Below are 115,343 nucleotides of genomic sequence, written 5' to 3' on the forward strand. Positions count from 1 at the left end.
TACAAAGGGTACACTTTACTAAAAGGTATCCCTTGATTTTATCGATTGTCTAGGAGTGTTTTTGCATCTGAATAGGAAGTTCCATGTGCTTCTGCAACTGCTTTGTAGGTTACATAGCCATCTAATGTATTGATTCCTTTGTATAATGCTTCATTCTCCAAACAGGCTTTCTTGAAGCCTTTATTGGCTATCATCAACGCATATGGGACCGTTACATTTGTTAATGCAAATGTAGAGGTACGCGGCACGGCTCCAGGCATATTTGCAACGGCATAATGTACAACATCATGTTTCGTATATGTTGGGTTATCATGTGTAGTTATCCTGTCAGTTGTTTCAAAAATTCCACCTTGGTCAATTGCAATATCGACGATTACTGATCCAGGTGCCATAGATTTGATCATTTCTTCCGTTACAAGCTTTGGCGCCTTTGCTCCAGGGATAAGTACTGCACCAATTACAAGATCTGATTCTTTTACAGCTTCTGCGATATTAAGTGGGTTTGATATAAGTGTCGTTACATCCGCCCCAAAAATATCATCAAGCTGGCGAAGTCGGTCTGGATTTAAATCAATGACAGTCACCTGTGCTCCAAGCCCCACTGCCATCTTAGCGGCATTCGTACCAGCAACTCCTCCACCGATAATCGTCACTTTTCCACGATGTACCCCAGGTACTCCAGCCAGCAAAATACCTTTTCCACCATGTGGTTTTTCTAAAAACTGAGCACCGATTTGCGTTGCCATCCTTCCAGCAACCTCACTCATCGGAGTTAACAATGGTAAAGAGCGGTTAGGTAACTGAACGGTTTCATAGGCAAGCCCAATTACTTTATTTTCAATAAGTGCCTTTGTTAGCTCTGGCTCCGCCGCTAAATGTAAATACGTAAATAAGAATAAGTCTTTACGGAAATATTGATACTCCTCTTGTAAAGGTTCTTTAACCTTCATGACCATTTCCATCTGCCATGCTTTATTTGGTGTATGCACAATAATTGCCCCTGCATCAGCATACTGTTGATCCGTAAAACCAGATCCCACCCCAGCGTTCGTTTCGATATACACTTCATGTCCAAAACTTACAAGATTCACAACACCAGCTGGCGTCATTGCAACGCGGTTTTCGTTATTTTTTAACTCCCGAGGTACACCAATACGCATGTAAAAACACTCCCCTAATTATGATCAACGATATTTTTCCCTTAAAATTACAAATCCTATTATAGCAATAATGAAAACACTTTCACAATAGTAAATAATCTAAGAAAAGTTCAATTTTTGTTCAGTTTTTATTCTTTTTTAACACATTTTCAGTGCTATACTAATAGTAGAAAGACCATTTCTATATTTAGGGGGCATTAAAATGCTAGTAACCTATAAGAAAGTCCTTGTTGCAGTGGATGGGTCTAAGGAAGCTGAATGGGCTTTTAAAAAAGCAATCGACGTTTGTAAGCGTTATCATTCCGAACTCATTATTACTCACGTAATTGACTTAAAACAATTTGCCACAATTGGTGCGTACCAGCTCAACCTATCGGAGCAATCTGAGAAATTTGGAAAAGAATTACTTAATCGGTATGAGCAAATAGCTGAAGAAGCAGGTATTGAAGAGATTGAAACAATACTAGAATACGGATCTCCTAAAATAAAAATTGCCAAAGAAATTGCTCCAAAACATCATGTTGATTTAATCATTTGTGGTGCAACTGGTCTTAACGCTGTTGAACGTTTCCTTCTAGGAAGCGTATCCGAAAACATCACACGCTATGCAAAATGTGATGTCATGGTTGTAAGAACTGAGAAGGACCTTTAAAATAAAAACAAAAAAATCGTGAAAAATCACGATTTTTTTGTTTGTTTTATTTTTTGCAGGACCTTGTATACTTCCTCAAATCCTGTTCCTCCAGCACTCTTACGTCGTGCTACAGCAGTTTGAGGTAATAAAACCTCATAAATATCTTCTTCAAAAAGTAAGGATGACTCTTTAAAGACTTCAAGTGGTAAATCACTTAAAAACACGCCGCGTTCAATACAGGTTAACACTAGTTTTCCTACCACTTCATGGGCCTCTCTAAACGGAAGTCCCTTTGAAGCTAAATAATCCGCAAGCTCTGTTGCATTGGAAAAGTCCCTTTTAACAGCTGTTTCCATTACTTCTTTTTTCACCTTCATCGTTGACACCATTCCAGCAAAAATCTTCAAAGATCCTTTGACCGTCTTTACTGTATCAAACATGCCTTCTTTGTCTTCTTGCATATCTTTATTATAAGCGAGTGGTGTCCCTTTAAGGACGGTTAATAACCCGAATAGATTTCCATAAACCCTTCCTGTTTTACCACGAATGAGTTCAGCCATATCTGGGTTTTTCTTTTGTGGCATAATACTGCTTCCCGTTGCAAACGTATCATCCATTTCAATAAAATTAAATTCCTGAGAGGACCAAAGAATTAACTCTTCGCAGAAACGCGAAAGATGCATCATTATCATAGAGCTATTACTCAAAAACTCAACGATAAAGTCTCGGTCACTCACGGCATCAATACTATTTTCGTAGATTTTTTCAAAGCCGAGAAGTTCCGCACTGTAATAACGGTCAATTGGGAATGTTGTCCCCGCTAAGGCACCTGCTCCTAATGGAGATATATTGATCCTTTGTAACGAGTCTGTTAACCGCTCCTTATCACGTTCAAGCATCCAATAATAAGCCAACAGATGATGGGCAAACGAAATAGGCTGTGCTCTTTGTAAATGGGTATAACCAGGAGCAATCGTTTCAACATGCTGCTCTGCTTGTTCCACGATTGCACCTTGTAGTTCCTCAATAAGTTCTATAATGTCTTCTACCTGTTGTCGTAAATATAAATGCATATCAGTTGCAACCTGATCATTTCTGCTGCGCCCTGTATGAAGCTTCCCACCGACTTGCCCAATCTCATCAATCAGCATTTTTTCGATGTTTAAATGAATATCTTCATTAGCTACTGAGTATTCCAATTCATTATCTTTGGCTTTTTCTAATAACGTAAGTAGCCCTGACTTAATGGTATTTGCTTCTTCAATAGAAACGATTCCGCATTTACCTAGCATTGTTACGTGGGCAATACTTCCTTCAATGTCTTCCTTCACCAATTCCTGATCAAAGGAGATAGATGCACCAAACTCATCTACCCATTGATCAGCACTTTTGGTGAATCTTCCTCCCCAAAGCTTTTTCATACTTCTACCTTCTTACCTTTATTTACGATACTGTTCACCTTTGTTGGTAGGCCCCATAATGAAATGAATCCAACTGCTGCATTATGATCAAACTCATCGTCGGAAGTATAAGTTGCAAGTTTCTCATCGTACAATGAATTATCTGATTTACGTCCTTCAACAATTGCATGACCTTTGAATAGTTTTACACGAACAGTTCCATTTACATTTTTTTGTGTTTCTTTTAAGAAACCAAGTAATGCATCTTTTAGAGGTGAAAACCATAGTCCATTGTAGATTAATTCAGTAAGCTTTTGCTCGATAACTGGCTTGAAATGCGCCACTTCTTTCACGAGTGTAAGGTCTTCAAGTTCCTTATGTGCAGTAATTAAAGTCATCGCACCTGGACACTCATAAACTTCACGAGATTTAATACCTACAAGGCGGTTTTCCACGTGATCGATACGACCAACCCCATGTTTTCCAGCAATTTGGTTTAATTCAAGAATTAATTCTGATAATGTATATGGCTGACCATTTATTGTTTTTGGTACACCTTGTTCAAAACCAATTTCAATAATGTCTGGTGTATTTGGTGTTTCTTCAAGAGATGCCGTTAACTCATATGCCTCTTCTGGAGGAGCAGCCCACGGATCTTCTAAAATTCCACATTCATTACTTCTTCCCCAAAGGTTTTGGTCGATTGAGAATGGGCTATCCAAGTTAATTGGAATTGGAATATTATGTTGTTTTGCATATTCGATTTCCTCTTCACGTGACCAGCTCCACTCACGAACCGGTGCTAATACTTCAAGATTAGGATTTAATGCCTTAATTGAAACTTCAAATCGAACTTGGTCATTCCCTTTTCCAGTACAACCGTGTGCAACGGCTACCGCATTTTCCTGTTCAGCTACTTCCACGAGTTTTTTCGCGATTAGCGGACGAGATAATGCTGATACTAATGGATATTTTCCTTCGTAAAGTGTATGTGCCTGTAAGGCTGCAAGTGCATATTCATTTGCAAATTCTTCCTTCGCATCAATGACGTATGAAGATACAGCTCCCACAGTAATAGCCTTTTCTTTAATAAATCCTAAGTCTTTTCCTTCACCAACGTCTAAGCAGCAAGCAACCACATCATACCCTTGTTCTTGTAACCACTTAACCGCAACACTTGTATCAAGACCGCCTGAATATGCTAAAACAACTTTCTTTTTGCTCATGTTGTATCTCCCTTTCGAATAATAATTCATATAGTTTTATATTTATACATTTATAATGTATAACTTTAGCAACTCTTTCTACTTTTTTCAATAGTAAAATGAAGAAAAATCAAAAATCTTTTTTCATAGCTATAAAACTCTGATTATTGTAGAATAGGAGCAAGAGCTACTAGGAGTGGTAATAGTGGGTAATTATTTTCATTTTGATGAACGCCTTGGTATCCTTCTTCCCTATTTAGAAAAGGAATGGGAGGAGTATAATGAGGAAACACAGCAATATATTCTATTCCAATGGGAAAAAATTAGAGGACATATCCCGGATCGAATCTCAGAAATTGAAGCCGTTATTAATAAGAAACAAGAACAGCTTGGCAAAGAGCCTAATTTCGAACGTTCCTGTGAATTAAACAGTGAAATCTCAGAATGCGCATCTAAGATCAATGATTTATGGATCTGGTACAGGATGAATCAAGGGATATCAAATAAAATACATCAATAGAAAAGGGTCTAATTTTCACGGAATGATTAGACCCTTTTTAAATCTTTCTTTATTTCACTGACCACGTGGCCAAGTTCCGGTAGAATTAATTTTTTCATTGCGAGTTTTACAGCTCCAGATGAGCCAGGTGTTGAAAAAATCGCTGTATTGTTACAAACACCTGCTATTGCTCTTGAAAGAATAGCTGCTGAACCGATATCCTCTGTATAGCTAAGCATTCGAAAAAGTTCCCCAAATCCAACGATTTCTTTATCTAATAATTTTGAAACTGTCTCAATTGTCACATCACGTTTTGCTATGCCAGTTCCACCATTTGTTAGAACAACATCAATCTTTTCGTGATCACAGCCTTCTTGTATCGCCTTCTCAATAGAAGCTTCTTCGTCCTTTACAATTTCATATTCTAAGACTTCATAACCACTTTCCTCAAGTAGTGAAACCATTAGCTGCCCACTTTTATCTGTTTCTTTTGTTCTTGTATCACTTATGGTAATCACTTTACATGTAACAGAAGATGGTGTTGCTTTTCTATGTTCGTGGACACTCATACCCTACAACCCCTTTTCCTGCAAAAAACGAAAACGATAATAATTATGAGCAAAATCACTGACCTGTCTTGTTAATTGATAATTCATACCAGCACCGATTGCCATACTGATTAAAGGAATCCCTTGAACCATACGCTTACGTAGTACTGAAATTGCGACTGCCTTTACTATATGCTTCAAAGGCAACTCTAGCCAAGTTTCATCGGTTAACTCTTCTGACCCATTGTAAAAATAGAGATTCTGATCAGCCCCGTCCGCATCCTGGATAAGAGCATTCCATCCCTGATAGCGCATGCGTTTAGGAAGTGTAGCAGCATGAAATACCTTTAACGATGTCATCATTTCATAGGGTGTGTTTACTTCATATCCATATGTCATCGCAATTAATTGGACAATCCGAAGATTGAGAAGCGTAATTGCAGGTATGTCTGTCCCAAGCAGCAGGATTCCACCAGTACCGGTCAAACCTCCCTGTGCTAAAGAATAAAGGCGATGCTTGGCTATCTGGTTTTCAGTTAAGTAGGAAAGCTCGTCAATTGTGAGATCTTTCAAGTCACAGATATCTTCGATGTCCTGGTTGAAAATACGAGCCGAATTGATCAATCTTTCCCTCGCATCCACTTGGAATTGTGAGCCTTGAAGTATTGCATGTAAGTGGAATAGCCAATTATCCAGTTTTGAAAAAAACTCAGTCCGCACATTCTCTGGAATCAGACTTAGCGAATTTTCTAGCCATTTGTCATAGGTCATTTCAAAATCTGTATGTTCATAGTGCATTTGATCTGACCACTTTTCAATATCAGCTAATACTTTAAGTTCCCGTTCTGTAAAACCCATGTTCATCCTCCGTTTCCAACTTTCACTAAGAGTATTATATCATAAAGCATTTATTGGCAATAAAAAAGACAAACCCTTAAGAGTTTGTCCATTAACCTTTATTTTGTTAATCGCATTACATCTCGAGCAATCATGACTTCCTCGTCGGTAGGAATGATGATAACCTTTACCGGTGAGTGTGGGTAGCTAATAAATGCTTCCTTACCTCTTACCTTATTTAAAATTGGATCCCAATATACACCCATGAACTCTAGACCAGTTAATACTCTTGCACGAACGGTTTCACTGTTTTCACCAATTCCTGCAGTGAAAATGATCGCATCGATACCATGCATACGCGCTGCGTAAGAACCAATGTATTTATGAATTCTGCTAGCAAAAACTTCAAGAGCTAATTTAGCACGGCTGTTTCCTTGATCTGCTTGCTCCTGAAGATCACGCAAGTCACTCGAGAATCCAGAAACACCCAGCATTCCACTTTCTTTGTTTAGTACATCTAATACTTCATCAGCTGTTTTCCCTGTTTTCTCCATGATAAATGGAATTAATGCAGGGTCAATATTACCTGAACGTGTTCCCATAGTTACACCAGCAAGCGGGGTAAAGCCCATGGATGTATCTATGGATTTTCCGCCTTCAATTGCAGCGATACTCGCACCATTTCCAAGGTGACAAGACAATAGGCGAAGCTCTTCTAAAGGTCTGCCTAAAAGTTCAGCTGCACGTTGTGATACATATTTATGTGAAGTTCCGTGGAATCCGTATTTTCTAATTCCAAAGTTTTTATAATAGTCATAAGGTAGACTATATAAGAATGACTTCTCTGGCATAGTTTGGTGAAAGGCTGTGTCGAATACGGCTACTGCTGGAACATTTGGCAGTACTTCATGAAATGCTCTAATTCCCGTAATATTGGCTGGATTATGCAGTGGAGCCAATTCGGATAACCTGTCAATTTCTGCTAAAACCTCATCAGTAATGACAACTGAATCAGCAAATGACTCTCCACCGTGCACAACTCTATGCCCAATTCCGTCGATTTCATCTAAGGATTTAATAATTCCTAATTCAGTTAATTTATCTAGTAATATTTTTACAGCAACTGCATGGTCTGGAAGCGCTGTTTCAGTTGTTTGTTTTTCATCGTTAACTGTGATTGTAAAAATACCTTTATCAAGTCCAATTCGTTCAAAGATCCCTTTTGTAATCACTTCTTCACTCGGCATTTCAAATAGTTGAAATTTTAGCGAAGAACTACCTGCATTTATCGCAATAATTTTTGACATTTTGTCCGCTCCTTTATTTAAATCACTATTATATGTAAAATTTCGTTTCTACATTATTCTATGCAAAACGACACGGTTTCATAGATGCCCTATTCATTTAAACATCGGTGCAAAAACTTTTCAAGGAGTATGCCAATTTGGTACCGTTTTCGTCATAAAGTTCCTATATTCAGATAATGGAAAGCGCTCTTAATTGAAAAAAGAGGAAGTTCTGCATTACCTGCTCTTGTCCTAGAACTGATATTTCTTAAGTTTAGTAATAAAAAAGAGACCCAGTTGGGCCTCTAGTCCATTACTTATTGTCTAATTCCATGTTTTTCTTGCGTAAACCAATCATCAATTTGCTTTATTATTCCTGCCATGGCTGTTTGATTTGAAAACTTAGGCAGGTTGGCAAGTAGCGCTTGCTTTGGCGCTTTCACCTCAGGTCCTTTTTTCTGAATCATAAAAATGCTTTTTGCAGATTTTTCATTTTTAAACAAGGATAATGGTAGCTGAATCATCCCTTGGATAACGGATTTCTCTTTAAGAAACGTATTTAATTCATTGGCATATTCACTTGTAAATAAGTGATTGGGCACAAGGAATAATAAATAGCCGCCTTCTTTTGTATATTTAAGACTTTGTTCAATAAAAAGATGGTGAGCGTAGGAATGACCTTTTTTTGCATGAAGTTCAAAGCTTGCAGCACCGAGGTCATTTGGATAATACCCGACAGGTAAATCACAGACCACTACGTCCATTGGGTCTATGTATAGGGGCTCTAAACTATCTTGGTTATAAAATTGAATAGAATGCTGCTGGAGATTTGCACTCACATATGCCACTTTGATTAACAGGTCATCTACATCAATTCCATATGCTTCAATTTCTTTCGATTGATTTTGATTAAGAACCGTTGTTAAGAGATTTGCAGTCCCAACAGCCGGATCAAAAATGGTGAATTTTTTCCAGCCTTCAGTAAATTTTGAGACAAGGTATCCCATAAAAATAGAAACAGCGTCTGGTGTCATTTCATGATTTGCCTGAGTGGCATCTTTCATCCCTTTTAACGCCGCAAGTTGGTAGGCCTTGCGTATTTCTTCAACTGAACATTGCTTTAAGTTAATTTGTGTGTATTCTTTTTCGATGCGTTTTTTTGATAGTTCACTTAATTCTTCCTGTAAGACAGTCTTTTGGAAGAGGTTTTCACCTGTTTCTGCAACAGCTTCTAAGTATGTACACGATAATTCTTCTTTTAGAATTGTTGCTGTGTTGTCAATTATGGTAAATAGTTTTTCAACTGCAGATATTTGTGTCATTGTTTTCTCCTTTTCGTACACGTAACATATCCTATTATTTTAAAAGAAAAGATGAGGCAGTGCAACAAAGTCAAAAAAAGAACCCCAATTAGATTGGGATTCGGTTGTTACCTTGAATTTTTAAAAGGTTTTTTATTTTGCTGCTTTTGCTGCCTCTATTGCTGCTTCATAGTTTGGATGGTTGGTTGCTTCACTTACATATTCAACATATGTAACAGTGTCCTTGCTGTCTACAACAAATACAGCACGAGCTAATAAGCGTAGTTCTTTAATAGCTACACCATATGCTTCTCCGAAAGAAAGATCACGATGGTCGGAAAGTGTTTGAACATTTTCAATACCGTTTGCACCACACCAACGAGCTTGTGCAAATGGCAAATCAACACTAACTGTTAAGATTTTAACATTATCTAAACCAGCTGCTTCTTCATTAAAACGACGAGTTTGTGCATCACATACACCTGTGTCAAGCGAAGGAACAACACTAATCAAACGAACAGAACCCTTTGAATCTGCAAGTGAAACTTGCGATAAATCATTTGCTAAAACAGTAAAATCAGGAGCCTTATCTCCAACCTTTACTTCGTTCCCCAATAGAGTGACTGGATTGTTTTTAAAAGTGATATTTGCCATTTTTCCAAAATCCTCCTTAAAATTATATGTACAGTGTAAATGATATCTTTAATTCAAAAGGATTGCAACGAATTAGAATGAAAAACGAATCAAAAAAGAGTCAACTGCTGAACAGCTAACTCTATCATTTCTTAAATATCGAAATCCTGTTGTTTCTGTTGATTTTGGTGATCTTGATTATTCTTTTTTAACATTTGTTGGATTTTATCAACAGCTTGTGGTGCAAGTTCAAGCAGTTTTTCAAATAAATGAGTACTTTCATCAAGATGGAGCATTTTGACACCATTTGCGCTTACAATTAAAAATGCGATTGGTGTAATTGAAACACCACCACCACTTCCGCCACCGAATGGCAGTTTGGATCCTTGTTGCTGTTGGTCTCCACCTTCACCACCGCTATCTTTTCCACCCTCACCTTGTCCCTTGAACTCACTGCCCCCTGCAGCAAATCCAAAGCCAACTTTTGAGACCGTTAAAATTACGCTCCCATCAGGTGTTTCAACAGGGTCCCCAATGATTGTATTCACATCAATCATTTGTTTTAAGTTTTCCATTGCGGTCTTCATTAAACCCTGTATTGGATGATCAGACATCACACATTCCTCCTGACAAACTAAACTGATTTTTTATCCGAATCGGCATCATTAAGCTTTGAAAGGGTTTGGGATTTAAATTTTGGTAAGCCCCCTCGCCACCTTTTAATCGCTTTTATTCCTGCTACCATAGCATACCCGATTCGAAAATGAATCATGCATTTTATCCTCGTTTCGGATACAGCTACCTGAAAGGAGGGGGTAATTGAATAATCAGGATTAGTTTTTAGGTTGAGATAATGGCTGATCACACTGACAATCGTCCCTTTAATCGCCCAGCCAAGCCCAGTAATAATTCCTGTATGAGCAGCATCCCCTACTCCAATATGTGAATGCCATTCGAATTTTGAAACGGAAATTTTCTTTAAAAAACGTTTAAGAATTGGGACCAAATCAATCACCCGCTGAAAAATTACATTTGTATCGTGGAGATTATCGATAAAATGTTTCACGGAAAATTTCTCTTTATTCTTTTTATCAGCTGCGGCCATGTTTGCTTTTTTTTCCTTCTTGAGCACAATGCTTGGTGTTTCTTTATCAATTGCAACCATCGGGACATTAATGGTATATCTTATTAATCCGAACCAAATACTGAATTTAATTTTAATATGGTCATCATCCTGTGAGTGATTTGCTTCAATAAAAATTGTTAGCCTTGTTATCATGATTAAAAGGATAAGAAGGACTAGGAATAATAAAATAATGAATAGCCACTTCACCACACTCACACCCTTTCAATGTTTCATTATCACCTACCATCAAGTAAAAAATACACAAAAAGGGTATCTTTGGTAATATAAACAATATAAAAAGAGTGCCATGAGGACACCCTTATTTTTTAACATGTATAACAGTGGTTTCTGACAAAAGGTCGTGTATTCCTTGTTTTTTTGGAAGAAAAGCAACAATTAAATAGCCGATGAAAAAGAGCTTTGAAATGTATCTTCCGATGAATTCTCTGAAGAGAACTGTTATCCAAGAAAGAGTCCGCCCATCAAGTGATACAACCTTAATTCCAAACACCATTTTCCCTAATGTTTGGTTAAAGAATTTTGTCATCAACACAAAGTATAAATAAAAGACAACAGCAGTTGCAATTGATGCTGCACTAAACATATTATTTTCAGATAATGGTATGTCTAGCGCTCGAAAGGCTGGATAGATTAAGATACGATTTAAACTCCCGATTACAACTAAGTCTAATATATATGCCCAAAACCGCATCCAAAATCCTGCATAATGTGGCATGTCTTGAACAACTGGTCGAGATGTATGATCATGAACATGATTATTGCCCTGGACTCCTTCATGTGTAAGATCCATATTCAAGTTAGTCCCCCCTATTCTGCGTACAAATACATCATTCTAGGTGAATTTGGCTGCGATAATAGATGAACCAAAGTTGCCATCTCGATGTCTTCACTAAATATTTTTTTCGCACTCATAGAAAATAAAGATCCGAAACCAAAATTAGTTTCATATTCAACAACTTTGATATTTCCAAGATCGTAATCCTGTTTCATGGCTGCAACCGTATCTTCAAAATAACCAAGTTCGTCAATTAGATGATTTTCTTTCGCCTGTCTTCCATCATAAATTCTTCCGTCTGCAATACGACGAACCTCTGATTCAGACATATTACGGCCCTCTGCTATTACATCGACAAATCCTTGATAAGCATTATTGACCATTGTTTGAATAATGGTTCTTTCTTCTTCTGTCATTTCCCTGTTTGGAGACATGATATCCTTATACGGGCCACTTTTAATGGTTTCAAATTTCACACCATATTTTTCAGCTAATCCACTATAATTGATCCCCTGCATAATCACCCCAAGTGAACCTGTCATAGTGTCAGGTGTCGCAAATATTTTGTCTGCTGGGGCAGAAATATAGTATCCGCCAGAAGCCGCCATAGCTCCCATTGACACATAAATTGGTTTATCTGTTGCTTTTTTAAAATCCACTAGTTTCTTATGTATTTCCGCACTTTCGACAACACCACCACCCGGTGAATTCACTTTGAGGATAATACCCTTTACCGTTTTATCTTTTTCCGCTTTTTCAATCATTTTTAAGAATGTTTGATGTTGATATCCGGCTGTTTGGAAGAAGGAAGTCACGTCCTCGCCCGTATCCTGAATCACGCCATTAACAGACAAGACGAGAATTTTATCCATTCCTTTGCCTTCAATTACAACATTTTCGAGAAATTGTTCATTTGATGACGCTAAAAATTCATCAGAAAAACTACTGAAGTTTTTTGAGGCTAAATTTGTTGCGAAATTAAAAAAGACCGAAAATACAAATATAACTGCAGCAATTCCTAAAGCTGCCCACCGTTTTCCATTCATTTCTGTTTTCCTCCTACCTTGATGGATACTATTCAAAAATTGTTCAAAAATAAATACGATTCAAATCCAAAATAGTTTCATTTAATTGTTAAACTAATTGTAAGGGTTCATACTAGCTTTAATTGTTTAACCTATTCATTCACTGATTAATCACTAGGAGGGTATTTATATGGAACGCCGCAATCTCTTTTTCTTTTATAGAAAAGAAAAAAAACTAATTGAATATGTTGAAAAGCTAAATAAGTTGGCAAAAGAGCAGCAATTTACAGTTGTCGATAATGCAGCTAAAGCAAATATCATTGTCAGTATTGGGGGAGACGGTGCTTTCCTACAGGCAGTACGTCAAACAAATTTTCGCCAGGACTGTCTATATGTCGGGATCTCAACAACTGGTGCTTTAAACCTTTATTGTGATTTCCATGCTGATGAAACGGATAAAATGGCTGAAGCAATGTTAAATGAAAAAATTGAGGTTCGCCGTTACCCAATCATTGAGGTCAAGGTAGATAATAACCCCTCATTTTATTGTTTGAATGAATGCTCCATTCGATCCGCAATCATCAAAACCTTGGTTTTAGACGTCTATATTGATGATTTGCATTTTGAAACATTCCGTGGCGATGGCATTATCATTTCAACTCCAACCGGAAGCACAGCTTATAATAAATCGGTTAGAGGCGCTGTCGTAGACCCATTGCTTCCTTGTATGCAAGTCACTGAACTTGCGTCATTAAATACGAACCAATATCGCACTTTAGATTCTCCGTTCATTTTAAGTGGAACACGTAAATTAACATTGCGCGATGTACAGGATGGTAACGACTTTCCAACCATTGGGATGGACAATGAAGCCCTCAGCATCCGTAATGTAAAGCAAATTGATATTAAGTTAAGTGAGAAAAGAATTAAAACAGTAAAATTAAAAGATAATTCTTTCTGGGAAAAAGTAAAACGAACTTTTTTGTAAAGAATGTGCAAGGCGCGCCTGGAACTAGACAAGAAAGTAATCTAAAAAGACCAAGATTACCACTTGGTCTTTTGTTTATCGTTCATACATTACGGTATCATCAACGACTGTCATCATTACTTTTGCATTCAGAATTTCATCTTCATAAATTTGAAAAAGATCTTTATCTAGAATCGTAAAATCCGCTTTAAACCCTGGAGCAATTTTTCCCAGACTGTCCTCTTTTCCGATAGCATACGCACTTCCCGTTGTAAACAACTGAACAGCCTCGTAGACGGAGATTCTTTGTTCAGGCATGTAAACCTCTTCTTCGCCAGGTTTCTTTCTTGTAACGGCTGCATGAATACCTAAAAGGGGATCAATCGGTTCAATCGGTGCATCAGATCCTCCTGCACAATGAAGTCCTTCCCGCAACAAAGTCTTCCATGCATAACAATTTTCCATATTCGTTTCACCAATTCTTTCAACTACCCATGGAAAATCTGAAACAACAAATCTTGGCTGAATATCGAGAATGAGTGGTAATTGTTTTGCTCGCTCGATTAACTCTTTTCGTAATATTTGAGCATGTATCAGACGGTCTCGTTGATTTTCTAATGGCGGAAATTCTTCTATAGCATCTAGCACATATTCAAATGCAAGGTCTCCTATCGCATGAACTGCAACCGGCATCTTAAAGCGTCTTGCCTTTTGAACAAGTGCTTTAAGTTCATCAAGTGGGTGGATGGCTACTCCAGAAGTATCAGGTGAATCATTATACGGATGACTGAGCAATGCGGTTCTGCCTCCGAGAGAGCCATCAGCAAAAATTTTCATTGCACCTAACTCTAGTAAATCTTCCTTCTCACCAAATTTATACCCTAAATGGTGCATATCTTCAACTACCTCATGATGTACTAAAAGATTTGCACGAAATTTACAATTGTCTTCATTAATTATTTTTTGAAATGCTTTATAGGTACGTAAAAATCCGCCATAATAATTCAAATCCTCCGTATGTCCACCAACAAGACCTACTCGAAGACAATCTTTAATTGACGAATGAAGCGCATTTTGAATGTATTCTTCGGTTACGGCTGGAATTACTTTTTTAACAAGCTCCTGTGCTTGATCTAACAAGTAGCCTGTAGCATTTCCATTAAGATCCCTTACAATTACTCCACCTTCAGGATTTGGCGTTTCGTCCGTAATGCCTGCCAATTCTAATGCCTTTGTATTTACAACAACAGCATGTCTGCAAATCCTTTTTAACATGAGCGGATAATTAGGTGCTAGTTCATCGAGTTCATTTCTATGGAAAATCTTTCGATCAGGAAGTTGGTTTTCATTCCAACCTTCTCCAATAATCCATTGGCCTGCTGGCTTATCTTTTATATATTCTTGAATTGCGTTCGAAATTTGCGTGGAAGATGTCATGTTAGAAAAATCGAGCTTTAACAGCTTTTCGCCATGGCCTATGAGGTGCATATGGCTATCTACAAACCCCGGAAACATCGTATTTCCTTTTAGGTCCATTCTTTTTGTAATTTGAGAATTATAGTTATTCTCTAATTCATCCTTAAATCCTGTGGCAATGACGGTCCCATCTTCTACAAATACAGCTTCAACCACATTTTGTTCTCGTTCCATTGTGTATATTCGTCCACCCGTCCATAAAGTTCCCATATTTCATCTCACCTATCTTTTTTTTGCATTTTAGTCTTTTATTTCTACTAAAAAGGTTTCTGGTCCAGTTGGATAGAGGCTTCCTCCTTTGGGCTCAACACTTGCTTTAATCATTTTAAATTTATTGATATCCATCCCTTGCATATACATTTTCGACGAACCATTTTTAGTTGGTATTATGGCACCTTGCATATCTTCATTTTTATAAATAATCCACAATTGGTGATCTTGACTTTCCAAATTTGCCAGCCCATTGATTTCAATAAGCAACTCTTTCGTAACGTTATTAATCCAAATTCCGCCATTTATGTTATTTCTTTGAGAGAGAGGTACAATATTAAACTGCCTCGTATCTGGATTTTCTAAGAAAGTTGTAGCGTGTTGTTCCTGTAAATCTTTCATTGTAAGCTTATTATTATTAATAGAATATAGGTTTGCCAAGCCTGTTAATAGAACGGCACTCGCTGCCACACTACCGAATTTAAGCAACATGTGTGATTGTCGTTTCTTCTTCACCTCTATATTTTGTTGAATTTTTTTCCAAACATCTTCTTTTTTATCTAGAGTAAATGTAGCTAAATTTGGTTCAACTGATACTATTTTAGCCCAATGATTCATTCTTTCATGACAACGGGGACATTGTTCCATATGTAGTTTAACTACATTGGATTCCAATTCATTTAGTTGACCTAATGTAAAATCTATTAATTTTTGCTCTGTAACATGTTTAACCATTATTATTATCACCACCACTAGATTCCATCCACCTTATTAGCGGCTTCTGCTTTCTAAGATTGTTAATCCCATAGCGAATTAATGATTTAATTGACCCTAATGGTTTTTCCATTGAGTCCGCAATCTCTTTATGAGTTTCTCCCTGAAAATAGGACCTAATAAGGGCTTCCCTTTGTTCATCTGGAAGATGATTTAATGCTTCAATAATAATGCTTTTTTGTAACTCTGAAAGAAATTGAAGATCGGCCCCTTTTTCTTTTTTCGTTAAAATGTCTTCTAATCGGTTGATTAGGATAGGCTTATTTTTTCGCAATCGGTCCAGTGAACGACTTTTTGTTTTTATAGCTAGCCATGCTCTTACACTCCCTTTAGAAGAATTGTATTGTCTTATTTTTTGAAAAACCTCTAGAAACACATCATGACTTACATCCTCTGCCTCTCTATGGTCCCCTATTATGTGTAATGCAATATTGTACACAAACGAATAATGCTTTTCATAAAAAAGGTCAAAAGCTTCGCGAGAACCATTTAGAATTTTTTGCAATAATTCAATGCTTTCCTGATTTTGGTCCATAAAAATCGCCTCTGATTATCTTTTAAATAAATTTTACAAATTTTTTTCAAAAATATAAATCCATTTATCTATTTTTCTCGTATCAAGGATGAAAAAATGTAGGAGGTAAGAAAATGAAGCCAATTTTTATTCGGATTATTTCAATTTTTGTAGTTACTTTGTCAATCTTAAGTGTTGAAAAGGTTCATGCTGCCGAAAATATTTCCTTATTTACTCCTTTCACGGGAATTTCGGCAACTCCCGGTGAAACGATTTCTTATTCCATTGATGTAATCAATACTGGTTCAACTATTCAAAACATGTCTTTTGAATTTGAAAACATGCCGGAAGGATGGGACTACACCATTTCATCAGGTGGAAGAGATATCCGTGAATTTTCCGTTAAAGGAAATAGTGAGGAAACAGTGAATGTTGATATTATTGTCCCATTAGATGCAAAAAAGGCTGATTATCGTTTTTCCTTAGTTGCTTCTGATGAGGGTAACAAAAGTAGATTACCATTGCTTATAACGCTAACTGAACAAGGTTCCTTTGAATCCGAGCTAACATCTGATCAAAAAAATTTACAAGGTCATGCCGATTCAAATTTCACCTATACGGTAAAGTTACGAAATCGTACTGCAGAGCAACAAAATTATGCGCTAAATTCAACAGTAGAGAAAGGATGGGGGGTTCGATTTAAAACAGGGTCGGACGCCATTTCTTCCATTACAATTGAACCCAATGAGACAAAAGATGTTACCGTTGAGGTTACTCCTCCTGAAGATGTAAAAGCGGGAACTTATAAGATTCCAATAAGTGCCTCAACAGGTACTACCTCGGCAGATTTACTATTAGAAGCAGTTATAACAGGTTCTTATGGAATAGAAATCAGTACACCAACTGGAAATCTAAGTACAGATATAACAGCAGGTAATGACCGAGTCATTGATCTTGTAATCACAAATACTGGAACAGCTCCTTTAGTTGATGTAAATATTACGTCCAACACACCTCCAAATTGGGAAACTGAATTCGATTCTAGTTCTATAGCAGAGCTTAAGCCTGGAGATTCTAAGACCATTAAGGCTACCATTATTGCTCCTGATGAAGCAATTGCAGGAGACTATGTTACTGAATTTACTGCATCAGCAGCTGAAACTTCCGCAAAAGCGGCGTTCCGTGTTTCTGTTGAAACGTCCACGTTATGGGGTGTAGTTGCAATCCTTATAATACTTGGAGTACTTGGCGGATTATATTACATCTTTCGAAAATATGGGAGGAGATAAAGTTGCTGGAAACTGATCCTATTATTAAACTAGAACAGCTAACAAAGCGTTATGAACATCAATTTGCCGTGCAAAATCTGTCTCTTTCCATATCGAAAGGTGAAATATTTGGTTTACTTGGACCAAATGGTGCCGGTAAAACTACAACTATTTTAATGATGCTAGGGCTAAGTAGCCCAAGCTCAGGAGTAGTTCAAGTTTGTGGCATTGATTCTACGCGTAATCCAATTAAAATTAAGCAAAAGGTAGGGTATTTACCAGATGATGTAGGCTTTTATCATCATATGACAGGCCTAGAAAATCTTCTCTATACGGCAAGTCTAAATAATATTAATCGGAAACAAGCAATTGCTAGAGCAGAGATGCTGTTAAAAAGGGTAAATCTTATGGATGCGGCACATAAAAAGACAGGTAAATACTCGAGAGGGATGCGGCAAAGACTTGGTTTAGCAGATGTGCTTATGAAAGACCCTGAAGTTATTATTCTAGACGAACCAACACTTGGCATTGACCCCGAAGGTGTGAGAGACTTTTTACATCTTATTAAGGAATTAAAAGAAAAAGATCAGAAGACCATTTTACTTTCTTCACACCATCTGCACCAGGTTCAACAAATCTGTGACCGTGTTGGAATATTTGTTGATGGCAAGTTGCTGGCTCATGGTAATTTGGAAGAACTTATCCAGCAGCTTTTATTAGAGGATACCATTGTGATTAAAGTCATTGCTAGTTCAATTCATGAACGAGTATTAAATGAATTAAAAATGCTTGAAGATGTGAATAAAGTTGAAGTATTAAACGAAAACTCGCTTGAGATTTACTGTAAGAAGGATATGACTGCCTCTATTAGTCGTACCATTATTCATTCAGGGGCCTCTTTGCACCATATTAGCAAAAAGGATTTTGGACTAGATGAAATTTACCACCGTTATTTTGAAGGGCGTGAAGTTCATGAATCTCGCTAATTTACAGAAAAAAGTCTTTCACAATCGAAGCAGTTTAAATGTAAATAAGATAATCAAGAATCCCGATGTATTTTTAGCCATAGTTCGTAAAGAATTTACGGATAATATTACGAGCTGGCGTATCATCATTCTTCTTGGAATTATTACACTTACCTGCATTGGTTCACTTTATACTGCAGTTTTGACTATTCAAGATTCACTTGAGTCGACTGAAGATGCCCAAGTAATAGCTAGAGATTCATACTTGTTTTTAAAGTTATTTACAGTATCAGACGGAACACTGCCATCCTTTATCACGTTTGTAGGTTTTCTTGGCCCCCTTCTTGGAATTGCATTAGGCTTTGATGCGATAAATTCAGAACGAAATAAAGGAACGTTAAGCCGGCTGATGGCACAGCCAATCCCTAGAGATTTTGTAATCAATGGAAAATTTGTTGCAGCCCTGTTAATTAACATTGTATTATTTTTTTCATTGGGTTTTCTTGTGATGGCCCTTGGTATTTTGATTTTAGGGATTCCACCAACGTTGGAAGAGTTTAGTAGAATATTCTTTTTCCTACTTTTATGCATTGTATATATTGCTTTCTGGTTAAATCTTGGTATTTTGTTTTCAATCTATTTTAGGCAGGCTGCTACTTCTGCTTTGTCCAGTATCGCTGTCTGGTTATTTTTCAGTTTGTTTTATTCCATGATTGTAGGGCTAATTTCAAAATCCTTTTTAAATCCTGCTGAGAATCCGAGCACTGAGGAAATCCTAAGTAAGCAGGGCATGGTTTTAAATATGCTCCGATTATCACCAAGCTATTTATTTAATGAATCGACAGCAACACTTCTTTCACCTACTGTAAGAAGTCTTGGTCCACTAACCATGGAGCAAACGATAGGGGCTGTTGCTAGTCCATTGCCATTAACGCAGAGTCTTTTACTAATTTGGCCTCAACTAACTGGTTTAATTGCTGCATCATTAGTATGCTTTGCTATTGCATATATCTTATTTATGAGACAAGAAATTCGGGCATAGTAGAAAGAAGAAAAGCCAATCCACAGAGATTGGCTTTCCTTCTTTTATATTTTATGTTAAGCTTTTGCAATTTCGGCCTGTCTAAGCTCAATTCTTCTAATTTTTCCTGAAGTTGTCTTTGGTAGGTCACTCACAAATTCTATTTTCCTTGGATATTTATATGGTGCCGTCATTTGTTTTACATGTTCCTGAAGGTCTTTGATAAGATCCTCATTAGCAGCTATCCCCTCACGTAAGACAACAAATGCCTTTACAATATTGCCTCGAACTTCATCAGGACTTGCCACAACTGCACATTCTTTTACAGCAGGATGTTTAACAAGTGCATCTTCAACCTCGAATGGTCCAATCGTATAGCCTGAACTTATAATAATATCATCTGCTCGTCCTTCAAACCAGAAATAGCCATCTTCATCTTTTTTGGCTTTGTCCCCTGTAATATAGTAATCCCCTCGATATTGCATGGCTGTTCGTTCAGGGTCTTTGTAATATTCCTTGAAAAGGGCTGGTGTTTCTACATGAACTCCGATATCTCCTACTTCACCTATAGCACAAGGTTTTCCAAACTCATCGACAATTTCTACATGATTGCCTGGTGTTGGCTTGCCCATTGAGCCTGGTTTAATAGTCATTCCTTTTAAAACACCAACTAATAATGTATTTTCTGTTTGCCCATATCCATCACGAACTTCTACATCAAATTCTCTTTTGAATGTATCGATTACTTCCCGATTTAAAGGTTCACCCGCTGAAACAGCACTATGTAAATCAGGCAGTGAGTACTCGGCCAAATTCTCTACCTTTGCCATTAGACGATACTCGGTTGGTGTACAGCATAAGACATTAATTTTATAGGTACTTAGTAATTCTAAGTATTTATTAGGATCAAATTTGCCGAAGTACACAAATCCTGTCGCACCACTTCCTAATGTTGAAAGGAATGGACTCCAAATCCATTTTTGCCAACCGGGACCTGCTGTAGCCCAAACGGTATCTGTTTCATTAATGCTTAACCAATAGGGTGCTGCTGTTTTTAGATGTGCATATGCCCAGCCATGTGTATGAACAACACCTTTTGGATTCCCAGTTGTTCCAGAAGTATAGGATAAAAATGCCATGTCGTCCTTGCTTGTTTCTACTACATTTAGTTCATCAGATTGGTTTTTCATACACTCTTCTAACGATACCCAACCATCAACTTTATCTCCAACTACAAACTTATGAATAAGATCAATATTTTCAATTGATAAAAATTGATCACAATAAGGGTGGTAGCTAATGATCGCTTTAACATCTCCATGTATGATTCGGTATTGAAGATCTTTCGTACGGAGCATTTCAGAGCTTGGGATGACTACTAATCCCGCTTTCAATGCACCTAAATAAACCATATATGCTTCTACTAGACGAGGAACGATAACTAACACTTTGTCACCTTTCCTAAGGCCGTTGCTAATTAAAGTATTTCCAATTCGATTTACTTTTTTGAAGAGGTCTACGTATGTGATTTCCTTTTTGGTCCCCTGCTCATCTTCCCATTTTATTGCAATCTTTTTTGGGTCATTTGCATACTTTTCAATTTCCTGAACAAGGTTATACATTGCAGGCGCAATTAAATCTTCTCTTTTCACGATTATTCCTCCTCCGCTTTTATAGTCTAATTATATAAAATAATAGAATCAAATTGGAAGGGGTTATGTGAAAATTTTATGACCAGGTTATAATATCAGCTTCCAATAAGTCATAAGCATTAAAAAAGGACGGGTATTAGCCCGTCCTTGTAGCCATTTTATTTATATTTTTTAGAAGTTACCTCCGCTCATATGTGATTGAGCGAAAGATACTAAACGCTTAGTGATTTCTCCACCAACAGATCCGTTAGCACGAGAAGTTGTATCAGCACCAAGGTTTACACCGAATTCTGATGCAATTTCATATTTCATTTGATCGATAGCTTGTTGAGCACCAGCTACTAGAAGTTGGTTACTATTGTTGTTGTTTGCCATGTGACTTCACCTCCTTGTGAGTATATAATGTGTAAAATCACATGGCATAATGCATGTAAACCGCTGGTAAATGTTCACAACAAAAGAATGATTTTCTACTAGAATAAGTCCTCTATTTCTTGTTTTTTTGAGCCATCTAGTGTAAGAACTTCTGTTTCTTGGACTGCTTTTTCAATTAAGCTTTCAAAATCTGTGTAGCTTTCATAATGAGCTACTTTCTCCAGTCTTGGTCTTGTTTTTGGTGCCGCTGGTGTAAAGATGGTACAGCAGTCCTCAAACGGACGAATTGAAATATCATGTGTATTGATTTTCTTTGCCATATCAATAATATGAAACTTATCTATTGTTACAAGAGGACGAATAATCGGTGTGTTTGTGACATTGTTTATAACATGCATACTTTCCAATGTCTGACTAGCTACTTGTCCTAAACTTTCACCAGTTACGATCGCTAGCGCATTACGTCTTCTTCTGATCTCGTCCGTGATTCGCAGCATCATCCGACGAGTTGAAATCAACGTATAGTTTTCCGGAATTTGCCTTTGTATTGTGGTCTGAATTTCAGTGAATGGCACAATATGAAGCTTAATCGTTCCAGAAAAATCAGTAAGCTGCTGTGCAAGGTCAATCACCTTTTGGCGTGCACGTTCGCTTGTATAAGGTGGACTGTGAAAATGTACTGCCTCTACTGTTAATCCCCTTTTCATAGCTAGGAACCCGGCAACAGGGCTATCTAGTCCGCCTGAAAGCATAAGCATGGCTTTCCCACTTGAGCCAACTGGAAGTCCGCCTAAACCCCTCTCATCCTTAAAGGTAATGTATGTCGCTTCCTTACGAACCTCGACACGCATATTAATATCAGGGGTATGCACATTGACATTGATTCCCTTAACATTCTTTAAAATATGTGCGCCTAGCTCATAATTTAACTGATTCGAGTCAAGCGGAAAGGCTTTATCAGAACGTCGAGCCGAGATTTTAAATGATTTCCCCTCATGTTCTAGCTGTTGGATGGCGGCAAGTACGCCTTCTTTAATCTGCTCCATTTCACTTTCAACTTTTAAGGCTAAACTAAAGGACTGAATTCCTATGATATTTTTAAGAATCTCTACTATTCCCTCATGGGGTTCACCATTTAGCTTTATATAAATTCGGTCTCTTGTTTTTTCAAACGTAAGTCCTTTGTAATCTGTAAGTTTTCTTACTATATGATGTACTAGTTTATTAATGAATAAATTACGATTTCGACCTTTTGTAGTAATTTCGCCAAATCGTATTAAAATGTGATCATATTCCATTTCTTTCCCCCATTACATTTTGTAATTTCTGTATTGAATTTTCAATTGCAGTTATTATCTGCGGAACCTCTTCTAATTGATTTTGATGAGAAAGACTGATTCGAATCGAGCTATTCGCTTGGGCGACAGGTACTCCCATGGCAATCAATGTTTTACTCGGTTCATTATTCTTCGATGAGCATGCTGAGGTAGTTGACACGAAAATTCCCTTTTCCTCTAATAAATGTACAAACACCTCAGGTTTTAGCCCATCGATTGAAAAATTAATAATATGTGGAGCACTGTGTTTCACAGGTGTATGAATTGTAACTCCATTCATAATTGATAATTTGTCGATAATCGCCTTTTTTAAAACTGTGAGATGTTGGATATTTGCATCTCTATTCTCCATCGTCATTCGTAATGCTTTTGCTAAGGCAACAAAGCCTGCTACATTTTCTGTACCTGACCTTTTTTGCATTTCTTGGTCCCCGCCAGCGATTAAGGATTTAATTCGTACACCTTGGCGGACAAAAACCACTCCAGTTCCTTTAAGTCCATTAAACTTATGCCCTGAAATCGTACATAAATCAAGTTTCGCCTTATTAAAATTTAAATGGGTTTTACCTATTCCCTGCACATGGTCAACATGATAAATAATCTTCGGATACTTTTCTAAAAGCTTGCCAATTTCTTCAACCGGTTGGATTGAGCCTACTTCATTATTTACATGAATAACCGAAACTAATATCGTATCATTACGGATAGCTTGCTTTAAATCTTCAATCGATACTACTCCACCTTCGTCAACTGGAAGATATGTTATTTCAAATCCGAGGTCTGTCAATTGTTTGCAGGCTTCACTGACAGATGGGTGCTCAATTGAGGTTGTAATAATATGTTTGCCTCGTTTTTGATATTGTAGAGCAATCCCCTTAATTGCAAAATTATTCCCCTCTGACCCGCCTGATGTAAAAATAATCTCCTGTGGCTTTACGTGTAAAAGGGATGCAATCTGTGAACGTGATTGTTCTAAAAGCTTTTCAGCTTGTCCTCCAATTCCATGTAAGGAAGAGGGATTACCAAAATAATTTGTTGCAACTTTTATATACGAATCAATAACATCATCAAATGGTTTAGTTGTTGCACTGTTATCTAAATAAATCATATAATTTCCCCTAATAAGCATTATTTGCATCAAAATCATACCATAAATTCATAGAATTAAAAAAGGAAAGGACCCCAATTTGAGGTCCTTACTTTTCACTATCGTCATCTAACAATACTTCAATTTTTTTAAGTGCTCCCGGATCTACATCCTCAATTGCAGTGGCAGCTTGCTCAAGTGCAAGAGCATATTCAAAATTCCTAAAAGAATTTTCTGCCTCTAGTAAACTCACCGCTATTTTTGGATTTCTGCTGCGATATCGATTTCCATACTGAATGACTTTTTCTGCAAGATATACTTGCTCTATCATTTCTTCTGTATTTTTATGAGTTTGTGAAATTAAATCAAGTGCATTTTGTAGAGCTTGATTCACCGTATTCATATTTAGTGGTTTTTCCTCAAGCGTAGACATAACTTGCGTTAGAGATAATTTCGCTTCGGACAATAGTTCAGAATATTTAATCGGCAGGCCTGGTATATTGCTTTTTGAAATAAGGCGTTTTGCATCTGCAAGTTGTTTCTTCATTTCTAAAATTTGTTCTCTTGCATGAAGCTCATCCTTGCGAAGAGTTTTCAGCATCTCTGAGTATTGTAAGTGCTCTTCCTTCACATCTTGGATCATGCCGTAAACTTCTTCAAGCTCTTTTCTAATTAATGAATAGGCAATCTTGTCATCCTCAAGCCTTGCTTGAATTGAAACGTACTGTTTCACAAGTTGCTTGATTCGCTTTACGATAGTCCGGTGACGCTCCAAATCATGGTCATTTAAATGATAGCTTTGCTGCACAAATGCTGTCTCTTCTTCAGTACTCTTACTCCCCTCAATCAGCTCTTCAAGATCCTGTTCTATTTTTTCGACCTCATTATTAACAAACTGATTTGCCTTTACTTCAGCTTCAAGTAAATCATAGATTGTATCGAGGGATTCTTGAGTCTCATCCAAGCCCTTTTTCGCTTCTTCCAGTTTGAGCTCTTCAACTAAAGTAACATACTGAGCTAATTGTTCCTTCATTCGTTCTATTTCTTTTTCAATTTGATGATGTTCGAGTGAATAGCCTTCCTGTTCCATTTGACTATATCCGTCTGAAACTTCATTTAATTGGTTTGGAATTGCACTCTGGCATTCATGCAGTAAATGAGGAATTTCGTCCATCTGCTGCCTCGTCACAGTAAGAGCTTCTTTAATGAGGAGCACTATTTCCCTTGCTTCGAAATAATTCCCATTTGTTGTAGCTTCTTCAAATTCCTTAAATTTTACATAAATACCTTCTAGATTCGTTTCAAGCTGTTTTTCTGCACCACCGAAAGTATGACGGTGTGCAAGTAAATTCTTCTTTAACTCACGATATAATTGATTTAATTCATCTACCTCGATGCGATTTTTTTCTTCGCTACCAACTAGCTCTTTAAGTTCCTCCAAAATGACCGCAATATTACTTTCAGCATCATTTAAAATGGCTTCGATTTGGGCAAGAACCCTTTTCGCTTTTCCAAAACGATATTTATCTGCTAAGTCTTCAGCATCAAATAATAATTCCTCGACATCTGGAAGTGCGACAGTGACAATTTCATCCCACTGTTTTCGCCAGCGTTCAAACAATTCTTCCGTTTGACCTGTCATGTTGAGATCTTTTACCTTTGCTATTTCATCGGTAACTGGTCGATTCATCATATCTATTTTCCATGCTTCCAGCCGATCAACATCTTTATATATCTTTTTTCTCGAATAAAATCCAAAAATAGCAACTGCACCAACTACTACGATTATGCCGATTATGATTTCCATAATTTGGCCTCCTTGCTCCCACAATCAATCTCGTTCTAGACATTTATGTATTTATCTATATAAATTCTTTTCAAATGTTTTTATAATGTATTTATGATACCATGTAAACGACAATTTTTGACTAAAACTTTTAAAATTTTTTACAAATTTTATAGAAAACGAGGGATTTGTCGATGAAAGCAGATGGTCATGTCCACACCCCCTTCTGTCCACACGGTACGAAGGATGCATTTGAGGAATATATTGCACGTGCTCTTCAATTAGGATTTGATGAAATTTCATTCACTGAGCATGCTCCACTCCCAGCACGTTTTGCTGATCCCACACCTCAAAAGGATAGTGGAATGGATGCAGATGATTTAGAACACTATTTTAAAGTTTTATCAGAGCTTCAAAAAAAATTTGCTTCTGAGATTAAAATTAATATCGGATTAGAGGTCGACTTTATTGAGGGCTATGAAGAGGATACAAAGGCCTTTTTAAATGAGTATGGTCGCTTTTTAAATGACAGTATTCTATCTGTTCATTTCCTAAAAAACGGCAATCAGTACGATTGTCTCGACTATAGTCCTGATACGTTCGCAAAGATGATACAGGATTATTCATCAGTAGACGCTGTGTATGAAGCTTATTATGATACATTGCTGTGTTCAGTCACATCAGACCTTGGACCGTTTAAACCAAAAAGAATAGGTCATATAACACTTGTTCATAAATTTCAAAAAAAATTCCCTACATCAACAAGTTTCGATGATAGAATCAATAAGATTCTAGACAAGATTGCAGACTACGGGCTATCTTTGGACTATAATGGGGCGGGTATTAATAAGCCTCTCTGCAGGGAAGTATATCCCCCTGAACAAATTATAAGAGAGGCAATAAAACGAAAAATCCCTCTTGTCTATGGTTCCGATGCCCACAGCAGGAAGGATTTAAATCAAGGGTTTGAAAATTTATATAAAAATGCGGTGTTAGTTTCGCCGACTACAAATTAACAGGAAAAGGTGTTACATTATTTTTCACCGCTTGTGGCTGTCTACAGATTGTCGTGTTAACCCATTTTTCAATTTCATGGCAATATTGTTCTGTTACATACAGTTCATATGGCATTAAATGTAGAACCTCTGACATATATTGAGGATGTAAATATGGCATCGATAGCATGCCCTTTAATTGCATGATGGCATAAGGAATCGGAATAAGGGCAAACTCCTGTTGTTTCATCCCTGTTTCAAAAATGGTTTGAAAATAATATTTTTCCTTTGCCATATAGGTGGTCATGATTTCACGAATCAATGTGGTATCGAAAGTTATTTCCCTTTGGACAAATCGTGATAGCAAACGATTTTCCTTTTGGTATTCCATAATGCCTCTGATCGCTAGCACTAAACATTCCCTAGCAGTTCTATTATCCAATTCAATATAGGCATGTTCAACGATTGTCAAATATCCCTCTAGGTAAGAGGAAACCAGATACTCAAGTAACCCTTCTTTATTCCCAAAATAATAGGAGATATTGGCTACATTACAATTTGCTTTTTTTGCAATCTCACGAACTGTTGTGCCATCAAAGCCCTTTGTATTAAATAAAAAAACGGAAGAATCGATAATTTTTTGTTTCATGCTATTATTTTTCATAACCAACCCACCTTACCCTTATTAATGTATAGATTTCGATACGCTTTGGCCGATTCCTTTAAGATCTTATCGACAAGTCACGCGCTTTAAGCTATATTTGATATAATTTATGTAGGAATTACTCAAATGGAGGGGAACATTCATGTTTAATGTCGAACAATATAAAGGGAATAAAGTAGAAGACTATCAACTTGTAACTAAACAACTACAAGCTTTACTAGAAGATGAGCAAGACCAAATCGCTAACTTAGCAAATGCATCAGCATTGCTTAATCAATTCTTGAACAATGTCAATTGGGTTGGGTTCTATGTAAAAAAAGGAGATGAACTCATTCTTGGTCCTTTCCAGGGGCTACCTGCATGTGTAAGAATTCCTATGGGACGTGGGGTTTGTGGTACTGCGGCACAAAATCAAAAGACTGAAAGAGTGGCAGATGTCCATCTTTTCCCAGGCCATATTGCTTGTGACAGTGCTTCTCAATCAGAAATTGTTATTCCAATAATGAAGAATGGCGAAGTATTTGGTGTACTAGATATCGATAGTCCAGTCAAGGAACGCTTCGATGAAGTGGATCAACAATGCCTAGAAGAATTTGTAAAAGTTTTAGAAAAGCATCTATAAAATTGTTTGAAGCCAGTCGGGATCGGTTCCCAACTGGCTTTTTTCAACTAAATTCGCCTTAGTGTAAATAAAGTTATACGTTTAATGCTTGGTTTAAATCTTCCCAAATATCCTCCCATGCTTCTAAACCTACCGATAGGCGAATTAAATTATCGGTAATTCCCATTTTTAATCGAGCTTCCTCTGGTACAACCGCATGTGTCATGGTGGCTGGGTGTTGGATAAGAGTTTCTGTATCACCAAGACTCACTGCAATTTTAGCTAACTTTACCCGATTTAACATAGTTTGTGCATCCTTCTTTGACCCTTTAATTGTAAAGGATATTAATCCACCAGGCTTACGCATTTGTTTTTTCATTATCTCATGTGCAGGGCTTTCTGCATCTCCAGGGTAAAAAATTTGCTCCACATTTTTATGTTCTTTTAGCAATGAGGCAATTTTCTCCGTATTGTCACAATGGCGGTCCATGCGTACTGGAAGTGTTTTTAACCCACGTAGTAAAAGCCAGGCATCGAATGGAGACATGATCCCACCTATATCCTTTTTCGTTGTCATCGCCACTTGTTGGATAAAATCCTTTTTTCCGACGACAAGGCCAGCGATTACATCACCATGTCCTCCGATATACTTTGTTGCACTATGAACGACAATATCACAGCCTATTTTAATTGGTTGTTGCAAATAAGGTGAACAAAAGGTATTATCAACAACAACTGGGATTTTATGCCGTTTAGCGATTTTTACAACCTTCTGTAAATCAATGAGTTTCATGGTTGGATTAATCGGAGTCTCAATGTAGATTACTTTTGTTTGTGGAGTTATTTTAGAAAGAATTTCATCATCATCATCCATATCACTCAAATCATGATCAATATTGTATTTCTCCTTCATCATTTGAAGAAGGCCAAACGTACATCCATATAGTCCTTGTGAACAAAGGATATGATCACCCGATTTGGTTAAGGCAAGCAATACAGCAGATACCGCAGCCATTCCTGACCCAAATGAAAGTCCAGCTTCCCCACCTTCCAATAAGGCAATCCTTTCTTCCAATAGCTTAACCGTCGGATTACCCAAACGGGAATAGATATATCCCTCTTCGTTACCGGCAAAACGCGCTTCTCCTTGTTCAGCCGATTCAAAAGTAAAGGTTGACGTTTGATAAAGTGGTGGTGTTAAGCTCCCATTAGAGGAAGTTGATCCACCACCACCGTGAATCGCCAATGTATCAAAATATTTACTTTCATGGAACATGCTCCTTAATCCCCCTTTAAAACATTTGCTTCTATCATTAGCATATGACAAGTATGCTTGTTTTGAAAGCGTTTTCTAATCTCTTAGAGGTTTAGTTGGATTAATGCGTTGAAATCCTTTTTCTTTGAACCTGAGCTTTTCTCACAACAAGAAAAGACATCCAATTATGAATGTCTTTCAATCAGTTTATTTTCACTTGCAATGACTTTATTTTTCCCAGATTGCTTAGCTACGTAGAGGGCATTATCTGCACGGTGGAATAGACTATGGAATGTTTCTTTGCATTCCTTGTGCCATGTGGCAACACCACAGGATATCGTTACTTTTGGATTTGATTGCTGTTCGACTCTTTTTCCAAGCCGCTCAGCAACAGCCATCCCTGCAGTTAGACCCACTCTAGGCAAATAAATTGCCAACTCTTCTCCACCCCATCTGGCTCCTATATCGTTATCACGGATATTTTCCTTAATTAAATTCGCAATTTGAAGGAGTGCTTCATCCCCTACTTGGTGTCCGTATGTATCATTGATTACTTTGAAATCATCAATATCAATTAAAATAAACGTTCCAAAAGCATCTGTTTCCAGTGATTCCTGGACACAATCTTCTAAGTGATTACGTGAATAGAGCTTTGTTAAATAATCAGTAATCACCAACTTTTCAAGTTCCTCCCGAAGAATTGAATTTGTAAAAGCCAAGGATGAATGATGAATTAACGATTGGAGAAGCTTAAATTTATCGAAAGAAAAGAAATAAGGTAATTCATGGAGGACAATTGCAACCCCTAAGATTTCATTGCGTTGCACCATGGGTACAGCCATCATGGAACGATAGGAGATCACGCTAAATGCTGGGTTGACCTGTAAATCCCCAATGAAAAGAGGCTCTTTATCCGTTAAGATCCTCTCAAGGCTATATAAAACATAGGTCTCCCCATTCCCTTCTTCAAAAAAAGTAGTACTTCCAGGAAGTACCTCTATTTGCTCATTCGATTGTAAAAAGAAACCAACCTCATTGGCACCAAAAGAATTTTTGATTTGGGATGACATAAATGTCAATGTATCTGTTAATCTCAAATTTGAGTTTAATTTATGGGAAGTTTCATTAATTAGCTGAAGATCCGCAATTAATTGCTTTGATTGTTGGTAAAGCTGAGCATTTTCGAATGCATGTCCAGCTGTATTCGCTAATAATCCAATAAACTGAATTTCCGAAGTAGGAAAATCCAACACATCATGAGCATTGATTTTCAACACTCCATAAACGCCCTGACGTCCTTTTAGAGGAGCATAAATAATGGACATTTTTTCAGCAACCACATTTTCAAGCTGCAATTTCCCAGTTACAAACGCTTGCATAACAGGCGAGTTTTCGCCAAGTTCATATTCCTTTATTTCCTTAATTGGAATAACTTTATGCCTCGTGTTATCATGTGCGAGAAATAAGGTAAAAGTGAATGATGGGTATACATCTTGTAATGTATTTATAACCTCTTCAAGCACAGCATCAATATCCATCGTTGAATGAAACTTTGAGGTTACTCTGAATAGCTGCTCATATCTTAATTCTTCATTTGGAAACTTCATGATTAATCACCCATCTGACGTTTATACTTTCTACATTCATTATAATAGAAAATGCACGAAAAATGTCTCATATTCTCTTAAAAAATCCAAATTTATTACAATAATGATGTTTAAAATTGAAAAATCTCCAAATAAGCACAAGTTTCCACCTACCTTTTGTATAATTTCATGAAAACTTGACTTCCTAATCTAAAAATCATATAATGGTCGTTGTGTAAAATATTGCAGCAAATGTGAGTAGGTTTTTGTTCTATTTTGTTCCTCTACTGGGTGTTTAAGCCCATAGATGGTGTATCGGGTAACTCTTGGCTGCTAGGGCGAAGGTACATGAAAACAAAATAGTCAAAAGCATCTAGCACATCTGTTTTTATTTTACAACAAAATAAAAACATTGAAGGAGGAGTCATTCATGGCTCGTTATACTGGTCCAAGCTGGAAATTATCCCGTCGTCTTGGAATCTCATTAAGTGGTACTGGTAAAGAATTAGAAAAGCGTCCTTACGCTCCTGGACAACATGGTCCAAACCAACGCAAGAAGCTTTCTGAATATGGTTTACAATTACAAGAAAAGCAAAAGCTTCGTCACATGTACGGTGTGAATGAGCGTCAATTCCACAACACATTTGTTAATGCAAGTAAAATGCATGGGGTACTTGGTGAAAACTTCATGATTCTTCTTGAATCACGTTTAGATAACCTAGTTTACCGTCTTGGACTTGCACGTACTCGTCGTGCAGCTCGTCAATTAGTTAACCATGGTCATATTCTTGTTGACGGAAAACGTGTTGATATTCCATCTTACCGTGTAAAACCTGGTCAAGCAATTGCAGTTCGTGAAAAGTCTCGTAACCTTGTTACAATCAAGGAAGCGATCGAAGCTACTACATTTGTACCAGAATATTTAACTTTTGATGCTGATAAATTAGAAGGAACATTCACTCGTTTACCTGAGCGTTCTGAATTACCAGCTGAAATTAACGAAGCATTCATCGTTGAGTTCTACTCACGTTAATCTTCCGAAAGAGGAAAGGGACATCCCTTTCCTCTTTTTTTTATACAAAATAAGGTGCCCCTTATGGAACACCCTATCTTACTTAATATTTTATTAAGAAATATTTTTTCTTGCCGCGACGAATGACTGTGAATTGCCCTTCAATTCGATGGTGCGCAGTAAGTACCGCATCTACCTCTTGGATTCTGTCACCATTTACATAAATGGCGCCATTTCCAATATCCTCACGTGCCTGACGCTTCGATGGAGATATTTTACTCATGACTAATAAATCAACTAAACTAACCTCTGCTTCCCCATCAAATTCATAAGAAGGAACATCCTTAAACCCTTGCTTAATCTCCTCTGCACTTAATTCTTGAATCGAACCATTGAATAATGCTGCAGAAATCTTCATCGCTTGCTCAAGCGCAGCCTCTCCATGAACTAATTTTGTTACCTCTTCTGCCAATGTCTTTTGTGCTAAACGTTTTTCAGGTGCATGTTGAATTTCAGCTTCAAGACTTTCAATTTCCTCTTTTGAAAGGAATGTAAAATATTTCAAATAACGTACAACATCACGGTCATCCGTGTTGATCCAAAATTGATAAAACTCATATGGTGACGTTTTTTCTTTATCTAACCAAATCGTTCCGCCTTCTGTTTTACCAAACTTCGTTCCATCCGCCTTTGTTACAAGTGGAATGGTCAAACCATATGCTTTCGCATCTTCGACTGTCTTACGGATTAATTCTAGTCCAGCGGTGATATTTCCCCATTGGTCGCTTCCACCGATTTGAAGCCTGCAACCTTCATTTTCATAAAGCTTTAAAAAGTCATAGGATTGTAAAATCATATAACTAAACTCTGTGAAGGATATACCTGCATCTAAACGTGATTGGACTGAGTCTTTCGCTAGCATGTAATTAAGTCCAAAACTCTTTCCAATATCACGCAAGAATGTAATTAAGTCTAAGCTTCCGATCCAATCATAGTTATTCGCAATTTGAGCTGGATTTCTCTCTGCTTCGAAATCTAAGAAGCGAGAAAGCTGCTCTTTAATGCTATTGCTATATTGAACAACAACTTCTTTTGGATTTAGCGTTCTCTCCGCTTTTTTACCGCTCGGATCACCAATTAGACCCGTAGCTCCCCCAACTAGAGCAATCGGTTGGTGTCCGGCCAACTGGAATCTTCTTAACGTCAAAATCCCTACTAAATGCCCAATATGTAAGCTATCAGCTGTTGGATCAAATCCACAATATAATTTAATCTTTTCGTTCGCTAATATATTCTGTAAACCTTCTTGATCGGTTACTTGATTTATAAGACCCCTATAGGCCAAATCCTGAATAACATCCATTCTATTTTTCAATTCTCCTTTTAACCTTATAATAAGGTTTTTCTATCACACTATGTCTAATATTGTCAAATTAAATACTGGAAATTCATAAAAAAATACTAAAGTCCCTATGGTATATGCTATAATAAACTTGGATTTTTAGGGGGATGATTATGAATTTTAATAAATCACAGATATTTGAAAAAATTAACTCTTTTTGGCAAAGAGTCACATCGAATAAAGCAGTTAGAGCTATTGCTGGCAAGAAGACTCGTAAAGGGATAAGAGTTACATACGGGGTTGTATGGAATTTATTTTTGCTTTTCTTTATCATCGGAATACTTGGTCTTGGCTTTGCCGGAGGAGCAGGCGCTGGATACTTTGCATCCCTAGTAAAGGACGAACCTGTTCGAAGCTATGATAGCTTAAAGAAAGATATTTATAATTACGAAGAAAATACAGAGGTATACTTTGCAAACGAAGTCTATCTTGGTCAGCTACGGGCAGACCTCCAGCGCGAAGAAGTATCACTTAATGAAATTTCTCAATATGTGAAGGATGCTGTAATTGCAACTGAAGACCAGTACTTCTATAAGCATGATGGCGTTGTTCCTAAATCAATTTTACGAGCTATCGTCCAGGATGTAACAAGTTCCCCTGTCCAAACGGGGGGAAGTACACTAACACAGCAATTGATTAAGAACCAAATTTTATCAAATGAAGTATCATTCGATAGAAAGGCAAAAGAAATCTTAATTGCACTTCGACTTGAAAAGTTTTTTGATAAGGATGAAATTCTAGAAGCTTATTTAAACATTATTCCTTATGGTCGTAATTCATCAGGTCGAAATATTGCCGGGGTACAAACAGCAGCTCAAGGGATTTTCGGAGTAGATGCAAAGGATTTAAATCTGCCACAAGCAGCTTTTATCGCTGGTCTACCGCAAAACCCATATGTATATACTCCTTTCTCAAATAAGGGTGGACAGGTAAAAGAAAACTTAGAACCCGGTCTTAACCGAATGAAGACAGTCTTGGAGCGCATGCATACAGGTGGCTTCATTACCCAACAGCAATATGAAGAAGCACTTGCGTATGATATTCGCGCAAACCTTGCACCACCAAAATCAGAGCCTGCAGAAAAATATCCTTGGTTAACAGCTGAAGTTGAAAAACGGGCCACTGATATTTTAATGAAAAAATTGGCTCAGGATGATGGGTACGAGGAAAAAGATCTTGAAGAAAATGAGGATCTGCGTATTCACTACCGCGGGATTGCTGATAAAAGCCTTCGTCAAAATGGATATAAAGTTTACACTACGATTGACAAGGAAATCTTTGACTCAATGCAAGAGGTAGTAAAAAACTATCAATATTTTGGCCCAGATAAAGAAGCAACGAAGAAAAATTTAGAAACGAATGAAGATGTAAAAGTGATGGAACCGGAAGAGCTTGGTTCTGTACTCATTGAAAACAAGACAGGAAAAATTATTAGTTTTGTGGGCGGCCGTGACTTCGAACGTGAGCAAACGAACCATGCCTTTGCTCCTGCAGTACGTCCTAATGGTTCGACAATGAAGCCACTCTTAGCCTATGCACCAGCTATGGAATTAGGATTAGTACAACCTGGAAGTGTAATAGCTGACGTGAAATTCACTTATGGAAATTACACACCACAAAACGTTGGTGGTCCTTACGACTTTGATGGGTTAATGTCTGCTAGACACGCTTTAACCATTTCAAAGAATATACCAGCTATCAAAACGTATTTAAAAGCTTTTAATCAACGTCCAATCACGTTTTTAGAGAAAATGGGATTCACTTCTCTAGCTGAAGCAGATTATCATGCAGCTTCACTACCAATTGGTGGGATGACGAATGGTGTTTCTGTCGAAGAGAACGTTAATGCGTTTGCTACATTTGCGAACGAGGGTAAATTTATCGATGCTTATATGATTGAAAAGATTGTGACGAATGATGGTGAAGTTGTGTATGAGCATGAATCGAAGCCTGTTGAAGTATTTTCACCTCAAACTGCGTATTTAACGATCGATATGATGCGTGATGTTATCAATGGTGGTACTGCTGCATCCCTTAATGGATATTTAAAATTTAATGCGGACTGGGCAGGTAAAACAGGTACAACCAACTTCATACATGACGTATGGTTTGTTGCGGCAAACCCTAATGTAACATTTGGTATTTGGATGGGCTATGATACACCAAAGACAATACCTTCGTCTTATAAGGGACTCTCCTATTCAAGAAGAAGTATTCTGCTTTGGGCTCAACAAATGAACGCCGTTTATGATATTAAGCCAGAACTTGTTCAGCCAAAAGAGAACTTTAAAATGCCTGGTGGTATCGTATCACGTTCATACTGTGGAATTTCAGGTCTACTTCCTTCTGATTTATGTCGAGAAGCTGGTCTTGTTCAATCTGATATCTTTAACGCAAAATATGTGCCAACGAAGGTTGATGACAATCTTACCAAAGGTAAGTATATAGAGGTAAATGGCAAAGCATATCGTGTACCAGCAAGTGCTCCACAGGAATTTGTCCAAGAAGGAATTATGATTAAGAAAGAATTTTTAGATGAACATGGCCTAAAGGATTCAAAAGCAATTGAACAGTTGCTTCCTAAAAACAGTCGTTGGAAGAACCTAGTCATTACTGAGACAAGTGAGCTGAAAGACAATGGCTCTGTTCCTTCTCAAGTACAAGGTGCTTCTATTTCTTCCGGTATATTGAGATGGGCAAAGCATGCACATAATGACGTGATTGGATATCGTATTTATGGAGCTGCTAATTTCACAACAGATTTCAAGAAAATTGGAAGTATACCAGCGACAAAGGATTTACAATTTAAGGTTGGAAACGCCGTTGGCGCATACTACGTCACAGCTGTTGATGTCACTGGTAAAGAAACACCACTTGCAAATTCTGTCTTAATTAAGAATGGTGATTACAAACCAGAGCCAGAAGTTGTTACTCCTCCTCCACCCCCTCCATCAGAAGGTGGTAATGCTGAGGGAGGAAATAATGAAAATGGCAATAATGGCAATAACGGCAATGGGAATGGTAAGGGCAAAGATAATGGTGGAAATTAAAGGATAGAAAAAGAGGTGATCCAATGGATCACCTCTTTCTTATTGATTTAATTTTCCATAGTAGACAGGTCGCCAGTTGGCAAATCAAGTTCCCAAGCTTTTAGAACACGTCTCATGATTTTACCGCTGCGCGTTTTTGGAAGTTTATCCTTAAACTCAATTTCACGAGGTGCAGCATGTGCAGCCAATCCCTTTTTGACAAAATCCCTAATTTCTTCTTTTAATTCATCTGTCGGCTCATAGCCGTCGATTAATGCGACGAAGGCCTTAATGATTTCTCCTCGTACGGGATCGGGCTTCCCGATTACACCTGCTTCGGCAATTGCAGGATGTTCAACGAGCTTGCTTTCCACTTCAAATGGGCCTACTCGCTCACCAGATGTCATAATGACATCATCTACCCGACCTTGGAACCAGAAATAGCCATCTTCATCCATATAGGCTGAATCCCCTGAGACATACCAATCACCTGGCATAAAATAGGATTCATATTTGGACGGGTTGTTCCAAATTTGATACATCATGGACGGCCAGCCTTTTTTAATGGCTAGGTTCCCCATGCGATTTGGTGGCAATTCATTGCCTTGGTCATCGACAATGGCTGCTTTTATTCCTGGGAACGGTTTTCCCATTGAGCCGGGCTTAATTTCCATACAAGGGTAGTTACTAATTAGTTGAGCACCAGTTTCTGTCATCCACCAGTTATCGTGAATTCGTAAATTGAAAACCTTTACTCCCCAACGGACAACTTCCGGGTTTAGTGGTTCACCTACACTTAAAATATGGCGCAATGAACGTAAATCAAATTGTTTTACAATTTCATCTCCAGCACCCATTAACATTCTAAATGCAGTTGGTGCACTATACCAAACGGTGACTCCAAAATCTTCAATGGTTTGATACCAATTTTCTGGTCTAAAGCGTCCCCCTACGATAACGTTTGATGCTCCATTAAGCCAAGGACCAAAAATACCATATGAGGTTCCAGTAACCCAACCTGGGTCAGCCGTACACCAATAGATGTCATCCTCTTTTAAATCAAGAACCCATTTTGCTGTTTGATATTGTTGAATCATTGCATTATGAACATGCAAGACTCCCTTTGGCTTGCCAGTGGAGCCAGAAGTATAGTGTAAGAGCATGCCATCGGTTCTTTCAACCCATTCAATTTCTAATTCTTTACTTGCTGTTTTTAAGCGACCAAGAAAATCTATAAATGGGCCATCTTCTGTTACATCTTCTCCAACTAACACAATATGCTTTAATGCCGGTAACTCATTAAAAGGGATTCGATCTACTAAATCTGGAGTGGTGACAATCACTTTTGCTTCACTATCCTCTAGGCGATCACGTACAGCTCCTTCCATGAATGCTTCAAATAACGGGCCAACGATTGCTCCAAGTTTAAGAGCTCCTAATACTGTAAAATATAATTCAGGAGAACGAGGCATAAATACAAAGACGCGGTCTCCTTTTTCAACATCTGCAGCCTGTTTTAGCACATTTGCCGCACGGTTTGTATATTCCTTCATTTCTTTAAATGTATACTTTTCATTACGAGATGGATCACGATAATAAAGGGCAACTTTATTCTTCCTTGCTCCCTCAGCATGGCGGTCGATTGCTTCATAAGCAATGTTTACTTTACCTGTGTCAAACCAGGAAAAATTGGATTCTACTTCCGCCCAATCAAAATTTGCATATGCTTCATCATAATCTTTTAAATTATAATCTCCTTTTGTTGCTGGCAGCGCTTCCACTTTCACTTCGCATTTCCCCTTTATGTAAGATTTACTATTCTATTATAAAATAAAACTTCTCTTTTCTCAATTTTTAAAATTTTATATATATAATATTTTTCGATAAAATTGTATAATTAGTGTATAAGGGATTGAAAACGCTTCATTATACCCAGATTCATGTATAATGATAATGACTTTAGAATGGTGGTGACATTGTGGAGCATAGGAAAACGTATAATGCTAAGGAACTAAAGACCCCTCATGGTACGCTTATAATTGAAGGTCCCATAACCGGAGAGACTCTTGCAAGCTATGAATTTCACGACGGCCTGGTGGCTTTTCGTACTCCAAACCAACAACATAAGGCATTGATTGAAATTGCCGACCTACCTGAAGGAAGAATTATTATCGCAAGAGAGCATCATACGATTGTTGGGTATGTTACATATCTTTATCCAGACCCGCTTGAACGGTGGTCTGAGGGTAAAATAGAAAATTTAATAGAGTTAGGTGCAATTGAAGTGATCCCAAAGTTTCGCGGCAGTGGGGTTGGTAAAAATCTATTAATCGTTTCAATGATGGATGAATGGATGGAGAACTACCTAATCATAACAACTGAGTACTATTGGCATTGGGATTTGAAAGGTACAGGCCTTAATGTTTGGGAGTATCGAAAGATAATGGAGAAAATGATGAGTGCTGGTGGACTCGAATGGTTTGCAACTGACGACCCTGAAATTAGTTCACATCCTGCAAATTGTTTAATGGCTCGAATTGGAAAACATGTTGATCAGGATACGATTGAAAGGTTTGATAGGTTACGCTTTATGAATCGATTCATGTATTAAGAAGTTTAAGTAAGGGGGATATACATGATTGTTGAAGAAATCATGAAAAAAAATGTCACAACTTTATCAGCTGATGATACCATTTCAACTGCAATAAGAACGATGGATGAAAAAAAGATTCGCCATATTCCCATCGTAGATGCAAATCAACATTTAATTGGGCTTATAAGTGACCGCGATATTCGTGATGCTAAGCCTTCCATCCTTGACTTTACTAATGAAGATAAAACACTTGAATCATCCATTAAAGAGATTATGGTAAAAGATGTTATAACCGGCCATCCCCTCGATTTTGTTGAAGAAATCACTGCTGTCTTTTCCCAGCATCGGATTGGCTGTCTCCCCATAGAATCTAACGGAAAATTAGTTGGAATCATCACGGAAACGGATCTGCTTCATACTTTTGCACAATTAACCGGTGCCAATCAACCAGGCTCCCAGCTAGAAATTAAGGTTCCCAATCGGGCAGGCACACTTGCAGAGGTGATCAATGTCATTAAAAATCATAATGTGAATATTCACAGTGTTCTAGTGTATCCGGACAAGGATACCGATTATAAAATACTTGTGTTACGAGTTCAGACAATGAATCCCAATAAAATCATTACAAATCTAAAAAATGAAGGATACACTGTTATGTGGCCATCCTTTCCGGGGCTCTGATATGACGAAAGAATCAGTTTTTGTCTATTCAGATCAATTGTTAAAATATCGTTTTAGCCATGACCACCCCTTTAATCAAACGAGAGTAAAACTTACATATGATTTACTTAAAAGTCTGGACTTGTTAAATGACTCGGATATTATACCACCTAGAATCGCAACTGATGAAGAATTAACGCTTGTTCATGACCCTAATTTTATCGAAGCAGTAAAGTTAGCTGGAGAAGGAAAACTTTCCGAAGAAGTAGGTCATAGCTATGGAATCGGTACTGAGGATACCCCCATTTTCCCAGGGATGCATGAAGCAAGTGCATTATTGGTTGGTGCAACCCTTTCTGCGGTTGACCATGTTATGTCTGGTAAGTCCAAACACGCTCTAAATCTAGGTGGCGGATTACATCATGGATTCCGCGGGAAAGCCTCCGGATTTTGTGTGTATAATGACAGTGCTGTCGCCATCCGCTACATGCAAAAGAAATATAATGTAAGAGTACTTTATGTTGATACTGATGCTCACCATGGAGATGGTGTTCAATGGACATTCTATGATGATCCTGACGTATGTACACTCTCTATTCATGAGACTGGACGATATCTCTTTCCTGGAACAGGAAACGTCACTGAGAGAGGTTCAGGGAAAGGCTATGGCTATTCCTTCAATGTCCCGCTAGATGCATTCACTGAGGATGAATCATGGTTACATGCCTATACCACCTCTTTTACAGAGGTAACCGAATTTTTCAAACCGGATGTGATCTTTACGCAAAATGGAGTAGACTCCCACTATTATGATCCATTAACCCATTTGTCGACTACAATGAAAATCTATCGGGAGATTCCCAAGCTTGCTCATAAGCTTGCTCATCAATATTGTGATGGTCGCTGGATTGCAGTTGGTGGCGGAGGTTATGATATTTGGAGGGTCGTACCGAGGGCATGGTCCTTAATTTGGCTTGAAATGATTGAAAAATCGAGTATAAGTGGTCCTCTTCCAATTGATTGGATTAATAAATGGCAGCCACAGTCAAAATTAAACCTTCCTACATGTTGGGATGATGAACCTACAATTTATCCTCCCATCCCTAGAAAATCGGAAATTGAGGAAAAAAATGCACTAACGGTTACAAAAACTCTTTATCCGATTCGCAATAAATAAGAAAAGCTTAATGCTTCCGCATATCGGCGACAAGCATAAGACAAGCGCTGACAGAAGGTGCATTTTACCTTCCGAAGCGATTAGCTTAGACCAGAGAGCCGATGACGCCTGGAGCTAGACATCAAAAGAGAAAACACGGCAAGTGCCGTGTTTTTCTTTCCTTACTGTTTTGTTGAATTTCTAAACTCAATTCGGTGTGGTAATACTACGATTTGCTCATCTACATTTTCTTTGTTCATAAGCTTTGTTAACAATCTCATTGCAACCGCACCAATATCATACATAGGTTGTACAACTGATGTAAGCTGTGGACGCACCATCAGAGCTAAACGTGTATTATCAAAGCCAATCACTTCTAAATCATCAGGAATCGAATAGCCTAAATCTTGCGCACTATGGATCACACCTAATGCCATTTCATCTGAACCAACAAATACAGCTGTTGGCTTGTCAGCAAGCTCATGTATCTTCTCGAAACCTTCAATACCGGAATCATATGTGTAATCACCTTCGATTACATATTCTTCATTGAAGGAAAGTCCTGCTTCCTCAATTGCACGTTTATAACCAGCTAGTTTCTTTTCACCATTAATTGGTTCGGTTAATAGACCACTAATAAAGGCAATTTTCTTATGGCCTCTATTCGTTAATTCAATAACTGCATCATATGAAGCCTGCTCAACATCAATTGTAACCGCTGGGACTGAATTTGAGTTTTCAACTGAAGCGGCCAATACGATTGGTACAGGTGATTTTCCGAATTCCTCGACATGGTCTTCTGTAATATTTCCACTCATAAACACAATACCGTCAACTTGCTTACCAAGCATTGTATTTAAAAGGTGAAATTCTTTATCCTTGTTTTGGTCCGAGTTGCTCAGGATAATATTGTATTTATACATTGTGGCAATATCTTCAATTCCACGAGCCAGCTCTGAATAAAAAATGTTTGAAATATCTGGAATAATAACTCCAACTGTTGTCGTTTTTTTACTAGCTAGTCCACGAGCCACTGCATTTGGGCGATAGCCTAAACGATCAATTGCTTCTTGTACTTTTTTCCTAGTCGTTGGTTTAACATTTGGGTTACCATTAACAACACGTGATACGGTTGCCATAGACACATTGGCTTCCCTTGCTACATCATAAATTGTCACATTCATTGACAGCACTCCTTATTTCAAGTTCAACTTATATGTAGTATGAACTTTTTTATACAAACAAATGTCATATTTGCTTACTTTATGTAGATTATCATACGCTACTTAATTTGTTAGGGCAATTACTTTGTGCATATTTTAACAAATTCGTTGGAAAAACTCCAAAAAAACCTCCCACTAATAGTAGCAGGAGGTTTTTGTGAAAAATCAAATGCGCCTTGGGGTCTTTGCGCCCAGATTTTAGGCCCACACGATATGGGTCATAAGGACGTTGTTATACACGAACGGCTTGAGATGCCTTTAGTTCTGTAATCCATTTTTCAAATTGATCAAAATCCATTTGCTGTGCTGAATCTGATAATGCAACTGCTGGATCTGGATGAACCTCCGCCATGACACCATCTGCTCCGATTGCAAGAGCTGCCTTTGCACATGGCAATAATAAATCACGACGTCCAGTTGAGTGTGTAACGTCAACAAATACTGGTAAGTGTGTTTCCTGTTTTAAGATTGGAACTGCAGAAATATCTAATGTATTACGAGTAGCTTTTTCGTAAGTACGAATTCCTCTCTCACAAAGAATGATTTGATCATTTCCTTGGGATATGATATATTCTGCTGCATTTACGAACTCATCAATCGTAGCAGCCAGTCCACGTTTCAATAATACAGGCTTTTTAACTGATCCTGCTGCTTTTAACAATTCGAAGTTCTGCATGTTACGTGCGCCAATTTGAATAACATCGATGTAATCGCAAGCAACTTCAATGTCTGCTGGGTTAACAATTTCACTGATAACAGCCATATCAAACTCATCAGCAACACGTTTTAAGATTTGTAATCCTTCAAGGCCTAGTCCTTGGAAATCATAAGGTGACGTTCTTGGTTTGAATGCTCCACCGCGAAGTAATCGCAACCCATACTTTTTAGCTTCTGCAGCTACAGCAGCAGTTTGCTCATAGCTCTCAACTGCACAAGGTCCAACAATAAATTGCTGTGCCCCATTACCAATTTTTACACCTTTTACAACGACAATTGTATCTTCAGGCTTTTTCTTACGTGAAACAAGGAGAGCTTTTCGATGATCATCTTCTTGTATCTCAAGACTAGCCTTAAAGATTTCTTTGAAAATATGTTGAATCGTTGATGTTTCAAACGGTCCTTCATTATTCTCCAAAATGGTGTTTAACATCGTTCTTTCGCGTACAGGATCGTAGCGATTAACCCCTTGTGTTTCTTTCACTTTTCCAATTTCTTGAACCAATTTACCACGTTCACTAATAAGTTTAAGAATTTCAAGGTTAATTTCTTCTACTCTTTCACGAAGGTTATCTAATTCTACAGCTTTACTCATCTCACTCTTCCTTTCTCCCATAAGCTTTAAGTTGTCGCAATCTAACCGAAAATATGATACATTTCAAGTAATTAGAATTCATTATATACGAAATCATTCAATCTGTCACTATAATTTTTTTATTACTTAAACGCTTTTAAGTGATAAAGCGTTTTATGATTCTTGTAAGCATAGGTGAATATACAATGGAAAACAATCCAACAATTTTTGCACTAGATATTGGAACACGTTCTGTAGTCGGACTTATTGTTAAAAAAACGGGTTCTACCTATAGAATGATCGATATTGTAATCCGTGAACATAAGGAAAGGGCTATGGTCGATGGACAAATTCACGATGTGATTGCTGTCTCTGATGTAATATGTGAAATCAAAGATATCCTTGAGAAAAAGCATGGTACATTAACGAAAGCAGCTGTTGCTGCTGCTGGCAGAGCCTTAAAAACGGAACGCTCTAGTGAAACCATTCAAATTTCTTCAAAACCTTTGATTAAAAAAGAAGATATTTTGCATTTAGAATTAAGTGCTGTCCAAAAAGCCCAATATGCATTAGCTGAACAATATCAATCGGAAAAAAGCAATGATTATTATTGTGTGGGATATTCAGTTATCCATTACTTCTTAGATAATCAAGAAATAGGCAACTTAATTGACCAGCAAGGGAACGAAGCCCGTGTCGAGATTATCTCGACCTTCCTACCTAAGGTTGTCGTTGAATCCTTGATATCCGCTTTGCATCGAGCTGACCTTGATATGGAGGCACTAACCCTTGAGCCTATTGCTGCTATTAATGTCCTCATTCCGCAATCGATGAGAAGATTAAACTTGGCATTAGTAGATATTGGTGCAGGGACATCAGATATCGCCATTACAGATGAAGGGACCGTTGTTGCCTATGGAATGGTCCCAGTAGCAGGAGATGAAATTACGGAAGCAATCAGCGACCAACTCCTGCTCGACTTCCCTTTAGCCGAGCAAGCAAAACGTGATTTATTAACGAATGATACGATTCAAGTTGTTGACATTCTCGGCTTTGAAGCAGAAATTGGTAGACAAGAAGTAATAAATAATATTTCTGGCTCCATCGATCGATTAGCAGAATCAATACGTGACGAAATAGTTAGTCTAAATAAAAATAAACCACCTAAAGCTGTTATGCTCGTTGGTGGAGGTAGCTTAACTCCTGAACTTCCAAAACGGCTTGCAAACGCATTGAGTTTACCTGAAAATCGTGTTGCGATTCGAGGTATTGATGCGATTAATCAAGTTGACTTTCCAGAGGATATTCAAAAAGGACCTGAACTCGTAACACCAATTGGAATTGCTGTTGCTTCAAGTCAAAATCCTGTCCATTATGTCAATGTAACTGTTAATCAAAAATCAGTAAGACTCTTTGAAATGAAACGTCTTACTGTTGGAGATAGCCTTTTAGCAGCTGGAATTAAGCTGCATAAGCTTTATGGAAAACCTGGAATGGCCATGATCATAACGGTAAACAATCAGCCTGTCACAATTCCTGGTGGATATGGAGAATCTCCTCTACTTTTAAAAAATGGAAAACCATGTTCATTTGAGGATGAGATTAGAAATGGTGACGAAATCATTGTTAACAAAGGAAATGACGGTACAAAAGCATCGGTAATGATTAAAGAACTGATTGACGATATCCCTCAAAAAAAGATTTACCTGAATGGAAAAGAATTGGTTATAACAGCTACTATTAAACAGAATCATCAACAAACAAGTCCAGAAAGCTTTGTTCAGGACCATGATGTCATTTCATTTTACTTTCCTGAGACGATCGAAGAAATCATTCGCACAAGCACTTTTCCATTCCGTGAAGAATGGACCAATGGATTTACCATTTCTTTAAACGATCAAAACATAAAGCTAGAGCAATTTTCTAGTAAATTAACTAAAAATGGTAGTCAAGTTTCCATACATTCACCTTTTAAGGATCAGGATTCGTTTGAAATCGTGCAAGGGACAATCCCAAGCTTACGCCATTTTGTCGAAGCACAGAAGATTCAAACGGACTACTCCATTCAGGTATTCTTTCAGGAGAAAATGATTACTCTGAATAAACCATTACATGAGTTTTATCGTAATGGGGAGATTCTTCAAGAAGAAGATCTTCTTAAACACGGTGATAAACTTCAAATGACTACAAAAGAAGTCGAGCCATTCATTTTTCAGGACCTGTTTCGCTTCGTCGATATCCAATTGCCTACAAACACTGCCGGTCGATTTATGATCATAAAAAATGGGGAAGAATGTACATTTTATGATATCCTCTCCCCTGGAGATTATTTAGACATCATATGGCCGGAAAAGTCAATTTCATAGAAAAGCAAAAGTCCATGGCGCGAGCCCATGGACTTTTCGTTATTCTCCCGCTGCGGCTAATGATTCCTTTGTAATATTTCGATGGGAGGCATTCCATTTAACCTTGCCACCCTCGAAAAGAAGAGCCTGTGGTGATTCATGTTTAATGTCAAATTGTTCCGCAATATGATTAGAAAGTTCTCTAGCTTCTTGTACATAAAGATAATAAGTTGGTACATCTCCATGTTCTGTTACAAATTGCTCATACTCATCAAAAGCTGCTTTACTTATTGGACATGTTAAACTGTGTTTAATTAAAATAAATTGATTTTCTTTATCCAGAACTTGGTTAAATTCCTCGATTGTTTCAACCTTTGTTTTCCCCATTTATCCATCTCTCCTACTCATTTATTGTTTGTGTGTTTCTTTCTGCCTCTGTTAAGGCTTGCTGTGCTTCAGCTAGCTTTTCTTGAAATAATTCTTTATTTTCAGCGTGATCCTCAACTGTATCTTCATTAGATATAGACACAGCCTCTTCTGTTACCTGGCTGTTTTGTCCTGCTTCTATATTGTTTTCTCCTGGAGAAGGTTTAAAGTCTTTTACTTTTGTTAAAATTTGATTAGACTGCTCTGAGATTGTTTTAGTTAATGTATTGGTTTTTTCTTTTACAACTGATGCTTGGTCATTAAGCTGCCTGCGTAAATCCTGGCCAGTTTTCGGTGCGAGAAATAGCGCCGTTGCTGCACCTACTGCTGCACCTACTATTGTTCCAAGTAAAAAGTTTGAACCACTATTCTTTTTTCCCATCGTAATCCCCTTTCTTTAATTCGAATAATGTTTGTCGTGCTTTTGTTTCTTATCTTTCCATTTATCCCAAATCTCTATTACAGCATTTCCTACTTGAACAACCTGTGAGATTTTGGCCTTGTTTTTCTCCAGTTGCACAGCAACCTCTTCTGTAACATTTCCTACAGATTGATTAAAGCGTTGCAACGAGGTTCCGACATCTTTAACAGCGTCAACAACTGTGTTCAGGCTTTCAGATTTCTGCTGAATATCTTCTGCAAGCTTATTTGTTTTATTCAATAATGCTGTCGTTTCACTTGTAACACCTTCCATCTGTTTTTCTAACCCAGATAAGGTTCCAGCCACATTGTCTAATGTTATTTGAAGAGAACGTAGTGTCCTTGAGAGATAAATAACTAAAATTAAAAATGCAATCGCTATGACTGCCACACTTATGTAAACGATAAGAATCATTGATGCACCTCCTTATATCTTTCTTACCCGATTATACCTTTATTAATCATATATCCCTATAGTTTTACTTTCGACATATTCTTTTAAATTCCTTCACAGAATTTCACCTCCTATTTATTTAGTAAACAAAAATCTTCGATTAGGTTACAATAAGATTGTACATAAGCAAATAGGATATGGAGGCAATAAACATGAAAGATCCACGTATTGAAACACTCGCTCGTAATTTAATTAATTATTCTGTACGCCTCGGAGAAGGTGAAAAAGTACTTATTGAAAACTTTGGATTGCAGCGTGAACTTGTAATTGCGTTAATAAATGAAGCATATAAAGCAGGCGGATATCCATTTGTATCTTTAAAAGATCATCAAGTTGACCGTGCCCTATTATTAGGAGCACAGGAGAAGCAATTTGAAATGAAAGCAGACTTTGAAGCAAAAGTCATGAGTAAGATGGATGCCTATATCGGCTTACGCTCTGGAGATAACATCAATGAATTTGCAGATGTTCCAGATGATAAAATGAAGATTGAAGGAAATACAGTTGGTAAAAAAGTGCATCGTGAAATTCGTGTTCCGAAGACGAAATGGGTCGTTCTTCGTTATCCAAATTCCTCAATGGCCCAACTTGCAAAAATGAGCACAGAGGCTTTTGAAGACTTTTATTTTAATGTTTGTAATCTAGATTACGGAAAAATGAGCAAGGCTATGGATGCCCTTGTCGAACTTATGGACAAGACTGATAAAGTTCGCCTTACTGGTCCCGGTACTGATCTTACTTTCTCCATTAAAGGAATTAAAGCAATTAAATGTGCTGGTGAGATGAACATTCCAGATGGTGAAGTGTATACAGCACCTGTGCGTGATTCAATCAATGGGACCCTCACCTATAACACACCATCCCCTTATCAAGGCTTTACGTTTGAAAATGTTTCACTAACTTTCAAGGATGGAAAAATTATTGAAGCGACATCAAATGACACAGATCGTATCAATAAGATTCTTGATACGGATGAAGGAGCACGTTATATCGGCGAGTTTGCCATCGGAGTAAATCCCTATATCCAACATCCAATGCAAGACATATTATTTGATGAAAAAATCGATGGAAGCTTCCATTTCACACCTGGTCAAGCATATGAGGATGCCTACAATGGAAACAACTCCAATATCCACTGGGATATGGTAAATATCCAACGTCCCGAATATGGCGGTGGAGAAATCTATTTTGATGATGTGCTAATTCGTAAAGATGGCCGTTTCGTCATCCCTGAGCTTGAACCATTAAATCCGGAAAATCTGAAATAATACAGAAATGCGCTGAAGCTGGACAAATGAGAAAGGACCTTGCGAATTCCTCGCAAGGTCCTTTTTGTTTCGTTTAAACAGTTGCCTTCTCGTATGCGTCTTGAAATTTTTGAATATCTCCTGCTCCCATAAAAATCAGCACACTGTTCTCATGTTTTTTAAGAATCGATGTATTGTCCTCTTTGATTAATTCAGCCCCTGGGATTTTGCCTTGTAGGTCGACGATGGAAAGTTCTCCTTTGTTCTCCCGTGCTGAGCCAAAAATGTCACAGAGATAGACCTGATCCGCCTTTTCCAAGCTTGCAGCAAAGTCATCTAAAAATGTCTGAGTTCTTGTAAATGTATGTGGTTGAAAAATCGCCACTATTTCACGATCAGGATATTTTTGTCGTGCCGCCTCAATGGTTGCATTGATTTCTGTTGGATGATGAGCGTAATCATCAATTAAAATTTGATGTCCAGCCCGCTTTTCAGAGAATCTTCGCTTCACACCTTGGAAGCTTAATAATCGATCTTGAATGATGGACACATCAATATTCTCATAGTGGCAAAGGGTAATCACACCTAAAGCATTTAAGACATTATGATTTCCGAACCCATTGATTGAAAATGTAGCAAAAAAAGTATTACGAACAAAAACATCGAAGGTCGTACCTTCCGTGCTTTTTTTAATATTACGTGCTTGGAAATCATTTTCTTCGCCAAATCCATAGAAAACTACAGGAACCTTTGCCTGGATACTTTGAAGGTACTCATCATCCCCACAAGCAATAATTCCCTTTTTCACCTGAAGTGCCATTTCTTGAAAGGCATTGAATACATCATCAATATTTGCGAAATAATCCGGATGATCAAAATCAATATTGGTCATAATCGCATAATCAGGATGGTAGCTTAGGAAATGTCGTCTGTATTCACATGCTTCAAACACAAAGTTTTTATTATTCTCAGATCCCATCCCACTTCCATCTCCAATTAAGTAAGAAGTAGGTTCTGCTCCTTGCAAGACATGTGCAAGTAACCCGGTCGTCGAAGTTTTTCCATGGGAGCCTGTTACAGCAACGCTCGTATATTGTTTCATAAATTCACCTAGGAAACGGTGATATCGAATAACAGGTAGCCCCAGTTCATTCGCTTTTACTATTTCTTCATGAGTATCAGGAAAGGCATTCCCGGCAATAACCGTCAGACCTTCATGAATATTGTCCTTATTAAAAGGCAAAATCTTTATTCCACGTTCCTCTAAAGGCTTTTGTGTGAAATAAAACTTTTCATGGTCAGACCCTTGAACTTCATAATTCATATCATGAAGTATCTGTGCCAATGAACTCATGCCAGTACCTTTGATTCCAACGAAGTGGTAAACTGTCATATAAAGAACCTCCAACAATGTCTATCTGTAAGACAGTATATGAAATTCATCTAGTTTTGATAATTGTACCCATGATTTTGAGATTGGTGCTAATGAATTTTATGTATATATACAATCATCTCACATTTTTTCATTATAGCACTAATCAATAGTGAAGACCATTACGAAAAAATGACTAGAGAGCCGTCCAAAATTTGGAGTATGTCCACAAATCAAGATTCTGTGTGGGATAAGTTACCCTTATTATGAACGTTGGGCCATAGAATTAACCTTTTGCTACATTGATTTTTTAGGTATTTTAGGACTTTATAACTAAAGACTCTTTTCTAAATGATTGTTGTTATTAACTTAAAGTTTTTTGTTGGAAATAGGGTGATTTCCGCTTCTGGCACTCGCTTCCCGCGGGCGATCCGCAAGCCTCCTCGCTCGTGCCTCACTGCGGGGTTTCGCTTGGCTCGCTATTCCCGCAGGACATTGAATTGGCTTCTTTGAAACTACACCTCACGAAGAAAATGCGTGCATTTTCAAGGATCTCGTGCCATACGCTCCAATCACTAAAGGGGAAACCAAAGTGTCTAATAATACTTAGTAATAGCTATATCAAACAACAAAGTTTGCGAAAACAGCCTAACTAAAACCAAAGGGCTGATAATAATTGCTATCAGCCCTCATAGATATCAGCTAGTTCCTCTTCGGTTATTAATACTTCACGTGGCTTGCTGCCACGGGATTCTGAAATAATTCCTTGTTCTTCCATCATATCAATAAGTCGAGCTGCACGATTATAGCCAATTCTAAAACGTCGTTGCACGCTTGAGGTTGATGCTCCTCCATGTTCTAAAACAAACTCACACGCTTCTAAAAATAACTCATCCTCATCATTAGAGATGGAAGCCTTTTTTAAAAGTTCCTCTTGTTCAAACAAATAGGTTGGTTTCATTTCCGCTTTTGCAAAATCAACAACTGCTTCGATTTCATCATCTGAAACAAAATTTCCTTGGACACGAATAGGCTTGGAAGAACCATTCTCAAGGAATAGCATATCCCCTCGACCAAGTAGCTTTTCTGCCCCACTCGAATCAATAATAGTTCTAGAATCAACCTGTGATGACACCGAAAATGCAATCCGGGTTGGAATATTTGCTTTAATTAATCCTGTGATAACATCTACCGACGGTCGTTGGGTAGCAAGAATTAAATGGATCCCGCACGCTCTTGCTTTCTGGGCGATCCGGCAAATATAATCTTCAACATCCCCTGGAGCAACCATCATCAAATCCGCTAACTCATCAATGATAATGACGAGATATGGAAGCTTACCACTCTTTTCATCATGCTTCTTCACCATTTGATTATATCTGCCAATATCACGAACACCAGTATGGGCAAATAATTCATATCGTCTTTCCATTTCCTCTACGGCCCACTTAAGCGAAGCTGTTGCAGCCTTCACATCTGTAATGACAGGACTTACGAGATGCGGGATATGATTATATGGCGCAAGTTCCACCATTTTGGGATCTATTAAGAGTAGCTTCACTTCATCCGGAGAAGCCTTATAAAGTAGACTCACAAGCATTGCATTAATACATACACTTTTACCGGAACCAGTCGCACCGGCAATTAAGCCATGCGGCATTTTCTGCAAATCCGTCACAATCGGTTTACCCGAAATATCAAGACCCATTGCCACAGTTAGCGGTGATGGATTCGAGATAAACTCTTGGCTTTGAATAATTTCCTTTAAAAGGACAGGCTTGCTTTTTTTATTCGGCACTTCAATTCCGATTGTATTTTTCCCTGGGATTGGTGCTTCAATCCGAATATCTTTAGCAGCCAAACTTAATTTAATATCATCTGATAGATTTGTAATTTTATTTACTTTCACTCCAGGTTCAGGATGTACTTCAAATCTAGTGACAGCCGGCCCCTGTGTTACATTTACGACTTTGGCACCCACTTTGAAATTTCGTAGAGTTTGATCTAGAATATTTCTCTGTTCTAAAAGCCATTGACTGTCATCATGTTGCTGGGCAGGTGGTGCATTTAGAAAAGATAAACCCGGAAATGAATATCCTGGGAGTAGCTCTTCTTCAGCTAGGTTTGTTTCTATTTCCTGCTGCTCTGGTTGTTCCTGTTGTTTTAGTGTTTCCTGCAGGTTCGGCTGTTCCTGTGTAGTTTCAGGCTCGACAGGCTCAATTTGAACTGGTTGATTTGTTTGTCCTGTTTCTTTTTGGGACAATTTCTGTTTATCCTTTTTAAACATTAAGACATTAAATGGAATATGGGACCTTCTTGGCTTCGTATTTGTCTGTTCTTGTTTCTGAATTTGATCTGCTTGTGGTTCACTCTCATCTACAGCAATAGATTCCACATTTACTTCCACTACTTGTTCAACACTATTCATTTCTTCAGAAGGTTGAAGCGGTTCTACTATCACACCGTCAGTTTCTCTCAAATCTTGTTCTATCACATTCGGTTCAATGGTAACCGCAGCCTCTTCTGTGTGTAAGGCTTGTATTGGCGTTTCCTCACGATTAAAAACTTGGGCAGCTGGCTCATTGTTAACTGGTTCTTCCTTTACTAATTCTTCTTCCCTAATTAACTCATTTGCAAAGCTAGCAACCTTTTGTTGTTCATCTTCGTCGGGTACAACCTGTAGTACCGGTTCCACTTGCTCAGTGCGTAAAATTGTAGAGGCTACCTCTTCCTGCGCTTCTTTCCATGCCCTAGCAATTGATTCTGTATCCGTAATAGGTGTTGAAGGAAGTTCAAATTCTATAGTTTCATGAGGTTTTGGCTTACTTAGACCATATACTGGGGATGGCGTTTCAGTTGGTCGAAAGGGCTGTTTCTCTTGTTTCACTTTTACCTTTACAACAGGTTTGGGATTATTATTCCTTTTTGGTTGCGGTGTTCTTGTTTGCTGAGTTTGCCTGGTCTGTACCTTTTTTGTTTTACCGAGTTCTTGATCAGGAATAACTGGAAATCGAAAATTCCCCTTTGGGTATTCATATGTAACTCTCGTCTCTATATGTTTGTTTTGTCGGATTTGAGTCGTTCTAATTTCAATTGGATCGTCATCGTCCGCCTTAAAAAAATCTAGTAATCTTTTTATCCAATTCACAACTATCACTCTTCCATTTTGATTCTATTCCTTATCCCGCATTTACGGGCATAGTCATTTCACTTTATTGTAACAAAAAAGCCGCTGGTTTTCCTAGCGACTTTTGATATAGTACATTTTATTTTCTCGGCCGATTTTTCCCAAGGATAAAAATTGGCTCAAGCTCACCGTCTTCATATAGAAACGATAGTGCTGTAATCGGAACACGTCCACTTGCGAAAAAGCTCATTGTCATTTGTGCAAGAATGTCATATCCCGTTTCATTTTGTATATCAACAACAATCAGAACATCCTGATGCGGCACAGCCACAGCCATCGTTCCTTTTATTTGCTGGCTCATTTTTTGTAAAAAAGCTTCATTCAAAATACGGCTTGCATCATAGCCATCATTTTTATTGATAAAATAAAAGGTATTTCCTGCAACTTCATCTATTTTATACGAAACATCCAATGAACGAAGATTGAACCTTGCAATTTCTCGAATTCGTTCAAACTTCCAATTCTCTTTTTCAAGTAACCTTTGATCAATCAAACGGTATGTTGTACCTAAATCGAGTGCATAATAAATTCTTGTTTCCGCGGTATGATCATCAAATAGTAAGTCTACCCCCTCATTTGATTGAGTCGGGAACGAGGTTGAACGAATAACTGGAAAAATATTTTTTTCTTTTCCTTCAAGCTCAAGCTTACGATTCATAACCGTTAAGGATTCTTCAATATAATAGATTACTTCATCAAGACTTGCTGGGCCTTCCTCTTGATATTTCGCAACAATTCCTGGAAGTGTAACTGTTGTACCTATCTTCGTTTCCTTGTCCTCAATACGTAATGTATCCTTTTTAGAATCAAAAGAAAAATGCCAGTTATGCTTCGCAAGTTTATCTTGAATGATTTTCTTTAATTTTTTAGAATCCATTTTTCTATTATTTGTTGAGTCCATAAATTCTATCTCCTCTCTCTTCTTTTGATTAAGAGAGACCATTAATAAATTGCTCAATCTCTTCTTTCGTTTTACGGTCTTTACTTACAAATCGACCTGTTTCTGTTCCATTCTCGTATGCCACAAAGCTAGGGATACCAAAAACATTTAAAGTCGCACATAAATCGATAAATTCGTCACGGTCTACATAGTAAAATGTGTAGTCAGAATATGAGCTTTCAATTTCAGGCAAGAATGGGTCAATAAAGCGGCAATCAGGGCACCAATCAGCCGAAAACATTAAGATTGTCTTTCCGTTTTGGATAACCTCTTGATATTGATCTATATGTTCAAGTTTCTTCATTTTTATTACCTCCAAATTTCGTATGCACCTATTATCATATATTCTCTATCCAAAAACAAATAAAAGCCCCTAGCACATAGCGGGGCTTCATCGTTTATTTAGTATTGAACAGATGAAACAATTTTCATCATTTCTGAGGCACTTTCTGACATCTCACTTACCTTTGCTTCTGTTGTCATCTTAATACCACCTATGCCAACTGTTACAAGGTAATGCTTGTCCTCGATTTCAAAAGCTTTAACGTATCCGTATCGTTCTTTGTCCGTATAGGTTTGGTCAACCGCAAATTCCTTGGCATTAATCGCCTTATACTCGACATCACTAGTCCGTTTTTCATTTGGATTCACAAATAAAATAAAGGTTTGATCTCCCTTTTGGAGGATAACGTTATTTTCATCCTTCTTTTCTATTTTCATCGTAGATGGCAAATAAAAGGATACGTCTCCATTTTCACTATTTGTTTTTTCAGGTTGAGCGTTAAATGCTGTGTTGACAGATGTAACCGTTTCCTTAGATTCATCTTCTATTGAAGCACAACCTGACAAAAGTCCTACTATCAAAAGTAAGGTTAGAAAAAGGGCTTTCCCCAGTTTCATTTTCTCTCACCCCTTTTAATACATATATATCTCTATTTTCTATAATAAACCTATTAATTTCTATGTTGCAAGACTAATCTCTAAATTTTAATCAATATGAAATAAGTACCATTTTTAAAAATGATTGATTAAGCATTATTCTTATATGTAAATTGACCAACTAGAAGTTTTACAACATGAGTAAACATGTCTTTTCGATTCACATAGTGATTAGTGAAAATGCCGATTGCACCTTCATCTTTGCGAATATCTTTTTTCTTTGTGAATTCTTCCATGACGTCTCCTAGCTCAATGCCTTTTTTCAATTCGTCAGCAATCTCATCAGGTAGAAGGATTCTTGCACCACCTGCAATAATTGGTTCAGTGTTCTTGTCAATGATGGCCCCCCAATTACATAAAAACAACCCAAATTCAGATTCAACCACGCCACCCTCAAGACCAATCCCAAGGTCAGCACCTTCTTTTATGAGAGCAGATTTTGCACGATTAATCGCACCTTGAATGGTTTCCTCATCTGAAAAAGGCTGAGCAGATACACCTGAGGGTACAGATGAAAGTAAAAAATTTGCTTCAATGCCATCAAATCCATTCTTGATTGCATCCACTTTCGCAGGATTTTTTGTACCAATTGCAACTTGTAACAATGTAAAAACACCTCTTTTTCAAAATGAATGCTCGGCAAATGCCGAGCACGTTCTTGTTTAATTATTTTTACCCATTTTGTCGAATGGAATTTACTGTTGTGCGGTCAGATGATTTTACAAGCTTAACAAGTAATTCTTTCGCAGCTGCATAGTCGTCAACATGAATAATGGAAGCATGTGTATGAATATAGCGAGAACAAATACCTATAACTGCTGATGGCACTCCTTCATTCGAAAGATGAACTTGGCCAGCATCTGTACCACCTTGAGAGACAAAATATTGATACTTAATATCATTTGATTCTGCTGTATCTAAAATAAATTCACGCATGCCACGATGTGTTACCATGGTGCGGTCAAAAATACGAAGTAATGCACCGTGTCCAAGCTTACCAAATGCATTTTTATCACCAGACATATCATTAGCCGGGCTTGCATCAAGTGCATAGAAAATATCCGGTTTTATCATTGTTGCAGAAGTTCGCGCCCCTCTTAAACCTACCTCTTCTTGTACAGTTGCTCCAGAATAAAGGATATTCGGTAATGGGGTGCCATGCAATTCCTTAAGCAACTCGATAGATAGACCACAGCCATAACGGTTATCCCATGCTTTTGCTAAAATTTTCTTTTCATTTGCCATCGGTGTAAATGGACAAATCGGCACCACTTGTTGGCCAGGCTTAATCCCAATGCGGATCGCATCTTCACGGTCATCAGCACCAATATCGATTAACATATTTTTAATATCCATTGGTTTATTCCGTTGGCTCTCTTCTAAAAGATGGGGCGGGATTGAACCAATTACCCCGATAACAGGACCATTTTCTGTAATAATTTGAACTCGTTGTGCTAGAAGCACCTGGCTCCACCAGCCGCCAAGTGTTTGGAATCGAAGCATTCCATTATCTGTGATGGAAGTGATCATGAAACCAACTTCATCCATATGCCCTGCGACCATGACTGTTGGTCCATTAACATCACTGCGACGTACTCCAAAAATACTACCTAATCCATCTTGTACAACCTCATCTGAGTATTTTTCAAGTTCAGAACGCATAAACTTTCTTACCTGGTGTTCGTTTCCTGAAGTCCCAGGTAGCTCGGTTAACGTCTTAAATAGCTCTAATGTATCTTGTTTCATTGAAATTCTCCTTCCAAATTAAAAACGTGGCCTTTTTTCTAATTATGTACATTATTTAGTATAGCGAAATTGTTTTTTTGTTACCATAGCAAACATAGCGAATTATTAAAAATCTAGGTATACTTGTGGTATGGATTAAGATCGTTTAGGAGGGGAAATATGAGCTGGAATAAGTTTTTTCTTGGTTTTGGTGTCGGTTTTGCAAGTGCTCTTCTTTTAAAAGAAGCGCTCAGTGACTCAACGATTCCCGGTGATAAAGCCTTAAAAATGGCGAAAGAAGCGTTTAAAAAAAATGGAACCATTGATGGATCCTGGATTCAAATGAATACCGAGGACTACTCGAAGTCAGGAATTCAGTATCAAGTATACAAAGGTGGCATTTCCCGTCAGGTAAATCAAGAAAGCCACCAATACGAATTTGTTATGGATGCAAAAACAGGTTCCATTTTAGAGGTGAATCCTTTATAAAGGTACTTTAGCTTATAAGTGATTCATATAAGCTTTTTCTATTCACGAATTCTTTTTAAGGAATCAAGCATTTCTCCTGCTTGATTCCATTTGATTGCTCGATAATAAGCATCATGATAAAAAATATACCACGCTTCTTTACTAAGTCCCTCGCTCATCCATTTTTGTTTTTGCTCGATTGATGTCATTGGGTAATCATCATATGCTAACACCCATAATACATTTTGGTGTGCATGTGTTGGCATAATATCAGCCATATGGATCGCTCGTTCATTTTGACTTTCTAATAATACAATGGAATGTCCAGCACTATGCCCACCAGTATGTACCATCGTTATTCCTTCAGCAATATTAAGCTTTTCACTAAACGTCTTTACTTGATGCTCAATTGCTTGCCAATTACCCTTCCAGTACGTAGCTTTTGAACGGAGATTTGGATTTCGCATTTCTTCCCATTCCACTTCAGAAGTATAAATGACAGCGTTCTCAAAAGTTGGAACCAATTTATCTTGTTCCCACCTTGTAAGCCCACAAGCATGATCAAAATGAAGATGAGTCATTAGGACAATATCAATATCTCGTGTTGTAAGTCCTAGTTCTGTCAATGATTGCTCAATGGAAGATTCCTCAAGAACACCAAAATTTCGTTTTAGTTTATCTGTTAGCTTCCCATTCCCGATTCCTGATTCGATTAAAATATGTTGTGTGCCCGCTTTGATAAGGATTGGATCCGTCCGAAGTTCGATTTGATTTTTTTCATTATGGGGATATTTTCTTGACCATAATGGTTTAGGGACAACACCAAACATGGCGCCTCCATCTAAATTTGTTACTCCTCCATTAAGCCAAGTAAGTGTAATATCACCAATTGAAAGCTGCTCCATATTTTCCCCACCTCTCTTCTTTCTGATGCCTTCATTTTATCATTATTCTTCGAGTTTTGTGTCACTATATTAAAAAAACCCATCAACCTGATGGTTGTTGGGATTAGTTGCAGTTATTTAAGTTGATATGAAACCTCAGAGCGATAAATGGGATGCCCCATCTCAGAAAACTTCTCTTCATACTCCGTCATGATATTTCCTTCAAAGTCCGAATTATGCAAATCAAGACTTACAAAAGTTAAAAGAAGCCCATATTCCGAAAAACTTCTAAGCGAGTATTCAAATAACCCTCGATTATCGGTTTTAAAATGGATTTCCCCCTCTTCAACAAGAATGTCTTCATACATTTTTAAAAATGTTTTGTAGGTTAAACGACGCTTTTCATGACGGGTCTTTGGCCATGGGTCACTAAAATTAAGATAAACCCTGTCAATTTCACCTTTTTCAAAAAAGTCCCTCAGGTTTACTGCATTTTGATTCAATAATTTGATGTTAGGAATTTCTGCCTCAATCACACGGTCTAAAGCCGACACGATCACACTTTCATATAACTCAATCCCAATATAGTTAATATCAGGATGAGCTTTTGCCATTTCCGTAACAAATCTTCCTTTTCCAGTCCCAACTTCTATATGAATCGGATTATCATTTCCAAAAATTTGAGTCCAGTTCCCTTTTTGTTCAACTGGATTTTCGATTACGTATTGTGGGTATGACGCTAATTTTTCCTTTGCCCACGGTTTATTGCGTAAACGCATGATTGCCACCTCATTTTAATTGTATCGCACAAAAGGATAACATGTCGCACCTATTCGTGCAATGCTTTCTATTATTATTCCTCAATTAAAGAAAACCCACCAGCAGGTGAGTTTCCAGTTTTACATCGTATAAAAAAGAACGTTTCATGGAAATGTAGTATATAGACAACATCAAAAAGGAAGTGTTTTAATTGCCACTAGATCATACACACCAAATGGATATTTTAAAGGATATATTATCCAATCATCAAATGGATTGTTGTGGAACCGTTTCTGAATGTGAGCAATTAGGTAGATTAATTCAATCTCTTATTGCCAATCCGAATATTGACCAAAGTGTAAAACAAGTGTTAAACGATGTCTATTCATATAGTCAACAAGGGCAATATGCTCAACATCTAGATAACCATATTGAATCGCATCAAAATCAAATTGGCCAGTGGATTTCTGATATTGACCAATACTCATAACAACTTCTCTAAATATTGCAGCCAATGAAGAACTTCTTTATCCTTGTTTTTCAGCTGATACAAAGCTAAAAGATTTAGTGATTGTGCAACCACATACCACTTCATGCGGAGAAGTAAATGATCCGTTAATTCCATTCCGTAAAGACTGATCCATTTTGGCCAGTCTTCTTTTTTTATATACCAATGTAAAAGCATCCCAATATCGACAGCAGGGTCTGCAATCATTGCTCCATCCCAATCAATTAAATAGAGCTCATTATCATCTGATAATAACCAATTATTATGATTGACATCTGAGTGGCAAACGACATTCTGGTTTGTTTTAATATTATCCTGTTCTTGCTCTAAGAACTTAATTGCTTTGTCCACAATATCAATTTTTAGTAAATCAGGATGTAATTTCTGGATAACATCTTCTAAAACATCTTTTGCTTCTATAGGCTTCTTTCCTATACGTCTTAGCATATCTAAAAGTTCATTTGACTGGTGAATCTTCTTAAGTAACCCTGCTACATTTTCACCATTCATATCAACTGGCTTTAGTTCTCTACCACTAAGCCATTGTTGTGCAGTCACAACATCGCCATTTTCCAGACGTTTCGTCCAAATTAGCTTTGGAACAATCCCTTCTGCTGAAAGAACGGCCAGAAATGGGGAGGAATTTCTTTTAAGAAATATTTTTTTATTATTTAATTGGGCAAAATACGCGTCTCCCGTTGCACCGCCCGCCGGGGAGAATTCCCACTCGTTGCCTAATACGTATGTAAGCCAGTTTATCTCCAATTTCAACACAACATTTCCTGAAAAATAATAGAAAAGCACAAGCGCCTCTGAGTGATCATCACTAAGTATTGCCACGTTTGTAACCTATGGGCTAAGCGCTAGAGCTAGACATAAAAAAATGACAGCTATTGATGATCTATATAACAATAGCTATCTTACTAAATTTTAGCGTTGAATTACAATTAAAGTCAAGAAAAAGTAACATTTCGGTAATAATTTATAGGAAAAATGACACTAGAAAATGATACCATTTAGTCTTATTTTACCAAAAACGGAAGTTTTCTGTGTTGGACCTCCACCTGTACAGGGATTTGTCCAATTAATTCACCATCTGCATGCACCAGCATTTTCTGTTCTGAATCAATTTTAATCCGGACTCCCTTATGTTGAGCAATCTCTCTAAACTTAGTATGGGCTCCAAAGAACACTGTAACAAAGATGAATAAGAGTTTTAATCTCGTAAGATTATGTACGACAGTTATATCGAAGTAACCATCCAACGGGCTAGCTTTTGGGGAAATTTTCATCCCTCCACCATAAAAGGGTTGGTTTGAAACTGTAACAAACCATACATTCTCATATTGATAGTCTTTTCCATCTATGTTTATCGAAACATTTGTTAAACGATAGCTAAAAAGAAGGCGAATTAGTGCAACGACATAGGCCAAAGACCCCAAATGAACTTTATTTAAATATTTCTTCATTTTTGATTCATTTGTTAGTTTTGAAACTGCTGCATCAAACCCTGTACCTAAGCTACTCACAAAATAAGAGCTATTCGATTTTCCCCCGAGCTTACATTTTCCAATGTCAAACCATTTACCCTTCCTTGTTTGGTTGTGAAGAATAAAGGAGAGGGCGTCCAGTGGTGATTTTGGAACGTTAAACCCTCTTGAAAAATCATTTCCAGATCCAGCAGGGATAAAGCCCACTTTAATCTCAGGGTAATATACCATGCCATTGATAACCTCATTAATCGTTCCATCACCGCCAACCGCCACCACGGCCTCGACTTTGTCTTCAAACATGGATCCTATTTGTCGTGCTAATTCCTGCGCGTGATTTGGGTATTTTGTGAAGAATGAGCGGTAATTGACTCTCTTCCGTTCAAGCTCTCGCTTAAGCTTGTTCCAAACTTTTAATCCCTTTCCATTTCCGGCCTTTTGATTCACAATAAAAATTAATAGTTTCATAGATTATCCTCTAGAAAATTCGACATTCATGCTTTAATAGTATTTTATATTATCAAAGAAGGCAACATGAAAAAAGGATGCTCCTGCATCCTAATCCATTCTACGTACACAAACCGTCTGACAATATTGTAATAAAGCATTGCCCGCTTTTAACTGCATATGTTTTAATGGAGAACTCATATTTCGTAATGAAGTAAACCACTCTTCATAATTCCTTTTTTCTACTAATTCGACATCAAAAGGGGCGAGTGGAAAATCAACGAAACCTGTTCGATTTAATATTACCTTTCGGATTGGTAATTCGATACCATATAAAGAATAAATTGTACGGACAATCCCATCCATACGATCCAATTCAATCATAGGTGATAATATTTTTTTCTCATGTCGCCCCCTTTTCTCAGTCCAAAACCGTTCATTTGAACCTAAGAACACACTGTTTTCTTCACCCTCAAGGATGGTGATTAGCCAGGTTGTTGTAGGGCTTATGAGAATGATTTCTACTTCAACAGGTGCTTTTTTCAATTTGAAGATGGGTCGATAGAGGACAAGATAGGTGTCGGGAAATCGTTGTAGAAAATATTTTAAATCTGGATCCTTATAAAATTCCCTGTCGACATACGATTTTTCACGGACTGTTGAGCTTGCCCATTTCATCTGAAACTCCAAAATATGGTCAAGAAATTGATGCTTTAAATTATCAACGGACCCTGACTTTTTTGCTTTCGTTCTCGCCCATTGTTGCTTTTTCATGCGGATAAACTGTCCGGGATACCGAAACATATCAACCTCATATCGTGAAACATAATCCTGCAGTTTTATTAATTGTCCCAACTTTATTACACCTCTTAATAAAAGCCAAGGAGCGTAGCCTTTGGCGATAACCACAAGACAAGCACTGACAGAAGGCGCTTCAGGCCTTAAGAAGCGATTGACTTGTGACCTCGGGCTGATTGCTCCTGGAGCTAGACATAATCCTATAGTAAAAGAGAAACTAACACAGGCAAAATGATTGCCGTATAAACGGCACTTAAGATCATTGCAATTGAGCTTATCGCCCCTTCGTTTGTTCCAATTTCTAGCGCTCTTGCGGTACCTATTCCATGTGAAGCTGTCCCAAATCCTAAGCCAACACCAACGAAGTGGTCAGCCTTCACCATTTTTAAAAGCAATGGACCGAACATGGCACCTGATATTCCCGCAATCATGACGTATACGGCAGCAAGCGCAGGAATCCCTCCTGTTACACTTGCAATATCCATCGCGACCGGTGTCGTAACTGACTTTGGAGCAATCGAAAGCATGATTTTAGGATCTATAGCGAAGATTTTCGAAAAATAAAGTCCTGTTGCAATTCCAGTTGTTGAGCCTACAAAGACACCAATGAGAATTGGCATGAAAAATTCTTTTAGAGATTCGCGATTTTGATATAAAGGATAGGCCAATGCCACAACCGCAGGACCAAGTAGCTCATCAATCCATTTCCCCCCCAACATATAGGTTTCATATGGAATGGAGAAGATGAGCAAGAAGATAAGGATGACAAATGTCGTCGTCGCAATTGGCACGAGTAATGGGTGAGTAATTCGTTTATACAGTCTCGTCATTACTAGGAAAATGAAAATCGTACAAACAATCGACGCAATTGTAAAAACAGTAGTCATGCTCCGAAGCCCTCCCCCATATTCTTGCTTTTCTCTTTCCTGGTTGCTATTTTTTCACCAACTACACTTGAAATAAGCATAACAAGAAATGTACTTACCAACACAATGGCCACCGTAATAATACCCTTCCCATTAAAAAAGGATAGGTAATCCATAATCCCAACGGTTGCCGGTACAAAGAGAAGTGCTAAAATGTTGAGCAAAAACTGTGCCCCATCCCCCAGCCATTTTTCTTTAATTAATCTTGTATGCAACAAGATAAATAAAAAAATCATCCCAATAATACTACCCGGTATGGATGTGTGTAATAGCCCTTGTATCAAGGTCCCCACCCAATAGATTAAATATAAAAAGGCGATTTGAATGCAAATCTTAACATATTTCATTGGAAATTCCCCTTTTTATTTCAATGAAAAAATAGATAACGGCTGATACTTTGGCGTTCGGTTCAGATGGGTTTGATATAATACGAAATGCTCCGCTTTTACAATCGATTTTTCTTCCTTAGGTTGGACGATTTCGTTTAGCTCTGTAGGCGAAAATGGACTTTCCGAGCTCCATTTTCTGGCCATTGTAATATGCGGAGCAAATGGCCGCTTATCAAGAGAAAAGCCCAAGTCTGTACAAGCTACATAAACATCTCTTTGCAACTTACGTAATGACTCGCTCTCGTCCACACCTGCCCATAAGATTCGCGGCGAATCTTTTTTACCGAAAGTTCCTAATCCATTTAATTGAAGATTAAAGTTTTCGTGTTGCTTGGCAATATCAGGCATTTGCCTTTTGATTGCCGTTAGCTGTTTAAAGGTAGCCTGCCCTCCTAAAAAAGCAAGCGTAATATGTAAATCCTCTGGATGGACCCACGACTTGAACGATAGCCTTTGTTCAAGAAGTCCTCGCCATTTGTATAATAGCTCCTTTGTCTCAGCCGGAAGTGCCAATGCAAGAAAATAATGGGTTTGATGCTCCATTTGAAAGCCCCTTTTTTACAATATTTATTGTATCATTTTAGCAAACTTAAGAGTAAAGGGAAACTTGAGGTGGAGGGTTGTGTTTAGTTGAGGTAATAAATTGGATGCTATCGGCGATAATCCGGTTCTATCGTCGTTAGCAAATTTCATTACAAAAGCCCGCCATCTATGGCGGGCCGCTAACTTATATAATTATTTAGCTAATTCATATATCGCCTGAGCGTAGATTGCCGTCGCTTTAAGTAAGTCGTCTACTAAAATAAATTCATCCTTTTGGTGGGCAACGTCTGGTCGGCCTGGGAACAACGGTCCAAAGGCCACACCTGCTTCTAAAGATCTTGCATAGGTACCTCCACCAATTGAAACTAAAGTCGCTTCTTCACCTGTTTGTTCTTCATATACTTTTTGCAGGGTTTGAATTAATGGATGATTCTTATCTACATGGTGTGGTGCTGAATTGCTGTAATTCTCAAGGCCGAAGCCAATTTTCTGACATACTTCTTCAAGTTTCTTTTTCGTATCATCCATATCATTAGTTACAGGGTATCGAAGATTCAAACCAAGTCTTCCACCTTCTGAAGCAGTGTAAGACAGCTTTCCAACATTAATGGTTAAGTCTCCCGTGATGTCGTCGCTATAAGCTACACCTAAGTTTCTTCCCCTTGAATCGCCTACAAAATACTCATTCACGTTACGTAGGTAATGCATTGCTTTATCATCTAATGAATATCTTTGTAAAAAGGATGCTAAGTATAGACCGGCATTTTTCCCATGGTCTGGCTCCATTCCGTGTGCTGATACGCCTTCTAACTGAAAAATCACGGTATCCTCATCACAAATCCCGCGTCCCACAAAGGAATTCTTGTCTAAAAACTCATGAAACTCATTGACCATCTCGCGTAAATTAACTTTACCTTCCAGTTTAGCCTCAGCAAAATCCGGAACCATATTATAGCGACGTCCCGAACTGAATGACTCTAAGTGGAGCTCACCCTCAGAAGAATGGTCTGATTTCTGAACTAAATCAAAATCTGCAATTCCTTTTTCTGCATAAATGATCGGAAAATCTGCATCAGGTGCAAAGCCCATTGTCGGCATTTCCTCGTGTTTGAAATAATGGTCAACACAACGCCAATCACTTTCTTCATCTGTTCCAATAATCATTCGAACCCGCTTTGAAAGCGGAAGATTTAATTCTTTAATTAGTTTCATTGCGTAATATGCTGCCATTGTCGGGCCTTTATCATCCAATGAACCCCTTGCGATTAGTTTCCCATTATGAATTTCTGCACCATAAGGATCACTGGACCAGCCATCACCTTCTGGCACAACATCGATATGGCATAGAATCCCGATTAATTCCTCTCCTGAGCCCATTTCAAGATGACCTGCATAACCATCAAGATTTTTGGAGGTAAAGCCATCCTCGCTGCCTTTATCCAATAAATAGTGTAATGCCTCATCAATCCCCGCTCCGAATGGAGCAGTAGGCGTTCCATTCTCTTCATCAAGGACACTTTTTATTCGCAAAAAATTTTGAGTGTCACTTATAAGTTGCGCTTTACGTTTTTCTACTTCTTCTATCCAGTTGATTTGTTCCATCTGAATTCTCCTTACAATAAAATAAGTATTAATACTAATCCCACTATTGATAGTACAGGAAGCGAAATGAAATTCACAATATAGTGTTCCGCCTGATTACGAATAATATCATCTTTTCTCACGTTCACGAGAAAGTGATTCGACATGATCCGATTTATTATAAGCTTTACCCACATTCTAATAATGATAATAAACCCCAAAAAGAGTAAACACTTGATCCAAATTGGGGGGACGACCATCAAGGCTACCGTGGTGACACTTGTGATTTGCAAACATTGAAAGATATAAGTTTTATTTCGAAAAAATACCTTTATACCTATTTCTTGCAGACTTTTTCTGCGATTGCGTTTTTTAAAAATTCGTTTTGAGTTTCGATAAAAAAGGGGGCTCCGCTTCTTTTGACTCGGTACTTTTTCCACATATTCAGAAAAAGCAAAAATACTATTTATATACGTAAGCTTAGCTTGTTTCTCCATCTCAACATCAGTAGAAAAGGTTGTCAGCCTATTTATCCTTTTAGTAGAGTTCGATAAAAACAAAAGCCATTGAAAAAGACTAATGATTAATAAAAAGATAACAGATGTATTCAGCGACCAAATTACAAATGATGTAGAAAAAGCCCATAAGGCAACAAAAAGCAAACACGTGAAAAAGCCCTTTTTCCAAGTTGAAGTAATTCCATTTAAGTATTGTTTCCATCCAAGTACGAGAGCCTTTAAACTAATAAAATAAATCGACAATACAAGAACTTCACTCACGGTGATAAGATAATGATTTAATAAAAAAGGGGCTAATACTGCAACTATAAAGAGGATTCCAACACTATAACCAAGTACATATAGATTTCTAGTCCATTTTTTCAACGTAATCACATGCGAGCCCTTTTGCAATAAAAATAATTGGTCTGCCTCCTCTAAAAATGTCCGAATTTGACCTTGCCAGCAGAAGAAATAAACGAAGCTTACTATAAGTGAAAGTGAGATGCCGGTGAACCAACTTGGAATTTCAGACCACCAGATATAATAATGGTAACCTCCGATTGCCATAGCTGGGATGAATACATATAGAAATATTGTCAAGTCTACTACACTTCTAAATACTCCCCACTGATAGGCTGCTTCTTTACGAAGTCGAGTCATAAACAAATCTTTATCCATGGGATGACTCACCTTGGACGATACGGTTAAAACATCGAAGGAGTGAGCCATCCTGTAGATTAGCTTTTATGCGAATGTCAGCAAGAGTTCCCTGTGCTTTTAATCTACCTCCTGCAACTAACAGGAAACGATCACAAACTTTTTCAGCAGTATCTAGAACATGTGTACACATCAAGATTCCTGCCCCACGCCGTTTCTCCGAATCAATAAGCGTTAAAAAGTCTTGCATGGCCATCGGGTCTAAGCCAACAAATGGTTCATCGATAATATAAATATCCGGTTTTATAAGAAAAGCCGTAATGAGCATTACCTTTTGCTGCATCCCTTTTGAAAAAGTGCTTGGGAGTTTATGTATTACTTTTTCCATATGGAAGAGCTTGAGTAAGTTCATAGCCCTTTCATTAAACACAGAATCCCCAATTTCCATCACTCCTGCCGCCAAGTCAAGGTGCTCCCATAAAGTCAACTCATCGTAAAAAACCGGTCTTTCCGGAATATACGCGTATGTATGGTTATTGATAAAATCAATCTTCCCATTGGTATTTTCCAATAAACCAAGAATCGTTTTGATTGTTGTGCTTTTACCAGCTCCATTTGGACCTATTAGTCCAACCATCTCACCGCTGTTAATTGAAAAAGAAAGATTTTCAATTATCTTATGGTTTTCATCATAGCCTGAATTCTGTATCAAGACTTCTAATAATGTCTGTTCCATGAACAATCCCTCCACCACTACATACGTACAATCAGGAAAAAGGTTTCCCAATCGTGAACAAGCTTTACCAAACTGTAATAAAAATGTAAAAAACAGAATAGTAGAATTAATTTATGATAATAATAGAAGTAAAATGTTGATTCTTGATAATTTATGCAGAAATAGTCATACTATTCAGATACAACTATATATATATAGCAAACGCACCTGAAAGGAAATGGGGTGATATGGGACATATATATAAGATTGCTATCTCAAAAAAGGGAAACCTGTTGTAGATCTTTATTTTCAGATATCAATTTAAGGGTACGACTGAGGCATGTTCGTCATGTACAAAAATGATAAGGAGTGGTTTTTTGAAGCCTTCAACAAACCGTATGTTAACTCGTATCAAATCAGTCTACATGTTTATTAACGAAAAAGGGACTGTAACAACAAAGGAGCTTGTGGATGAATTTGGAACTACATCACGAACCATTCAGCGTGATTTGAATGTGTTAGCATATAATGATTTGGTTCGCAGCCCTAGCCGAGGAAAATGGACCATCACAAAGAAGAAAGTCAAAATATCGTAGCAACAAAACAAAAGGGGCGCATGAAGAAGGTAGCAAATAACTTCACAATAGAAGGCCTTTTCATACAGATACATATGAAGAAATTAGATTCTAATGAAAAAAAGGGGCTGTTATACCAAACAGCCCCTGCTACTATTCGTATCATTTTTTAATCGCATAACTTCTTGGTCGGTAAGTTCACGATATTCACCAAGTTCAAGCGTTTCGTCGAGTGGCAAGGGCCCCATTTTAATTCGTTTCAAATAGACAACACGCTTCCCTACTGCTTCAAACATTCGCTTAACTTGATGGAATTTCCCCTCTTCGATGACGACTTCGATTTCAGAACGTAGACCACTGCTTATGATTGTGAGAACAGCAGGCATTGTTTCATATCCATCGTCAAGGGTAACTCCGTTTCGAAAAGCTTCAACATCCTCTTCAGTTACCTCACCTTCAATGATAGCTAAATATGTTTTCGGGACATGTTTCCTTGGAGAAAGCAATTGATGAGCAAGCTGCCCATCGTTTGTTAAAAGTAACAACCCTTCCGTATCCTTGTCCAAACGCCCTACTGGAAAAGGCTTGTAAACCGTGTCTTCCATTTCTAACAGATCTAAAACTGTATCATGAAGATTATCCTCAGTTGCCGAAATGACGCCTTGAGGTTTGTTCAACATTAAATAGATAAATTCCTTGTATTCCACCACTTCACCATGAACAGTAACCGTATCACTGTCCACTTTTACATGCTTGCTAGAATCTTTGACCGGTACTCCATTTAATTGTACGGCTCCAGATTTTAATAAGCTTTTTACCTCTTTTCGGCTTCCGAAGCCCCGATTGGCCAGTAATTTATCAATTCGCATGCATTTCCCTCCTTAACCTGTGCGAATACCTATCTTTAAAAGAATAGGCATTTTATTCATTGCACAAACGCCCTCCTAACATACACTACAGTATTACTGTACCTTTAAAAAGAAAAGGAGCGATACCACAATGTATTATTATGATTATGACTATGATTATCGTCAACAACCTTACTACCCTGGATTTCCTGGTGGGGGCGGTGGCGGCAATGTCGATCGTCGTCTAGACCGTCTTGAACGCCAAATTCAAAGGCTAGAAAATCAGATTAATCGTTTAGACCGCCGTGTCGACCGCATTGAGCGCCGTTTAGGCTTTGGTACTTTCCAGGGCTAAATTAAAGAGAACCTTCTAACACCCGGGAATATTTGAATCTCACACAGAATTCAAAAAAAGGCTGTCACTTACTGCACAGCCTTTTTCCTATTTCTAGATAAAAATGCAAATCTATGCCCAAGTAATACTTCTAAAAGGCGTGAACGATAGGCTAGATATAGGTACGTAACAGCACCGACAGCAACTCCTATGATCACAACAAAGACGGACTGGCCTCTTCCATTCTCATAACCAACAATAAATGATAATAACCATTCAACCAACATAATCGCCAATGCCATCAATGTTGCAAAGATAGCCATTAATAGCGTCCTTCTTGCAAACAATGAATAACTATATCCTGCATGTCTGGATATCATCCAGAAGCAATAAGAAATCGCTACTGTGTATCCTAAAGCAGTTGCAAGAATGGAACCAATCTCCCCAAACCAGGTGATAAACAGACTATTAAAACTGATCTTTAGAATGAGTCCCATAAACAAACTCACGACAGCAAATTTCTGCTTATTGATTCCTTGTAAAATAGCTGCTGAAATCGAATAAAACGAAAATAGAATTGCAACCGGTGCGTACCATCTTAGAATTCGACCACCAGCCTCATTCATCTCAAATAACGCATTGAAGGTTGGATACGCTAATACTGATAAACCCACAACTGCAGGTAAAACTAACAGAACACAAATTTGAAATGTCTTATCAATTTGACTTCTTAGTAGGCTAAAATCACCTGATGTAAATGAGTTTGTAATCGTTGGAACTAATGTCAAGCTAAACGCCGTTGCCAAGGATACAGGAATCATAACTAATTTGGGAACCATAAATGTTACATAGGAAAATAAACCTTCAGATATATCTTTATCGACACCGTTTCCCATCATTGTCCGGTTAAAGGTTAGTTGGTCTACGTATTGGTAGAGTGGAATAGATAGCCCCACAAGGACAAATGGTCCAGCGTAGGAGAATAATTCCTTGAACATTTCCTTTGTTGTCATATCTGTTTGCGGTTTACTTTTTGCGAGCATTTCATTTAGGTATGGTTTCCGCTTAATCCAGTACCAAAGGAGGATTCCTAACCCACCTAGTGCTCCAATAAACGCACCAAATGTGGCTAATCCAACTGCGAATACCCTTTCACCGTCCATTACCTTCATCACAATAAAGGTTGCAGACAGGACGAAAAGAATACGAACAATTTGTTCTACAACCTGGGAGACAGCCGTCGGTCCCATTGACTGGTGGCCTTGGAAAAAGCCACGCTGAATACTCATAATTGGGACAACAAGTAAGGCAAAACTCACCATTCGAATCACAAAAGTAACATCTTCAACTGTATTTTTAGCATCTTCTCCACCAAGAACGATTGGTGCAATTATAGGTGCAATTATGTTAAGAATCGTAAAGCCTAATAGACCGGTAAGCCCCATTACGATTAAGCCGGATCGATACATCCTCATTCCTGTATGATAATCACCTAATGAATTATATTTTGAAACAAATTTGGAAACAGCAGCTGGAATTCCTGCTGTAGAAATAAACAGAAAAATGGTATATTGGGCATATCCGTATGAATAAAGGGCAGTACCAATATCTCCAACTAAATAAACGAATGGAAAAACATAAATCATTCCAAGTACTCGAGAAATATATGTAGCAAGGGTTAAGACAAACGTCCCACGCAGTAATTTTGAATTTGAATCTGCCATATTAAATCCCCAATCTATATTTTTGAAGACTAACTAATCAAGTTTATCACATTTATAAAAATTAATAACCTACATTTATATGTCAGTTTCATGACATATTGGCTTCTTTCGCTTTGTCATGTATAGTTTAGACTTGTTGGTTTTGAAATTCAACGTTATTCTAACCACTGTTCCCATGATATGATGTAGATAAGAAAATATGGGAGTGTGGAAAGCCATGAATCATATTATCTTGTTTGATGGCGTTTGTAACTTTTGCAACAGCAGTGTGCAGTTTATCTTGAAAAGAGATTCGAAACAAATGTATCGTTTTGCGTCCCTTCAAAGTGAAGCAGGAAAAGCATTATTGAAAAAACATGGGATTCCTGAGGATATGAATAGTTTCGTATTAATTGAAGGTGAACGTTATTTTACAAAATCAAATGCAGCCCTTAGAATCTGTCGTAATCTTAAGGGGGCCTATCGCTTATTATCTATATGTAGAATTATTCCAACACCAATTCGGGATATATTTTATCATGTAATTGCCAATAATCGTTATAAATGGTTTGGAAAACAGGAAAGCTGTCTGCTTCCACCTCCAGAGGTTCGTAAGCGATTTTTAGACTGACATAAGGAGTGTTCTATTTGCAGTATGATGTAGTAGTAATTGGAGGAGGGCCTTCGGGTTTGATGGCTGCGATAGCCGCAGGTGAGCAAGGGGCGAAGGTTCTTCTTTTAGATAAAGGGAATAAGCTTGGGAGAAAGCTTGCGATTTCGGGTGGAGGGCGCTGTAATGTCACAAACCGGCTTCCAATCGACGAAATCATTAAGCACATTCCGGGGAATGGCCGCTTTTTATATAGTGCATTTTCTGTTTTTAATAATGAGGATATCATTGCTTTCTTTGAAAAGCTAGGGATTCAGCTTAAAGAAGAAGATCATGGCAGGATGTTTCCGACAACGAATAAAGCACAATCAGTCGTTGATGCATTGTTAACTAAACTCAAGGAACTCGATGTACAGATCGAAACTGACACACCTGTTGCTAAGCTTGAATATAAAGATGGACATGTTGCGGGTGTTCATTTAAGAGATGGTGAATATATTGAGGCTAGATGTATTATTGTCGCTGTCGGCGGTAAGTCCGTGCCACAAACAGGATCAACTGGTGACGGATATGCTTGGGCAGAAGCAGCAGGTCATACAATCACGGATCTATTTCCAACTGAAGTTCCAGTCACTTCTGACGAAGAATTCATCAAAAGCAAAACCTTACAAGGTCTAGCACTTCGAGACGTTGCTGTTAGTGTCTTAAATCCAAAAGGTAAAACAGTAATCACCCATCAAATGGACATGCTGTTCACTCATTTTGGAATTTCGGGACCTGCTATTTTGCGCTGCAGCCAGTTTGTTGTAAAAACGATGAAGAAATTTAATGTAGACCGAGTAGTCATGAGTATTGATGCATTACCAACCATGAATGAAGAGGAATTCTTTCAACAGATTATGAAACTAACTAAAGAAGACCCCAAGAAGGCGTTTAAAAATATAGTAAAAGGATTTTTACCCGAACGGTATCTCCTCTTTTTATTAGAGAAAAATGCTATTGACCCACAGGTCACCTATGCAAATTTGTCACATGACAGCATACGTGCGTTTGCTAAAGACTGCAAACAATTTCAGTTCTCGGTCAACGGGACATTGCCGATTGAAAAAGCATTTGTAACAGGTGGTGGGGTTTCTATTAAGGAAATTCACCCAAAGGAAATGGAATCAAAGTTTATGAAGGGGCTCTTTTTCTGTGGAGAAATCCTTGATATTCATGGATATACGGGTGGTTATAATATCACCTCTGCCCTTGTGACAGGGAGATTAGCCGGAGAAAATGCAGGGAAGCTAGCAACTACCTTCTCAAGCTAAAATAGAGCCTAACTCACAAGCAGTTTTGTGGGTTAGGCTCTATAAATGATCATGGCTGAAAAGCAAAAAATTTGTCCATCCTCTTGGTCACATGACACCCCGACCTGAAATTTAACCTCAACAATATCATGTTCATCCACTTTTTCAAAGAATCTATTCATCTTATGCTCTAAATCTTCTTCATGTTCTTCATCAAAAACCTTTACTTTTAACGTCATAAACTCCACCTCCACTACTAGTATTGACAGAGTTTAAGATTGTTAAGCTTATAATCTAGGTTTTTTTATTCTTTTATGGATTATAAATCCTACAACTAACACAATCGCAATGATGGGAAGGTAGAAAACAAGATTTGATTTTCCAATTTCATCTCGTAAATCCACTGTTTTCGTTGGTTCTTTCCCCTGTCCAAGTATAGCTAAATCCTCACCAGCTACAGATAGCAAGGCCGTTCTTTCACAAAAGCCCGTTTCTAATTGGTCGATATCCCCATATGCATATACAAGATATTCCCTATTTACTTCAAATTCAAATCCGCAGCTCGCCCCAGACCTTGCAGTGCTTACGATGATCTGTGAAGTATTGGGTCCTTTCCAGCTTTCATTAACTTCAAATAACACTTGAATTGGATCCGCACTTGATTGGGTGTAAGAAAATTTATTTTCATCTACAAGATCAATGACTTTTCCAGAAAATACAGCCGTTTTTCGATTTAACTCATCCTTTACCGATTCCGGTTGAGCACAAGAACATGCTGATGCTTGACGAGGAAATAGACCAATAAATAGCAGAAAAAGTAACAGCAGGACAAGTAGCCCTTTTATATATTTCAAACTGTCGACCCCCTTTTAGGTATAGTCGAAAATGGGGATGAAAGGTTGCACAGCAGGAATAAATTAGTGTATTTCCTTTTTTTCAAACAAGCCTGTAAATAAGAAGCAGGTAATGAAAGCAACTCCTGAGACCGTGAACGCCATGACAAGACCGATAAATGCCATGAATGTATCATCCCCCGGAATTTGTGGCTTCAGTGTAACAATCATGTAGATGAAAATAAAAGAGAGTATTAAATAAAAACTACTGCCAATAAATCCCCTAAGTAAACGGTCCTTTTTCCCACCGTTCCAAGCATTAAGCACAATTATCCACGCAACCAAACTTATAACTACAGCTCCCACCATAATCAATAGATGAATATAAGGAATCATTAAAAAGCTCAATCCGGAGAGTATTAGAAGAGTCGCGCCAAATAAAAGTCCGTTTAACACAAATAAAAATAACCCGCTCCACCATGGACTTTGGGACCAATGATAGCTTGATAGTTTCTTTACAATTCTGTGATTGGGACCAATCATATGCACAAGCTTGTTTCGATTTATCCCCAAAATAAGTAATAACAATATACCAAGCAATAAAAAAAGTGTCATTTTCTCCTCCTAAATCTTATATCAATTATTTTAGTTAGATTTTAACTCATATTTTATTGTTTATCAATAATTTTTTATTAATTATTAATATTTCCAAACCAAAAAAATAGTGTGAATTCATTTGAGAATCCACACTTAGAAATCTGCTTATCGTTTCGTTTCACCTGTCCAATTCATCATGCCTCCGACCATGTTTCGGACTTTATAGCCTTGGTCATCTAGATATGCACAAACGTTAAAGCTTCTGCCACCAGAGCGGCAAATAATGATATATTCTTTGTCCTTTTCAAAAAAGTCTAGGTTATCTGGAATTTCTCCCATTTTTATATGCTTAGCCCCTGGAATCATGCCCTCAGCAACTTCCTCATCTTCTCTTACGTCAACTAATAAAAGCTTCTCGCCATTCTCTAGCTTTTGTTTCAGTTCATCGGTTGTGATTTCTTCAATCATAGGTCCCATCCTTTCAAAACTTATCTCGACAATTATAACAAAGACAAAATGCGGAATACAATTTTCTGCAACCTCATTTTCCACGTTTTGCAAAACTAGAATTTCTATTTAAAAAGGAGTAAGATAAAACTAGCTTAAAACCAAGGGGGAACTGATGTTGACTTATCCGAATACTGATGAAACAATCCAGTTGATTAAAGAATTAGTTTCAATTCCAAGTCCATCTGGAAATACAAATGAAGTGATTACATTCGTAGAAAAGCTTCTAAAAGAGGCAAATGTCGATACATATAGAAATCGTAAGGGCGGTCTTATCGCGACTATCCCTGGGAAGGATACACATAAGCATCGTATGCTAACAGCCCATGTGGACACATTAGGAGCTATTGTAAAAGAAATTAAACCAAGTGGTCGACTAAAGCTTGATCTCATAGGCGGATTTAAATATAACTCCATTGAAGGTGAATACTGCCGAATTGAGACATCAACAGGCAAATTCTTTACTGGTACCATCCTAATGCATCAGCAATCCGTTCACGTCTATAAAGATGCTGGAAAGGCTGAGCGTAACCAAGACAATATGGAAGTCCGTATTGATGAAAAAGTAAAAAATGCGGATGAGGTTCGCGCACTTGGAATTGAAGTTGGTGACTTTGTTTCCTTCGATCCACGGGTTGAGGTTACACCTAAAGGCTATATTAAATCTCGGCATTTAGACGACAAAGCAAGCGTTGGTATTCTGCTTCAACTGATCAAACAAATCAAAGCAGAAAACATCGAACTCCCATATACAACCCATTTTCTTATTTCGAATAATGAGGAAATCGGCTATGGTGGAAACTCCAATATCACGCCTGAAACTGTGGAATATTTAGCAGTAGACATGGGAGCTATGGGTGATGGGCAATCAACAGACGAGTACACGGTTTCGATTTGTGTAAAAGATGCAAGCGGTCCATACCATTATGCATTCCGTAAAAAGCTTGTCCAGCTTGCTGAAAAACACGAAATCGGCTATAAGCTAGACATCTATCCTTACTACGGGTCTGATGCATCAGCAGCGATTCGTTCAGGACATGATATTATCCACGGATTAATCGGACCTGGAATTGACTCTTCACACGCATTTGAGCGTACACATAAAGATTCAATCGAAAATACAACAAAACTCATTTATCATTATCTTCAATCAGATATGGTTGAGTAAAAATTACTAAAATAAAAGTCCAGGAATGTTGTTATAACATCGTTCCTGGACTTTTTTGGGATGTAAGCTTTACAAACTTCCAAGCTGACGCGCCCTTCTGGATTCCAGATTTATTTGTCCAAATGCTCCACTCATTTGGACTCACTCTTTCCTAAACCCAACTTTTCTGTCAGAATCAGCTCCGCTTTTTGACAGCTTCTTCTCACACTCTAGCATTTTGTCCAAATGCACCACTCTTTTGGACTCACCCTTTTCTAAACCCAACTTTTCTGTCAGAATCAGCTCCGCTTTTTGACAGCTTCTTCTCACATTCTAGTATTTTTGTCCAAATGCATCTCTCATTTTGACTCATTCTTTCCTAAACCCATCTTTCCTGTCAGAATCAGCTCCGCTTTTTGACAGTTTCTTCTCACACTCTAGCACTCTTGTCAAAATACACATGCCTTTTAGACAACTACACCCCAAATCCTTGTTTTATTGTCCAAATCATTTCTATTCAAAAAACAAAAGCCCTCCACTTGGAGGACTTTTGTCTTAATTTGCTACAATATTTACAAGCTTTCCTGGTACCGCAATTACTTTACGGACTGTTTTTCCTTCGATTTGTTCTTTGATTGGGTCAGCCCCCATTGCAATTTGTTCAAGTACTTCTTTTGACGCATCTGCAGGAACTTGAAGCTTCGCTTTTACTTTTCCATTCACTTGAATTACTATTTCAATTTCAGATTCGACTAATTTTGCTTCATCAAATGCTGGCCATGATTCATACGCAATTGAACCTGTATTTCCTAGCTTCTCCCAAAGTTCTTCAGCAATATGTGGTGCAACTGGAGAAAGAAGTTTTACAAATCCTTCAATGAATGACTTTGGTAATTCAGTCGCCTTGTATGCATCATTAATGAAAACCATTAATTGTGAAATCGCAGTGTTAAAGTGCAATGCTTCGTAATCCTCTGTCACCTTTTTCACTGTTTGATGATACACACGCTCAAGTGAAGTATCATTTGAATTAGCTTTTACTTTTGGTGAGATATTGCCATTGTCATCAACAAGTAAGCGCCAAATTCGATCCAAGAAACGACGAGAACCATCAAGTCCATTTGTTGACCAAGCGATTGATGCATCTAGTGGTCCCATGAACATTTCATATAAACGAAGAGTATCGGCTCCATGAGATTCAATAATGTCATCAGGATTTACAACATTTCCTTTTGATTTACTCATTTTTTCATTGCCTTCTCCAAGAATCATCCCTTGGTTGAAAAGCTTTTGGAATGGTTCTTTTGTTGTGACCACGCCAATATCGTATAGGACCTTGTGCCAGAATCTTGCATATAACAAGTGTAACACTGCATGCTCAGCTCCACCGATATAAATATCAACTGGCAACCATTCTTTCAATTTTTCTGGGTCTGCCAGAGCTTCTTCATTATGCGGATCAATATAACGTAAATAGTACCAGCAGCTTCCTGCCCATTGTGGCATAGTGTTGGTCTCACGACGACCCTTTTTACCTGTCTTTTCATCAACCACATTTACCCAATCGGTGATATTCGCAAGTGGTGATTCACCAGTTCCTGAAGGTTTAATTTCCTTCGTTTTTGGAAGCATAAGTGGAAGTTCTTCCTCTGGAACAGTTGTCATGGTGCCATCTTCCCATTGGATGATCGGAATTGGTTCACCCCAATAGCGCTGGCGACTAAATAACCAGTCACGTAATTTATAGGTAATTTCCTTTTTACCAATCTTATTTTCCTCAAGCCATGCAATCATTTTAGAGATCGCTTCTTCTTTATTTAATCCATTTAGAAAATCTGAATTAACATGCTCGCCGTCGCCAGTATATGCTTCCTTGGAAACATCTCCACCAGCTACGACTTCTTTAATCGGTAATTCAAATTTCCTGGCAAATTCATAGTCACGCTCATCATGCGCAGGAACTGCCATAATAGCACCTGTCCCATAGCTCATTAGAACATAATCTGCAATCCAGATTGGCATTTTTTCTTGGTTTACAGGGTTGATGGCATAGGCACCTGTGAATACACCTGTTTTATCTTTTGCTAGGTCTGTACGCTCTAGATCACTTTTACTCTTAATTTTTTCTAAATAAGCATGAACAGCTTCTTTTTGTTCAGGCGTCGTGATTTTATCAACGAATGGGTGCTCAGGAGCAAGTACCGCGTAAGTAGCCCCAAATAAAGTATCAGGACGAGTTGTGAAAACAGTGAATGTATCATCATGTCCATCAATTGTAAAAGTTACATGCGCTCCTTCAGAACGACCAATCCAGTTGCGCTGCATTTCTTTTAAGCTCTCTGGCCAATCAAGCTCTTCTAAATCCTCAAGCAAACGCTCCGCATATGCAGTGATTTTAAGTACCCATTGTCTCATTGGGCGTCTTTCAACAGGATGGCCTCCACGTTCACTTTTTCCATCAATGACTTCTTCATTGGCAAGTACAGTTCCTAAAGCTGGACACCAGTTAACAGGAATTTCATCCACATAGGCTAATCCTTTTTCAAACAGCTTTGTGAAAATCCATTGTGTCCATTTATAATATTTTGGATCTGTTGTATTAATTTCACGATCCCAATCATATGAAAATCCGAGTTCTTTAATTTGACGTCGGAAGGTATTGATATTTTTTTCGGTGAATTCCGCAGGATCATTACCGGTATCTAAGGCATATTGCTCAGCTGGTAATCCGAATGCATCCCATCCCATTGGGTGTAGTACATTATACCCTTGCATTCGCTTCATTCTTGCTAAAATATCAGTAGCAGTATAGCCTTCTGGGTGACCTACATGTAGTCCAGCACCAGATGGATATGGAAACATATCAAGCGCATAAAATTTACGCTTCCCTTTGTCTTCAGTTGTCTTAAATGTTTTGTTTTGTTCCCAATATTGTTGCCACTTTTTCTCGATCTTTTGGTGATTAAAACTCATAAGACTTCCTCCTTAAATAATCCTAAAAACCTATAAAAAACAAAAAACCTCTAATCCCAAAAGGGACGAGAGGATATGTATTCTTCCCGCGGTACCACCCACATTAGTGACAAATTGTGCACTCACTTCATTCATCCTTAACGCGGACTTAGACGATAAGCACTAGTTTACACTTGGCATTTCATGCTTATTGCTCAAAGGCGAGTTCATGTTCATCAACGATTGACTTGCACCACCCGTCAACTCTCTAACACGTGTGTAGAACATTACTACTCCTTCTCAACGCTTCATAATTATTGATTATAATCAGTATTGTATAGAATTTGTGCAAGAACTGCAAGTAAAATAGGAAAAATTGGGCTTTTCCCCCACCATTATTCCCAAATATTGATTATCTAAACATATTCAATTAACACAAAAAATGTGAAAGATTATTGTCTAAATCAGCCTCAAAAAAGCGGTTTAAACCCTTACCACTATTGGAAAGTTGCTTATATGTTCACTATTTCACAAACTGTACACAGATTAAACCAATAAACGTGATTTATATCACTCTTTGGGGTCCTCTCTCAAAATATGATAAAGGTGTAGAAGGAAATCAATTACCAAACTAAAAACAAGTTTCAAGGGGGTAAAATTTTATGAACAAGCAAGTAAAATGGTTACTCACATCTTTGATTGGTACTTCAATTATTTTATCTGGTTGTGGAAAGCAAGAAGTAGCAGTAGAAAAGAAAGTTGAGGCAAAAACAACTGCTTCCGAAACAAAGGCTGGGGAGATTATCGCTCCACACAAAGAACTTAACCAAGAACCTGTTCCATTAAAAGTAGAAAGAGTTTCTGAAAATGTTGTAAACGTTGAAATGACTGCACAGATTACTGACATCGAAATTGACAAGGGCTACACCTATAAAGCATGGACCTTTAACGGGGAAGCTCCTGGACCTGTCGTAGTTGTAAACGAAGGTGACACAATTAACTTTACACTTAAAAATATGGATCCTGCTATCCCTCATAGCATGGACTTCCACGCTGTACATGCTTCACCTTCAAAGGATTTCATTGATGTCATGCCAGATGAGAGCGGAACATTTTCTTATCCAGCAAACAAACCGGGAGTTTTCATGTACCACTGTGGTACAAAACCTGTGTTATCACATATTGCAAACGGTATGCACGGAACCATTATTGTAAAACCGAAAGATGGCTATCCAACAGATAACGAGATTGATAAAGAATACCTCATCATTCAAAACGAATGGTATAAATACAATGATTTAGATGACATGACAAACGGTGTACCTAGCCAAGTTGTATTTTCAACTAAAGCTCTTAAAGAAGGAGATTTAAATACAAACGGAGATACTTTCTCATTAAAAGAAACACCACTACTTGCAAAAGTAGGAGACAAAGTTAGACTTTACATTAACAACGTAGGTCCGAACGAAGTAAGTTCTTTCCACGTAGTTGGCACAATCTTTGACGACGTGTATATCGATGGTAACCCATACAATCATATGGAGGGACTGCAAACGGTTATGCTTCCTGCAAGCGGTGGAGCAGTTGTCGAATTTACGGTAATGAAAGAAGGAACATACTCAATCGTTACCCACCAATTTAACCACGTTCAAAAAGGAGCTGCAGCATTGTTAAAGGTAACTGCAGATGGTAAAGATGACGGAAGCACAGCAGCTGGGCATTAAAAAAAGACCATATAAAAAAGCACACAGCTGGCACTTCTTTATAAGGTCAACAAAAAACGTCTAAATAAATTTTAACATAAAAATAGAAAAATAGAAAAAAAGAATCTCGGATTTCCGAGATTCTTTTTATAATTCAAGTCCCTTAAGCTGAACCTAAATACGTTTTTACCAGACTATCATCCCTTAATAAATCTCGTGATTTTCCATGTAACTTCACCTCACCAGCTTGTAAAACATAGGCACGGTCAGATATAGCTAAAGCAGCCATGGCTAATTGCTCGACAACCACAACCGTCTTACCAGATTTCTTCAACTCCAACAAAGTATCGAATATTTGTTTTACAAATATCGGTGATAAACCCATGGATGGCTCATCAAGAATGACCAATTCAGGATCAGACATAAGTGCTCTGGATACAGCCAGCATTTGCTGCTCTCCACCACTTAATGTACCAGCATGCTGCTTTCTTCTCTCCTTAAGCCTTGGAAATCTTTCGTATTCTCTTTCGATAAGCTCTTGAATTTTTTGTTTCTCCTTTCTAATTGTAAATGCACCTAAGATTAGATTATCCTCTACCGACTGATCACCAAAGACCTGACGACCTTGAGGAACATGGGATATACCAAAACCTAAAATTTTATGAGCAGACGTACCATTAATAACATTATCTTTATAAAGGATCGTCCCCTCCTTCACCTTCAACAACCCCGTAATCGCTTTTAATAGAGTGGTTTTTCCAGCCCCATTGGGACCAATAACAGCTACAATTTCACCTTCATTTACTTCCATTGACACATCGCTTAATGCGGTCGCATGACCATAACTAACTGATAGATTTTGTACCTGCAACAAGCTGGTTCACCTCTTCCCCGCCAAGATAGGCATCAATTACCCTCGGATCGTTTTGAATGGTTTCTGGATTACCCTCACAAATTTTCTTACCGAAATCTAGTACTGTAATATAATCACAAATATTCATGACAATATCCATATGGTGCTCAACCAAAATAATAGACAAGCCTGCCTTCTTCAGGCGTCGAATCACATCCATAATTTTTTCAATCTCTTTTGGACTAGCTCCTGCTGCTGGTTCATCTAAAATAAGTAAAGCAGGTTTTAAAGCTAAACCCCTCGCTATTTCAACTAAGCGCTGTTCTCCATAGGGCAAGTCAGACGCTTTTTCATGGGCTCTTTTTTCTAAGCCAACAATTCGTAATAAATCATAGGCTTTTTGTGCATAGTATTGCTCTTCATTTGATACCTGCCCTAGATATAATAGGTTTTTCAGGAAGCCTGTTTTGAAGTGACGATGAAAACCAACCATAACATTTTGTAAAACGCTCATATCTTCAAATAGCTGTAGGTTTTGGAATGTTCTCGTAATTCCTTCTTGCGCAATACTATGGGGAGCATATTTTGTAATGTTCTTACCTTTCCAAAGCATCTTTCCATCAGTCGGCATGTAGACTCCACTTAGGATATTAACCGTAGTGCTTTTACCCGAACCGTTCGGACCAATAATTCCGTGAACAGTTCCAGCTAAAACTTCAACCTCAAGTTCGTCGATCGCTTTTAATCCACCAAAATGCATCGAAATATCTTTGAGCTCTAAAACCTTCCCATTAATCCCTTCAGGTAAATCTAATGTGGCCTTCCCATCATCATGTAAGATTCCCAATTGAGTATTAACTTTTTTACTAGAAAACTTTTTAAAGAAAGAAAGATGATTCAAGGCACCCACGATACCATCGGGTAAAAGGATAAGTGCGATTAATAATATTCCGCCAAAAATCATTAAGTGATAATCTACAAAGTCGTGAAGGAATTGCGGTAACCCAACAATAATCGCAGTACCTATAATAGGACCTATCTTTGTTCCAGACCCTCCGATAATAACCGCAATCAGGAACATAATCGATAAATTCAAATCAAACGTTGTACTACTAATAAACTGGTTTTGAAAAGCAAACAGCCCGCCACCTATCCCCGCTAAAAAGGCGGAGACAGAAAAAGCTAGTATTTTCCAATTTCTTACATTTATCCCTAATACCTCTGAAGCAACTTCACTATTTCCAAAAGCAGTAAATGTCCTGCCAAAACGGCCTCTAAAGATATTCGTAGCGCCTGCTGTAAATATGATAGCTAAAATACCAATAAACCACATATATTGAACAGGTCCAAGCTCAATGCCGAATAGGGATGGGGCAGAAGATCTGATTCCAGCAGGACCGCCCGTGACATCTACCCAGCGGTTCACGATAATACTAACCAATTCTCCAAATGCAATGGTAACCATGGCTAGATAAGGGCCTTTCGCTCGTAAGGACAAAAGAGCTACAATCGCTCCAAACCCTGCAGCTATTAAGCTAGAAATCATAATACTTACGAAGAAATTTAATCCTACTTTCATGGTAAGGATGACTGATAAATAGGCTCCAATCGCATAAAATCCTACATGTCCCAGGGATAGCTGATTGGAGAGTCCCACAAGCAGATTTAATCCAACGATGACAATGTAGGTAATCAAAAATGTCTGTGCAACATGAATGGTATGAGCATTATTAAAAACCCATGGAAACGCGTATATAAGGACGAGTGGGATCACAATTTGATAAATCCACCATTTTGCTTTTATCATATTAAAACTTCTCCTTTACTCGTTTTCCAAATAACCCTTGAGGAAGGACAGCCAATATGACAAGAATTAAAAAGAACGCAGCAGCTTCTTTCATGGATGTACTATACAAAGTAAAGAGATTTTCTAATACACCTAGTAAAAGTCCTCCGATAAATATACCTCGCGGATTCTCGATACCACCAATAATTGCAACAGCAAATGCTTTTAATCCAAGGAAAAGACCAATAAAAGCACCAGGATGTACCATAGGTCCTACTAAGACACCACCTACTCCAGCTAGGATCCCAGCTATTACAAATGCAATGGAAGCCATTAATCGGGGATTGATTCCCATTAATGAAGCGGCCTCTTTGTTAAAGGCAACCGCTTCAAGCGCCTTTCCAAATAATGATTTCTTTAAGAAGACGTACAGTAGCAACATGATAACGACTGCACTTACCAGTACAAATATTTCATGATAACGGATTTTAAAGATACCTAGATCTAAAATAGCGCGCCCAAATGGAGATGGGGCCATCAAAACATCTCTACCCCATATAAGCATGGCTACGTTTCTCACGATCATCGCAACGGCCACAGTACTTAAAATCCAACCAATGGAATGCCAACTTCTTAATGGTCGGATCGCGACTTGTTCCAATGCCCAACCAGAAATACCAAGTATGACAATTACCAATAGCAATGACGCTAGAAAGGCAATCCATACACCTCCACCTGAAGCTGTTATTGTAGTAAAGGTGGATAATCCAATAAGAGAACCAAGCATGACAAAGTCACCTTGACCAAAGTTCATCGTCTTAGTCGTGATAAACGTAATATAATATCCTTGGGCAATGATTGCATAAATGCTTCCATAAACTAACCCATTAATAATGGCTTTTACTATATCCATTAATTCCAAAGCAAACGCCCCCTTGTGATAAACTGCAAAAATCAAGTTATGGTCAAAAGGTTATAATTAAGATGTTCTAGCTCCAGGCGCCATCGGCTCGAGGTCTTAAGCCAATCGCTTCGGAAGGTAAAAGGCACCTTCTGTCAGCGCTCGTCTTAAGCTTGACTTGCACAGGAAGTGCTGACATCGACGTTCGCCACAGGACGTGGCGGTAGTTAGTCGATGTTCTCCAAGGCAGGCGCCTTGGGCTTTTCTTACTCTGCTGCAACAATTTGTAAATCGTCGTTATACTTAGCAATGAATACCTCGTCAATACCAAATGCTTCATGGTTATCCTTGGTAAAAGCTGCCGGCTTAATTGCTGTTACCCCTTCAAAGTCCGTAAATGATTCAATTTGATCACGAATTTTCTCACTATCTAAGCCAACCTTTTTTATCGCATCTAGGATGAGTTTTGCACTGTCATATCCTTGTGCCGTAGCAATAGGGAATACATCTTCACCGTACGTTTCCATTACCTTTTCATGGAATTTTTTTGCTGCTTCATTTTGATCAATTGTATATGACTGTACAAAAAATAGGTCTTCCTTCACAAGATCTCCAACTAGATTTAAAACGGTAGGGTCACCTGTAGCCCATGTCGCGTAAATAGGAGCATCCAATCCTTCATTGAAACGAGCTTCAAGTAATTTTGCTGACTGTGGTGCAAGCCCGTAGAAGATAACGGCTTCCACCCCTGCATTGTTCATATCACGAATCGAGGGCTCGAGATTCAATTCTTTTGGATCAAAGGCTGAAATGACAGTCGGTTCCATATTGTAAACTTCCTTCATTTGCTTAACGATATCTTCCCTGCCACCTTGCCCATATCCTTCCGTATCATGGATGACGCCAAGTTTTGTAAGTCCTTGTTTATCAATAAGCTCTTTTAAAATCGCAGACACTTGAACCCCATCTAGAGGAGCCACACGGAAAATATAGTTTTTATCAGCATCTTTATATTCTTGTGTGATTTGGGTCCCTGTAGCTACTGGTATAACTTCAGGAATTTTTGCCTCTTGAGTAAATTGAATGTGAGCCATGGCATTCCCAGAGTTTGCAGGTCCAATTAAGGCAACAATATTATCTTGATTAATTAATTTTTGAACAACCTCTACAGACTTTTCTGGTTTTGCTTCATCATCATATAAGACAAGATTTGCATTTTGTCCTTCAAAGCCGCCATCATCGTTAAACTCTTTAATCGCTAGCTCCACACCCCTTTTTACGCCTTCACCAAATAGAGCTGTTCCACCTGACATAGAAATGGCTAACCCAACGTTAAAAGTTTCCTTAGCTGAAGAATCCCCAGAATTACTATCACCTGTGGAACCAGTTTCCTCTATCTTGGGACTACATCCTACTAAAATAGTAAATAAGAACATAAAGCCTACTAGAAAGATTACAGCTGATTTTTTCAAAATCGTTCCCTCCTCTTTTTAATAAACCTCAAAGATTAACGCCTTTTTAAAACGGCGTTATGTATGAATTTTTATTGGACCGTGTAGCCACCATCAATAACAATCTCCTGTCCAGTAATTCCGTTAGCTTTTTCACCCGCTAAGAAAATAGCATAATCAGAGATTTCTTTGACATGTAATAAGCGCTTCTGTGGTACAAGCGGATAAATTACTTCCTCAAGTACATTTTCTAACTCTACATTTCTCGTCTTTGCTAAGTCAGTTAATTGATTTCGCACAAGTGGAGTGTCTACATACCCAGGACAAATGGCGTTAACGGTGATTCCGTATTCTGCCCCCTCTAAAGCTGCAACCTTTGTCAACCCATTCAATCCATGCTTCGCGCTATTGTAAGCAGCCTTCCCTGCAAAACCAACTAAACCATTAATTGAGGACATATTAATGACACGTCCAAATCCTTGTTTTTTCATGACAGGAAATACATGCTTTGTAGCAATAAATGGACCTGTTAGCATCACCTTGAGTAGTAATTCAAATCGTTCGGTTGGAAAATCCTCAATGGTAGAAACATGCTGTAAACCTGCATTATTAATTAAAATATCAATACTTCCATACGTATTAATGGTATGATTTATTGAAGATATGATTTCTTGCTCTTTGGTTACATCACATCCAATCCCGATAACTTCTAGTCCACGATTCTTCATAGAATTAGCAGTCTCTTTTACCGCTTCTACATTCAGATCACTGATTACTACTCTTGCACCTTCTTTTGCAAATGCTTTGGCCAATTCCAGACCTATTCCACTAGCTGCACCCGTAATAAAAACAACTTTATTGTCTAGTGTTTTTTCTTTAGTTTGATCCAAAACAACAATCCCCCCAATGGAATGCTAGTAAAACTGCAACCTTGTAGTCTCCATCATTAATTATTTGAAGGGCATGCCTTCATATATCACTTTTCTCCTTTCTGTTACTACTTTTTCAATCTATTTATTATCATTGCAAAATTCGTGCCAATTTTTGGGAGAATCTCTGGACACCACGTAAATACCACATTTCTTTATTTTTTATGTTGACTATGATCTATATTTTTTATTGTAATTATTGTTCAATTCTAAAAACATTGAAAATTAATAAAAATAACGTCGCAATACTGCAACGTTATTTGTTCATATGGTTACTGTAGCAATCGCTTACAATTTGTCTCAATTATGCGACACGTCTCATTACTGCAACACTATTAGGAAGTTAACAAACCATATTTCTCCAACTTTCGATATAAGCTAGCTCTATGGATACCTAACATCGCTGCCGCTTCAGACCGAATCCCCTCACTAGCCTTTAAAGCGCGGATGATTGCCTCTTTTTCAGCCCTTTCCACCTCTTCTTCAAGAGAGAAGGAGAGGGAAGAAACCTTTGAATGTCTTTCAACATGTTCTAGTAAATAAGGGGGAAGGTGCTCTAAACAGATTTCCGGACCATTATCTGCAATATGAAGTGCTCGCTCAATGACATTTTGCATTTCCCTCACATTCCCCGGCCACTTATAACGACTAAATAAATCTTCTACATTTGTGTGAAAGCTGCTAATGCTTTTACCAAGCTCATTATTTAGTTGACCCAAAATGAGATGTGCTGTAGTAATGATATCTTTGCCTCGCTCCCTCAAAGGTGGAATCATGATTTGAATCACGTTTAAACGGTAATAAAGATCTTCCCGGAACTCCCCTTTTTTAACCATTTCCTCGAGCGGACGATTTGTTGCTGAAATTAATCTGATGTCAATCTGATTCGTCTGACTGCCGCCAATCCTTTGAATTTCTTTTTCCTGTAAGACTCGTAATAGCTTTACCTGCATATCGAGAGGCATATCGCCGACTTCATCAAGAAATAACGTTCCACCTTGGGCCTGTTCAATCTTTCCAGTTTTTCCACCCTTTTTCGCTCCAGAAAATGCACCCTCCTCATAACCAAAGAGTTCCGATTCTAATAAACTTGCTGGGATGGCGGCGCAATTAAGGCATATAAGCGGACCCTCAGAACGGTTACTGGCTTCATGAATTGCATGTGCAAACAATTCCTTGCCTGTTCCACTTTCCCCTCTAATCAATACCGTTGACCGACTATTGGCCACATTCAAGGCTAAATCTTTTACTTCTTTCATTCGTTCATGCTCACCAATAATCTGGTCAAACGAATATTTGGATCCTTGCACTTTTTTCAATTCTGGTTTATATAAGTCCAGCTTGCTATCGACTACGTTTAGGCGCTGAACCAATGATTTTAACTCGTTAATATCCGTATATAATACCTTGCCTATAGCCCCAACAACCTTTCCCTCTTTCCAAATAGGGGTGCGCATGACGATAATACTCTTATCCTTTACGATCATAAAGGAGCCAATTTCGGATTGTCCTGTTTCTACGACAATATGCATTCGTGTATTTTCGATTACTTCCTTGACGTGCTTGCCAATCACCTCTTCCACTTTAACACCGAGGAACTCGCAGTAGGTTTGATTCATCATTGTGATTAGCCCCTGCCTATCAATCATGATAACCCCGTCATATAACAGTTCGATTATTTCCTTTAACTGTTCTACCTCTTTTTCCTTTTGCTCAAGCAGATTTAGAGTATGCTTCAATTCTTGTGAAATGCTATGATTAATCACGCCTAACCTCCTCTTTTAGATCCTATATTAAAAATACATTCGACAGGAGTCAGAATATTCCTTCAAAAACAACCCAGGCTTTGTTTTAGTAGAAAATGTAAAAAAGACCCGATACATAAAATATGTATCAGGCCTTTGCACTTAGTACAATATTGCTTTTTTCTTTTAGTTTCTTGTCATAAATAACCGTTGTGAATATCGAAACAATTAATAATACGGCTAGCACCGTAAATAACATGCTCATTCCCCATAAGTCAACGAGCAGACCCCCAAGAACAGGTCCAATCATTCTGCCACCGGTAGCCGTACTGTTAACAATTCCTTGATAAAAACCTTCTCTTCCTTTTGGCGCAAGGTCATTGGCGATCGTTGGAACGGCTGGCCAAACAAACATTTCACCAATAGTTAAAATAATCATCGCCACTAAAAATCCGCTAAATGAGTTTGCAGCTGAGACAATGAGAAACGAACAAATAAAAATAAGGATACCAATGATGATTTGTTTTTTTAAGGATTTTGCAAAAGTTTTTATTGCTACTTTCAGCAACGGCTGTCCGAGAACAATTAATCCACCATTTACTGTCCATAGTAAGCTATATTGTTTTAACGTAATGCCGATATCCTGTGTATAGCTTGAAATTGTGGCTTGCCATTGCACATAGGCGACCCAACAGAGGACATAACCGATACAAAGAATGAACAATGCAGTTAATTTCGAGCGGTTTTTTACCGTTTTAGATTGTTCAAGGATGCTTGATTGGTTTCCTTTTTCAGCATGAATTCCCCGATAACCAAATAATGCGACTAAGAAGAAGAGGACATACATGAGTGTGTTTGCCATAAAAATATAATCAAATGAGTAGGATGCAACAAAACCTCCAAGTCCTGAGCCAATCGCTACACCAAGGTTCTGTGCGACATAAACGGCATTAAACGACTTTCTTCCACCCTCTGGCCAAACAGCCCCGGCCATCGCGAACATGGCGGGAAACACCATCCCTGTACCGAAGCCAATGATGGTAAGAAAAAGAACATAATGAGGCCAACCGTGATAAAAGGTCAGTCCTGTAAGAGCCACCAACGAAATCAAGATACCTGCTAGAATTGACTTGTATCCTCCAATTTTATCAAAAAGGACGCCACCCACTAAATTTCCAATAACAGTTGCACCCGCATTAACCATTAACACAAGACCTGCAACAGATAATGATTTTCCTAAATGGCCATGAATATAAATGGCATTTAACGGCCATAAAAAAGATGAACCAGTCACATTAATAATCATCCCGATAATGATCATCCAAAGCGCTCTCGGCATACGGGCACCTCCCTTTTCCATTTCGAATTTACATATCAAAATTATTCTATTCCTTGCGGCACGTATAATCAATTTAAAAAAGTATTCCGATAAAATGGACAAGTACTACCCGGGGGGATTCATTGAAAATGGTTGCTATGTGTACGAGTTTTGCAAGGGTGGTGTACATGGATGACATAAAGTAAAAAACCGACAAGCGATATCTACTTGTCGGTTTAATGTTTATTCTGGGCGCTGTTTTGATTTTACTGGCTGCCCTTTTTTTAGGTATTTTTGCTTGGATTTTTTTACAGGATCAAAATCCTGTCCGAATTCCACATCATTGCTATTTTTCCCATTTTTCGTTTTTTGCTCAGGATTGTTTTGATCAGAACGTTTTTTCATATCTTCATCCCCTACATCTTATACTCTTGAATGATATTTGCGTCTAAAATCATATCATTTTGGAGTTGCTGCAATTGAAGTCGCATCCGGTGTAATTGCTCACGTTGCTGGTCATTACAGCTTTGAGCTAACTTTGCCAATTCGTTTGTAACTTCTTCCAATTGCAATTGTGCATCCGTATACTCTGTTGCATTATAAGCTTCTTGCCTTCTAGCCGCGGTAATTTGCTCCTGTGCATTACGCAAAGAATCTTCACAACGCTGTAAAAATGCCTCTACAGATTGTCGAGTAGCCATTCTTCCCCTCCTACATTCGAAATGAGAAGCTAAAGCTTTCTCACTTATAGTTTGTTCATCCTTTATTTCTTTTCTCAGAAAAGTTATTACCAATTATCAAGCCCACAGGAAGTAGGGCACAAAGGATGTTGCCACAGGATGTAGCGTTCTTAGTCTTTGATCTTCGAATTTTCCATTTGAGTTCTTTAAAGAGTGCATGTTAAACTTTAACATAGGTATTTTTCTTAGTTAGGAGGGGCGAATAAATGCCTCAGAATAATCCATTTTTATATTCAACAGATACTAAACGATATCATACATGGAATTATCACTTACGAAATACGTTTGGACATAAGGTATTTAAATTAGCTCTTGATGGAGGGTTTGACTGCCCAAATCGAGATGGTACAGTTGCACATGGGGGCTGTACTTTTTGTAGTGTTTCGGGATCTGGCGATTTTGCTGGAAACCGTGCGGATGATATTCTTACACAATTTCATACGATAAAAAATAAAATGCATGAAAAATGGAAAGACGGTAAATATATGGCCTATTTCCAAGCCTTCACAAATACCCACGCACCCGTTGAGGTATTGCGCGAACGATTCGAGCCTGTATTAAATCAAGAAGGAGTTGTCGGTATTTCCATTGCAACAAGACCTGATTGTCTTCCCGAGGATGTTGTAGAATATTTAGCAGAGCTAAATGAACGGACCTATCTTTGGATCGAGCTCGGCTTGCAAACCGTACATGAAAAAACAGCTCAGCTTATCAATCGTGCTCATGACTTTAAATGCTATGTCGATGGGGTTAATAAGCTTCGCAAACATAATATTCGAATTTGTTCCCATATAATTAATGGACTGCCACAAGAAACACCAGAAATGATGATGGAGACAGCTAAAGAAGTGGCGAAGCTTGATGTGCAAGGAATCAAAATTCATTTGCTACATTTATTAAAAGGTACGCCAATGGTAAAGCAATATGAAAAAGGGCTTTTGGAATTCCTATCTTTTGATGAATATGTACAATTAGTTTGTGACCAGCTTGAAATTTTACCCCCTGAAATGATTGTTCACCGCATAACAGGTGATGGACCAATCGATTTAATGGTAGGACCGATGTGGAGTGTGAATAAATGGGAGGTTCTAAATACAATCGATTCTGAACTAAAACGGCGAAATAGCTATCAAGGAAAATATTATAAGGCTGAGGAAAACGTATGAAACTAGATCGAATTCTTCCATTTGCCCGGAATTTACTAAAACATGCTGTTAATGAGGGCGATTATGCCGTTGATGCAACGATCGGTAATGGCCACGACACTGCGTTCCTTGCCTCTTTAGTGGGTAAAAGTGGACGTGTTTTCGGCTTTGATATTCAAAAAGAAGCGGTTGAAAATACAACTTCCCGTCTCAAAGATGAAGAGTTATTGGATTGTGTTAGCTTGTTTCATGAAAGCCATAATCAAATGTTAACGACAATCCCAACAGAAGCCCATGGCAAAATTGCAGGTGCCGTCTTTAATCTGGGATATCTGCCTGGTGGCAACAAGGAAATTGTCACAAAGCCAGATTCCACGATTGAAGCGATTGAGCAATTACTATCTCTTATGAAACCTGAAGGTGTTATTGTCCTTGTTGTCTATCACGGTCATCAAGAAGGGGCTCTTGAACGAGATCGTCTGATAGAGTATTGTTCAACACTTGATCAAAATCGTGCCCATGTACTAATGTACCGATTTATGAATCAAATGAATAATCCGCCGTTTATTATCGCAATCGAAAAAAGATAGAGCACCAAAATGCTTTACGTTGTTTCAATGTCTAGCTCCAGGCGCCGATAAGCGGGCGCCTGGAGCTTTTCTTATCCAAATACATGCTGAAATTTGCGGTAAGCCCGTCCATTCACATAAAAGAAAAAGGACGTCTTCCCGCCAAGCCTAATCATTTTTTTTGCAATTTTTAAGACACTTCGCTGTGTTCGAACCTTTTCATCTGATAAATAGAGACCAAGTAAGCCACGATTGATCATTCGATGGAATTTTTCATTTGGCAAACCGGCTGTATGCTTATCCGCTTCATTGATAAAATGTTTAAGGCGGTCGACTAGCTCGTTTTCATGTGAATAGTAAAAACAGAAGTTTAAATCCCCACCCTGGCGGTCCTCTTCTTGATCAATGAAATAATCGAGAAGGATGTGGAGCCCTTGTATGTAAGGAAAGTAACCATTTCGAACTTTAACCGCAATTTCTTCTTTGAATTCCTCATGAAACGCGTAAGCAACTAAGCAAAAAATGCCCAGTGTTGAACCAGAGCAAGCTGAGAATTCATACCATGCCATACTTGGAAGATGATCTTGATGGCTTTTAAACCAGCTCTCGAGCCTCGGTACACGCTCTTCTACTTTTACATGCTTATGTATTTGAAGGTCACAATAATAACTGGCTAGCTCCTGTAAATAATCAGCTATTTTATCGTAATGTTTAATGTTTTGAAGAACATCCTGACAGGTTTTAACTAGGCTTTCTAAGTAGCCACCATCATCCTGCTCATCGCGGTATTGATAATAATTTTTTGTTGGCTGCCCTGGCTGTAATGCATCCGGCATGGAATCATGAAGTGAACGGAAATCAACAGGGTCTAATGAGGTGCTGCGGTCACAGAGATTATCTAGATAGTCACTAATCGTTTGATACGCAACAATAAAACGAATACATTCCTCTATTTTTCCTTCTGAAAGTAAAGCAAGGATAGATCCGCCTTCACAGTGAAAGGTTTTTGAATCGATACTTGCCAAGGCCTGCTTGCGAAGCTCTTCATTTGGTATCTCCTCCGCTTTCCTTTTCCAAACCGCTAATTCACGATGGACAATTGGAAATACCTCACTATACACTTTCTTCATTAAACTAATTGGTTGTGTTGGAACCATAGATATCACCTCTAAATTTTAGCAACATCGATAATATGTCAATTTACGATACTTATGAAAGTTGATACACTAACCTTAATTGATTTTTTATCGAATATCAAACAATTAAGAAAGGATGTACCTATTATGATTTATCCATACAAAGGGAAATATCCTGAAATTGCAGACACTGTATTCATTGCTGATTACGCAACTGTCACGGGGGACGTAAAAATTGGGGAAGAAACAAATATATGGTTTAATACCGTTATCCGGGGTGATGTGGCACCAACTTTGATTGGAAAAAGAGTAAGCATTCAAGACAATTCGACCCTGCATCAAAGTCCAAACAATCCTTTGATAATCGAAGATGATGTCACAATTGGACATCAGGTGATTCTCCATAGCTCAATTATCCGTAAAAATGCCCTAATCGGGATGGGTTCGATTATTCTGGATGGGGCTGAGATTGGCGAAGGTGCCTTTATTGGGGCTGGAAGCCTTGTTCCACAAGGTAAAAAAATCCCACCAAACACACTTGCCTTTGGGAGACCTGCTAAAGTAATTCGTGAACTAAACGACGACGATAAGAAGGACATGGCGAGAATTCGCCGTGAATATGTGGAAAAAGGTAAGCATTATAAACAATTACAAAAAGAAAAGTGAACGGCGCCTTGAACTCGACACTAAAAAATGAAGTAAGAACCAAAAAGCTCACCAAATCGGTGAGCTTTTTTATCTTATTTTACAGCCTGTGCTTTGAGTGTTTCTGCTTTGTCGGTACGCTCCCATGGCAGATCGAGATCGTTTCTGCCAAAGTGACCATATGCAGCAGTTTGCTTATAGATTGGACGACGAAGATCCAGCATATTAATAATACCAGCAGGACGTAAATCAAAATTGTTTCGAACCAATTCTACAAGTACATCCTCAGACACTGTACCAGTTCCAAATGTATCAACAGAAATAGATACTGGTTGTGCAACACCGATTGCATACGCAAGCTGCACTTCACATTTATCAGCTAAGCCCGCCGCAACAAGGTTTTTCGCAACATAACGCGCAGCATATGCAGCAGAACGGTCAACTTTCGTTGGATCCTTACCTGAGAATGCGCCACCACCATGACGTGCATAACCACCATACGTATCAACAATGATTTTACGGCCAGTTAAGCCAGCATCACCTTGTGGACCGCCAATTACGAAACGCCCAGTTGGGTTAATAAAATATTTTGTATTTTCATCAATTAATTCACTTGGAACTACTGGATTGATGACATGTTCTTTTAGATTACGTTGAATTTGTTCTAATGAGATTTCCGGATGGTGCTGAGTTGAAATAACAATTGTGTCAATTCTGACTGGATTATTATTTTCATCGTACTCAACAGTAACTTGAGTTTTTCCATCAGGACGTAAGTATGGAAGAATCTCATCTTTACGAACCTTCGTCAATCGGCGTGACAGCTTGTGAGCCAATGAAATTGGAAGAGGCATTAACTCTTTCGTTTCATTACAAGCATAACCAAACATTAAGCCTTGGTCCCCTGCACCAATTGCTTCGATTTGTGCGTCTGTCATTTGACCTTCACGAGCTTCTAACGCTTGGTCAACCCCCATCGCAATATCTGGAGATTGCTCATCGATCGATGTTAAAACTGCACATGTTTCATAGTCAAATCCGTATTTTGCACGAGTATAACCAATCTCTTTAATCGTTTCACGGACAATCTTTGGGATATCTACATATGTAGAGGTTGTAATTTCTCCCGCAACAAGTACAAGACCTGTAGTAACAGAAGTTTCACACGCTACGCGTGCATTTGCATCATTTGCTAAGATGGCATCTAAAATAGAATCTGAAATTTGGTCACAGATTTTATCTGGATGGCCTTCCGTAACAGACTCAGAAGTAAATAAACGGCGTCTAGTTGTCACAAACGCTTCCTCCTTTTTCGGATTCAGAATTTGATAATCTTCAAATTCTGACATTCATTGATACGGTACTCATTCCCTTAGTATTGTTACCTTCACGATTTTCTATCCTATATTAACCTTCTAGTATAATACAGCATACGTTGAGTAGTTATCTGTGATGTACACAAATAAACGCTATAAGTAACATGATTAAAACATGAATGGTTCTCATAACAGAAATAAAAAACCTTCCCTGCTTATTTGAGGAAAGGTATTATCATTTATCTCGCCTTTCACTCTTATCGATCAAGGTCATGCCTTGCTCAGGTTAGCACCTTATCACTTTTTGAAAAGGAGACCTATTATTTATAGGTTTCACAAAAATTCATTTGCCATGCAAGAAAAGTGATGGTTGCCGGGTTTCATTGGGCCTGTCCCTCCGCCAGCTCGGGATAAGAGAGTATCCGTTCAATGAAATATCATAACGCAGTCATCCTTTTCATGTCAACCTAATTTCAATAAAATTTGATATTGAAGTGTATCACGCTAATTTATGAAAAAGACAAATTTTAAAAACAAATGGATTATAAAGAACTATTTTAGATTATGCACGCACTTTTTATACATATGTTACGTAAAATACGTTAAATAGTATAGACTATTTTTATTAATGTGTTATACTAATTGTAAAATTTGATTATATAAAAAAAAATAAAGGATGGTTTTACATGAATTCAGTTGAAGTTTCAAATGAGCAGCTATTAGAATTAGTGAATGGAAAAAATGCACTTCATAACCTATCTGTTCCTATTTTAGTTGAAAAAGTACTCGCTAGACAAGAGGGAATCCTTACTTCGACTGGGGCTGTATGTGCAACTACCGGGAAATACACAGGAAGATCACCAGAAGACAAATACATCGTAGAAGAAGCATCTACGAAGGATCGAATAGACTGGGGTAAGGTAAATAAACCTATTTCTGAAGCTGTATTTGAAAACCTTTACACAAAGGTACTTTCATACTTGAAGGAAAAAGATGAAATTTTTATATTCAATGGGTATGCAGGAGCTGATAAAAAAGTACGTATGCCAATTCAAGTGATCAACGAATATGCGTGGCATAATCTATTTTCGCAGCAAATGTTTGTTCGGCCAACCGAAGAAGATTTAAAAACACATCAACCTGAATTCACAGTCATTAGTGCACCAAATTTCAAAGCAGACCCGGAAACCGATGGCACAAACTCTGAAACCTTCATTATTATTTCCTTCGAAAAAAGAACTGTTTTAATAGGAGGCACAGAGTATGCTGGTGAAATAAAAAAATCAATCTTCTCTGTGATGAACTATGTACTTCCTGAGCAAAATATTCTGTCCATGCACTGCTCTGCAAATGTAGGCCAAGAAGGGGATGTTGCACTTTTCTTTGGTCTATCTGGAACAGGAAAAACGACTCTTTCTGCCGATCCAAAACGTCGTCTAATTGGAGACGATGAGCACGGTTGGTCTAGCTCTGGCGTATTTAATATAGAAGGTGGCTGCTATGCGAAATGCATCAATCTTTCACGTGAAAAGGAACCCCAAATTTTTGACGCGATTCGCTTTGGCTCTGTTTTAGAAAATGTCATTGTAGATGAAGAATCGAGAATTGCAGATTATGATAATAATTCACTAACTGAAAATACAAGAGCTGCCTACCAAATCGATAATATTGATAATATTATCGTACCGAGTATAGCAGGTCACCCGAATACCATCGTATTCCTAACAGCAGATGCCTTCGGTGTATTACCTCCGATTAGCAAGCTAACAAAAGAACAAGCGATGTACCATTTCTTAAGTGGGTATACGAGTAAGCTTGCAGGAACTGAACGAGGAGTTACAGCACCAGAAGCGACATTTTCAACTTGCTTTGGTTCTCCTTTTCTTCCACTTGCTGCAACTGAGTATGCCGAAATGCTTGGAAGAAAGATTGATGAGCACAATGTTCAAGTATTCTTAGTCAATACTGGCTGGACTGGCGGAGAGTATGGAGTTGGAAACCGCATGAAGCTATCATATACGCGCGCAATGGTTCAAGCAGCTTTAGAAGGCGAACTTACTCATGCTGAGACCGTGAAAAATGATATTTTTGGATTAGAAATCCCGATTCATATTCCAGGTGTTCCTGATGATGTGCTTCAACCAGCAAAAACATGGGCGGACCAAAGTACGTACTATGTAAAAGCAAAAGAATTGGCTTTAAAATTCAAAGAAAATTTCAAAAAATTCTCCAATGTTCCAAAGGAAATTGAACAATTGGGCGGACCTAGAATTTAAATGAATAAGCTTTTAAGCTCGAGGTAATCATCCCTCGAGCTTTTTCGTTTTTGATTCCCTTGTTTTCAACCATTCCGTTAAGCGTCTCACTGTTTCTCGGTTCTCGTGAGGCGGAAAATAGTGAGTATGTTGTGGAAAGTACCAACTCTCTACCTCTTTTCCAAGCTCCCTTACCCTTTTTTCTAATCGATAGGCATGATTGACAGATACATTTTTATCTTTTTCTCCATGAATAATGAGCACTGGGGCTTCAAGCTTTTCAATTTCATACAATGGTGTCCTCCATTTATAACGTTCCGGATATTTTGTAGGCGTTCCTCCAATCACCCGCTTCAGCATCCGCCGCAAATCATTTCGTTCTACATACGTAAGGCTTAAATCGCTTACGCCTCCCCATGAAACGACGGAACAAATTTGAGGTTGATAAATCGCTGTTAAGAGGGCCATCACGCCTCCACGTGAGAAACCAAAAACATGGATTCTCGTTGGATTGACTTTTTCATGTTCTTCCAATACTTTCACAGCAGAAAAAGCGTCATATCTGTCATGTCCAGCGAAATCCTCATTCCCCTCTCCTCCTTGATTTCCCCGATAAAAAGGGGCCATTACGACAAAGCCTTCTGAGGCAAATTGAATGATCCGGCCAATTCGAACCTTACCTACATTTTTAATGCCACCGCGCAAATATAAGAACCCGTCATATACTCCTTCTTCCTTCGGCTCAGCAAGATAGCCTTTAATTTTTAAACCTTTGCTCAGATATGTAATTAAATAAAGATTAATTGCAGGATTAGGAGACGGAAATCTTTGCTTTTCAATAATTGTGCCATCCACTATTTTATCCTTCCTCTCTACTACATTATTTTAGAAAAATCTTTTAAAATATCCTCATAAAAAAAGAAAAAATAGGCATTCACACATTTTTGTCACGTTTCATAATCTATCTTAGAAATTACTAACGCAGATAATCATCTGTCAAGGAGGAAAGAAGATATGCGTCGTTTTTTTGCTAGCCTTTTTGCATTACTGCTTATTATCCCATTAGCCGCTTGTAATAATGAACAAGTTCAAAAAATACGAATTGCCGAGGTAACACGTTCTGTGTTTTATGCACCTCAGTATGTGGCTATCACAGAAGGATTTTTTGAAGAAGAGGGCTTAGAAATAGAATTAACAACCGTACCAGGTGGAGATAAAACCATGACCGCGTTAATTTCCGGCGGTGCTGATGTGGCTTTAGTTGGTTCTGAAACATCCATTTATGTGGAAGCACAAGGCTCAACCGACCCTGTCATTAACTTCGCTGCCCTTACCCAAACGGACGGTACATTTTTAGTGGCTAGAGAAAATATTGAAAACTTTAGCTGGGACCAAGTTAAAGATAGTACATTCCTTGGCCAACGTAAAGGCGGAATGCCTCAAATGGTTGGGGAATTTGTATTAAAAAAGCATGACATTGACCCTCATAGCGATTTGAATCTCATTCAAAACATTGACTTCGCGAACATTTCAAGTGCTTTTGCTTCTGGAACGGGTGAGTTCGTTCAATTATTTGAACCAACTGCTAGTCTCTTTGAAAAAGAAGGGCGTGGCTATATTGTCGCTTCCTTCGGTGAAGAATCTGGGAAAGTTCCATATACAACGTTTATGACAAAGCAGAGTTTTATTGATGACCACGGTGATACTGTTGAAAAGTTTACACGTGCAGTCTATAAGGCACAGCAATGGGTAGATTCACATAGTCCAGAAGAAATTGCAAAATCCGTGCAAGAATTCTTCCCAGATACACCACTTGATTTAATCACGTCCTCTATTGAACGCTATAAAAACCAAGGATCCTACGCAACAAACCCTGTTTTGTCAGAGGAAGCTTGGAATAACTTACAGGACATCATGGATGAAGCTGGTGAATTACCGAAGAGAATTGACTATGACACGCTTGTTAACACAAGTATTGCAGAAAAAGTTACTTCAAAATAGGAGTGTTACTATGAGCTTTTTGTCTATAAAAGATATACACCATGTTTATTTTACAAAGGATTCTACAACGAAAGCACTCGAAGATATTTCACTCACAATCGAGGAAGGGGAATTCGTCTCCATCCTCGGCCCTAGTGGGTGTGGAAAAACAACATTACTCTCCATTATTGCTGGGTTATTAGAACCGACATATGGAGAGGTTTTGATAGAAGGAAAAATGATTAAACAAGCAAAGTCTGATATTGGTTATATGCTGCAGCAGGACTATTTGTTTCCATGGAAGACCATTGAGGAGAACATCTTAGTTGGCTTGCAAATCATGAACCAAGAAACTGAACAATCAAGAAAAAATACTTTGGCCTTACTTGAAGAAATCGGTTTAAAAGGGATAGAAATTGCATATCCAAAACAGCTTTCAGGCGGGATGAGACAAAGGGCTGCCTTGGTTCGAACCCTTGCGACAAACCCAAAAATTCTCCTTTTAGATGAACCGTTCTCAGCATTAGACTTTCAAACCAAACTGAAATTAGAAGATCTCGTTTCAGATACACTAAAGGAATACCGCAAAACAGCCATTCTTGTTACACATGATATCGGTGAGGCCATTGCCATGAGTGACCGAATTTACCTCCTTTCGAAAAGTCCAGGAAAAATTGCTAAAGTATTTGATATTCCAGAACCATTGCGGAAAGAGACCCCATTTGATGCAAGACAGCACCCAGAGTATTCAAATATTTTTCAGCAAATATGGGAGGAGCTAGATAAACTTGAAACAAAATCTGAACATTAAAGACCTGCACAATAATTACTTACAGTCGATTAAAAAAGAAAAAAAGCTGGTTCGTTTTTATCAAATCTTGATATTTATTGTCTTTTTCGGAATATGGGAGCTTGCAAGTCAATTACATTGGATTGACCCATTGATTTTTAGTGCTCCATCAAAGATTTGGTCTCTCTTTTTAGATAAAATCAACGATGGGTCATTGTTAAATAATCTTGCGGTTACATTGTTCGAAACGGTTCTTGGTTTTATTTTAGGGACAGTCTTAGGGGCATTGATTGCGGGGATCTTATGGTGGTCAGAGCGTCTATCAAATATCCTTGATCCCTATTTAGTGGTGCTAAATGCGATGCCAAAGGTTGCGCTAGGCCCCATTTTAATCGTTGCATTAGGAACAGGTTATCTTTCAATTATTGCGATGGGAGCCATTATTTCCATCATTATCACAACGATTGTCGTCTACACCTCGTTTAAAGAAGTAGATTATAACTATATTAAAGTCTTGTTAACATTTGGTGCCAATCGGAAACAAATTTTCCGAAATGTAATCCTTCCCTCATCCTTCCCAGCAATTATTTCAACACTAAAAGTAAATGTTGGTTTATCATGGGTCGGTGTTATTGTTGGAGAATTTCTCGTATCAAAGCAAGGGCTAGGCTACCTCATTATTTACGGTTTCCAGGTATTCAATTTCACACTAATCTTCCTAAGCTTATTATTAATCGCCATTTGTGCAACTCTCATGTACCAAGGCGTCGAATTTCTCGAAAGAAAGCTAATCAAAGACTCCAAATAAAAAAGCTCTTCTAGTTGATGCTAGGGAGCTTTCTTCGTTTTTATGTAATTTTCTACGTATTCAATGCTACGAGGCAAGACATCATCCTTCATGATAAAGCTATAGCGGCGATCAGACTTAATCGTATTGAAAGGAAGTTCCTTTAACAGAACAGGACCCTTCGTTTCAAAATAATCCTTCTTCTCAAGAAGCCGTTTAATTTCGGCATAATAAATATTTTTGATAATGGTCTTCCCTTTTCCGTTGACCTTATATTGCCCAATATATTGTAGTTCCGAAACTTCTGCTCCCGTCTCCTCCATTACCTCACGTTTCGCTGCAGCCTCAGGTGTTTCGCCCTCTTCCACTTTACCACCAGGAAATTCAAGCCCACGTTCAGAATGATTGGTTAATAGCCAATCGTCCTTGTAGCGACAAATCACCCACACATGCTTAGGGTAAGTGGAAAATGGATCTGGCGTAAACGATAAATTTACTTCATTATGATACATATCTTGAAAAACAATCATATTGGTAGTCTCCATTAATAGTGGTTTTTTATTATAATAACATAAAAACAAGCCGCTTCATGTAGAAGTGGCTTAATCAATTGTTTTTAATACATCAAGTATGCCTTCTGATTGAATAAAATTCTTTGCCTCTTGGTCTCCCAGTTGATTGATGATTTGATATATCTTCAGCATATTTGAGTCATATTTATCATTGGAGGAATCATAATGATACTCCACAAAAGGCACATGTGCTCGTAAAAAGTTTTCAACCTCATTTGTATAGTTTGCGTCAAACAGATTTCTCAATTGACGAACTTCATCTTCGGTTGCTTCAATTTTGTACTCCCATGTAGACCCAGATTTCACTTGAGAAATTTCGCCACTTCCAACAGAGACATAATAGGTTTTCCTTGGCTGTTGTTCCAACTTATTTCACTCCTAACGTGTGATTCCGTTAGTTTAGCTTTTTCCTCCTGTGCAAAAAATATGCACTCCCCCGCGAAACTGGACTCCCTACCTATTTTCAATCCATTAGTATCTTTTGATACATTCCCCCATATACTAATTTCCAAGATATCTTATAAAAGCAAACAAAGGGGAAACACGATGAAAATCATTGATGAAATTTATGAAATGTATCGAGATAAATTAACAGGTGACGAAGAGGATGCGGACATTATTGCTTTCTCTGTGCTTGAACAATTTGCACGTGAAGACCTGATTGACCTTTTAAGCGATTTATCCGACCAAGAATTACGAAATTTAGTCGGTTTTTATATGATTGAAAACCTAAAGGCGAAGATGGCCCGTGATGGAATTGGCCAATCGAAGATGATGACTGTAGATGAACTGAGGGATATCCATTAAAGATATAGAATCGTTCTATTATTTGAGGGATCGATTCAGTATTTGTGCCGCTATCGGTTTTATTTTCGTTCTATCGATTTTTTTTGACTTCTATCGATTTTAATATAAATTCCCATCAAAAAAGGATTGTCCACGAAAGCAATGCCCGTGACAATCCTCAAAATATTAAAGTTTACGAACAATCTGTAATGCTTTTTCAATTGACTCTCTGTTCACATCATAATGAGTTGTAAACCTCACGAGTTTAGGCCCAAATGTTGAAACTAAGACACCATGCTCTTTTAACATGGCTGCATACTGACTAGAAGTTAATCCTCTTTCACTTACATTCACTAAGATTATATTGGTCTCCACCTGATTTATAACGTTCAACCCGCTAATATTGCCGAGCCCTTCAGCTAAAAATGCAGCATTCTCATGATCAAGTGCAAGACGATCGACCATTGTCCGCAGTGCTACTAGTGCTGGTGCCGCTATGACCCCTGCCTGTCTTAAACCACCACCAAGGCGCTTTCTCCACCTTCTAGCTTGTTTTATAAACTCCTCGCTTCCAGCGATAATGGAGCCAACTGGGGCACCTAACCCTTTTGATAAGCAAAATTGAACGGTATCCGTATATTGAGCAATCTCCTTCACATGACACCCGAGTGCCACTGCTGCATTAAATAACCGAGCCCCATCTAAATGGACAGGTATTTGATTAGCAGATGCTACTTGATGGATCGCTTTCATATTTTCAAGTGGGATGACCGCCCCACCTGCTCTGTTATGTGTATTTTCGATACAAATTAAGCCTGTTTCAGGGTTATGTACATCTTCCTCCTGAATCGCAGCCTCGACTTCCAATGGGTCCATTGCTCCTCTATTTCCTTTAATTGTACGAGGTTGTACCCCAGCAAATGCAGAAATCGCAGCCCCTTCATAATTAAAAATATGGGATTCCTGTTCAACAATAATTTCATTTCCTTTTTTGGTGTGAGTCAGCACGGCAATTTGATTACCTTGCGTTCCGCTTGTCACAAACAATGCTGCTTCTTTTCCAAGCATCTCAGCAGCTGTTCGTTCAAGCTCGTTCACTGTTGGGTCTTCCTGATAAACATCATCCCCAACCTCAGCTTCATAGGCTGCTTTTCTCATTTCAGATGTCGGCTTTGTAACTGTATCGCTTCGTAAATCAATCATTTTTTCTCCTCCCTTTACTTATAAAATAGAACAAAACCCTTCTTTCTACAAGAAAGAAGGGAACACTATTTTTTATTTTCCTAAGAAGGATTGAAGCATCCAAATATGTTTCTCAAGATTTTGGTGAATCGCGAGAAGCATATCACCGGTTGTTTCATCATCGGCATCTGCCGCTATCTTCATGCCTTCCTTTAACTCACCAGTTAGAATGGAAAAATCATTGGAAATGTTCGCTACCATTTCTTCTGCATTTTCATTTCCGTTAGCTTCTTGAATAGATGACATTTCAAGAATTTCCTTCATGGTTGCAACAGGTCGTCCACTGATCGCGAGAAGGCGTTCCGCTAATTCATCAATATGAACAGCAGCCTCATTATATAATTCCTCAAATTTTACATGCAAGGTAAAAAATTGAGAACCCTTCACATACCAGTGGTAATTATGTAGCTTAATGTAAAGGACACTCCAATTTGCAACCTGCTTATTAACGATTTCAATTAATTGTGTTGACATGAAAAATCTCCTCCTTATTTGTTAACATACCCCCTTTCTAACACAGTGAAACATAAATTTTTCGGTTGTTTTTTTATAAACTACATACTTTTTCTTTTTTAAATGAATATCAATACCTTCAACCTTCGCGGCATGTTAAAATGAAAGGAGAAATAAGAGGGGGTTGCTATGCTTACAGTATTAATTATTTCATTCATTATTGTGTTCGTTGTCTTATTTTTAGCTGTCAGTACAACTTCTAAAGCATATCAGTACAAACACACAGTAGATGACTTAGAAGAAAATCCACATTTAAATCATCATGAAAATAAGGAGAATTCAGATGGAAAACAAAATTCTTGAGGATTTAGCGAATGATTGGTTAATTGAGGCAACGATCGATTCCATCCAAGAAAAATATAAAAAAAATGAGTTAACGGCTAAACAAGTCGTGCTCATGTATTTACATAGAATTTCAAGCTATGACTCAGAATTAAAATCAATTATCGAGATAAACCCAGATGCCCTTCAAATCGCAATGATGCTAGATGCAGAACGAAAGGAAATCGGTCCCCGCGGACCACTTCACGGAATTCCTGTTCTACTTAAAGATAATTTAGATACAAATGATAAGATGCATACATCAGCAGGCTCTCTTGCATTGGCAGAGTCAAATGCCCCAGAGGATTCTTATGTTGCTTATCTTTTGAGAGAAGCTGGGGCCATTATATTAGGGAAAACAAATATGACTGAATGGGCGAATTTCATGACGCATGGAATGCCTAGCGGCTATAGTTCACGAGGTGGTCAAACATTAAATCCTTATGGACCGGGTAAGTTTGATGTTGGCGGTTCAAGCGCGGGATCTGGTTCGGCTATTGCTGCAAATTTTGCAGTTGTAGCAGTTGGTACAGAAACATCAGGCTCGATTTTAAGTCCTTCTAGTCAAAACTCACTTGTAGGTATTAAACCTACAGTTGGTTTAGTAAGTCGCGCTGGGATTATTCCAATTTGCCATACACAGGATACAGCAGGTCCTATGGCTCGTACGGTGAAGGATGCAGCATCCCTGTTATCCGTAATTTCTGAAGTAGACGAACGTGATCCAATCACATACACAAGTCGAACCTTGCCTTCAGTTAATTTCACAGAATATTTAGATGCTGATGGGTTAAAAGGTGCAAGGATTGGGATAGCGAGAGAGGTTTATTTTGATTACCTTAGTGAAGAAAAACGAGCAGTTATGGATAAAGCCCTTAAAAAGCTTGAAGATCTTGGGGCAACTATCATAGAAAATGTCGTAATTCCGTCTTCTAGAAATAAGTGGAACCACGATGTCATGACCTATGAATTTAAAGTTGACCTAAACGCTTATTTACGTAAATTGGACCCATCCATAAAAGTTCGTAATTTAGCTGACCTTATCAAATTTAATAAGGAAAATGAAGGGAAAATGCTAAAATATGGTCAACTTATTTTAGAAGAAGCAGAAAAAACGAGTGGTACATTGACAGAAAAAGAATATCTGGAAGCACTCGAGAATGATCAATACCATTCTACAGAAAATGGAATCGATTATGTTTTGCAAGAGCACGATTTAGATGCGATTGTGTTTCCTAATAATATTGGAGCAGGCATTCCAGCTAAAGCTGGATATCCATCGATTACGGTTCCTGCTGGATACACTGCAGAAGGCGAACCAGTCGGAATTACGTTCACCGGAACCGCCTTTTCGGAAGGCTCATTAATTAAATTGGCTTATTCATTTGAGCAAGGAACAAACTATCGTATTCCACCAAAACTATAAAACCTCAGCCGATTATGGCTGAGGTTCTTTTGGATTATCCGAAAACTTTATGAAGGTCTTCTTTTGATTGTGATAACCAGAAACGCATTAGGCGTTTGGCTCCATCTAAATCATGAAGCTTTGCTTGCCCACATTGAGTTTCATTGGCTGCTGGAATTTCTGTTATTTCTACGGCACTTAGCATGGTTGCTTCAAGCAAATCAATGATTTCCGAAACAGTAGGCTCCCCACTTACAACTAAGTAATAGCCTGTTTGGCATCCCATTGGAGAGATATCTATGATATCAAAATGGTCATATTTCTCACAATGCTCACGAAGATTAAAAGCCAATAAATGCTCAAGAGTATGAATAACGTCTGGCTTCATCGCTTGTTTATTTGGCTGACAAAAACGTATATCAAATTTATTCACAACTCCATCTGTCCCAACTTTATGGACACCACAATGTCTTACATATGGAGCTTTTACGGCATTATGATCAAGTTCAAAGCTTTCTACTGATGGCATTCTCTTCACTCCCTAACTTATTCTATATCTATCATAACGCTAATTCCGATTTTTTTCATCAATTTAATTAGAATTAAACGTATAAAATGCTTTTATCCACCGCATATAGTATAGTATAAATATTAAAAACCTGTAAGGGAAGTAGAAAAAATTGCTTCAAGCGTTATTTATAGGAATTATTCGTTTCTATCGAAAATTTATATCCCCACTAAAACCACCAACCTGTCGTTTTTATCCAACATGCTCCCAATATGGGCTTGAAGCGATCAAACGCTTTGGTGCAATTAAAGGTGGCTGGTTAACCATTAAACGATTAGTAAAATGCCATCCTCTTCATCCGGGTGGAATTGATTTTGTCCCAGAAAAAAAGGAAGGTAAACATCAGCATTGATGCTTGCCTTCCTTTCTTTATTTTACAGTAGTGGTTTTTTCAAGATGTTCGTGGATTTCTCCTTTTTCAAGATGAACTTGAATGTTGTAAGTACCAACATCCATAAAGGTATAATCAGACTGATAGACGCCATCATTGATTTCGTTTGCATCAATAAACTCATGCTTATCCGCGTCATCCTTCCAAATCTCAAATCGTACCCTTCCGTCAGTTAATGGAGTTCCTGATTGCTCAAAAGTTACTTGTAATGTATTTGCTTTCCCTTTTGAATAGTCAGCCTCTAAAGGAAAGTCGATTGTAACATCGCCAGTACCATGATGATGCCCATCCGAATGATGATGACTGTTTTCTGTTGCCTCATCTGCAGGCTCATCGTTCACATCGGGATTTCCAATGACTACCTCAACCTTAGGCATGGTATGCATGCTCCTAGCTGTTACGTGGGCAGTAACAAAATAAACACCCTCTGCATCAAAGGTTTTAACAGCTGTATATTCGCCATCAGAAGTATGCTCTCCATCTAAAAACTCGCTTTCCTCACTGCCTTTTTGAGCAATTTCAAATTGAACCTCGTCCGCATCTTCAACCGATTCTTCCCCCTGTGTTACAAATGCGTGGAGGGTTACTTCGTTACCTGGGCTTATTGTTTCAGGGTCAATCTTAACTTCAACTGAAATAGGAACTAATTCTTCCGTATTCGTATTTTTTATTTCCTTTTCATTATTACATGCTGCAAGCATCATAAATACAGCCATGAAAAGAAAAAGAATGCCTGTTTTTCTCATTTATCTTCACCTCAACTACATGGTACAATAAAAGACCATTTATTCCTGTGTATTTTTTATGACATTCACCCTTCATCCATCTTAACCAAACCTAGCTTTTTTAAAATCAAAAATATAAAAAAGAGGTCAAACACTCGACCCCTTTGTCTTACTTATAGCCGTTAATAACCACATCTAGTTTACCTGTTTCAGGGTTTATGACAAGCCCGTGAACAGGAACTCCTTGTGGAAGGAGTGGATGATTTTCTACCATTTCGACACTGTGACGGACACTTTCCTCCACGCTACTAAAACCTTGAAACCATTCTTCGAGATTAATTCCAGAATACTTTATTGTATCAATTTTTGCTTGAGTAACGCCTCTATCCTTGATTTTATGTAAAATCGAATCTGCATCAAGTGCACTCATACCACAATCATGATGGCCAACAATGCAAATTTCGTCCGCATTCAAATCATAAACAGCAACTAAAATGCTTCTCATTACACTTCCAAACGGGTGGGAAACAACGGCACCCGCAACCTTTAAAATTTTCACATCTCCATTTTTCATGTTCATTGCTTTTGGTAACAGCTCTATAAGGCGTGTATCCATACATGTTACGATCACCATTCTTTTATTTGGAAGCTTTGTTGTATGATATTTTTCATATTCCTTCGTTTCGACAAACTCTTTATTAAAATCCAATATATTATCCAATAGAGTCATTTCCAATCACCTTTTTCTCTTTATTTCATTTTATTTTATCAAAAACTAGTCATTATTAATAACTTTTTAAGTAATTGGTTTTTAAATAGCTGAGATACTAAAAATAAAATTGTTTATTAAAAAAGTTTTTTGTTCTCAAATCGGAATTATTACGATATAATATGAAAGAATTTAATCAGTTGCCTTTTTGGTACTTGAGAGGAGACAATACATGAAAAAAATAAGCGGATACTTTGTGCTCCTTTTGTTAATCAGCCTTCTTTCGGCTTGCGGAGCAGAACAGAAAAATGTAGCAAACGAAGATGGGAAGCTATCGGTTTATACAACCGTATTTCCTTTAATAGATTTCGCACAAAAAATAGGTGGCGAAGATGTTACGGTAAAAAGTGTATATCCACCAGGATCAGATGCCCATTCATTTGAGCCAACTCCAAGGGATATGACAGATATCGCGAGTGCAGATGCTTTTATATATACAGGTGTTGGTGTGGAGGGCTTTGTCACTACTGCCCAAAAAACACTGAAAGACGAAAAAGTTTCATTAATTGAAGCTGGAGCTGGAATAGAATTTTTACACTTGGAAGAAGAAGACCACCAAGATGATGAGCACAATCATGGTGATATCGATCCACATATTTGGTTGGACCCTATTTATTCAATTCAAATTGCGGAAAATATAAAAGATGCCCTAATTGATTTAAATCCATCAGCTAAAGATATGTACGAAGAAAATTTCACAAAATTAAAGGAACAATTAGAAGCATTAAATACAGACTTCAAGGAAGTTGTGGACTCCGCTAAACGAAAAGAGATTGTAGTAGCACATTCTGCTTATGGCTATTGGGAAGCTCGATATGGGATCAAACAAATTAGTATAACGGGGTATTCCCCAACGAATGAGCCATCACAAAAAGAACTCAAAAACCTCATCGAAGTGGTAAAGAAGCACAATCTTAAGTATATTCTATTCGAACAAAATATATCATCAAAAATTGCGGAAACAGTTCAAAACGAAACCAATACAGAAAGTCTATATCTTCACAATTTAGAGGCTGTAACAAAACAAGAAATTGAAAGCAATGAAGATTATTTTAGTTTAATGAGGGAAAATCTAGATACGTTAAAAAATGCGCTAAATTAAAACCATTCTTGGGATATGTTACTTGCATTCACACCTCTTCTCAAGGAGAAAATAAAGATGCTCGACAATATTCTTATAAATGAGGTGTAGTGCATTGGCACAAGATGTATTATGTGAAGTGAATAATTGTCACTACTGGGCAAAGGGCAATAAATGTAGCGCTGATTCCATCTATGTTGTCAGCCACTCAGGGAAAACAGCTTCAGAGCAGACGGAAACAGATTGTAAAACCTTTGTTCCAGAAGGCGAGATATAAAATATTTTTCACAAAGGCAGCTGATGAGTCAGCTGTCTTTTTAGATTGTATCTAGGCTTACTTTTTTTAACATGTCGAATTTTTTGAAATAAAATAATTGACAAAATAAAAAAATCAACATATGATACTTTTAAAAGTTGCACAAAGGAAACATTTATTCATGTAGACAAAAAAACAGCTTGAGAGGAGAATAAGCGATGTATGAGAATTTATTACTCGCTTTTGGCTTAACGCTTTTTGCCGGTCTTGCGACTGGTATTGGGAGCTTAATTTCCCTATTTACATCAAGAACAAACACGAAATTTCTTTCCTTGACACTCGGTTTCTCGGCAGGGGTTATGATATATGTATCCATGATTGAGATATTTGTCAAAGCAAAAGTTGCCTTAACATCTGAATTAGGGGAGCAAATGGGGAACTGGATGACCGTGATAGGCTTCTTTGGGGGAATGCTATTAATTGCGGTAATTGATAAATTTGTGCCTGCAAGCAGCAACCCACATGAGGTCAAAAAGGTTGAAGACATGAATCTCGCTTCACCAAAAGGGGAAGATGCGGCATTATTAAAAATGGGCACATTTACAGCTCTGGCTATCGGGATTCACAATTTTCCTGAAGGCATTGCAACATTTACCTCAGCTCTTCAAGACCCAGGGCTTGGAATCGCCATTGCTATTGCCGTAGCGATTCACAACATACCTGAAGGCATTGCTGTTGCCGTACCGGTTTATTTTGCAACAGGGGATAAAAAAAGAGCCTTTAAGCTCTCTTTCCTTTCCGGCCTAGCCGAACCTGTCGGGGCGATTGTAGCGTTCTTAATTTTAATGCCATTTTTAAATGATGTGATGTTCGGCATTATTTTTGCCGCTGTAGCAGGAATTATGGTGTTTATTTCACTGGATGAATTGCTTCCAGCATCGAAACGCTATGACAGTGGCCATTTATCCATCTACGGATTAATTGCAGGTATGGCGGTCATGGCCTTAAGTCTATTGCTAATCTTATAAACTTTATTCAAAGCATTGCCGTGAATATTTTAATATCTCAAAACCTTTATCTGTTTCGTTATTTCTTGAATCCACTCACGGTCGACTTGATATCCAATTCCAGGCTGATCTGGAACGGCAATGCCTCCATTTTCAACCATTACTTCAGGAATGATCACATCCTTCCTCCAATACCGAGAGGATGCTGAAATATCTCCAGGAATCGTGAAATTAGGAAGGCTTGCTAAGGCAATATTATGTGCTCTTGAAATTCCGGTTTCAAGCATCCCACCACACCACACAGGAATATCATGTGATTTACATAGATCATGAATCCTGATTGCCTCAGTGATGCCGCCTACACGTCCGATTTTAATATTAATTACTTGGCAGCTCTTCATTTCGATTGCCTTTCTTGTATCTTCGGCTGACGTAATACTTTCATCTAAACAAATTGGGGTTGAAAGTTTCCCCTGTAGCTTCGCGTGGTCAAAGATATCATCCTCCGCTAGTGGCTGTTCAACCATCATTAAATTAAACTCATCCAAGGCTTTCAGTTTATTTATGTCCTCTAATGTATAGGCAGAGTTGGCATCCACCATTAATGGCAAGGTTGGAAACTCACGTCGAATTTGTTTTAGAAGCTCATAATCCTGGCCAGGCTTGATTTTTATTTTGATTCGTTTATAGCCTGACTTTACATGCTCAGCCATCTTATGCAAAACACGTTCGGTCGTATCAATGCTTACGACCACTCCTGAATCAACAAACTCTCTCGTCCCTCCCAATGCTTTAGATAATGGAATTCCTTGTTTTTTTGCATAAAGGTCCCACATCGCCATATCAAGACTTGCTTTCGCCATATTGTTACGTTTTACAAATTGCAAGCTTTTTTGTAGCTGTTGAGGGTGTTCATACTCTTCTTGTAAAACTTTCGGTATTAGATAGTCCTCAAGTAAATGCCAGCATGTTTTTATCGTCTCTTCGGTATACCATGGTGACGAAAACGCAACAACCTCTCCCCATCCAACTACACCATCGATATCCTCCATTTCAACGAGAATACTTTCTCTGCTGTCAACCTTTCCCGTGCTTGTTACAAATGGAGAAAGGAGGCTTTGTTCTATGAGATGGAGCGTAACCTGGTTTACTTTAATCATTGTTTTCATCCTTTATAAGGTCTATTAATTTACGGCGTAATAGCTTATTTGAGGCATTACGGGGAAGACGATTAACAAAATAGATTGATTTTGGAACCTTGAAACGTGCTAGCTTTTCATAACAAAAATCAATAACTTCAGTTTCCGATACATGACTTCCTTCTTCTACCCGCACAAAAGCAACTGGTACCTGTCCCCATTTTTCATCATCCATACTTGTTACTCCCGCTTCAATTATACTTGGATGAGCCAATAAAACCGCTTCAACCTCTGCAGGATAAATATTCTCTCCACCCGAAATGATCAAATCAGAGCGGCGATCCATTACAAAAAGGAAGCCTTCCTCATCCAAATAACCAATATCTCCAGTATAGAGCCAACCATTCACAATAGACTTCTTCGTTGCATCGAGTCGATTTAAATAGCCTTTTGTTACATTTGGTGCCTTTACGATAATTTCGCCTACTTCATATGGATTTGCCTGTGCTCCCTCTTTTTCAATTTTGATTTGTACCGGAAAGAGGGGTTTGCCAGCAGATCCAAGCTTTGAAATACTGTATTCAGGGGCCAGTGTAACAACTTGTGATGCTGTCTCGGTCATTCCATAGGTTTGGAAAACAGGAATATTGTGCTCTATGCAATCTTCTAATAATGGTTTCGGTGCAGGTCCTCCTCCAAGGAGCATACATCTGAAACGTTCTGGATACTTTTCGTCGCCTAATGCCTCAAGCATTCTTGTAAGCATGACACTGACAACTGACATAATTGTCACGCCTTGATTCATAATTGCCTCATTTGCCTTTATCGGATTAAAGCTTTCATGAATGACAGCAGGAATTCCATAAATCACACTTCTGTACAAGATCGATAATCCACTTATATGAAACATAGGGACCGTGAGTAACCAGCAATCATCCTGGTGTAACCCCAGATTCAAACAGGAACCAACTGCGCTCCACCAGTGGTTTCCATAGGTGTGGATTACGCCTTTGGGCCTTCCTGTCGTACCAGAGGTATACATGATGGTATCAGTTTGGTCCAATGAATAGGATTCTTGGATCTTACATTCTTTTTCTGGGTATTGTTGCAGTTCTTTCACCAGTACTTTTTCGATGTCGAGGTCGGTTATTTTTTCAATTAATTCATCTTCAGTTATGATCATTTTCGTTTCTGAATCGCTTACTTGAAATTCTAGCTCAGTACTTGTTAGTTTAGTGTTTAAGAGTACCGTTACTGCACCAATATATTTTAATGCGTGAATAATCTCCACCATTTCGACGCTATTCTTCATAAGGACAGAAACTATATCTCCTTGTTGAATACCTGCAAATGTAAATTGATTAGCCTTTTTTACTACATTTTTATGTAAATCTGAAAATGAAATTTCATCATATTCTGTTTTAATGGCAATTCGATTGGGTGTTAAAGAAGCTCGTTGCTTAAGCCAATTTGGAATCTCGATAGAATTCATCTTTTTCAAATCTCCTAGCGTAAAACTAAAATGTAAAAAACAGCTTGATGAAATCTTCATCAAGCTGCGAGAAAAATATTAAGGGAAACGAGGGAATTGCTTAAAGTCCGGCTTACGCTTTTCTTTAAATGCGTCACGGCCTTCCTTCGCTTCATCTGTTGTGTAATAAAGAAGTGTAGCATCTCCAGCCATTTGTTGAAGACCTGCTAAGCCATCTGTATCAGCATTCATTGCTGCTTTTAAGAAACGAAGTGCTGTTGGGCTCATTGCAAGCATTTCTTCACACCACTTTATGGTTTCTTCTTCAAGCTGTTCTAGTGGAACAACTGTATTAACTAGTCCCATGTCTAATGCTTCTTGTGCATTATATTGACGGCATAGGTACCAAATTTCACGTGCCTTTTTATGACCGATGATACGAGCAAGATATCCAGAACCATAACCTGCATCAAAACTTCCAACCTTTGGACCAGTTTGTCCAAAAATCGCATTATCTGCAGCAATTGTTAAGTCACAAACAACATGTAACACATGCCCGCCACCAATTGCATAGCCTGAAACCATTGCAACAACCGGCTTTGGAATTACACGGATTAATCGTTGTAAATCAAGAACATTTAAACGTGGAATCTGGTCATCCCCCACATAGCCACCATGTCCTCTAACCTTTTGATCTCCACCCGAACAGAATGCTTCATCTCCTGCTCCAGCAAGAACGATTACCCCAATGTTTGAATCATCTCTTGCATATGCAAAAGCATCAATCATTTCTGATACTGTTTTCGGAGTGAATGCGTTCCTTACATGCGGACGGTTAATGGTAATCTTTGCAATGCCATTATATGTTTCATATAAGATTTCATCATACTTACGTTCTGCTACCCATTCAACTGCAGCCATTAGCTTGTCCTCCTTTTAAATATGTATGTGTATGTATATTGATCAAGAAAAAAGTTGACCAAAAACAAACTCATTTACTATTTTACCAAAAATATCTGGTTGTTCCACATGAATTGCATGTCCCGCTTCTACTATTTTCTCTACTCTTGCATTTGGGATACTTGAAGCCATCTCTTCAGCAATTTTACAAAACTTCGGATCCAATTCTCCACAAAGTAATAGTGTCGGGAACTTGATCTCATCTAATCTATCCCAGTAAGAAGGTTGTGCACCTGTACCCATCCCTCTTAGACTATTTGCTAACCCGAAAGGTTTATTTTCAAAACGGTGATTGCGAATCTCTTGTTGCGTTTCTTCGGGGAGTGCCTTTTGTGAAGCAAATAGAGGCATGTTCTCCCAATACTCAACAAACTCATTTATACCCTCTTGTTCAATTCTTTTCGCAAGCAGTTCGTCTGATTGCCTACGGGAATGTCTTTCTTCTTTTGTTTGTAGCCCCGGTGAGCTACTTTCTAGAATAAGGCTGGCAACTCTTGTTGGATGAAGAATGGCTGTCACCAAAGCCACTCTTCCCCCCATTGAATAACCAGCAATATGTGCAATTGGAATTTCCAAAATATCTAATATATGAATGATGTCATTTGCGACTTTTTCAATTTGATATCTTTCGTAGTCCTCAGGGCTGTCTGATTTCCCATGCCCAATCAAATCGATTAGAACACATTGGAATCGAGATTTAAGGTTATCGGTTACTTGATTCCACGTTGTCAAACTCCCTGTAAAACCATGAAGGAATACAATCGGTATACCCACACCGACAACTTTTACGTGATAAGTAGTTCCTTTTGATGATATGAACATTTTAATAGTTCCTTTTGAGTGTTTCTTCAATTTCCCGGGAAACATTATTCCACATTTTTCGATGGATCATGACATTCTCATGGCGGTCTGTTTTCACCTCAACAACATGCAATCCTTTTTCTTCAAATGAAGTAATTATGGTTTTACGGAACTCAGTCCAATCCTTAATCGTAACAAATTTCCCGCCGTACATTTTTACAGCATGTTCATAATTAAGGCCTATCGGAGTTCCAAAGAGCGTTTCGAAATGCTTTTCCTCTTGTGATTGAGGGAGAAAAGAAAAAATACCGCCCCCGTCATTATTGATTAAAACAATCGTCATATTTAAATGATGATGCTTTGCCGCCAATAATCCATTCAAATCATGATAGAAAGATAGGTCACCAATGACTAGGACGGTGTGCTCATTTTGCGAACTAATACCCATTGCAGTTGAAACAAGCCCATCGATTCCGTTAGCACCGCGGTTTCCTAAAACATGTATTGACTTTTCATTATTCGTAAAGAAAGTATCAAGATCACGGATTGGCATGCTATTTCCGACAAATAAGGTTGAGCCCGCAGGGAGAATTTCTTGAAGTTCAGTAAATACCTTCCCCTCAAATAAGGTTTCTTCTTTATGTACTCTGTTAATATTCTCTTTTACAAGCTGATTTATGGTAATCCAATCGTTCACCCAACTAGAATCAATACGTTTCTCTGTTGTCCTAACAATCACTTTACAAAATTCAATTTCATCACAATACACCATATCGGTTGCTGATAAGGTTGGATCACGCCAACCCCCATCTCCATCAAC

At 38.1% G+C, this 115,343-nt stretch carries 116 protein-coding genes, 1 riboswitch and 1 other annotated feature (1 of these 118 running past the window's edge); of the genes, 37 read left to right on the forward strand and 79 right to left on the reverse strand.

The window, feature by feature from the left end; genetic code table 11:
• Positions 1-38 precede the first annotated feature (38 nt).
• On the reverse strand, positions 39-1,160 hold the full coding sequence (gene ald / locus V7138_RS03555; RefSeq protein ID WP_335394349.1) for an alanine dehydrogenase: 1,122 nt from the start codon (positions 1,158-1,160) through the stop codon (positions 39-41).
• A gap of 202 nt (positions 1,161-1,362) precedes the next feature.
• On the opposite strand from ald, the gene V7138_RS03560 reads away from it, so the two are divergent.
• A complete protein-coding gene (locus V7138_RS03560) occupies positions 1,363-1,812 on the forward strand; it encodes a universal stress protein (protein WP_335394351.1) in 450 nt (149 codons plus the stop codon).
• Between the two features lie 26 nt (positions 1,813-1,838).
• Here the strand turns inward: V7138_RS03560 and argH are convergent, their stop codons facing one another.
• The gene (argH, locus tag V7138_RS03565) at positions 1,839-3,215 is read right to left on the reverse strand and encodes an argininosuccinate lyase (protein WP_335394353.1); all 1,377 of its coding nucleotides are present in this window, start codon (positions 3,213-3,215) and stop codon (positions 1,839-1,841) included.
• Positions 3,212-4,420: an argininosuccinate synthase gene (locus V7138_RS03570; protein WP_335394355.1), complete on the reverse strand. Its 1,209-nt coding sequence runs from the start codon at positions 4,418-4,420 to the stop codon at positions 3,212-3,214. The genes argH and V7138_RS03570 overlap by 4 nt, the downstream gene beginning before the upstream one ends.
• Before the next feature lie 184 nt (positions 4,421-4,604).
• Between V7138_RS03570 and V7138_RS03575 the strand changes: the two genes are divergently transcribed.
• Positions 4,605-4,919 (forward strand): hypothetical protein, encoded by a 315-nt coding sequence (locus V7138_RS03575; protein ID WP_335394357.1) that lies wholly within the window; start codon positions 4,605-4,607, stop codon positions 4,917-4,919.
• A 26-nt stretch (positions 4,920-4,945) separates the two neighbouring features.
• Here V7138_RS03575 and V7138_RS03580 read toward each other — a convergent pair whose 3' ends face one another.
• The 9 genes from V7138_RS03580 to sppA all read right to left on the reverse strand — a co-directional run bounded on the left by V7138_RS03580 (position 4,946) and on the right by sppA (position 12,471).
• Positions 4,946-5,467, reverse strand: a complete 522-nt coding sequence (locus V7138_RS03580) for a MogA/MoaB family molybdenum cofactor biosynthesis protein (protein ID WP_335394359.1) — start codon at positions 5,465-5,467, stop codon at positions 4,946-4,948.
• Positions 5,468-5,470: 3 nt separating this feature from the next.
• Positions 5,471-6,304, reverse strand: a complete 834-nt coding sequence (locus V7138_RS03585) for an EcsC family protein (protein ID WP_335394361.1) — start codon at positions 6,302-6,304, stop codon at positions 5,471-5,473.
• 98 nt (positions 6,305-6,402) lie between these two features.
• The gene (locus tag V7138_RS03590; protein WP_335394362.1) at positions 6,403-7,590 is read right to left on the reverse strand and encodes an acetate kinase; all 1,188 of its coding nucleotides are present in this window, start codon (positions 7,588-7,590) and stop codon (positions 6,403-6,405) included.
• 296 nt (positions 7,591-7,886) lie between these two features.
• Positions 7,887-8,891, reverse strand: a complete 1,005-nt coding sequence (locus V7138_RS03595) for a class I SAM-dependent methyltransferase (protein WP_335394364.1) — start codon at positions 8,889-8,891, stop codon at positions 7,887-7,889.
• A 132-nt stretch (positions 8,892-9,023) separates the two neighbouring features.
• Positions 9,024-9,524: a thiol peroxidase gene (gene tpx / locus V7138_RS03600; protein WP_335394366.1), complete on the reverse strand. Its 501-nt coding sequence runs from the start codon at positions 9,522-9,524 to the stop codon at positions 9,024-9,026.
• 131 nt (positions 9,525-9,655) lie between these two features.
• Positions 9,656-10,117, reverse strand: a complete 462-nt coding sequence (gene ytfJ / locus V7138_RS03605; protein ID WP_335394368.1) for a GerW family sporulation protein — start codon at positions 10,115-10,117, stop codon at positions 9,656-9,658.
• A 20-nt stretch (positions 10,118-10,137) separates the two neighbouring features.
• Positions 10,138-10,836, reverse strand: a complete 699-nt coding sequence (locus V7138_RS03610; protein ID WP_335394370.1) for a DUF2953 domain-containing protein — start codon at positions 10,834-10,836, stop codon at positions 10,138-10,140.
• Between the two features lie 112 nt (positions 10,837-10,948).
• The gene (locus tag V7138_RS03615) at positions 10,949-11,440 is read right to left on the reverse strand and encodes an RDD family protein (RefSeq protein ID WP_335394502.1); all 492 of its coding nucleotides are present in this window, start codon (positions 11,438-11,440) and stop codon (positions 10,949-10,951) included.
• 17 nt (positions 11,441-11,457) lie between these two features.
• A complete protein-coding gene (gene sppA / locus V7138_RS03620) occupies positions 11,458-12,471 on the reverse strand; it encodes a signal peptide peptidase SppA (RefSeq protein WP_335394372.1) in 1,014 nt (337 codons plus the stop codon).
• A gap of 169 nt (positions 12,472-12,640) precedes the next feature.
• Between sppA and V7138_RS03625 the strand changes: the two genes are divergently transcribed.
• Complete coding sequence (locus V7138_RS03625; protein WP_438824309.1) at positions 12,641-13,438, forward strand: NAD kinase; 798 nt, start codon at positions 12,641-12,643, stop codon at positions 13,436-13,438.
• A 75-nt stretch (positions 13,439-13,513) separates the two neighbouring features.
• Here the strand turns inward: V7138_RS03625 and V7138_RS03630 are convergent, their stop codons facing one another.
• Genes V7138_RS03630 through V7138_RS03640 form a run of 3 tightly spaced genes read right to left on the reverse strand, consistent with a single transcriptional unit; the run spans position 13,514 to position 16,412 of the window.
• A complete protein-coding gene (locus tag V7138_RS03630) occupies positions 13,514-15,103 on the reverse strand; it encodes an amidohydrolase (protein WP_335394374.1) in 1,590 nt (529 codons plus the stop codon).
• A gap of 30 nt (positions 15,104-15,133) precedes the next feature.
• Positions 15,134-15,838, reverse strand: coding sequence for an anti-sigma factor (locus V7138_RS03635; RefSeq protein WP_335394376.1), 705 nt, complete (start codon positions 15,836-15,838; stop codon positions 15,134-15,136).
• Positions 15,831-16,412: an RNA polymerase sigma factor gene (locus V7138_RS03640; protein WP_335394378.1), complete on the reverse strand. Its 582-nt coding sequence runs from the start codon at positions 16,410-16,412 to the stop codon at positions 15,831-15,833. Before V7138_RS03640 ends, V7138_RS03635 begins: the two co-directional genes overlap by 8 nt.
• 113 nt (positions 16,413-16,525) lie before the next feature.
• Between V7138_RS03640 and V7138_RS03645 the strand changes: the two genes are divergently transcribed.
• Genes V7138_RS03645 through V7138_RS03655 form a run of 3 tightly spaced genes read left to right on the forward strand, consistent with a single transcriptional unit; the run spans position 16,526 to position 19,666 of the window.
• Positions 16,526-17,680: a COG1470 family protein gene (locus V7138_RS03645; protein ID WP_335394380.1), complete on the forward strand. Its 1,155-nt coding sequence runs from the start codon at positions 16,526-16,528 to the stop codon at positions 17,678-17,680.
• A gap of 5 nt (positions 17,681-17,685) precedes the next feature.
• Positions 17,686-18,645 carry an ABC transporter ATP-binding protein gene (locus V7138_RS03650; RefSeq protein WP_335394504.1) on the forward strand — a complete coding sequence of 320 codons (960 nt, stop codon included), beginning with the start codon at positions 17,686-17,688 and terminating at the stop codon, positions 18,643-18,645.
• A complete protein-coding gene (locus tag V7138_RS03655; protein ID WP_335394382.1) occupies positions 18,632-19,666 on the forward strand; it encodes an ABC transporter permease in 1,035 nt (344 codons plus the stop codon). The genes V7138_RS03650 and V7138_RS03655 overlap by 14 nt, the downstream gene beginning before the upstream one ends.
• A gap of 56 nt (positions 19,667-19,722) precedes the next feature.
• On the opposite strand, the gene mbcS is transcribed toward V7138_RS03655, so the two are convergent.
• From mbcS to ezrA, 5 genes are all read right to left on the reverse strand, one after another.
• Complete coding sequence (gene mbcS / locus V7138_RS03660; RefSeq protein ID WP_335394384.1) at positions 19,723-21,297, reverse strand: acyl-CoA synthetase MbcS; 1,575 nt, start codon at positions 21,295-21,297, stop codon at positions 19,723-19,725.
• Between the two features lie 171 nt (positions 21,298-21,468).
• The gene (locus V7138_RS03665) at positions 21,469-21,672 is read right to left on the reverse strand and encodes an alpha/beta-type small acid-soluble spore protein (RefSeq protein WP_335394386.1); all 204 of its coding nucleotides are present in this window, start codon (positions 21,670-21,672) and stop codon (positions 21,469-21,471) included.
• Positions 21,673-21,770: 98 nt separating this feature from the next.
• Positions 21,771-22,970 carry a tRNA uracil 4-sulfurtransferase ThiI gene (gene thiI, locus V7138_RS03670; RefSeq protein ID WP_335394388.1) on the reverse strand — a complete coding sequence of 400 codons (1,200 nt, stop codon included), beginning with the start codon at positions 22,968-22,970 and terminating at the stop codon, positions 21,771-21,773.
• Positions 22,960-24,117 (reverse strand): cysteine desulfurase family protein, encoded by a 1,158-nt coding sequence (locus tag V7138_RS03675; protein ID WP_335394390.1) that lies wholly within the window; start codon positions 24,115-24,117, stop codon positions 22,960-22,962. Before V7138_RS03675 ends, thiI begins: the two co-directional genes overlap by 11 nt.
• Before the next feature lie 88 nt (positions 24,118-24,205).
• Positions 24,206-25,903 carry a septation ring formation regulator EzrA gene (ezrA, locus tag V7138_RS03680; RefSeq protein WP_335394392.1) on the reverse strand — a complete coding sequence of 566 codons (1,698 nt, stop codon included), beginning with the start codon at positions 25,901-25,903 and terminating at the stop codon, positions 24,206-24,208.
• Positions 25,904-26,076: 173 nt separating this feature from the next.
• Here ezrA and hisJ point away from each other — a divergent pair, with 173 nt between their 5' ends.
• Entirely contained in the window at positions 26,077-26,898 is an 822-nt protein-coding gene (hisJ, locus tag V7138_RS03685; RefSeq protein WP_335394394.1) for a histidinol-phosphatase HisJ, read from the forward strand.
• On the opposite strand, the gene refZ is transcribed toward hisJ, so the two are convergent.
• Positions 26,888-27,541, reverse strand: a complete 654-nt coding sequence (gene refZ / locus V7138_RS03690; RefSeq protein ID WP_335394396.1) for a forespore capture DNA-binding protein RefZ — start codon at positions 27,539-27,541, stop codon at positions 26,888-26,890. The genes hisJ and refZ overlap by 11 nt on opposite strands.
• A 142-nt stretch (positions 27,542-27,683) precedes the next feature.
• On the opposite strand from refZ, the gene V7138_RS03695 reads away from it, so the two are divergent.
• Complete coding sequence (locus V7138_RS03695; protein ID WP_335394398.1) at positions 27,684-28,163, forward strand: GAF domain-containing protein; 480 nt, start codon at positions 27,684-27,686, stop codon at positions 28,161-28,163.
• A 73-nt stretch (positions 28,164-28,236) separates the two neighbouring features.
• Here V7138_RS03695 and megL read toward each other — a convergent pair whose 3' ends face one another.
• Together megL and V7138_RS03705 are read right to left on the reverse strand one after the other, a co-directional pair.
• Positions 28,237-29,418 carry a methionine gamma-lyase gene (megL, locus tag V7138_RS03700; RefSeq protein WP_335394400.1) on the reverse strand — a complete coding sequence of 394 codons (1,182 nt, stop codon included), beginning with the start codon at positions 29,416-29,418 and terminating at the stop codon, positions 28,237-28,239.
• A gap of 164 nt (positions 29,419-29,582) precedes the next feature.
• Positions 29,583-31,004 (reverse strand): sensor domain-containing diguanylate cyclase, encoded by a 1,422-nt coding sequence (locus tag V7138_RS03705; protein ID WP_335394402.1) that lies wholly within the window; start codon positions 31,002-31,004, stop codon positions 29,583-29,585.
• A 409-nt stretch (positions 31,005-31,413) separates the two neighbouring features.
• Between V7138_RS03705 and rpsD the strand changes: the two genes are divergently transcribed.
• A complete protein-coding gene (gene rpsD, locus V7138_RS03710) occupies positions 31,414-32,016 on the forward strand; it encodes a 30S ribosomal protein S4 (RefSeq protein WP_335394404.1) in 603 nt (200 codons plus the stop codon).
• 82 nt (positions 32,017-32,098) lie between these two features.
• Here the strand turns inward: rpsD and tyrS are convergent, their stop codons facing one another.
• Positions 32,099-33,358 (reverse strand): tyrosine--tRNA ligase, encoded by a 1,260-nt coding sequence (gene tyrS / locus V7138_RS03715; RefSeq protein WP_335394406.1) that lies wholly within the window; start codon positions 33,356-33,358, stop codon positions 32,099-32,101.
• Positions 33,359-33,510: 152 nt separating this feature from the next.
• Here tyrS and V7138_RS03720 point away from each other — a divergent pair, with 152 nt between their 5' ends.
• The gene (locus tag V7138_RS03720) at positions 33,511-36,447 is read left to right on the forward strand and encodes a transglycosylase domain-containing protein (protein WP_335394407.1); all 2,937 of its coding nucleotides are present in this window, start codon (positions 33,511-33,513) and stop codon (positions 36,445-36,447) included.
• A 47-nt stretch (positions 36,448-36,494) separates the two neighbouring features.
• Here V7138_RS03720 and acsA read toward each other — a convergent pair whose 3' ends face one another.
• A complete protein-coding gene (gene acsA, locus V7138_RS03725; protein ID WP_335394409.1) occupies positions 36,495-38,213 on the reverse strand; it encodes an acetate--CoA ligase in 1,719 nt (572 codons plus the stop codon).
• Between the two features lie 191 nt (positions 38,214-38,404).
• Between acsA and V7138_RS03730 the strand changes: the two genes are divergently transcribed.
• Genes V7138_RS03730 through V7138_RS03740 form a run of 3 tightly spaced genes read left to right on the forward strand, consistent with a single transcriptional unit; the run spans position 38,405 to position 40,856 of the window.
• The gene (locus V7138_RS03730; protein ID WP_335394411.1) at positions 38,405-39,037 is read left to right on the forward strand and encodes a GNAT family N-acetyltransferase; all 633 of its coding nucleotides are present in this window, start codon (positions 38,405-38,407) and stop codon (positions 39,035-39,037) included.
• A gap of 24 nt (positions 39,038-39,061) precedes the next feature.
• On the forward strand, positions 39,062-39,700 hold the full coding sequence (locus V7138_RS03735) for an acetoin utilization AcuB family protein (RefSeq protein ID WP_335394413.1): 639 nt from the start codon (positions 39,062-39,064) through the stop codon (positions 39,698-39,700).
• Between the two features lies 1 nt (position 39,701).
• Positions 39,702-40,856, forward strand: coding sequence for an acetoin utilization protein AcuC (locus V7138_RS03740; protein ID WP_335394415.1), 1,155 nt, complete (start codon positions 39,702-39,704; stop codon positions 40,854-40,856).
• Between the two features lie 161 nt (positions 40,857-41,017).
• Here V7138_RS03740 and ccpA read toward each other — a convergent pair whose 3' ends face one another.
• A complete protein-coding gene (gene ccpA / locus V7138_RS03745) occupies positions 41,018-42,019 on the reverse strand; it encodes a catabolite control protein A (RefSeq protein ID WP_335394417.1) in 1,002 nt (333 codons plus the stop codon).
• Positions 42,020-42,290: 271 nt separating this feature from the next.
• Positions 42,291-43,370 carry a bifunctional 3-deoxy-7-phosphoheptulonate synthase/chorismate mutase gene (locus tag V7138_RS03750; RefSeq protein WP_335394419.1) on the reverse strand — a complete coding sequence of 360 codons (1,080 nt, stop codon included), beginning with the start codon at positions 43,368-43,370 and terminating at the stop codon, positions 42,291-42,293.
• Between the two features lie 185 nt (positions 43,371-43,555).
• Between V7138_RS03750 and V7138_RS03755 the strand changes: the two genes are divergently transcribed.
• The gene (locus V7138_RS03755) at positions 43,556-45,715 is read left to right on the forward strand and encodes a cell division protein FtsA (RefSeq protein WP_335394421.1); all 2,160 of its coding nucleotides are present in this window, start codon (positions 43,556-43,558) and stop codon (positions 45,713-45,715) included.
• Positions 45,716-45,754: 39 nt separating this feature from the next.
• On the opposite strand, the gene ytxJ is transcribed toward V7138_RS03755, so the two are convergent.
• Genes ytxJ through V7138_RS03770 form a run of 3 tightly spaced genes read right to left on the reverse strand, consistent with a single transcriptional unit; the run spans position 45,755 to position 46,955 of the window.
• Positions 45,755-46,081, reverse strand: a complete 327-nt coding sequence (ytxJ, locus tag V7138_RS03760) for a bacillithiol system redox-active protein YtxJ (protein ID WP_335394424.1) — start codon at positions 46,079-46,081, stop codon at positions 45,755-45,757.
• Between the two features lie 13 nt (positions 46,082-46,094).
• On the reverse strand, positions 46,095-46,502 hold the full coding sequence (locus tag V7138_RS03765) for a YtxH domain-containing protein (RefSeq protein WP_335394425.1): 408 nt from the start codon (positions 46,500-46,502) through the stop codon (positions 46,095-46,097).
• A 15-nt stretch (positions 46,503-46,517) separates the two neighbouring features.
• Positions 46,518-46,955 (reverse strand): DUF948 domain-containing protein, encoded by a 438-nt coding sequence (locus V7138_RS03770; protein ID WP_335394426.1) that lies wholly within the window; start codon positions 46,953-46,955, stop codon positions 46,518-46,520.
• A 191-nt stretch (positions 46,956-47,146) separates the two neighbouring features.
• Between V7138_RS03770 and V7138_RS03775 the strand changes: the two genes are divergently transcribed.
• Positions 47,147-48,262: an aminopeptidase gene (locus V7138_RS03775; RefSeq protein WP_335394427.1), complete on the forward strand. Its 1,116-nt coding sequence runs from the start codon at positions 47,147-47,149 to the stop codon at positions 48,260-48,262.
• Between the two features lie 73 nt (positions 48,263-48,335).
• On the opposite strand, the gene murC is transcribed toward V7138_RS03775, so the two are convergent.
• The 7 genes from murC to V7138_RS03810 all read right to left on the reverse strand — a co-directional run bounded on the left by murC (position 48,336) and on the right by V7138_RS03810 (position 56,425).
• Positions 48,336-49,634, reverse strand: a complete 1,299-nt coding sequence (gene murC, locus V7138_RS03780) for a UDP-N-acetylmuramate--L-alanine ligase (RefSeq protein WP_335394428.1) — start codon at positions 49,632-49,634, stop codon at positions 48,336-48,338.
• Positions 49,635-50,295: 661 nt separating this feature from the next.
• Positions 50,296-52,761 carry a DNA translocase FtsK gene (locus V7138_RS03785; RefSeq protein WP_335394429.1) on the reverse strand — a complete coding sequence of 822 codons (2,466 nt, stop codon included), beginning with the start codon at positions 52,759-52,761 and terminating at the stop codon, positions 50,296-50,298.
• A gap of 118 nt (positions 52,762-52,879) precedes the next feature.
• A complete protein-coding gene (locus V7138_RS03790) occupies positions 52,880-53,677 on the reverse strand; it encodes a DUF1444 domain-containing protein (RefSeq protein ID WP_335394505.1) in 798 nt (265 codons plus the stop codon).
• A gap of 52 nt (positions 53,678-53,729) precedes the next feature.
• A complete protein-coding gene (locus tag V7138_RS03795; protein ID WP_335394430.1) occupies positions 53,730-54,044 on the reverse strand; it encodes a thioredoxin family protein in 315 nt (104 codons plus the stop codon).
• Between the two features lie 98 nt (positions 54,045-54,142).
• Positions 54,143-54,640, reverse strand: a complete 498-nt coding sequence (locus V7138_RS03800) for a hypothetical protein (RefSeq protein WP_335394431.1) — start codon at positions 54,638-54,640, stop codon at positions 54,143-54,145.
• 128 nt (positions 54,641-54,768) lie between these two features.
• A complete protein-coding gene (locus tag V7138_RS03805; RefSeq protein ID WP_335394432.1) occupies positions 54,769-55,284 on the reverse strand; it encodes a DUF84 family protein in 516 nt (171 codons plus the stop codon).
• Positions 55,285-55,351: 67 nt separating this feature from the next.
• A complete protein-coding gene (locus V7138_RS03810; protein WP_335394433.1) occupies positions 55,352-56,425 on the reverse strand; it encodes a M42 family metallopeptidase in 1,074 nt (357 codons plus the stop codon).
• Positions 56,426-56,584: 159 nt separating this feature from the next.
• Between V7138_RS03810 and V7138_RS03815 the strand changes: the two genes are divergently transcribed.
• Positions 56,585-56,893 carry a PepSY domain-containing protein gene (locus V7138_RS03815; RefSeq protein ID WP_335394434.1) on the forward strand — a complete coding sequence of 103 codons (309 nt, stop codon included), beginning with the start codon at positions 56,585-56,587 and terminating at the stop codon, positions 56,891-56,893.
• Positions 56,894-56,931: 38 nt separating this feature from the next.
• Here V7138_RS03815 and V7138_RS03820 read toward each other — a convergent pair whose 3' ends face one another.
• Both V7138_RS03820 and trmB read right to left on the reverse strand, forming a co-directional pair.
• Positions 56,932-57,777 carry a YtnP family quorum-quenching lactonase gene (locus V7138_RS03820; protein ID WP_335394435.1) on the reverse strand — a complete coding sequence of 282 codons (846 nt, stop codon included), beginning with the start codon at positions 57,775-57,777 and terminating at the stop codon, positions 56,932-56,934.
• Between the two features lie 113 nt (positions 57,778-57,890).
• On the reverse strand, positions 57,891-58,535 hold the full coding sequence (trmB, locus tag V7138_RS03825; RefSeq protein ID WP_335394436.1) for a tRNA (guanosine(46)-N7)-methyltransferase TrmB: 645 nt from the start codon (positions 58,533-58,535) through the stop codon (positions 57,891-57,893).
• Positions 58,536-58,726: 191 nt separating this feature from the next.
• On the opposite strand from trmB, the gene V7138_RS03830 reads away from it, so the two are divergent.
• Positions 58,727-59,005 (forward strand): YtzH-like family protein, encoded by a 279-nt coding sequence (locus V7138_RS03830; protein ID WP_335394437.1) that lies wholly within the window; start codon positions 58,727-58,729, stop codon positions 59,003-59,005.
• Here V7138_RS03830 and V7138_RS03835 read toward each other — a convergent pair.
• From V7138_RS03835 to V7138_RS03875, 9 genes are all read right to left on the reverse strand, one after another.
• Positions 59,000-59,788, reverse strand: coding sequence for a phosphotransferase family protein (locus V7138_RS03835; RefSeq protein WP_335394506.1), 789 nt, complete (start codon positions 59,786-59,788; stop codon positions 59,000-59,002). The genes V7138_RS03830 and V7138_RS03835 overlap by 6 nt on opposite strands.
• Before the next feature lie 257 nt (positions 59,789-60,045).
• Positions 60,046-60,981 (reverse strand): diacylglycerol/lipid kinase family protein, encoded by a 936-nt coding sequence (locus V7138_RS03840; RefSeq protein ID WP_335394438.1) that lies wholly within the window; start codon positions 60,979-60,981, stop codon positions 60,046-60,048.
• Between the two features lie 90 nt (positions 60,982-61,071).
• On the reverse strand, positions 61,072-61,815 hold the full coding sequence (locus V7138_RS03845) for an NERD domain-containing protein (RefSeq protein WP_335394439.1): 744 nt from the start codon (positions 61,813-61,815) through the stop codon (positions 61,072-61,074).
• A 143-nt stretch (positions 61,816-61,958) separates the two neighbouring features.
• On the reverse strand, positions 61,959-62,645 hold the full coding sequence (locus tag V7138_RS03850) for an LrgB family protein (protein ID WP_335394440.1): 687 nt from the start codon (positions 62,643-62,645) through the stop codon (positions 61,959-61,961).
• Positions 62,642-63,031, reverse strand: coding sequence for a CidA/LrgA family holin-like protein (locus V7138_RS03855; RefSeq protein WP_335394441.1), 390 nt, complete (start codon positions 63,029-63,031; stop codon positions 62,642-62,644). Before V7138_RS03855 ends, V7138_RS03850 begins: the two co-directional genes overlap by 4 nt.
• Positions 63,032-63,046: 15 nt before the next feature.
• Complete coding sequence (thpR, locus tag V7138_RS03860) at positions 63,047-63,616, reverse strand: RNA 2',3'-cyclic phosphodiesterase (RefSeq protein WP_335394442.1); 570 nt, start codon at positions 63,614-63,616, stop codon at positions 63,047-63,049.
• Between the two features lie 192 nt (positions 63,617-63,808).
• Positions 63,809-65,218: a dipeptidase PepV gene (pepV, locus tag V7138_RS03865; protein ID WP_335394443.1), complete on the reverse strand. Its 1,410-nt coding sequence runs from the start codon at positions 65,216-65,218 to the stop codon at positions 63,809-63,811.
• 11 nt (positions 65,219-65,229) lie between these two features.
• Entirely contained in the window at positions 65,230-66,375 is a 1,146-nt protein-coding gene (locus V7138_RS03870; RefSeq protein ID WP_335394444.1) for an ABC transporter permease, read from the reverse strand.
• The gene (locus tag V7138_RS03875) at positions 66,368-67,090 is read right to left on the reverse strand and encodes an ABC transporter ATP-binding protein (RefSeq protein ID WP_335394445.1); all 723 of its coding nucleotides are present in this window, start codon (positions 67,088-67,090) and stop codon (positions 66,368-66,370) included. The genes V7138_RS03870 and V7138_RS03875 overlap by 8 nt, the downstream gene beginning before the upstream one ends.
• Before the next feature lie 356 nt (positions 67,091-67,446).
• Here V7138_RS03875 and V7138_RS03880 point away from each other — a divergent pair, with 356 nt between their 5' ends.
• Positions 67,447-67,665, forward strand: a complete 219-nt coding sequence (locus V7138_RS03880) for a DeoR family transcriptional regulator (RefSeq protein WP_335394446.1) — start codon at positions 67,447-67,449, stop codon at positions 67,663-67,665.
• Between the two features lie 110 nt (positions 67,666-67,775).
• Here the strand turns inward: V7138_RS03880 and V7138_RS03885 are convergent, their stop codons facing one another.
• Positions 67,776-68,513 carry a pseudouridine synthase gene (locus V7138_RS03885; RefSeq protein WP_335394447.1) on the reverse strand — a complete coding sequence of 246 codons (738 nt, stop codon included), beginning with the start codon at positions 68,511-68,513 and terminating at the stop codon, positions 67,776-67,778.
• Between the two features lie 130 nt (positions 68,514-68,643).
• On the opposite strand from V7138_RS03885, the gene V7138_RS03890 reads away from it, so the two are divergent.
• Positions 68,644-68,847 (forward strand): hypothetical protein, encoded by a 204-nt coding sequence (locus tag V7138_RS03890; RefSeq protein WP_335394448.1) that lies wholly within the window; start codon positions 68,644-68,646, stop codon positions 68,845-68,847.
• 68 nt (positions 68,848-68,915) lie between these two features.
• Here V7138_RS03890 and V7138_RS03895 read toward each other — a convergent pair whose 3' ends face one another.
• Complete coding sequence (locus V7138_RS03895; protein WP_335394449.1) at positions 68,916-70,550, reverse strand: putative polysaccharide biosynthesis protein; 1,635 nt, start codon at positions 70,548-70,550, stop codon at positions 68,916-68,918.
• A 217-nt stretch (positions 70,551-70,767) separates the two neighbouring features.
• On the opposite strand from V7138_RS03895, the gene V7138_RS03900 reads away from it, so the two are divergent.
• Together V7138_RS03900 and V7138_RS03905 are read left to right on the forward strand one after the other, a co-directional pair.
• Positions 70,768-71,160: a thiol-disulfide oxidoreductase DCC family protein gene (locus V7138_RS03900; protein ID WP_335394450.1), complete on the forward strand. Its 393-nt coding sequence runs from the start codon at positions 70,768-70,770 to the stop codon at positions 71,158-71,160.
• Between the two features lie 17 nt (positions 71,161-71,177).
• Entirely contained in the window at positions 71,178-72,452 is a 1,275-nt protein-coding gene (locus tag V7138_RS03905; RefSeq protein ID WP_335394451.1) for an NAD(P)/FAD-dependent oxidoreductase, read from the forward strand.
• 32 nt (positions 72,453-72,484) lie between these two features.
• Here the strand turns inward: V7138_RS03905 and V7138_RS03910 are convergent, their stop codons facing one another.
• The 4 genes from V7138_RS03910 to V7138_RS03925 all read right to left on the reverse strand — a co-directional run bounded on the left by V7138_RS03910 (position 72,485) and on the right by V7138_RS03925 (position 74,329).
• Positions 72,485-72,670 carry a sporulation protein Cse60 gene (locus V7138_RS03910; protein ID WP_335394452.1) on the reverse strand — a complete coding sequence of 62 codons (186 nt, stop codon included), beginning with the start codon at positions 72,668-72,670 and terminating at the stop codon, positions 72,485-72,487.
• Positions 72,671-72,718: 48 nt separating this feature from the next.
• Entirely contained in the window at positions 72,719-73,285 is a 567-nt protein-coding gene (locus V7138_RS03915; protein WP_335394453.1) for a hypothetical protein, read from the reverse strand.
• Between the two features lie 63 nt (positions 73,286-73,348).
• Positions 73,349-73,879 carry a hypothetical protein gene (locus tag V7138_RS03920; protein ID WP_335394454.1) on the reverse strand — a complete coding sequence of 177 codons (531 nt, stop codon included), beginning with the start codon at positions 73,877-73,879 and terminating at the stop codon, positions 73,349-73,351.
• Positions 73,880-74,026: 147 nt separating this feature from the next.
• Positions 74,027-74,329, reverse strand: a complete 303-nt coding sequence (locus V7138_RS03925) for a rhodanese-like domain-containing protein (protein ID WP_335394455.1) — start codon at positions 74,327-74,329, stop codon at positions 74,027-74,029.
• A gap of 154 nt (positions 74,330-74,483) precedes the next feature.
• Here V7138_RS03925 and V7138_RS03930 point away from each other — a divergent pair, with 154 nt between their 5' ends.
• Positions 74,484-75,536 (forward strand): M42 family metallopeptidase, encoded by a 1,053-nt coding sequence (locus V7138_RS03930; RefSeq protein WP_335394456.1) that lies wholly within the window; start codon positions 74,484-74,486, stop codon positions 75,534-75,536.
• Positions 75,537-76,070: 534 nt separating this feature from the next.
• Here the strand turns inward: V7138_RS03930 and leuS are convergent.
• Complete coding sequence (gene leuS, locus V7138_RS03935) at positions 76,071-78,488, reverse strand: leucine--tRNA ligase (protein WP_335394457.1); 2,418 nt, start codon at positions 78,486-78,488, stop codon at positions 76,071-76,073.
• A gap of 58 nt (positions 78,489-78,546) precedes the next feature.
• Positions 78,547-78,780: a binding site (T-box leader), on the reverse strand.
• Between the two features lie 349 nt (positions 78,781-79,129).
• On the opposite strand from leuS, the gene V7138_RS03940 reads away from it, so the two are divergent.
• Positions 79,130-80,191: a multicopper oxidase domain-containing protein gene (locus tag V7138_RS03940; RefSeq protein WP_335394458.1), complete on the forward strand. Its 1,062-nt coding sequence runs from the start codon at positions 79,130-79,132 to the stop codon at positions 80,189-80,191.
• A gap of 142 nt (positions 80,192-80,333) precedes the next feature.
• Here the strand turns inward: V7138_RS03940 and V7138_RS03945 are convergent, their stop codons facing one another.
• From V7138_RS03945 to V7138_RS03985, 9 genes are all read right to left on the reverse strand, one after another.
• Positions 80,334-81,044, reverse strand: coding sequence for an ABC transporter ATP-binding protein (locus V7138_RS03945; RefSeq protein ID WP_335394459.1), 711 nt, complete (start codon positions 81,042-81,044; stop codon positions 80,334-80,336).
• Positions 81,016-82,830 (reverse strand): branched-chain amino acid ABC transporter ATP-binding protein/permease, encoded by a 1,815-nt coding sequence (locus tag V7138_RS03950; protein ID WP_335394460.1) that lies wholly within the window; start codon positions 82,828-82,830, stop codon positions 81,016-81,018. The genes V7138_RS03945 and V7138_RS03950 overlap by 29 nt, the downstream gene beginning before the upstream one ends.
• Before the next feature lies 1 nt (position 82,831).
• The gene (locus V7138_RS03955; RefSeq protein ID WP_335394507.1) at positions 82,832-83,722 is read right to left on the reverse strand and encodes a branched-chain amino acid ABC transporter permease; all 891 of its coding nucleotides are present in this window, start codon (positions 83,720-83,722) and stop codon (positions 82,832-82,834) included.
• A gap of 254 nt (positions 83,723-83,976) precedes the next feature.
• Complete coding sequence (locus V7138_RS03960) at positions 83,977-85,182, reverse strand: ABC transporter substrate-binding protein (RefSeq protein ID WP_335394461.1); 1,206 nt, start codon at positions 85,180-85,182, stop codon at positions 83,977-83,979.
• 71 nt (positions 85,183-85,253) lie between these two features.
• On the reverse strand, positions 85,254-86,051 hold the full coding sequence (locus V7138_RS03965) for a 3-hydroxybutyrate dehydrogenase (protein WP_335394462.1): 798 nt from the start codon (positions 86,049-86,051) through the stop codon (positions 85,254-85,256).
• Between the two features lie 374 nt (positions 86,052-86,425).
• Entirely contained in the window at positions 86,426-87,856 is a 1,431-nt protein-coding gene (locus tag V7138_RS03970; RefSeq protein WP_335394463.1) for a sigma-54 interaction domain-containing protein, read from the reverse strand.
• Positions 87,857-87,983: 127 nt separating this feature from the next.
• On the reverse strand, positions 87,984-89,174 hold the full coding sequence (locus tag V7138_RS03975) for an MDR family MFS transporter (RefSeq protein WP_335394464.1): 1,191 nt from the start codon (positions 89,172-89,174) through the stop codon (positions 87,984-87,986).
• Between the two features lie 222 nt (positions 89,175-89,396).
• The gene (locus V7138_RS03980; protein WP_335394465.1) at positions 89,397-89,558 is read right to left on the reverse strand and encodes a glycogen biosynthesis protein GlgD; all 162 of its coding nucleotides are present in this window, start codon (positions 89,556-89,558) and stop codon (positions 89,397-89,399) included.
• An 11-nt stretch (positions 89,559-89,569) separates the two neighbouring features.
• Positions 89,570-89,854 carry a YtzC family protein gene (locus tag V7138_RS03985; protein ID WP_335394466.1) on the reverse strand — a complete coding sequence of 95 codons (285 nt, stop codon included), beginning with the start codon at positions 89,852-89,854 and terminating at the stop codon, positions 89,570-89,572.
• A 245-nt stretch (positions 89,855-90,099) separates the two neighbouring features.
• Between V7138_RS03985 and V7138_RS03990 the strand changes: the two genes are divergently transcribed.
• Positions 90,100-91,059: a TIGR01212 family radical SAM protein gene (locus V7138_RS03990; protein ID WP_335394467.1), complete on the forward strand. Its 960-nt coding sequence runs from the start codon at positions 90,100-90,102 to the stop codon at positions 91,057-91,059.
• Positions 91,056-91,628, forward strand: a complete 573-nt coding sequence (locus V7138_RS03995; RefSeq protein WP_335394468.1) for a class I SAM-dependent methyltransferase — start codon at positions 91,056-91,058, stop codon at positions 91,626-91,628. The genes V7138_RS03990 and V7138_RS03995 overlap by 4 nt, the downstream gene beginning before the upstream one ends.
• 71 nt (positions 91,629-91,699) lie before the next feature.
• Here the strand turns inward: V7138_RS03995 and V7138_RS04000 are convergent, their stop codons facing one another.
• Positions 91,700-92,764, reverse strand: coding sequence for a tetraprenyl-beta-curcumene synthase family protein (locus V7138_RS04000; RefSeq protein WP_335394469.1), 1,065 nt, complete (start codon positions 92,762-92,764; stop codon positions 91,700-91,702).
• Positions 92,765-92,890: 126 nt separating this feature from the next.
• Between V7138_RS04000 and V7138_RS04005 the strand changes: the two genes are divergently transcribed.
• Positions 92,891-93,409 carry a gamma carbonic anhydrase gene (locus V7138_RS04005; RefSeq protein ID WP_335394470.1) on the forward strand — a complete coding sequence of 173 codons (519 nt, stop codon included), beginning with the start codon at positions 92,891-92,893 and terminating at the stop codon, positions 93,407-93,409.
• Positions 93,410-93,483: 74 nt separating this feature from the next.
• Here V7138_RS04005 and metK read toward each other — a convergent pair whose 3' ends face one another.
• A complete protein-coding gene (gene metK, locus V7138_RS04010; RefSeq protein WP_335394471.1) occupies positions 93,484-94,683 on the reverse strand; it encodes a methionine adenosyltransferase in 1,200 nt (399 codons plus the stop codon).
• Between the two features lie 275 nt (positions 94,684-94,958).
• Positions 94,959-95,121: riboswitch (SAM riboswitch) on the reverse strand.
• Between the two features lie 269 nt (positions 95,122-95,390).
• Here metK and pckA point away from each other — a divergent pair.
• Positions 95,391-96,980: a phosphoenolpyruvate carboxykinase (ATP) gene (gene pckA, locus V7138_RS04015; RefSeq protein ID WP_335394472.1), complete on the forward strand. Its 1,590-nt coding sequence runs from the start codon at positions 95,391-95,393 to the stop codon at positions 96,978-96,980.
• Positions 96,981-97,007: 27 nt separating this feature from the next.
• On the opposite strand, the gene V7138_RS04020 is transcribed toward pckA, so the two are convergent.
• Positions 97,008-97,814 carry an alpha/beta hydrolase family protein gene (locus tag V7138_RS04020; protein WP_335394473.1) on the reverse strand — a complete coding sequence of 269 codons (807 nt, stop codon included), beginning with the start codon at positions 97,812-97,814 and terminating at the stop codon, positions 97,008-97,010.
• Between the two features lie 159 nt (positions 97,815-97,973).
• Between V7138_RS04020 and V7138_RS04025 the strand changes: the two genes are divergently transcribed.
• Genes V7138_RS04025 through V7138_RS04035 form a run of 3 tightly spaced genes read left to right on the forward strand, consistent with a single transcriptional unit; the run spans position 97,974 to position 100,537 of the window.
• The gene (locus tag V7138_RS04025; RefSeq protein WP_335394474.1) at positions 97,974-98,960 is read left to right on the forward strand and encodes an ABC transporter substrate-binding protein; all 987 of its coding nucleotides are present in this window, start codon (positions 97,974-97,976) and stop codon (positions 98,958-98,960) included.
• A 10-nt stretch (positions 98,961-98,970) separates the two neighbouring features.
• Positions 98,971-99,750 carry an ABC transporter ATP-binding protein gene (locus V7138_RS04030; protein ID WP_335394475.1) on the forward strand — a complete coding sequence of 260 codons (780 nt, stop codon included), beginning with the start codon at positions 98,971-98,973 and terminating at the stop codon, positions 99,748-99,750.
• Positions 99,728-100,537 (forward strand): ABC transporter permease, encoded by an 810-nt coding sequence (locus tag V7138_RS04035; protein WP_335394476.1) that lies wholly within the window; start codon positions 99,728-99,730, stop codon positions 100,535-100,537. The genes V7138_RS04030 and V7138_RS04035 overlap by 23 nt, the downstream gene beginning before the upstream one ends.
• A 20-nt stretch (positions 100,538-100,557) precedes the next feature.
• Here the strand turns inward: V7138_RS04035 and ytkD are convergent, their stop codons facing one another.
• Positions 100,558-101,046 carry an RNA deprotection pyrophosphohydrolase gene (gene ytkD, locus V7138_RS04040; protein ID WP_335394477.1) on the reverse strand — a complete coding sequence of 163 codons (489 nt, stop codon included), beginning with the start codon at positions 101,044-101,046 and terminating at the stop codon, positions 100,558-100,560.
• A gap of 72 nt (positions 101,047-101,118) precedes the next feature.
• Positions 101,119-101,454: a hydrolase gene (locus V7138_RS04045; RefSeq protein ID WP_335394478.1), complete on the reverse strand. Its 336-nt coding sequence runs from the start codon at positions 101,452-101,454 to the stop codon at positions 101,119-101,121.
• A 180-nt stretch (positions 101,455-101,634) separates the two neighbouring features.
• Between V7138_RS04045 and V7138_RS04050 the strand changes: the two genes are divergently transcribed.
• On the forward strand, positions 101,635-101,895 hold the full coding sequence (locus V7138_RS04050) for a DUF6154 family protein (RefSeq protein ID WP_335394479.1): 261 nt from the start codon (positions 101,635-101,637) through the stop codon (positions 101,893-101,895).
• A gap of 165 nt (positions 101,896-102,060) precedes the next feature.
• Here the strand turns inward: V7138_RS04050 and ltaE are convergent, their stop codons facing one another.
• Both ltaE and V7138_RS04060 read right to left on the reverse strand, forming a co-directional pair.
• A complete protein-coding gene (gene ltaE / locus V7138_RS04055) occupies positions 102,061-103,077 on the reverse strand; it encodes a low-specificity L-threonine aldolase (protein WP_335394480.1) in 1,017 nt (338 codons plus the stop codon).
• Positions 103,078-103,149: 72 nt separating this feature from the next.
• The gene (locus V7138_RS04060; protein WP_335394481.1) at positions 103,150-103,590 is read right to left on the reverse strand and encodes a Dps family protein; all 441 of its coding nucleotides are present in this window, start codon (positions 103,588-103,590) and stop codon (positions 103,150-103,152) included.
• 168 nt (positions 103,591-103,758) lie between these two features.
• On the opposite strand from V7138_RS04060, the gene ytzI reads away from it, so the two are divergent.
• Together ytzI and V7138_RS04070 are read left to right on the forward strand one after the other, a co-directional pair.
• The gene (gene ytzI / locus V7138_RS04065) at positions 103,759-103,932 is read left to right on the forward strand and encodes a YtzI protein (RefSeq protein WP_335394482.1); all 174 of its coding nucleotides are present in this window, start codon (positions 103,759-103,761) and stop codon (positions 103,930-103,932) included.
• Entirely contained in the window at positions 103,913-105,376 is a 1,464-nt protein-coding gene (locus V7138_RS04070; protein WP_335394483.1) for an amidase family protein, read from the forward strand. The genes ytzI and V7138_RS04070 overlap by 20 nt, the downstream gene beginning before the upstream one ends.
• Before the next feature lie 34 nt (positions 105,377-105,410).
• Here V7138_RS04070 and V7138_RS04075 read toward each other — a convergent pair whose 3' ends face one another.
• Positions 105,411-105,884 (reverse strand): S-ribosylhomocysteine lyase, encoded by a 474-nt coding sequence (locus tag V7138_RS04075; protein ID WP_335394484.1) that lies wholly within the window; start codon positions 105,882-105,884, stop codon positions 105,411-105,413.
• A 151-nt stretch (positions 105,885-106,035) separates the two neighbouring features.
• Here V7138_RS04075 and yidD point away from each other — a divergent pair, with 151 nt between their 5' ends.
• The gene (yidD, locus tag V7138_RS04080; RefSeq protein ID WP_335394485.1) at positions 106,036-106,275 is read left to right on the forward strand and encodes a membrane protein insertion efficiency factor YidD; all 240 of its coding nucleotides are present in this window, start codon (positions 106,036-106,038) and stop codon (positions 106,273-106,275) included.
• Positions 106,276-106,292: 17 nt separating this feature from the next.
• Here yidD and V7138_RS04085 read toward each other — a convergent pair whose 3' ends face one another.
• Together V7138_RS04085 and V7138_RS04090 are read right to left on the reverse strand one after the other, a co-directional pair.
• Positions 106,293-107,060: a FixH family protein gene (locus tag V7138_RS04085; RefSeq protein ID WP_335394486.1), complete on the reverse strand. Its 768-nt coding sequence runs from the start codon at positions 107,058-107,060 to the stop codon at positions 106,293-106,295.
• A 148-nt stretch (positions 107,061-107,208) separates the two neighbouring features.
• A complete protein-coding gene (locus tag V7138_RS04090; RefSeq protein ID WP_335394487.1) occupies positions 107,209-107,769 on the reverse strand; it encodes a beta-class carbonic anhydrase in 561 nt (186 codons plus the stop codon).
• Positions 107,770-107,980: 211 nt separating this feature from the next.
• Between V7138_RS04090 and V7138_RS04095 the strand changes: the two genes are divergently transcribed.
• The 3 genes from V7138_RS04095 to zupT all read left to right on the forward strand — a co-directional run bounded on the left by V7138_RS04095 (position 107,981) and on the right by zupT (position 110,173).
• Entirely contained in the window at positions 107,981-108,910 is a 930-nt protein-coding gene (locus V7138_RS04095; protein WP_335394488.1) for a metal ABC transporter substrate-binding protein, read from the forward strand.
• A 94-nt stretch (positions 108,911-109,004) separates the two neighbouring features.
• Positions 109,005-109,166, forward strand: a complete 162-nt coding sequence (locus V7138_RS04100) for a DUF1540 domain-containing protein (protein ID WP_335394489.1) — start codon at positions 109,005-109,007, stop codon at positions 109,164-109,166.
• A gap of 197 nt (positions 109,167-109,363) precedes the next feature.
• The gene (zupT, locus tag V7138_RS04105) at positions 109,364-110,173 is read left to right on the forward strand and encodes a zinc transporter ZupT (RefSeq protein WP_335394490.1); all 810 of its coding nucleotides are present in this window, start codon (positions 109,364-109,366) and stop codon (positions 110,171-110,173) included.
• A 29-nt stretch (positions 110,174-110,202) separates the two neighbouring features.
• On the opposite strand, the gene menC is transcribed toward zupT, so the two are convergent.
• From menC to menD, 5 genes are all read right to left on the reverse strand, one after another.
• Positions 110,203-111,312, reverse strand: a complete 1,110-nt coding sequence (gene menC, locus V7138_RS04110; RefSeq protein ID WP_335394491.1) for an o-succinylbenzoate synthase — start codon at positions 111,310-111,312, stop codon at positions 110,203-110,205.
• Positions 111,305-112,783: an o-succinylbenzoate--CoA ligase gene (locus tag V7138_RS04115; protein ID WP_335394492.1), complete on the reverse strand. Its 1,479-nt coding sequence runs from the start codon at positions 112,781-112,783 to the stop codon at positions 111,305-111,307. The genes menC and V7138_RS04115 overlap by 8 nt, the downstream gene beginning before the upstream one ends.
• Positions 112,784-112,861: 78 nt before the next feature.
• Positions 112,862-113,683: a 1,4-dihydroxy-2-naphthoyl-CoA synthase gene (gene menB, locus V7138_RS04120; protein WP_335394493.1), complete on the reverse strand. Its 822-nt coding sequence runs from the start codon at positions 113,681-113,683 to the stop codon at positions 112,862-112,864.
• 42 nt (positions 113,684-113,725) lie between these two features.
• Entirely contained in the window at positions 113,726-114,544 is an 819-nt protein-coding gene (menH, locus tag V7138_RS04125) for a 2-succinyl-6-hydroxy-2,4-cyclohexadiene-1-carboxylate synthase (RefSeq protein WP_335394494.1), read from the reverse strand.
• A 1-nt stretch (position 114,545) separates the two neighbouring features.
• Positions 114,546-115,343, reverse strand: the end of a protein-coding gene (menD, locus tag V7138_RS04130; protein WP_335394495.1) for a 2-succinyl-5-enolpyruvyl-6-hydroxy-3-cyclohexene-1-carboxylic-acid synthase. 951 nt of this gene lie beyond the right edge of the window; 798 of the gene's 1,749 nt are visible here — the last part of the coding sequence; its start codon lies beyond the right edge, outside the window; its stop codon occupies positions 114,546-114,548.

The sequence above is a fragment of the Bacillus sp. JJ1533 genome (assembly GCF_036965045.1).
Classification (GTDB): Bacteria; Bacillota; Bacilli; order Bacillales; family Bacillaceae_L; genus Ferdinandcohnia.

What these genes read in the sequence shown, in the direction of transcription:
- ald (WP_335394349.1), bottom strand. Translation starts at nt 1,160, where the DNA reads ATGCGTATTGGTGTACCTCGGGAGTTAAAAAATAACGAAAACCGCGTT.
- V7138_RS03560 (WP_335394351.1), top strand. Translation starts at nt 1,363, where the DNA reads ATGCTAGTAACCTATAAGAAAGTCCTTGTTGCAGTGGATGGGTCTAAG.
- argH (WP_335394353.1), bottom strand. Translation starts at nt 3,215, where the DNA reads ATGAAAAAGCTTTGGGGAGGAAGATTCACCAAAAGTGCTGATCAATGG.
- V7138_RS03570 (WP_335394355.1), bottom strand. Translation starts at nt 4,420, where the DNA reads ATGAGCAAAAAGAAAGTTGTTTTAGCATATTCAGGCGGTCTTGATACA.
- V7138_RS03580 (WP_335394359.1), bottom strand. Translation starts at nt 5,467, where the DNA reads ATGAGTGTCCACGAACATAGAAAAGCAACACCATCTTCTGTTACATGT.
- V7138_RS03585 (WP_335394361.1), bottom strand. Translation starts at nt 6,304, where the DNA reads ATGGGTTTTACAGAACGGGAACTTAAAGTATTAGCTGATATTGAAAAG.
- V7138_RS03590 (WP_335394362.1), bottom strand. Translation starts at nt 7,590, where the DNA reads ATGTCAAAAATTATTGCGATAAATGCAGGTAGTTCTTCGCTAAAATTT.
- V7138_RS03595 (WP_335394364.1), bottom strand. Translation starts at nt 8,891, where the DNA reads ATGACACAAATATCTGCAGTTGAAAAACTATTTACCATAATTGACAAC.
- tpx (WP_335394366.1), bottom strand. Translation starts at nt 9,524, where the DNA reads ATGGCAAATATCACTTTTAAAAACAATCCAGTCACTCTATTGGGGAAC.
- ytfJ (WP_335394368.1), bottom strand. Translation starts at nt 10,117, where the DNA reads ATGTCTGATCATCCAATACAGGGTTTAATGAAGACCGCAATGGAAAAC.
- V7138_RS03615 (WP_335394502.1), bottom strand. Translation starts at nt 11,440, where the DNA reads ATGGATCTTACACATGAAGGAGTCCAGGGCAATAATCATGTTCATGAT.
- sppA (WP_335394372.1), bottom strand. Translation starts at nt 12,471, where the DNA reads ATGAATGGAAAACGGTGGGCAGCTTTAGGAATTGCTGCAGTTATATTT.
- V7138_RS03625 (WP_438824309.1), top strand. Translation starts at nt 12,641, where the DNA reads ATGGAACGCCGCAATCTCTTTTTCTTTTATAGAAAAGAAAAAAAACTA.
- V7138_RS03630 (WP_335394374.1), bottom strand. Translation starts at nt 15,103, where the DNA reads ATGGGAACTTTATGGACGGGTGGACGAATATACACAATGGAACGAGAA.
- V7138_RS03635 (WP_335394376.1), bottom strand. Translation starts at nt 15,838, where the DNA reads ATGGTTAAACATGTTACAGAGCAAAAATTAATAGATTTTACATTAGGT.
- V7138_RS03640 (WP_335394378.1), bottom strand. Translation starts at nt 16,412, where the DNA reads ATGGACCAAAATCAGGAAAGCATTGAATTATTGCAAAAAATTCTAAAT.
- V7138_RS03645 (WP_335394380.1), top strand. Translation starts at nt 16,526, where the DNA reads ATGAAGCCAATTTTTATTCGGATTATTTCAATTTTTGTAGTTACTTTG.
- V7138_RS03655 (WP_335394382.1), top strand. Translation starts at nt 18,632, where the DNA reads ATGAATCTCGCTAATTTACAGAAAAAAGTCTTTCACAATCGAAGCAGT.
- V7138_RS03665 (WP_335394386.1), bottom strand. Translation starts at nt 21,672, where the DNA reads ATGGCAAACAACAACAATAGTAACCAACTTCTAGTAGCTGGTGCTCAA.
- thiI (WP_335394388.1), bottom strand. Translation starts at nt 22,970, where the DNA reads ATGGAATATGATCACATTTTAATACGATTTGGCGAAATTACTACAAAA.
- V7138_RS03675 (WP_335394390.1), bottom strand. Translation starts at nt 24,117, where the DNA reads ATGATTTATTTAGATAACAGTGCAACAACTAAACCATTTGATGATGTT.
- ezrA (WP_335394392.1), bottom strand. Translation starts at nt 25,903, where the DNA reads ATGGAAATCATAATCGGCATAATCGTAGTAGTTGGTGCAGTTGCTATT.
- hisJ (WP_335394394.1), top strand. Translation starts at nt 26,077, where the DNA reads ATGAAAGCAGATGGTCATGTCCACACCCCCTTCTGTCCACACGGTACG.
- refZ (WP_335394396.1), bottom strand. Translation starts at nt 27,541, where the DNA reads ATGAAAAATAATAGCATGAAACAAAAAATTATCGATTCTTCCGTTTTT.
- V7138_RS03695 (WP_335394398.1), top strand. Translation starts at nt 27,684, where the DNA reads ATGTTTAATGTCGAACAATATAAAGGGAATAAAGTAGAAGACTATCAA.
- megL (WP_335394400.1), bottom strand. Translation starts at nt 29,418, where the DNA reads ATGTTCCATGAAAGTAAATATTTTGATACATTGGCGATTCACGGTGGT.
- V7138_RS03705 (WP_335394402.1), bottom strand. Translation starts at nt 31,004, where the DNA reads ATGAAGTTTCCAAATGAAGAATTAAGATATGAGCAGCTATTCAGAGTA.
- rpsD (WP_335394404.1), top strand. Translation starts at nt 31,414, where the DNA reads ATGGCTCGTTATACTGGTCCAAGCTGGAAATTATCCCGTCGTCTTGGA.
- tyrS (WP_335394406.1), bottom strand. Translation starts at nt 33,358, where the DNA reads ATGGATGTTATTCAGGATTTGGCCTATAGGGGTCTTATAAATCAAGTA.
- V7138_RS03720 (WP_335394407.1), top strand. Translation starts at nt 33,511, where the DNA reads ATGAATTTTAATAAATCACAGATATTTGAAAAAATTAACTCTTTTTGG.
- V7138_RS03735 (WP_335394413.1), top strand. Translation starts at nt 39,062, where the DNA reads ATGATTGTTGAAGAAATCATGAAAAAAAATGTCACAACTTTATCAGCT.
- V7138_RS03740 (WP_335394415.1), top strand. Translation starts at nt 39,702, where the DNA reads ATGACGAAAGAATCAGTTTTTGTCTATTCAGATCAATTGTTAAAATAT.
- ccpA (WP_335394417.1), bottom strand. Translation starts at nt 42,019, where the DNA reads ATGAATGTGACAATTTATGATGTAGCAAGGGAAGCCAATGTGTCTATG.
- V7138_RS03750 (WP_335394419.1), bottom strand. Translation starts at nt 43,370, where the DNA reads ATGAGTAAAGCTGTAGAATTAGATAACCTTCGTGAAAGAGTAGAAGAA.
- V7138_RS03755 (WP_335394421.1), top strand. Translation starts at nt 43,556, where the DNA reads ATGGAAAACAATCCAACAATTTTTGCACTAGATATTGGAACACGTTCT.
- ytxJ (WP_335394424.1), bottom strand. Translation starts at nt 46,081, where the DNA reads ATGGGGAAAACAAAGGTTGAAACAATCGAGGAATTTAACCAAGTTCTG.
- V7138_RS03765 (WP_335394425.1), bottom strand. Translation starts at nt 46,502, where the DNA reads ATGGGAAAAAAGAATAGTGGTTCAAACTTTTTACTTGGAACAATAGTA.
- V7138_RS03770 (WP_335394426.1), bottom strand. Translation starts at nt 46,955, where the DNA reads ATGATTCTTATCGTTTACATAAGTGTGGCAGTCATAGCGATTGCATTT.
- V7138_RS03775 (WP_335394427.1), top strand. Translation starts at nt 47,147, where the DNA reads ATGAAAGATCCACGTATTGAAACACTCGCTCGTAATTTAATTAATTAT.
- murC (WP_335394428.1), bottom strand. Translation starts at nt 49,634, where the DNA reads ATGACAGTTTACCACTTCGTTGGAATCAAAGGTACTGGCATGAGTTCA.
- V7138_RS03790 (WP_335394505.1), bottom strand. Translation starts at nt 53,677, where the DNA reads ATGGATTCTAAAAAATTAAAGAAAATCATTCAAGATAAACTTGCGAAG.
- V7138_RS03795 (WP_335394430.1), bottom strand. Translation starts at nt 54,044, where the DNA reads ATGAAGAAACTTGAACATATAGATCAATATCAAGAGGTTATCCAAAAC.
- V7138_RS03800 (WP_335394431.1), bottom strand. Translation starts at nt 54,640, where the DNA reads ATGAAACTGGGGAAAGCCCTTTTTCTAACCTTACTTTTGATAGTAGGA.
- V7138_RS03810 (WP_335394433.1), bottom strand. Translation starts at nt 56,425, where the DNA reads ATGAAACAAGATACATTAGAGCTATTTAAGACGTTAACCGAGCTACCT.
- V7138_RS03815 (WP_335394434.1), top strand. Translation starts at nt 56,585, where the DNA reads ATGAGCTGGAATAAGTTTTTTCTTGGTTTTGGTGTCGGTTTTGCAAGT.
- V7138_RS03820 (WP_335394435.1), bottom strand. Translation starts at nt 57,777, where the DNA reads ATGGAGCAGCTTTCAATTGGTGATATTACACTTACTTGGCTTAATGGA.
- trmB (WP_335394436.1), bottom strand. Translation starts at nt 58,535, where the DNA reads ATGCGTTTACGCAATAAACCGTGGGCAAAGGAAAAATTAGCGTCATAC.
- V7138_RS03840 (WP_335394438.1), bottom strand. Translation starts at nt 60,981, where the DNA reads ATGAAACTATTAATTTTTATTGTGAATCAAAAGGCCGGAAATGGAAAG.
- V7138_RS03850 (WP_335394440.1), bottom strand. Translation starts at nt 62,645, where the DNA reads ATGACTACTGTTTTTACAATTGCGTCGATTGTTTGTACGATTTTCATT.
- V7138_RS03855 (WP_335394441.1), bottom strand. Translation starts at nt 63,031, where the DNA reads ATGAAATATGTTAAGATTTGCATTCAAATCGCCTTTTTATATTTAATC.
- thpR (WP_335394442.1), bottom strand. Translation starts at nt 63,616, where the DNA reads ATGGAGCATCAAACCCATTATTTTCTTGCATTGGCACTTCCGGCTGAG.
- pepV (WP_335394443.1), bottom strand. Translation starts at nt 65,218, where the DNA reads ATGGAACAAATCAACTGGATAGAAGAAGTAGAAAAACGTAAAGCGCAA.
- V7138_RS03870 (WP_335394444.1), bottom strand. Translation starts at nt 66,375, where the DNA reads ATGGATAAAGATTTGTTTATGACTCGACTTCGTAAAGAAGCAGCCTAT.
- V7138_RS03875 (WP_335394445.1), bottom strand. Translation starts at nt 67,090, where the DNA reads ATGGAACAGACATTATTAGAAGTCTTGATACAGAATTCAGGCTATGAT.
- V7138_RS03885 (WP_335394447.1), bottom strand. Translation starts at nt 68,513, where the DNA reads ATGCGAATTGATAAATTACTGGCCAATCGGGGCTTCGGAAGCCGAAAA.
- V7138_RS03890 (WP_335394448.1), top strand. Translation starts at nt 68,644, where the DNA reads ATGTATTATTATGATTATGACTATGATTATCGTCAACAACCTTACTAC.
- V7138_RS03895 (WP_335394449.1), bottom strand. Translation starts at nt 70,550, where the DNA reads ATGGCAGATTCAAATTCAAAATTACTGCGTGGGACGTTTGTCTTAACC.
- V7138_RS03900 (WP_335394450.1), top strand. Translation starts at nt 70,768, where the DNA reads ATGAATCATATTATCTTGTTTGATGGCGTTTGTAACTTTTGCAACAGC.
- V7138_RS03910 (WP_335394452.1), bottom strand. Translation starts at nt 72,670, where the DNA reads ATGACGTTAAAAGTAAAGGTTTTTGATGAAGAACATGAAGAAGATTTA.
- V7138_RS03920 (WP_335394454.1), bottom strand. Translation starts at nt 73,879, where the DNA reads ATGACACTTTTTTTATTGCTTGGTATATTGTTATTACTTATTTTGGGG.
- V7138_RS03925 (WP_335394455.1), bottom strand. Translation starts at nt 74,329, where the DNA reads ATGATTGAAGAAATCACAACCGATGAACTGAAACAAAAGCTAGAGAAT.
- V7138_RS03930 (WP_335394456.1), top strand. Translation starts at nt 74,484, where the DNA reads ATGTTGACTTATCCGAATACTGATGAAACAATCCAGTTGATTAAAGAA.
- leuS (WP_335394457.1), bottom strand. Translation starts at nt 78,488, where the DNA reads ATGAGTTTTAATCACCAAAAGATCGAGAAAAAGTGGCAACAATATTGG.
- V7138_RS03940 (WP_335394458.1), top strand. Translation starts at nt 79,130, where the DNA reads ATGAACAAGCAAGTAAAATGGTTACTCACATCTTTGATTGGTACTTCA.
- V7138_RS03950 (WP_335394460.1), bottom strand. Translation starts at nt 82,830, where the DNA reads ATGATAAAAGCAAAATGGTGGATTTATCAAATTGTGATCCCACTCGTC.
- V7138_RS03955 (WP_335394507.1), bottom strand. Translation starts at nt 83,722, where the DNA reads ATGGATATAGTAAAAGCCATTATTAATGGGTTAGTTTATGGAAGCATT.
- V7138_RS03975 (WP_335394464.1), bottom strand. Translation starts at nt 89,174, where the DNA reads ATGCCGAGAGCGCTTTGGATGATCATTATCGGGATGATTATTAATGTG.
- V7138_RS03980 (WP_335394465.1), bottom strand. Translation starts at nt 89,558, where the DNA reads ATGAAAAAACGTTCTGATCAAAACAATCCTGAGCAAAAAACGAAAAAT.
- V7138_RS03985 (WP_335394466.1), bottom strand. Translation starts at nt 89,854, where the DNA reads ATGGCTACTCGACAATCTGTAGAGGCATTTTTACAGCGTTGTGAAGAT.
- V7138_RS03990 (WP_335394467.1), top strand. Translation starts at nt 90,100, where the DNA reads ATGCCTCAGAATAATCCATTTTTATATTCAACAGATACTAAACGATAT.
- V7138_RS03995 (WP_335394468.1), top strand. Translation starts at nt 91,056, where the DNA reads ATGAAACTAGATCGAATTCTTCCATTTGCCCGGAATTTACTAAAACAT.
- V7138_RS04000 (WP_335394469.1), bottom strand. Translation starts at nt 92,764, where the DNA reads ATGGTTCCAACACAACCAATTAGTTTAATGAAGAAAGTGTATAGTGAG.
- V7138_RS04005 (WP_335394470.1), top strand. Translation starts at nt 92,891, where the DNA reads ATGATTTATCCATACAAAGGGAAATATCCTGAAATTGCAGACACTGTA.
- pckA (WP_335394472.1), top strand. Translation starts at nt 95,391, where the DNA reads ATGAATTCAGTTGAAGTTTCAAATGAGCAGCTATTAGAATTAGTGAAT.
- V7138_RS04025 (WP_335394474.1), top strand. Translation starts at nt 97,974, where the DNA reads ATGCGTCGTTTTTTTGCTAGCCTTTTTGCATTACTGCTTATTATCCCA.
- V7138_RS04030 (WP_335394475.1), top strand. Translation starts at nt 98,971, where the DNA reads ATGAGCTTTTTGTCTATAAAAGATATACACCATGTTTATTTTACAAAG.
- ytkD (WP_335394477.1), bottom strand. Translation starts at nt 101,046, where the DNA reads ATGATTGTTTTTCAAGATATGTATCATAATGAAGTAAATTTATCGTTT.
- V7138_RS04050 (WP_335394479.1), top strand. Translation starts at nt 101,635, where the DNA reads ATGAAAATCATTGATGAAATTTATGAAATGTATCGAGATAAATTAACA.
- ltaE (WP_335394480.1), bottom strand. Translation starts at nt 103,077, where the DNA reads ATGATTGATTTACGAAGCGATACAGTTACAAAGCCGACATCTGAAATG.
- V7138_RS04060 (WP_335394481.1), bottom strand. Translation starts at nt 103,590, where the DNA reads ATGTCAACACAATTAATTGAAATCGTTAATAAGCAGGTTGCAAATTGG.
- ytzI (WP_335394482.1), top strand. Translation starts at nt 103,759, where the DNA reads ATGCTTACAGTATTAATTATTTCATTCATTATTGTGTTCGTTGTCTTA.
- V7138_RS04070 (WP_335394483.1), top strand. Translation starts at nt 103,913, where the DNA reads ATGGAAAACAAAATTCTTGAGGATTTAGCGAATGATTGGTTAATTGAG.
- V7138_RS04075 (WP_335394484.1), bottom strand. Translation starts at nt 105,884, where the DNA reads ATGCCATCAGTAGAAAGCTTTGAACTTGATCATAATGCCGTAAAAGCT.
- V7138_RS04085 (WP_335394486.1), bottom strand. Translation starts at nt 107,060, where the DNA reads ATGAGAAAAACAGGCATTCTTTTTCTTTTCATGGCTGTATTTATGATG.
- V7138_RS04090 (WP_335394487.1), bottom strand. Translation starts at nt 107,769, where the DNA reads ATGACTCTATTGGATAATATATTGGATTTTAATAAAGAGTTTGTCGAA.
- V7138_RS04095 (WP_335394488.1), top strand. Translation starts at nt 107,981, where the DNA reads ATGAAAAAAATAAGCGGATACTTTGTGCTCCTTTTGTTAATCAGCCTT.
- zupT (WP_335394490.1), top strand. Translation starts at nt 109,364, where the DNA reads ATGTATGAGAATTTATTACTCGCTTTTGGCTTAACGCTTTTTGCCGGT.
- menC (WP_335394491.1), bottom strand. Translation starts at nt 111,312, where the DNA reads ATGATTAAAGTAAACCAGGTTACGCTCCATCTCATAGAACAAAGCCTC.
- V7138_RS04115 (WP_335394492.1), bottom strand. Translation starts at nt 112,783, where the DNA reads ATGAATTCTATCGAGATTCCAAATTGGCTTAAGCAACGAGCTTCTTTA.
- menB (WP_335394493.1), bottom strand. Translation starts at nt 113,683, where the DNA reads ATGGCTGCAGTTGAATGGGTAGCAGAACGTAAGTATGATGAAATCTTA.
- menH (WP_335394494.1), bottom strand. Translation starts at nt 114,544, where the DNA reads ATGTTCATATCATCAAAAGGAACTACTTATCACGTAAAAGTTGTCGGT.